Origin of the sequence: Halomonas sp. McH1-25 (genome assembly GCF_022348165.1) — a bacterium.
Taxonomy (GTDB): domain Bacteria; phylum Pseudomonadota; class Gammaproteobacteria; order Pseudomonadales; family Halomonadaceae; genus Modicisalibacter.
The window spans coordinates 115,343-230,685 of the sequence record NZ_JAKRFI010000005.1; the positions used below are offsets into that span (position 1 = coordinate 115,343).

95 protein-coding genes and 7 tRNA genes (2 of these 102 running past the window's edge) are annotated in these 115,343 nt (G+C 58.1%); 44 read left to right on the plus strand and 58 right to left on the minus strand.

All coding sequences use genetic code 11. The annotated features are described in order from the left end of the window. The 7 genes from MHM84_RS14125 to MHM84_RS14155 all read right to left on the minus strand — a co-directional run. Positions 1-47, minus strand: partial view of an ABC transporter ATP-binding protein gene (locus tag MHM84_RS14125; RefSeq protein WP_239267003.1) — the 5' end (the start) only. Its footprint begins 916 nt before the window's first position; the window shows 47 of its 963 coding nt (coding positions 1-47); its start codon is at positions 45-47; its stop codon lies off the left edge, out of view. A gap of 194 nt (positions 48-241) precedes the next feature. After that, a tRNA-Gly gene (locus tag MHM84_RS14130) sits at positions 242-316 on the minus strand. Positions 317-339: 23 nt separating this feature from the next. After that, a tRNA-Glu gene (locus tag MHM84_RS14135) sits at positions 340-415 on the minus strand. Between the two features lie 17 nt (positions 416-432). Beyond that, positions 433-507, minus strand: a tRNA-Gly gene (locus MHM84_RS14140). Positions 508-537: 30 nt separating this feature from the next. Then, positions 538-613, minus strand: a tRNA-Glu gene (locus tag MHM84_RS14145). Between the two features lie 3 nt (positions 614-616). Continuing rightward, positions 617-691, minus strand: a tRNA-Gly gene (locus MHM84_RS14150). Positions 692-724: 33 nt separating this feature from the next. After that, positions 725-800: transfer RNA gene (locus MHM84_RS14155), tRNA-Glu, on the minus strand. Between the two features lie 186 nt (positions 801-986). Here MHM84_RS14155 and msrB point away from each other — a divergent pair. From msrB to MHM84_RS14185, 6 genes are all read left to right on the plus strand, one after another. Then, the gene (msrB, locus tag MHM84_RS14160; RefSeq protein ID WP_239267004.1) at positions 987-1,388 is read left to right on the plus strand and encodes a peptide-methionine (R)-S-oxide reductase MsrB; all 402 of its coding nucleotides are present in this window, start codon (positions 987-989) and stop codon (positions 1,386-1,388) included. A gap of 74 nt (positions 1,389-1,462) precedes the next feature. Continuing rightward, positions 1,463-2,413, plus strand: coding sequence for a ribosome biogenesis GTPase YlqF (ylqF, locus tag MHM84_RS14165; RefSeq protein WP_239267005.1), 951 nt, complete (start codon positions 1,463-1,465; stop codon positions 2,411-2,413). A gap of 121 nt (positions 2,414-2,534) precedes the next feature. Continuing rightward, a complete protein-coding gene (locus MHM84_RS14170; protein WP_239267006.1) occupies positions 2,535-3,767 on the plus strand; it encodes a pyridoxal phosphate-dependent aminotransferase in 1,233 nt (410 codons plus the stop codon). Between the two features lie 116 nt (positions 3,768-3,883). Then, positions 3,884-4,783, plus strand: coding sequence for a protease HtpX (htpX, locus tag MHM84_RS14175; protein ID WP_239267007.1), 900 nt, complete (start codon positions 3,884-3,886; stop codon positions 4,781-4,783). Positions 4,784-5,058: 275 nt separating this feature from the next. Further along, positions 5,059-5,220: a hypothetical protein gene (locus tag MHM84_RS14180; protein ID WP_239267008.1), complete on the plus strand. Its 162-nt coding sequence runs from the start codon at positions 5,059-5,061 to the stop codon at positions 5,218-5,220. A 289-nt stretch (positions 5,221-5,509) separates the two neighbouring features. Continuing rightward, on the plus strand, positions 5,510-5,932 hold the full coding sequence (locus MHM84_RS14185) for a DUF2267 domain-containing protein (protein ID WP_239267009.1): 423 nt from the start codon (positions 5,510-5,512) through the stop codon (positions 5,930-5,932). Positions 5,933-6,013: 81 nt separating this feature from the next. Here the strand turns inward: MHM84_RS14185 and pdxB are convergent, their stop codons facing one another. Next, a complete protein-coding gene (gene pdxB / locus MHM84_RS14190) occupies positions 6,014-7,165 on the minus strand; it encodes a 4-phosphoerythronate dehydrogenase PdxB (protein ID WP_239267010.1) in 1,152 nt (383 codons plus the stop codon). Positions 7,166-7,270: 105 nt separating this feature from the next. Between pdxB and MHM84_RS14195 the strand changes: the two genes are divergently transcribed. After that, positions 7,271-7,549, plus strand: a complete 279-nt coding sequence (locus MHM84_RS14195) for a hypothetical protein (RefSeq protein WP_239267011.1) — start codon at positions 7,271-7,273, stop codon at positions 7,547-7,549. 2 nt (positions 7,550-7,551) lie between these two features. Here MHM84_RS14195 and MHM84_RS14200 read toward each other — a convergent pair whose 3' ends face one another. Next, on the minus strand, positions 7,552-7,881 hold the full coding sequence (locus tag MHM84_RS14200; RefSeq protein ID WP_239267012.1) for a glutaredoxin family protein: 330 nt from the start codon (positions 7,879-7,881) through the stop codon (positions 7,552-7,554). Then, positions 7,878-10,055, minus strand: coding sequence for a bifunctional 23S rRNA (guanine(2069)-N(7))-methyltransferase RlmK/23S rRNA (guanine(2445)-N(2))-methyltransferase RlmL (rlmKL, locus tag MHM84_RS14205; RefSeq protein WP_239267013.1), 2,178 nt, complete (start codon positions 10,053-10,055; stop codon positions 7,878-7,880). The genes MHM84_RS14200 and rlmKL overlap by 4 nt, the downstream gene beginning before the upstream one ends. A gap of 275 nt (positions 10,056-10,330) precedes the next feature. Here rlmKL and rmf point away from each other — a divergent pair, with 275 nt between their 5' ends. After that, complete coding sequence (rmf, locus tag MHM84_RS14210; protein WP_019016705.1) at positions 10,331-10,537, plus strand: ribosome modulation factor; 207 nt, start codon at positions 10,331-10,333, stop codon at positions 10,535-10,537. 122 nt (positions 10,538-10,659) lie between these two features. Here rmf and MHM84_RS14215 read toward each other — a convergent pair whose 3' ends face one another. The 6 genes from MHM84_RS14215 to MHM84_RS14240 form a co-directional block, all read right to left on the minus strand. Next, positions 10,660-11,673: a quinone-dependent dihydroorotate dehydrogenase gene (locus MHM84_RS14215; RefSeq protein WP_239267014.1), complete on the minus strand. Its 1,014-nt coding sequence runs from the start codon at positions 11,671-11,673 to the stop codon at positions 10,660-10,662. A 119-nt stretch (positions 11,674-11,792) separates the two neighbouring features. After that, positions 11,793-12,836 (minus strand): hypothetical protein, encoded by a 1,044-nt coding sequence (locus MHM84_RS14220; RefSeq protein ID WP_239267015.1) that lies wholly within the window; start codon positions 12,834-12,836, stop codon positions 11,793-11,795. A 168-nt stretch (positions 12,837-13,004) separates the two neighbouring features. Continuing rightward, positions 13,005-17,843 (minus strand): NAD-glutamate dehydrogenase, encoded by a 4,839-nt coding sequence (locus MHM84_RS14225; RefSeq protein WP_239267016.1) that lies wholly within the window; start codon positions 17,841-17,843, stop codon positions 13,005-13,007. Positions 17,844-18,052: 209 nt separating this feature from the next. Continuing rightward, positions 18,053-19,159: a tRNA (uridine(54)-C5)-methyltransferase TrmA gene (trmA, locus tag MHM84_RS14230; RefSeq protein ID WP_239267017.1), complete on the minus strand. Its 1,107-nt coding sequence runs from the start codon at positions 19,157-19,159 to the stop codon at positions 18,053-18,055. Positions 19,160-19,205: 46 nt separating this feature from the next. Then, positions 19,206-20,003, minus strand: coding sequence for a glutamate racemase (gene murI / locus MHM84_RS14235; RefSeq protein ID WP_239267018.1), 798 nt, complete (start codon positions 20,001-20,003; stop codon positions 19,206-19,208). Beyond that, positions 20,000-20,893, minus strand: coding sequence for a LysR family transcriptional regulator (locus tag MHM84_RS14240; RefSeq protein WP_239267019.1), 894 nt, complete (start codon positions 20,891-20,893; stop codon positions 20,000-20,002). The genes murI and MHM84_RS14240 overlap by 4 nt, the downstream gene beginning before the upstream one ends. Positions 20,894-21,071: 178 nt before the next feature. On the opposite strand from MHM84_RS14240, the gene umuD reads away from it, so the two are divergent. Both umuD and MHM84_RS14250 read left to right on the plus strand, forming a co-directional pair. Further along, positions 21,072-21,458 (plus strand): translesion error-prone DNA polymerase V autoproteolytic subunit, encoded by a 387-nt coding sequence (umuD, locus tag MHM84_RS14245; RefSeq protein ID WP_239267020.1) that lies wholly within the window; start codon positions 21,072-21,074, stop codon positions 21,456-21,458. 8 nt (positions 21,459-21,466) lie between these two features. Then, a complete protein-coding gene (locus tag MHM84_RS14250) occupies positions 21,467-22,726 on the plus strand; it encodes a Y-family DNA polymerase (RefSeq protein WP_239267021.1) in 1,260 nt (419 codons plus the stop codon). Between the two features lie 37 nt (positions 22,727-22,763). Here the strand turns inward: MHM84_RS14250 and MHM84_RS14255 are convergent, their stop codons facing one another. Beyond that, a complete protein-coding gene (locus MHM84_RS14255) occupies positions 22,764-23,309 on the minus strand; it encodes a hemerythrin domain-containing protein (RefSeq protein ID WP_239267162.1) in 546 nt (181 codons plus the stop codon). A gap of 308 nt (positions 23,310-23,617) precedes the next feature. On the opposite strand from MHM84_RS14255, the gene MHM84_RS14260 reads away from it, so the two are divergent. Continuing rightward, on the plus strand, positions 23,618-24,955 hold the full coding sequence (locus MHM84_RS14260; RefSeq protein ID WP_239267022.1) for a replication-associated recombination protein A: 1,338 nt from the start codon (positions 23,618-23,620) through the stop codon (positions 24,953-24,955). Between the two features lie 64 nt (positions 24,956-25,019). Here the strand turns inward: MHM84_RS14260 and lolA are convergent, their stop codons facing one another. Further along, positions 25,020-25,652 carry an outer membrane lipoprotein chaperone LolA gene (gene lolA / locus MHM84_RS14265; RefSeq protein ID WP_239267023.1) on the minus strand — a complete coding sequence of 211 codons (633 nt, stop codon included), beginning with the start codon at positions 25,650-25,652 and terminating at the stop codon, positions 25,020-25,022. A 164-nt stretch (positions 25,653-25,816) separates the two neighbouring features. Continuing rightward, on the minus strand, positions 25,817-29,149 hold the full coding sequence (locus MHM84_RS14270; protein ID WP_239267024.1) for a DNA translocase FtsK 4TM domain-containing protein: 3,333 nt from the start codon (positions 29,147-29,149) through the stop codon (positions 25,817-25,819). A gap of 246 nt (positions 29,150-29,395) precedes the next feature. Between MHM84_RS14270 and aat the strand changes: the two genes are divergently transcribed. The 3 genes from aat to infA all read left to right on the plus strand — a co-directional run bounded on the left by aat (position 29,396) and on the right by infA (position 31,192). Continuing rightward, positions 29,396-30,118, plus strand: coding sequence for a leucyl/phenylalanyl-tRNA--protein transferase (gene aat, locus MHM84_RS14275; protein WP_239267025.1), 723 nt, complete (start codon positions 29,396-29,398; stop codon positions 30,116-30,118). Next, positions 30,108-30,845, plus strand: coding sequence for an arginyltransferase (locus MHM84_RS14280; protein WP_239267026.1), 738 nt, complete (start codon positions 30,108-30,110; stop codon positions 30,843-30,845). Before aat ends, MHM84_RS14280 begins: the two co-directional genes overlap by 11 nt. Before the next feature lie 128 nt (positions 30,846-30,973). After that, positions 30,974-31,192, plus strand: a complete 219-nt coding sequence (infA, locus tag MHM84_RS14285) for a translation initiation factor IF-1 (RefSeq protein ID WP_013332816.1) — start codon at positions 30,974-30,976, stop codon at positions 31,190-31,192. Positions 31,193-31,407: 215 nt separating this feature from the next. Here infA and clpA read toward each other — a convergent pair whose 3' ends face one another. Then, positions 31,408-33,675, minus strand: a complete 2,268-nt coding sequence (gene clpA, locus MHM84_RS14290) for an ATP-dependent Clp protease ATP-binding subunit ClpA (protein ID WP_239267027.1) — start codon at positions 33,673-33,675, stop codon at positions 31,408-31,410. A gap of 96 nt (positions 33,676-33,771) precedes the next feature. Further along, positions 33,772-34,134: an ATP-dependent Clp protease adapter ClpS gene (gene clpS, locus MHM84_RS14295; RefSeq protein ID WP_239267028.1), complete on the minus strand. Its 363-nt coding sequence runs from the start codon at positions 34,132-34,134 to the stop codon at positions 33,772-33,774. Positions 34,135-34,495: 361 nt separating this feature from the next. Here clpS and MHM84_RS14300 point away from each other — a divergent pair, with 361 nt between their 5' ends. The 9 genes from MHM84_RS14300 (at position 34,496) to MHM84_RS14340 (ending at position 43,344) form a co-directional block, all read left to right on the plus strand. After that, positions 34,496-35,095 (plus strand): pseudouridine synthase, encoded by a 600-nt coding sequence (locus MHM84_RS14300; RefSeq protein WP_239267029.1) that lies wholly within the window; start codon positions 34,496-34,498, stop codon positions 35,093-35,095. Further along, positions 35,092-35,541 (plus strand): NUDIX hydrolase, encoded by a 450-nt coding sequence (locus MHM84_RS14305; protein WP_239267030.1) that lies wholly within the window; start codon positions 35,092-35,094, stop codon positions 35,539-35,541. The genes MHM84_RS14300 and MHM84_RS14305 overlap by 4 nt, the downstream gene beginning before the upstream one ends. A 99-nt stretch (positions 35,542-35,640) precedes the next feature. Further along, positions 35,641-36,756, plus strand: a complete 1,116-nt coding sequence (gene mnmA, locus MHM84_RS14310; RefSeq protein WP_239267031.1) for a tRNA 2-thiouridine(34) synthase MnmA — start codon at positions 35,641-35,643, stop codon at positions 36,754-36,756. Next, positions 36,753-37,391, plus strand: a complete 639-nt coding sequence (gene hflD / locus MHM84_RS14315; protein ID WP_239267032.1) for a high frequency lysogenization protein HflD — start codon at positions 36,753-36,755, stop codon at positions 37,389-37,391. Before mnmA ends, hflD begins: the two co-directional genes overlap by 4 nt. A 69-nt stretch (positions 37,392-37,460) precedes the next feature. Next, the gene (purB, locus tag MHM84_RS14320) at positions 37,461-38,825 is read left to right on the plus strand and encodes an adenylosuccinate lyase (protein ID WP_239267033.1); all 1,365 of its coding nucleotides are present in this window, start codon (positions 37,461-37,463) and stop codon (positions 38,823-38,825) included. A 239-nt stretch (positions 38,826-39,064) separates the two neighbouring features. Further along, positions 39,065-40,252 carry a cupin domain-containing protein gene (locus MHM84_RS14325; RefSeq protein ID WP_239267034.1) on the plus strand — a complete coding sequence of 396 codons (1,188 nt, stop codon included), beginning with the start codon at positions 39,065-39,067 and terminating at the stop codon, positions 40,250-40,252. Further along, positions 40,249-40,686 carry a GNAT family N-acetyltransferase gene (locus MHM84_RS14330; RefSeq protein ID WP_239267035.1) on the plus strand — a complete coding sequence of 146 codons (438 nt, stop codon included), beginning with the start codon at positions 40,249-40,251 and terminating at the stop codon, positions 40,684-40,686. The genes MHM84_RS14325 and MHM84_RS14330 overlap by 4 nt, the downstream gene beginning before the upstream one ends. 381 nt (positions 40,687-41,067) lie before the next feature. Beyond that, a complete protein-coding gene (locus tag MHM84_RS14335) occupies positions 41,068-42,666 on the plus strand; it encodes an isocitrate lyase (protein ID WP_239267036.1) in 1,599 nt (532 codons plus the stop codon). Between the two features lie 210 nt (positions 42,667-42,876). Further along, complete coding sequence (locus MHM84_RS14340; protein ID WP_275445781.1) at positions 42,877-43,344, plus strand: glycine zipper 2TM domain-containing protein; 468 nt, start codon at positions 42,877-42,879, stop codon at positions 43,342-43,344. A gap of 89 nt (positions 43,345-43,433) precedes the next feature. Here MHM84_RS14340 and MHM84_RS14345 read toward each other — a convergent pair whose 3' ends face one another. Beyond that, entirely contained in the window at positions 43,434-43,718 is a 285-nt protein-coding gene (locus tag MHM84_RS14345) for a hypothetical protein (RefSeq protein WP_239267038.1), read from the minus strand. Between the two features lie 386 nt (positions 43,719-44,104). On the opposite strand from MHM84_RS14345, the gene MHM84_RS14350 reads away from it, so the two are divergent. Both MHM84_RS14350 and msrA read left to right on the plus strand, forming a co-directional pair. Continuing rightward, the gene (locus tag MHM84_RS14350; RefSeq protein ID WP_239267039.1) at positions 44,105-44,587 is read left to right on the plus strand and encodes a peptidylprolyl isomerase; all 483 of its coding nucleotides are present in this window, start codon (positions 44,105-44,107) and stop codon (positions 44,585-44,587) included. Between the two features lie 158 nt (positions 44,588-44,745). Next, on the plus strand, positions 44,746-45,357 hold the full coding sequence (gene msrA / locus MHM84_RS14355) for a peptide-methionine (S)-S-oxide reductase MsrA (protein ID WP_239267040.1): 612 nt from the start codon (positions 44,746-44,748) through the stop codon (positions 45,355-45,357). A 15-nt stretch (positions 45,358-45,372) separates the two neighbouring features. On the opposite strand, the gene MHM84_RS14360 is transcribed toward msrA, so the two are convergent. Beyond that, positions 45,373-46,575, minus strand: coding sequence for an MFS transporter (locus MHM84_RS14360; RefSeq protein WP_239267041.1), 1,203 nt, complete (start codon positions 46,573-46,575; stop codon positions 45,373-45,375). Positions 46,576-46,662: 87 nt separating this feature from the next. On the opposite strand from MHM84_RS14360, the gene MHM84_RS14365 reads away from it, so the two are divergent. Then, the gene (locus tag MHM84_RS14365) at positions 46,663-47,550 is read left to right on the plus strand and encodes a LysR substrate-binding domain-containing protein (RefSeq protein WP_239267042.1); all 888 of its coding nucleotides are present in this window, start codon (positions 46,663-46,665) and stop codon (positions 47,548-47,550) included. Between the two features lie 25 nt (positions 47,551-47,575). On the opposite strand, the gene MHM84_RS14370 is transcribed toward MHM84_RS14365, so the two are convergent. Both MHM84_RS14370 and MHM84_RS14375 read right to left on the minus strand, forming a co-directional pair. Continuing rightward, positions 47,576-48,154 carry an NlpC/P60 family protein gene (locus tag MHM84_RS14370; RefSeq protein WP_239267043.1) on the minus strand — a complete coding sequence of 193 codons (579 nt, stop codon included), beginning with the start codon at positions 48,152-48,154 and terminating at the stop codon, positions 47,576-47,578. 158 nt (positions 48,155-48,312) lie between these two features. Further along, positions 48,313-50,772 (minus strand): DUF1266 domain-containing protein, encoded by a 2,460-nt coding sequence (locus tag MHM84_RS14375; RefSeq protein WP_239267044.1) that lies wholly within the window; start codon positions 50,770-50,772, stop codon positions 48,313-48,315. Positions 50,773-50,989: 217 nt separating this feature from the next. Here MHM84_RS14375 and MHM84_RS14380 point away from each other — a divergent pair, with 217 nt between their 5' ends. Both MHM84_RS14380 and gabT read left to right on the plus strand, forming a co-directional pair. Then, positions 50,990-52,438, plus strand: coding sequence for an NAD-dependent succinate-semialdehyde dehydrogenase (locus MHM84_RS14380; RefSeq protein WP_239267045.1), 1,449 nt, complete (start codon positions 50,990-50,992; stop codon positions 52,436-52,438). A 33-nt stretch (positions 52,439-52,471) separates the two neighbouring features. After that, positions 52,472-53,770 (plus strand): 4-aminobutyrate--2-oxoglutarate transaminase, encoded by a 1,299-nt coding sequence (gene gabT, locus MHM84_RS14385; RefSeq protein ID WP_239267046.1) that lies wholly within the window; start codon positions 52,472-52,474, stop codon positions 53,768-53,770. 102 nt (positions 53,771-53,872) lie between these two features. On the opposite strand, the gene katE is transcribed toward gabT, so the two are convergent. Then, a complete protein-coding gene (gene katE / locus MHM84_RS14390; RefSeq protein ID WP_239267047.1) occupies positions 53,873-56,023 on the minus strand; it encodes a catalase HPII in 2,151 nt (716 codons plus the stop codon). Positions 56,024-56,221: 198 nt separating this feature from the next. Next, positions 56,222-56,770: a DUF924 family protein gene (locus tag MHM84_RS14395; RefSeq protein ID WP_239267048.1), complete on the minus strand. Its 549-nt coding sequence runs from the start codon at positions 56,768-56,770 to the stop codon at positions 56,222-56,224. Positions 56,771-56,931: 161 nt separating this feature from the next. Here MHM84_RS14395 and MHM84_RS14400 point away from each other — a divergent pair, with 161 nt between their 5' ends. The 6 genes from MHM84_RS14400 to MHM84_RS14425 all read left to right on the plus strand — a co-directional run bounded on the left by MHM84_RS14400 (position 56,932) and on the right by MHM84_RS14425 (position 61,372). Beyond that, entirely contained in the window at positions 56,932-58,482 is a 1,551-nt protein-coding gene (locus MHM84_RS14400) for an alkaline phosphatase D family protein (RefSeq protein ID WP_239267049.1), read from the plus strand. A 437-nt stretch (positions 58,483-58,919) separates the two neighbouring features. Continuing rightward, entirely contained in the window at positions 58,920-59,216 is a 297-nt protein-coding gene (locus MHM84_RS14405) for a hypothetical protein (RefSeq protein ID WP_239267050.1), read from the plus strand. A gap of 89 nt (positions 59,217-59,305) precedes the next feature. Further along, positions 59,306-59,458 (plus strand): hypothetical protein, encoded by a 153-nt coding sequence (locus MHM84_RS14410; RefSeq protein ID WP_239267051.1) that lies wholly within the window; start codon positions 59,306-59,308, stop codon positions 59,456-59,458. A gap of 157 nt (positions 59,459-59,615) precedes the next feature. Next, positions 59,616-59,789, plus strand: coding sequence for a hypothetical protein (locus MHM84_RS14415; RefSeq protein WP_239267052.1), 174 nt, complete (start codon positions 59,616-59,618; stop codon positions 59,787-59,789). Positions 59,790-59,873: 84 nt separating this feature from the next. Next, entirely contained in the window at positions 59,874-60,662 is a 789-nt protein-coding gene (locus MHM84_RS14420; RefSeq protein WP_239267053.1) for an OBAP family protein, read from the plus strand. Next, positions 60,659-61,372, plus strand: coding sequence for a hypothetical protein (locus MHM84_RS14425; RefSeq protein ID WP_239267054.1), 714 nt, complete (start codon positions 60,659-60,661; stop codon positions 61,370-61,372). Before MHM84_RS14420 ends, MHM84_RS14425 begins: the two co-directional genes overlap by 4 nt. Positions 61,373-61,617: 245 nt before the next feature. Here the strand turns inward: MHM84_RS14425 and MHM84_RS14430 are convergent. The 7 genes from MHM84_RS14430 to fdnG form a co-directional block, all read right to left on the minus strand. Next, positions 61,618-61,713: transfer RNA gene (locus MHM84_RS14430), tRNA-Sec, on the minus strand. A gap of 18 nt (positions 61,714-61,731) precedes the next feature. After that, positions 61,732-63,660 (minus strand): selenocysteine-specific translation elongation factor, encoded by a 1,929-nt coding sequence (gene selB, locus MHM84_RS14435; RefSeq protein WP_239267055.1) that lies wholly within the window; start codon positions 63,658-63,660, stop codon positions 61,732-61,734. Next, positions 63,657-65,105 carry an L-seryl-tRNA(Sec) selenium transferase gene (selA, locus tag MHM84_RS14440; protein ID WP_239267056.1) on the minus strand — a complete coding sequence of 483 codons (1,449 nt, stop codon included), beginning with the start codon at positions 65,103-65,105 and terminating at the stop codon, positions 63,657-63,659. The genes selB and selA overlap by 4 nt, the downstream gene beginning before the upstream one ends. Positions 65,106-65,212: 107 nt before the next feature. After that, a complete protein-coding gene (fdhE, locus tag MHM84_RS14445; protein WP_239267057.1) occupies positions 65,213-66,139 on the minus strand; it encodes a formate dehydrogenase accessory protein FdhE in 927 nt (308 codons plus the stop codon). A gap of 18 nt (positions 66,140-66,157) precedes the next feature. Continuing rightward, positions 66,158-66,838, minus strand: a complete 681-nt coding sequence (locus MHM84_RS14450) for a formate dehydrogenase subunit gamma (protein WP_239267058.1) — start codon at positions 66,836-66,838, stop codon at positions 66,158-66,160. Further along, positions 66,835-67,755, minus strand: coding sequence for a formate dehydrogenase subunit beta (fdxH, locus tag MHM84_RS14455; protein WP_239267059.1), 921 nt, complete (start codon positions 67,753-67,755; stop codon positions 66,835-66,837). Before fdxH ends, MHM84_RS14450 begins: the two co-directional genes overlap by 4 nt. A gap of 9 nt (positions 67,756-67,764) precedes the next feature. Then, on the minus strand, positions 67,765-70,833 hold the full coding sequence (fdnG, locus tag MHM84_RS14460; protein ID WP_253561845.1) for a formate dehydrogenase-N subunit alpha: 3,069 nt from the start codon (positions 70,831-70,833) through the stop codon (positions 67,765-67,767). Positions 70,834-71,247: 414 nt separating this feature from the next. On the opposite strand from fdnG, the gene MHM84_RS14470 reads away from it, so the two are divergent. The 4 genes from MHM84_RS14470 (at position 71,248) to MHM84_RS14485 (ending at position 75,981) form a co-directional block, all read left to right on the plus strand. Continuing rightward, the gene (locus tag MHM84_RS14470; RefSeq protein WP_239267062.1) at positions 71,248-72,843 is read left to right on the plus strand and encodes a solute:sodium symporter family transporter; all 1,596 of its coding nucleotides are present in this window, start codon (positions 71,248-71,250) and stop codon (positions 72,841-72,843) included. 155 nt (positions 72,844-72,998) lie between these two features. Beyond that, a complete protein-coding gene (locus tag MHM84_RS14475) occupies positions 72,999-74,405 on the plus strand; it encodes a YcjX family protein (RefSeq protein WP_239267063.1) in 1,407 nt (468 codons plus the stop codon). Further along, positions 74,402-75,436: a TIGR01620 family protein gene (locus MHM84_RS14480; RefSeq protein ID WP_239267064.1), complete on the plus strand. Its 1,035-nt coding sequence runs from the start codon at positions 74,402-74,404 to the stop codon at positions 75,434-75,436. Before MHM84_RS14475 ends, MHM84_RS14480 begins: the two co-directional genes overlap by 4 nt. Before the next feature lie 98 nt (positions 75,437-75,534). After that, complete coding sequence (locus MHM84_RS14485) at positions 75,535-75,981, plus strand: universal stress protein (protein WP_239267065.1); 447 nt, start codon at positions 75,535-75,537, stop codon at positions 75,979-75,981. Between the two features lie 17 nt (positions 75,982-75,998). Here the strand turns inward: MHM84_RS14485 and MHM84_RS14490 are convergent, their stop codons facing one another. Beyond that, entirely contained in the window at positions 75,999-77,072 is a 1,074-nt protein-coding gene (locus MHM84_RS14490; RefSeq protein ID WP_239267066.1) for an AI-2E family transporter, read from the minus strand. Between the two features lie 34 nt (positions 77,073-77,106). Further along, on the minus strand, positions 77,107-77,919 hold the full coding sequence (locus tag MHM84_RS14495; RefSeq protein ID WP_239267067.1) for a Cof-type HAD-IIB family hydrolase: 813 nt from the start codon (positions 77,917-77,919) through the stop codon (positions 77,107-77,109). A 477-nt stretch (positions 77,920-78,396) separates the two neighbouring features. On the opposite strand from MHM84_RS14495, the gene MHM84_RS14500 reads away from it, so the two are divergent. From MHM84_RS14500 to MHM84_RS14525, 6 genes are all read left to right on the plus strand, one after another. Then, the gene (locus tag MHM84_RS14500; protein ID WP_239267068.1) at positions 78,397-80,337 is read left to right on the plus strand and encodes an exoribonuclease II; all 1,941 of its coding nucleotides are present in this window, start codon (positions 78,397-78,399) and stop codon (positions 80,335-80,337) included. 227 nt (positions 80,338-80,564) lie between these two features. Then, complete coding sequence (gene siaA / locus MHM84_RS14505) at positions 80,565-82,652, plus strand: biofilm regulation protein phosphatase SiaA (protein ID WP_239267069.1); 2,088 nt, start codon at positions 80,565-80,567, stop codon at positions 82,650-82,652. Then, a complete protein-coding gene (gene siaB, locus MHM84_RS14510) occupies positions 82,649-83,182 on the plus strand; it encodes a biofilm regulation protein kinase SiaB (protein WP_239267070.1) in 534 nt (177 codons plus the stop codon). Before siaA ends, siaB begins: the two co-directional genes overlap by 4 nt. Position 83,183: 1 nt before the next feature. After that, entirely contained in the window at positions 83,184-83,582 is a 399-nt protein-coding gene (siaC, locus tag MHM84_RS14515; RefSeq protein ID WP_275445783.1) for a biofilm regulation phosphoprotein SiaC, read from the plus strand. Positions 83,583-83,584: 2 nt separating this feature from the next. Continuing rightward, on the plus strand, positions 83,585-84,373 hold the full coding sequence (siaD, locus tag MHM84_RS14520; protein WP_239267071.1) for a biofilm regulation diguanylate cyclase SiaD: 789 nt from the start codon (positions 83,585-83,587) through the stop codon (positions 84,371-84,373). A gap of 620 nt (positions 84,374-84,993) precedes the next feature. Further along, a complete protein-coding gene (locus tag MHM84_RS14525) occupies positions 84,994-86,850 on the plus strand; it encodes a cellulose binding domain-containing protein (RefSeq protein ID WP_239267072.1) in 1,857 nt (618 codons plus the stop codon). A 954-nt stretch (positions 86,851-87,804) separates the two neighbouring features. On the opposite strand, the gene MHM84_RS14530 is transcribed toward MHM84_RS14525, so the two are convergent. The 22 genes from MHM84_RS14530 to MHM84_RS14635 all read right to left on the minus strand — a co-directional run. Continuing rightward, positions 87,805-88,743 carry a glycosyltransferase family 2 protein gene (locus MHM84_RS14530; RefSeq protein WP_239267073.1) on the minus strand — a complete coding sequence of 313 codons (939 nt, stop codon included), beginning with the start codon at positions 88,741-88,743 and terminating at the stop codon, positions 87,805-87,807. Between the two features lie 91 nt (positions 88,744-88,834). Next, on the minus strand, positions 88,835-90,076 hold the full coding sequence (locus MHM84_RS14535) for an ATP-grasp domain-containing protein (protein ID WP_239267074.1): 1,242 nt from the start codon (positions 90,074-90,076) through the stop codon (positions 88,835-88,837). 67 nt (positions 90,077-90,143) lie between these two features. Next, positions 90,144-91,946 (minus strand): ABC transporter ATP-binding protein, encoded by a 1,803-nt coding sequence (locus MHM84_RS14540; protein WP_239267075.1) that lies wholly within the window; start codon positions 91,944-91,946, stop codon positions 90,144-90,146. Then, on the minus strand, positions 91,946-93,040 hold the full coding sequence (locus tag MHM84_RS14545) for a DegT/DnrJ/EryC1/StrS family aminotransferase (protein WP_239267076.1): 1,095 nt from the start codon (positions 93,038-93,040) through the stop codon (positions 91,946-91,948). The genes MHM84_RS14540 and MHM84_RS14545 overlap by 1 nt, the downstream gene beginning before the upstream one ends. Further along, on the minus strand, positions 93,037-93,903 hold the full coding sequence (gene rfbA / locus MHM84_RS14550) for a glucose-1-phosphate thymidylyltransferase RfbA (protein WP_239267077.1): 867 nt from the start codon (positions 93,901-93,903) through the stop codon (positions 93,037-93,039). The genes MHM84_RS14545 and rfbA overlap by 4 nt, the downstream gene beginning before the upstream one ends. Continuing rightward, positions 93,900-94,976: a dTDP-glucose 4,6-dehydratase gene (gene rfbB, locus MHM84_RS14555; protein WP_239267078.1), complete on the minus strand. Its 1,077-nt coding sequence runs from the start codon at positions 94,974-94,976 to the stop codon at positions 93,900-93,902. The genes rfbA and rfbB overlap by 4 nt, the downstream gene beginning before the upstream one ends. Positions 94,977-95,063: 87 nt before the next feature. Next, the gene (locus MHM84_RS14560) at positions 95,064-96,500 is read right to left on the minus strand and encodes an undecaprenyl-phosphate glucose phosphotransferase (RefSeq protein ID WP_239267079.1); all 1,437 of its coding nucleotides are present in this window, start codon (positions 96,498-96,500) and stop codon (positions 95,064-95,066) included. Between the two features lie 54 nt (positions 96,501-96,554). Beyond that, positions 96,555-97,958, minus strand: coding sequence for a mannose-1-phosphate guanylyltransferase/mannose-6-phosphate isomerase (locus MHM84_RS14565; RefSeq protein ID WP_239267080.1), 1,404 nt, complete (start codon positions 97,956-97,958; stop codon positions 96,555-96,557). Between the two features lie 94 nt (positions 97,959-98,052). Beyond that, complete coding sequence (locus MHM84_RS14570) at positions 98,053-98,958, minus strand: beta-1,6-N-acetylglucosaminyltransferase (protein WP_275445784.1); 906 nt, start codon at positions 98,956-98,958, stop codon at positions 98,053-98,055. Between the two features lie 40 nt (positions 98,959-98,998). Beyond that, positions 98,999-100,213 carry a hypothetical protein gene (locus MHM84_RS14575; RefSeq protein ID WP_239267082.1) on the minus strand — a complete coding sequence of 405 codons (1,215 nt, stop codon included), beginning with the start codon at positions 100,211-100,213 and terminating at the stop codon, positions 98,999-99,001. Positions 100,214-100,292: 79 nt separating this feature from the next. Then, the gene (locus MHM84_RS14580; RefSeq protein WP_239267083.1) at positions 100,293-100,754 is read right to left on the minus strand and encodes a GDP-mannose mannosyl hydrolase; all 462 of its coding nucleotides are present in this window, start codon (positions 100,752-100,754) and stop codon (positions 100,293-100,295) included. Continuing rightward, positions 100,754-101,965 (minus strand): glycosyltransferase WbuB, encoded by a 1,212-nt coding sequence (locus MHM84_RS14585; protein WP_239267084.1) that lies wholly within the window; start codon positions 101,963-101,965, stop codon positions 100,754-100,756. Before MHM84_RS14585 ends, MHM84_RS14580 begins: the two co-directional genes overlap by 1 nt. After that, complete coding sequence (locus tag MHM84_RS14590; RefSeq protein ID WP_239267085.1) at positions 101,940-102,941, minus strand: GDP-L-fucose synthase; 1,002 nt, start codon at positions 102,939-102,941, stop codon at positions 101,940-101,942. Before MHM84_RS14590 ends, MHM84_RS14585 begins: the two co-directional genes overlap by 26 nt. Positions 102,942-102,943: 2 nt before the next feature. Beyond that, a complete protein-coding gene (gene gmd / locus MHM84_RS14595; RefSeq protein ID WP_239267086.1) occupies positions 102,944-104,065 on the minus strand; it encodes a GDP-mannose 4,6-dehydratase in 1,122 nt (373 codons plus the stop codon). A 57-nt stretch (positions 104,066-104,122) separates the two neighbouring features. Further along, entirely contained in the window at positions 104,123-105,412 is a 1,290-nt protein-coding gene (locus MHM84_RS14600) for a glycosyltransferase family 4 protein (RefSeq protein WP_239267087.1), read from the minus strand. Positions 105,413-105,427: 15 nt separating this feature from the next. Beyond that, complete coding sequence (locus MHM84_RS14605) at positions 105,428-106,321, minus strand: glycosyltransferase (protein WP_239267088.1); 894 nt, start codon at positions 106,319-106,321, stop codon at positions 105,428-105,430. Positions 106,322-106,378: 57 nt separating this feature from the next. After that, entirely contained in the window at positions 106,379-108,661 is a 2,283-nt protein-coding gene (locus MHM84_RS14610; RefSeq protein WP_239267089.1) for a polysaccharide biosynthesis tyrosine autokinase, read from the minus strand. Between the two features lie 119 nt (positions 108,662-108,780). Further along, positions 108,781-109,887: a polysaccharide export protein gene (locus MHM84_RS14615; protein ID WP_239267090.1), complete on the minus strand. Its 1,107-nt coding sequence runs from the start codon at positions 109,885-109,887 to the stop codon at positions 108,781-108,783. 1,618 nt (positions 109,888-111,505) lie between these two features. Continuing rightward, a complete protein-coding gene (locus MHM84_RS14620) occupies positions 111,506-113,509 on the minus strand; it encodes an acyltransferase family protein (protein ID WP_239267091.1) in 2,004 nt (667 codons plus the stop codon). 85 nt (positions 113,510-113,594) lie between these two features. Next, positions 113,595-114,626 (minus strand): glycosyltransferase family 2 protein, encoded by a 1,032-nt coding sequence (locus MHM84_RS14625; protein ID WP_239267092.1) that lies wholly within the window; start codon positions 114,624-114,626, stop codon positions 113,595-113,597. A 55-nt stretch (positions 114,627-114,681) separates the two neighbouring features. Beyond that, entirely contained in the window at positions 114,682-115,230 is a 549-nt protein-coding gene (gene rfbC / locus MHM84_RS14630) for a dTDP-4-dehydrorhamnose 3,5-epimerase (RefSeq protein ID WP_239267093.1), read from the minus strand. Between the two features lie 36 nt (positions 115,231-115,266). Beyond that, a protein-coding gene (locus MHM84_RS14635; protein ID WP_239267094.1) for an NAD(P)-dependent oxidoreductase crosses the window boundary here: on the minus strand, positions 115,267-115,343 show its end. The gene runs 1,231 nt beyond the window's last position; only the last 77 of its 1,308 coding nucleotides appear in the window; its start codon lies beyond the right edge, outside the window; it ends in the stop codon at positions 115,267-115,269.

The following is a 115,343-nucleotide window of genomic DNA, read 5'->3' on the forward strand; positions in this document are numbered from 1 at the left end:
CCGTAGACCTTGGTCAGTCCACGGATGGACAAAGCCGGTTCCGCCATCGAACACACCTGTCATCAGTCGGTCGCTGGGAAAAAGAACAAGTAACATGCGGCCGACGCGGGAAAAATCAATGCCTGGCTAATTATTTTCCCATGCTATCGACCGGAGGATGCCGCCGACGGGAACGCATCACGCAGCAGGACACCTGCCACCCGTGCAGTATCGGAAGAGAACGAGAGAAGTGAAATCGCGCTGGAGCGGGAAACGAGATTCGAACTCGCGACCCTCGCCTTGGCAAGGCGATGCTCTACCACTGAGCTATTCCCGCCTATCGAGATGAGAGCAAGCAAGTGGCGTCCCATAGGGGGTTCGAACCCCTGTTACCGCCGTGAAAGGGCGGTGTCCTGGACCACTAGACGAATGGGACGCATGGACGCGAACGTCTGGAGCGGGAAACGAGATTCGAACTCGCGACCCTCGCCTTGGCAAGGCGATGCTCTACCACTGAGCTATTCCCGCACTGCTTGCGTACTGCTTATGAATCGGAAGTGGCGTCCCATAGGGGGTTCGAACCCCTGTTACCGCCGTGAAAGGGCGGTGTCCTGGACCACTAGACGAATGGGACGCATGGAGCGGGAAACGAGATTCGAACTCGCGACCCTCGCCTTGGCAAGGCGATGCTCTACCACTGAGCTATTCCCGCTTGATACCACCAATCCGATACCCGATGAGCAAGTGGCGTCCCATAGGGGGTTCGAACCCCTGTTACCGCCGTGAAAGGGCGGTGTCCTGGACCACTAGACGAATGGGACGCAGTGCCTTGCCTCGTCGAGGTGGCGCGTATATTAATTAGCCTTACCGAGGGTGTCAAGCGTAAGGGCGTGCCGCTTCGCTCTCGTCATAAGATTTGGCAATGTAGCCAAACTTCCCCCACGCTCTCTGGGTAACCTATGGGCAATCAGTACCCAGCGTCACTAGCCAAGCAGCGGGAGAACACCATGCGCAAGAAACTCGAGAAGAGCGACGCCGAATGGCGCGAACAACTCACCCCCGAGCAGTACCATGTCGCACGCGAGAAAGGGACGGAGCCGCCTTTCAGCGGCGATCATCAGGTCAGCGACGAACAGGGTATCTATCACTGCGTGTGCTGTGGTGCAGCCTTGTTCGAGAATGAACACAAGTTCGATTCGGGCTGTGGCTGGCCCAGCTTCGATCGCCCCCTGGGCAAGGAAACCGTGGAAGAACACTTCGATGACTCGCACGGCATGCGCCGCACGGAAGTGGTCTGCTCACGCTGCGATGCCCATCTGGGCCATGTGTTTCCCGACGGCCCCCAGCAGACTACCGGGCTGCGCTATTGCATCAACTCGGTGTCGCTGACCTTTCATCCCGGCGAGTAGACGCCGACCGCGACAGGGGCGCCGATCTGCTAAGATGGGCGCCCTTTTCATCGCTATCGGTACAAGGTGACGCCATGCTCGGCTGGTATCCGGGACACATGAACAAGGCACGCCGCCAGATCAAGGAGGCGTTGCCGGAGATCGATGTAGTGTTGGAAGTGCTCGATGCACGCCTGCCCTACTCCAGCGCCAACCCCATGCTCGCCGAGCTGACCGAGCACAAGCCGGTACTCAAGCTCCTATCGCGTGCCGACCTCGCCGACCCGGCGCAGACCGACGCGTGGGTGGCCCACTTCGACGCCTTGGAAGGCACCCGCGCCCTCGCGGTTACCACCACCCAGGCTCGCGAACTCAAACGCATTCCCAAGCTATGTCACGAACTGGCCGGTCAGGTGCGCGCCGATCGCGACGTTCGCGTGATGGTCATGGGCATTCCCAATGTCGGCAAGTCGACGCTGATCAATGGACTGGCCGGGCGTAAAATCGCCAAGACGGGCAACGAACCCGCGGTGACCAAGCGCCAGCAGAAGATTCGCATCGAGGGGCGTATTGCGCTGATCGACACACCAGGCGTGCTGTGGCCCAAGATCGAGAACCAGGCCAGCGCTTACCGCCTGGCTGCCAGTGGAGCGATCCGCGACACCGCGATCGACTATCTGGAGGTCGCCATCGTTGCCGCGGCCGAACTGGCCAAGCGTTACCCCGAGGCGTTGGCCAGTCGCTTCAAGCTCAAGGAACTGCCGCCCTACACGCCTGCTCCGCATGCCGACGATGTCGAGGCCGACGGCCCACGCCGGATCGATTTGCTGGCCCTGGCCGGTTTCGACGGCCAGGCTATCGTCAAGGAAATCGCCAGCAAGCGTGGCGGCTTGCGTGCCGGCGGCGAGGTCGACATGCATCGCGGTGCGGAAGTCCTGCTGCATGAACTGCGTGACGGCAAGTTGGGTCGTCTGACACTCGAGACACCGAGCGACATTCCTCCGCCGGAAAGCCACGACAGCGATCAGGAAAACGCCCCCCCCTAAACGGTATTTGCCCTTTGGCACTACCTCTGCCGCGTTATATGCTGTGTTTCGCCGCGCACAGCCGGTATTGGCACGAACTCTTTGATTTGCCGTCCCTCACCGTACGGCTAACGGAACCCCAATGGACACCCCGACCCCTCTCAGGAAATCGCACAAGCTCGACAACGTCTGCTATGACATTCGCGGCCCGGTGCTCGACCACGCCAAGCGTCTCGAGGATGAAGGCCAGCGCATCTTGAAACTCAATATCGGCAACCCGGCCCCTTTCGGGTTCGAAGCGCCGGAAGAAATTCTTCAGGATGTGATGCGCAACCTGCCCACCGCACAGGGCTACTGCGATTCCAAGGGGCTTTATTCGGCACGCAAGGCAATCATGCAGGAGTGCCAGCGCAAGCAGATCCCCGCGGTGGGCGTCGAAGACATCTATATTGGCAATGGCGTGTCCGAGCTGATCGTGATGGCCATGCAAGCCCTGCTCAACGATGGAGACGAGGTGCTGATACCTGCACCCGACTATCCGCTGTGGACCGCGGCGGCCAACCTGTCGGGCGGGCGTCCCGTGCACTACCTGTGCGACGAACAGGCGGACTGGGCACCGGATCTCGCCGATATTCGCGACAAGATCACTTCGCACACCCGGGCCATGGTGCTGATCAACCCCAACAACCCCACCGGCGCCGTCTACCCACCGGCCATAGTCAAGGAACTGTTGCGCATCGCTCGCGAGCACGACCTAGTGGTGTTCTCCGACGAGATCTACGACAAGATCCTTTACGATGACGTCGAGCATGTGTCCACCGGCGCGCTGGCTGAAGAAGATCAGTTGGTGGTTACCTTCAACGGGCTGTCGAAGAGCTATCGCTGCGCCGGTTTTCGCTCCGGCTGGATGATCCTGTCAGGTAACGTCGCCAAGCAACAGGCTCGGGATTACATCCAGGGTCTCAACATGCTGGCCTCGATGCGTCTGTGCGCCAATGTGCCGGCCCAGCACGCCATCCAGACCGCCTTGGGCGGTTACCAGTCGATCAATGACCTGGTATTGCCGGGAGGTCGGCTGCGCGCCCAGCGCGACATCACCTACGAAAAGCTCAATGCCATTCCTGGCGTCTCCTGCACCAAGCCCAAGGGGGCGTTGTATGCCTTTCCCAAGCTCGATCCGGCGGTATTCAATATCCAGGACGACCAGAAGCTAGTCCTCGATCTACTGCTGCAGGAAAAGATCCTGCTGGTGCAGGGCACGGCCTTCAACTGGCCCGAGCCGGATCATGTACGCATCGTTACCCTGCCCTGGGCCGACCAGCTGGAAGATGCACTGGATCGTTTTGCGCGCTTTCTGTCCCGCTATCGCCAGTAAGGAAATTTTACCGAATCACTAGGTAAGCGATTGAAACTCGGCCGCACGGAACGCATCTAAGTGGCCAACAAGAATTTGAATTCCCCCTGGTTTCCAGACTATCGAGGGTTAACTCCATGATGCGCATCATCCTGTTTCTTGCCACCAACCTGGCCGTCGTGCTGGTGGCGAGCATCACACTGCGCCTGCTGGGCGTCGAGCCGTACTTGCAGGCCAACGGGCTGAACATGAACAGCCTGCTGATATTCTGCTTCGTCTTCGGCATGGCGGGATCGCTGGTATCGCTGTTCCTGTCCAAGACCATGGCCAAGTGGAGCACGAAAACGCAGATCATCGATCAGCCGCGCGATGCCAACGAACAGTGGTTGGTCAATACCGTAGCCGAGCTGGCGCGTGACGCCGGCATCAAGACGCCGCAAGTGGGTATCTTTCCTGCGCAACAATCCAATGCCTTTGCCACCGGCTGGAACAAGAACGATGCACTGGTCGCCGTCTCTGCCGGCCTGCTCAATCGTATGCGCCCCGAAGAGATTCGGGCCGTGCTTGCCCACGAGATCGGTCACGTTGCCAATGGCGATATGGTGACCCTGGCGTTGATTCAGGGCGTACTCAACACCTTCGTGATGTTCTTCGCGCGTGTCGTTGCCCAGGTCCTGGACAGCTTCCTGCGTCGCGACGATAGCGGTGGACTGGGTTTCATGGGCTACTTTGCGGTGGTCATCGTTGCCGAAATCGTCTTCGGCTTGATTGCCTCGGTCATCGTCGCCTGGTTTTCACGCTTCCGTGAGTACCGTGCCGATGCCGCCGGCGCCAGGCTGGCTGGCTCGGGCGCAATGATCAATGCCCTGGCCCGCCTCAAGGCGGAAACCCAAATGCCCAACCAGATGCCGGACACCCTGACAGCCTTTGGCATCACTGCCGGCCAGACCCGCAAGATCATGGAGCGTCTCTTTGCCAGCCACCCGCCGCTGGATGATCGTATCCGCGCTCTCAAGGAGTCGGCATATCGTCAGTAATCGGTAGCCTCGGGCAATAGATGACTTGAGATGCCCAGTAGAATTAGCCCTCGCCCTTCCCGGGTGGGGGCTTTTCGTTTGGTTCCAGGCGTTCGCTTTGCTCTCTTCTCCCTGCCCTCTTTATGGACCTCGTCTAACGCTTATGTCCCGCCTTGCAGCCCCCAGCCCCGGCCGGCCGTTTAGACAAACGGCGTAATACCATGGTCGTATTGCTTGAACTAAAGTCTAATGGCGCGCATAATAGTTTCACTTCTCCAGCCGATAGGGGTAAACACATGACTACCCAGACAGTCTCAGCGACAAGCACTAGCACTTCAGCGCAGTCTTCCCTGCTCAAGCGCATCGGCACGAAAGCCTACCGCGTCCTGATCCTGATGTCCGAAGGGGCTTACAAGGGTTACCAGGCCCAGCGGGCACCGTATTACGCGACGGTCTAAGACAACGCTCGCAGGCTTGGGCCGTCGGTATCCAGCCGAGCACAGTTCCGCTAGATCTAGTCTCGCCTCTGCCCGTTTCAGGCAGGGGCGTTTTTCTCTCTACCTCCCCCAAGCATGCAGCGATCCTCCGCAAGCACTTGGCTGAATGTATTGGCTGTCAGCCTGCGCCACGGCTTGCAAAAAGAAAAAGGCTTATACAAACACTCACGGGCAAGCTGACTATAGTGGCCAGTGCGTGCTCTCAAGAGCGCACAAATCCGGAATTCTTCAGGCAATAGGGAGTTTTGTCATGAGCGACACCGGACTGCAGGTCTTCGATAGAACGTTGCATACGACCAATATCTGGCTCGGCGATATCATGGAGGACAATCTAGTCAGTCGCCAGACGGCGTGGCATGCATTGGGTGCTGTTCTGAGGTGCTTACGGGATCGTCTGCCCTTACCGTTGGCGGTCCACCTGGGAACGCAGCTTCCTTTATTGATTAGAGGAAGCTACTACGAACGCTGGCAACCGTCCGATCAGCCGGACAAGGTGCGTACCCGGGAAGAATTCCTGCAGCAGATCGATGACGAGCTCGCCAAGACCAATCAGGAAACCGATACCGCGGACACGACACGGGTCGTTTTTGCTACGGTCGCGAAGCATATCGATCCCGGTCAGGTCGAAAAGATCAAGGAAGCCCTGCCCAAGGAGATTCAAGCCTTGTGGTAAGGCTCGCACGGCAATCGTGAAGTGATTGAACGGATCATGCGACGTGGCTGTATCATGCAAGACAGCCACGTCGCTTTTCGTCTATTTGCCTGCCAGTTTCAGCTTGAAGCCAAATCCTTCTATAGCATCCCGAAGACCGGCGCTGTTCTTCTTCAGGTCAACCCGCAAGGTGGAGAATTCACGGCGCACCGGATATTCGGCCCGATAGCGATCGAAGGCAGCCTCCATGCCCAAACGACGACGATAGCGTTCGAAGCCCACCATGTCTCGACGTACGTCGTAACAGGCCCGCACGCAAAGCGCCAGCGCATCCAGTGGTGGCGCCCAAGCCGTCAGCACGATCTTGTGCAGCCACGGCTCAGGCTTGATCTGCCCCAGCTTGCATCTGGCGGGCAAGCCAAAATGCTCCATCAACGCCTGGTAGATCAGCTCCGTGCCACGCATCTTGCCATCCAGACTATGACCGGCGATATGTGGCGTAGCGATATCGACCAGAGAATACAGCGCTTCATCGATGCCCGGCTCGTGTTCCCATACGTCAAGCACCGTACGCAGGTCGCCACGGTTTTCCAGACGATGATGTAGCGCAGCATTGTCCAGACAAGCGCCTCGACCGGCATTGATCAGTACGGTGCCGGGCCTGAGCGCCTCGATACGTGCCGCATCCATGAGATGGTAAGTGGAGTGCTCGCCACTCTGCACCAGAGGCGTATGCAGACAAAGGATGTCCGCCTGCTCGATCAACGTATCGAGATCGACGAAATCGTCGCGCCCCTCCGCCTCGGCACGGGGTGGATCACAAATCAAGCAGCGGGCATCGAGTTCCTGCAGGCGTTGCCATAGGCGGTTGCCCACATTGCCGGCCCCGACGATGCCCACGGTGCGCTTGGCCAAGGCGAAGTCCTCTTCCTCGGCCAGCACCAGCAGGCTGGAAAGCACGTAGTCGACGACCGAGTCGGCATTGCTGCCCGGGGCACTGGCGAAGGCGATGCGCTTGTCGCGAAGATAGTCGAGATCGACATGGTCGGTGCCGATGGTACAGGTTCCCACGAACTTGACGCGGGAGCCTTCCAACAAGTCTGCATTGACCGGCGTGATCGAACGTACGATGAGCACGTCCTTGTCACGCACGGCCTCGCGGCTCATCTCCCGCCCGGGCAAGCGGGTAATCTCGCCCAGATCGGCGAAAAACTCTTCGGCCAACGGAACGTTCTGGTCCACTAGAATGCGCATGGCATGTTTCGCTCCTTGTTCGTGGCCGGCGGATGGTTACAATGACGCTGGTCATCTTAGGCCGCACCATCGGGAGCGGCAAGCCGTGCCATGTCAGGAGCCACCGTGATCGTCCGCTGGGAAAGTGAACATGACTATGTCCTCGTGCATGTCCATCAGGACATGTTCGGCGACTGGATCTTCAGTCGCGCCTGGGGCCAAATAGGCACGCAGTTCGGTGGACTCAAACACCAGTTGGCCGATAGCCACGATCAGGCCATGATGTGGCTCGACGACGTGGACCACATCCAGTCGTCGCGAGGGTTTCGCAAGGTGCTGGAGGCCAACGAGGATAGCCCCGAGGGACGCGATGCCGTTCGCCAGCTGTCGCTGCTGGGGCTTTGACATCAATTCAGGAAGCGCCGCCCCTTGACCAGCCGCATGCCGGGCCGGTCCGATCCCGGACGGGTTCCCGCTTCCTCCCGCGCTTCAGCGAGCAGCCCTCTCGTATCGAGCCAGGCTGCCAGTCTTTCGCTCTCGAAGCCTTTATCGAGTTCATTGCCCCTCTCGTCGCCGAGTACCGGGATACGCGTTCCATAACGGGCCAGCAGCGCCTCGTCCTCGGCGATCTCGACACGCTCCAGCTGAATGCCGGCACGCCCCAGACGCATCAGCTCGGCCTCCAGCCGCTCGCACAGGTGGCAGCCTAGCGTGGTGTAAAGTCTCAACTGCGTCACGTCGACTCCCGATGACGGATGAGAAAGCAGTGGTGCAGGTTCAGACGACGCTGAAAATCCGGGTCGAAGGTGCGGGAAGTGATGTCCTCCACTGCGTAGCGCTGAACGAGTGCCTCATCGAGTTGGAAACGACGCTGATTATTGGAGAATACCAGCGTACCGCCTGGCGCCAGGCGCGCCATGGCCAGATTTACCAGCCTCGCGTGGTCACGCTGAATATCCAGCGTACCTTCCATGCGCTTGGAATTGGAGAACGTCGGCGGGTCGAGGAAGATCAGGTCGAACTCGCTGCCTGCCGTTTCCAGCCAACGGAGACAGTCGTCTCGAACCACCCGGTGGCGGCTGGGGTCGAGTCGATTGAGCGCCAGATTGTCGCGTGCCCATTCCAGGTAGGTATTGGACAGATCGACGCTGACGCTGTCAGTGGCTCCCCCCAGCGCTGCCTGTACCGTTGCCGTGCCGGTATAGCAGAACAGATTGAGGAAACGCTTTCCCTCGGCCATCTGCCCCAATAGCCGCCTCACCGGGCGATGGTCGAGAAACAGGCCGGTATCGAGGTAATCCTGCAAGTTGACCCATAGCAGCGCCTTACCCTCACGCACCTGGAAGCGCTCGCCGCTGCTGTCGCGCTTCTGGTACTGGGCCTTCCCTGCCTGGCGTTCGCGCTGCTTGAAATAGACAAGTTCCGGACGCACCCCAAGCACCTCGGGAAGCACTTCGAGCGCATCCATCAACCGGCGCTGGGCCTGGGCAGGATTGACCGATCGGGGCGGGGCATACTCCTGTACATGCACGCGCTCGCCATAGACATCCACGGCCAACGCATACTCCGGCATGTCCGCATCGTACACGCGATAACAACTCTCGCCGCTCTGCTTGAGCCATTTGCGCAGCCGCTTACGGTTCTTTTCCAGGCGATTGGTGAACATCCGTGCGCCTTCGGAACGCCGGCTACCCGTCTCCTGCTGGCTTTCCTCCGAATGAGCCGATGCTTCGGGCACGGGAATCAGCAGCAACTTGCAGTCCAGCGGCCCGTTCTTGAAGGCATACTGCTTTTCAGCCCGCAGCCCGGTGCGATGCCCCAGGTCGGGGTTGGCCGTAAAAAGCGCCAGTGACCAGCCGGGAAACTCGCTACGCGCGCGTTCGCCCAGGGCCGCATATAGCGGGACCAGCTCGGGGAGTTCGCCGATGCGTTCCCCATAGGGAGGATTGGTCATGATCAACCCTGGCCGCTCGATGCCAGCGGGCTGCTTCAGCTCGGCCACTGCGCCCCCCTGGAAGTCGATCAGTGCCGGAATGCCGGCGCGCATGGCATTGGCCTTGGCGGCGGACAGCGCCTGGGGACTGATATCGAACCCATACAGACGCGACTTGATGCGGCGTCGACCCAGGCTGGCCCTGGCTTCTGCCTCACGCTTGAGCTCTCGCCACATAGCATTGTCATGCCCCGCCCAGCCATGGAATCCATAGCGTTCCCTATGCAGACCGGGAGCCATGTCTGCCGCCATCAGCGCCGCCTCGATGACCAGCGTACCCGAGCCGCACAAGGGATCGATCAACGGCTCGCCCCGGCGAGCGCGCTCCAGCCAGCCGGCACGCAATAGCAAGGCGGCCGCCAGGTTCTCCTTGAGCGGCGCATGGCCCTGCTCCTTGCGGTAACCGCGCTGATGCAAGCTGCTGCCCGACAAATCGATGCCCAGGGTCAACCGGCTGCGATGCAGATGGGCATAGATGCGCAAGTCGGGTTGTCGCAGATCGACATTGGGACGCTCGCGTCCCACCGCCTGTAGGGCATCGACGATGCCGTCCTTGACGGTCTGCGCCCCGAAGCGGGTATGGCGGATCCGGTCCGATTGGCCATGAAAATCCACTGCCAAGCTACCCCCGGACACTACATGACCAGCCCAGTCGATTTTTCTGGTGGCTGCATGCAGCGCTTCGGGGGTTTCAATGCCCTCTTCCTGCACGAGACTGAGAATGACGCGGTTGGCCAGGCGTGACCACAGACAAACGCGGTAGGCCATAGCGAGCGAGGTGTGGACATATACCCCGGCGACGGTCGTCTTGCCGACCTCACCGCCCAGTGCGGCAATTTCTTCGGCAAGGAGAGCTTCCACTCCCTTGGGGCAGGTGACGAAGAGTGTAGCCGCCGAGACGGACTGGGATTCGCTCATATGTAAAAGACTCCGGGATCATGCTGGCATGATCCTTTGATTTCAATCAGGTAACCGTTAGGTAACATTTTGTTGACAAAACGCGACTCGACAAGCCTGGTCATTCTGAACTAGTAATTAAATCAGTAGCTACTGATAACACGCATGCGTTTTGTCCATGGGCCCTGTGGGTTGTGACGGCAAATCTTCTGCAATGGCGCCAAGCGTATTGCAAGACGTCTTTCGCCTTCACAACGTCTCGACACTAAAAATCGGTTCTTCAAAGAGGCCATCCGATGAAACGACAGAAACGTGATCGCTTCCAGCGTGCTTATGTTCATGGCTACAAGGCCGGTATCACTGGTCGTTCCCGTGACGATTGTCCCAGTCAGGACGTGAACCTGCGTGAATACTGGATGAGCGGTTGGCGTGAAGGTCGAGGGGATCATTGGGCCGGCATGACCGGCGTCTCCGGACTGCACAAGAACCCCATGGTGATGTGACCCATCCATATGCTCACCGTTTCACCGGTTGTCGGTATCCCCGCCACCGGCATGTGCTTCGGTGAAGGATGACACCTTCCAAGGCCCGCTGCGTTGCGGGCCTTTCTGCGTTTTCACTCCGCTCATGTCCTGAGCGCCTCGGCGCATTCGGCAACCAGCGCCGGCCCACGATAGATGAACCCCGAATAGAGTTGCACTAGATCCGCACCGGCGTCGCGCTTTCCACGCGCCGCCTCGTCACTGTCGATTCCGCCGACCCCGATAATCGGTATCGAAGGCAGATAACGGCGCAAGGCGCGAACCACCCTGTTGGACGGTTCGAACACCGGACTGCCCGAGAGCCCTCCCTGCTCCTCGGCATGCGGCAATCCGCTCACGGCCTCTCGGGACACCGTAGTATTGGTGGCGATCACGGCATCGATATCATTGGCGCCCAATGCCTTGGCAACGAGAGCGGTCTCGTTATCGTCCATGTCAGGAGCGATCTTGACCGCCAACGGCACGCGTCGCCCACTTTCCCGATCGAGTCGGGAGCATTGCTCACGCAGCGCACCGAGCAAGTTGTCCAGATGCTCACCGAACTGCAGGTTTCTCAACCCTGGCGTATTGGGTGAGGAGATGTTCACCGCCACATAGTGCGCATGGCCATGTACCCGCTGCAGGCAGGTCAGATAGTCGTCGACGGCCCGTTCGACCGGCGTGGTCAGGTTCTTGCCGATGTTGATGCCGATGACGCCATCGTAGCGGCTACGCTGCACGTTGCGTATCAGGTGGTCTACACCGGCATTGTTGAAGCCCATGCGGTTGATGATGGCGCCCTGCTCGGGTAGCCGGAACAGGCGTGGCTTGGGATTGCCCGCCTGGGGCTTGGGCGTGACCGTCCCCACTTCGACGAAGCCGAACCCCAGTGCCCCCAGTGCGTCGAGATGATCGGCATTTTTGTCCAGCCCCGCTGCCAGACCGACACGATTGGGAAAGTTCAACCCCATGATCTCGACAGGATCGTCGACACGTTCCTGTGCTCCCAGCATACGGGACAGATGCAGGCGATGAAGCATATCCAGGGTGGAAAGGGAAACGCCATGGGCAGCTTCGGCATCCAGCCGGAACAGCACGGAACGAACGAGAGAATACATGGGCGACTCATCTTCGATGAAAAACGCCGAGAGTATACCGCAAGCGCCCCATCAGGCTTAATGCCCTCCACTTGCAGGGTATCAAGCCCGATGGGGCGCAGAGATGTCAGGTAGTACGCTTACTGGGTATCGAGCTGCTGGATGCGTAACGCGTAGTTGTTCACGCCACTGCTGGCGCTACCGAATTTCTGGCCACTCACCCAGACGGTATATCGGCCCGGTTGCAGCCGGGTGCGAATGGCGAAGTCGCCCTCGAATCCCGATGCCTTATCGCTGGCCACCACCTTGCCCTGCTCATCGAGAATTTTCGCTTCGAGACGATATTCTGTCTCGCTCCCCATGAAGGTGGAACTGGTGACGGAGACGGTGCCGGCTTCGACGACATCGAAGCTCAGCACCTCGCCGCGGGTCCGGATATCGATATCGGCAACGATTTCATCGAAAGCCGTCGGCATGTCCTGTTGCTGTGGCGTTTCCGCCGCCTGCATGGGGGAAGCATCCGGTGTGGAAGCGGCACCAGCCGCAGACTGAGCATCATTCACGTCGGCGCCGACAGACTCATTGGCTACCTGCGGCGCAGCGACGGCAGCAACGGCATCGTTCTTGTTCACGAACGCCGTGGTACGCCCATCACGCCCCGGCCCGCCGAAACGTATCCCGGTGCCGCCATCAATGCCGCTTTGGTCACTGCTCAACCGGTGTCCTTGCTCATCGAGCCCCGCCACTTCGACGTTGTAACTATTACCACCGGCACTCTCAGTCCCGAACTTGTTCGCCGTGACTCGTAGAATGTAGTCCCCCGGTTCGAGCTGTTCTACCAAACGTAGGCCGCCGTTTTTCCCCAGCGCATCGCCACGCGCCACTGCTTTGCCCTGATCATTGAGAATAACGGCATTAATACGGTAATCATTCGACTCACCCGGCAGAGTGCTGCTGGTAAAGACGTACTGGCCAGCCTTGTCGACGGTGAATGGATGTTCGTGCGTCCCCCCAAAACCGAAACTTTGGCTACGTGCGTCGGTTCGCGAAGTAAAGAACTTGCTCAGGTCGACCTTGTCGGCGGATTCTCGGGCACGTTGCAGGGCTGGGCTATCGGCGAGTGCCAACGATGCCGAGCCAGCCAGCCCCAGAGCCACGATGAAGGGTAATACGCGATGTTTCATAGGGTCTCTCTACAATGGCGTTTAACCGGTCATGGCACAGCATACCAGAGCGCACCCGACTGGCGTGGCCATGTCATTAAACCTTGCACGGTAAGCGAGACTTGGCTACCAACGCAAACCGCCCGGCAAACGCCAGGCGGAAATGCAGCACAAGCCAGTGAACGACGATCAGGCCTCGCCGTTGCTTTCGGCCAGATCGACCAGCTCGCGGATGGCCACGGCAAATAGCGGAAAGCCTCCCTGGGCACCATGCCTCACCTCGTTGACCAACCCGCACCAGCGCTCGTGCAGGTCCGAGTGTCGGGACAGCCACTGCTCCACACGCGGCCCGACGTCCAGTGAGCTGTCCTCCATATTGAGGACGCTAACCGTCAATGCCAGTTGCTGACGGTCGAGATCGTCTCGGAAAGTCTCGCGAGCCTGAGCCTGCCAGGCATCGCGCACCTTGAGCGCATTGACCTGCTCGGTCATCCAGGGCAGCTCCAGACGGTGACCGATCTCGAAGTAGACCTCGGCGACACGCTGCACCTTCTCGTTGGCCTGATTGGCGGCCTCGATGATGCCCAGCCCACCATACAGGTTGCGAGTCGCGGCGATGACACGGGCCAACTCATCAGGCACGCCAGCACCGCTCAGTTCCTCGCAACGTACCTGCCAGGCTTCGTACTCGTCGCCCCGCAGGTGATCGCCGATACTTTCCTGAAGCTGGGCCAAGCGTGGCGCGAAGTGCTCGATACTCTCCTTGATCGTCATGCTGGTGCGGTGACGCAGGAACCAGCGCGTCGCACGACGCAGCAGGCGCATCAGGTCCTGCATCATGGCGTACTGGACCTCGCTGTCGACCTTGTTGTCCAGCGCTTCGATCTGTTGCCAGAGACTCTCGAGATTGAAGCTATCGCGGGCCACGACATAGGCGCGCGTGATGTCGGCCCGCCCGGACCCGGTGGAATCGATCAGGCGGCGCATGAACACGATGCCCATGTGATCGACCAGATCGTTGGCTATCTGGGTGGCCGCAATTTCCCGCTTCAGGCGATGTTCGTACATCTCGTTCCGGAAGCGCTCGACAAGTACACGCGGGAAGGCCCGTTCGAGATGGGTCTGGATATACGGATCGTCCGGCACCTCGGAGGCGATGAGATCGCTCTTCAAGGTACTCTTGGCATACGAAATGAGTACCGACAGTTCGGGCAGAGTCAGCCCCTCGTCAGCGTTGGAACGCTCGAGCAGCACCTCGTCGCTGGGCAGAAACTCCAGTTCGCGATCGAGCTGGCCATGCGCCTCGAGTTCATTGATGAAACGCCGGAACGGCCCCAACCCATCCTGCGACAGGCGTCGCGACAACGACAACGCCTGGGCTTGCCGATAATTGTCCTGCAGCACCAGATCGGCAACCTCCTCGGTCATTTCCGCCAACAGCTGGTTGCGCTGCTTGTCGGTCATGTCGCCCCGCTTGACCACATCGTCGAGCAGAATCTTGATATTGACCTCATGGTCGGAGCAATCCACCCCACCGGAGTTGTCGATGAAGTCGGTGTTGACCCTGACCCCCTTCCTTGCGGCTTCCATGCGGCCTCGCTGGGTCAGGCCCAGGTTGCCGCCCTCGCCGACGACGCGACAGCGCAGCTCCTCGCCATTGACGCGGAGTGAGTCGTTGGCCTTGTCGCCAACGTCGGCATGGCTTTCCTCACGTGATTTGACGTAGGTGCCGATACCACCGTTCCAGATCAGGTCGACTTGCGACTTGAGCATGGCGTTGATGAGGTCGTTGGGCGACAGCTTGTCGGCCTCGATACCGAACACTTGCTTCATCTGCGGCGTAATGGCAACCGACTTGGCGCTGCGCTTGAAGATGCCGCCCCCTTCGGAAATCAGGCTGCTGTCGTACTCCTCCCAACTGGAGCGCGGCTGATCGAAGAGACGCTTGCGTTCCTTGAACGATGCAGCGGGATCGGGATCGGGATCGATGAAGATGTGCATATGGTTGAAGGCGCCGACGAGGCGGATCTTGTCCGACAACAGCATGCCGTTGCCGAACACGTCGCCGGCCATGTCACCGATGCCCAGCACGGTGAACTCGTCCTGCTGGGTATCGACACCCAACTCGCGGAAATGGCGCTTCACCGATTCCCATGCGCCACGCGCGGTGATCGCCATCTTCTTGTGGTCGTAACCGTTGGCCCCGCCCGAGGCGAAGGCATCGCCCAGCCAATGTCCGTATTCGAGCGAGATGGCGTTGGCGATGTCAGAAAACGTTGCCGTGCCCTTGTCGGCCGCCACCACCAGGTAGGGATCGTCATCGTCGTGACGCACTACGTTCCTGGGCGGCACGATTTCGCCGCCAACGAGGTTGTCGGTCACGTCGAGCAACGCACGAATGAAGATCTGGTAACAGGCGATACCTTCTTTCTGGATGACATCTCGATCGGCGGTATCGGGCATGCGCTTGCAGACGAAGCCGCCCTTGGCGCCGACCGGCACGATGACTGCGTTCTTGACCTGCTGCGCCTTGACCAACCCGAGGACCTCGGTGCGGAAGTCCTCGTGACGGTCCGACCAGCGCAGCCCGCCCCGGGCGACCTTGCCGCCACGTAGATGCACCCCTTCGACACGCGGCGAGTAGATGAATATCTCGTACATGGGCCGCGGCTTGGGCATGTCGGGGATCTTGGCCGGCTCGAGCTTGAGAGCGATGTATTCCTTGTAGCTCTCATTCTCGTCCAGCTGATAATAATTGGTTCGCAGCGTCGCCTGGATCAGCTCGGCGTAACGCCGCAACAGCAAATCGTCGTTGAGACTGGCCACCGCATCGAGCTGGCCGTTGATGCGCTCGAGGCAGGCATCGATTTCTCCCTCCTGCGCCTGCTGATCGGGATCGAAGCGCAATTCGAACAGAGTGACCAATTCGCGTGTAATCTCGGGATAACTGGCCAGCGTCGTAGCGATGTAGAGCTGCGACAGCCCGAAGCGCAACTGTTTGAGGTAACGCGCGTAGGCACGCAGTACCGCCACTTCGCGCCAAGCCAGATTGGCACCGATCACCAAGCGGTTGAACGGATCGTTCTCGGCATCGCCAACCCAGATGCGCTTGAAAGCTTCGATGAAGGTGTCGCGCATCTCCTGAAGGTTGACGATCTCGTTGGAATGGTGCTCCAGGTCGAAATCGTGGATCCAGAAATCCCGATCCTGACGCTGGATGTTATAGGGCCGTTCACCCAACACGCGCAGGCCGAGGTTTTCCATCATGGGCAACACGTCGGACAGAGGGACTGGCCGGTCGGCGTGGAACAGCTTGAGGTTGACGCCATCCTCGTCTTCCTCGACCAGACGATAGAGGCTCAGCGCCAGCGCCTCGCCCTCCTCGAGTTCGCCGATATGATGCAGGTCGTAGACCGCGGTGCGTGCCGAGAAATCGTCGCGATAGCTACCGGGGAACGCCTCGCGGTAGCGATCCATCAGTTGGTTGGCCTGCTCTTCGCCGAAGCCCTCGACCATGGCGTTCTGTAGATCGTCGCGCCAGCTGCGCGACAGCATGCCGACTTTCTTCTCGAGTCGACGGATGTCGTAATCCACCGGCTTTTCGCCGTTGAAGCGCAGGATAAGCTGGATACGTGCCAGAACCGACTCGGACAGGTAAGTGTTGAAGTCGCCGAACGTGGCATCGAGTTCGTCGCACAGCAGGTTCTGAATGCGTACACGCAGGTCGGTGGAGAACACATCGCGCGGCACGAAGACCAGGCAGGAATAGAATCGCCCGAAGCGATCCTCGCGGATGAACAGACGCACCCGACGCCGCTCGCGAATATTGAGGATCCCCATCGTGGTCTGGGTCAATTCCTCGGTGGAAATCTGGAACAGGTCGTCACGCGGATAGACGTTGAGAATCTGGCGTAGCTGATGGCCGTCATGGCCGCGCGGATCGACTCCCACCGCCTGGATTACGGCCTGGATCTTCTTGCGCAGGATCGGAATATGGCGCGGAGAATCGTTATAGACGGTGGCGGCGTAAAGCCCCAGAAAGCGGCGCTCGCCGATCACATTGCCGTCGGCATCGTAGCGATCGACGCAGATATAGTCGGGATAGGCCGGACGGTGGACCCGTGAGTGGTAGGCACTCTTGGCAAACGACAGCAGTTCGGGCACCAGTACGTAGTGATCGTCTTCGACGCCCAGGTCGTTGCGAATACGTTCGCGGTAGCGAGGCTGATCGAGCTTGAACACGCCCAGGTCGCTGTCCTTGACGTGACACAGCTGATCCTGACCGTTCTCCTTCACCACCTCGTACTCGTCGTAACCCAGGAAAGTGAAATTGTCGTTTCTCAACCATTCGAGAAAGGCAATCGCCTCTTCGTGATTTCCTGACCCGATCTGATCCGGCCGTGACGCCTTGAGTTCGTCGAGCGCCGCGCCGACCTGGCCGCGCATCGCCTCGAAATCCTCGACGGCGGTGCGCACATCGCGCAGCACGTCACGGATACTGGTTTCCAGATCCTCGAGGACGGCCGGGTCGGAATGGCGATCGATCTCGATGACGATGACCGACTCATCCGTCTCGGGCGCCTGCTCGTCGTGAACCGAAGTCACGCGTTTGAGACGGTGCTGCTTGTCGCGATCGACAGCCAGCACGGCATTGTGAATGGCGTGCACGGTGATCCCACGCCGATTGAGCTCGATACGCACCGAGTCGACAAGAAACGGCATGTCCTGCTGCAACACGCCGATCACGGTATGCGACGACTGCCAGCCGTGCTTCTCGAAATCCGGATTGTAGACCCCCACCTTGGGCGATTTCGGATCGTGCTGCTGCATGAAGTGCCAGACGTTCAAGGTCGCCCCGTAGATGTCGTCGAGATGGCGCTCGGCGAGGTCCTCGAAAGGCGCACTGGCGTAGAAATCCTCGGCGAAGGCTGCAATCGCCTTCACTTTTTCCTGGGGAAGGCGCTTGGCGAGTTGTTCGCGAAGCTGGGCAAGAAATTCCTGTTTGCCATCGATTGCGACGTGTTGCATCAATCACCTCGGCTGCACCCGGTCATCGTTGACCGGCGGGATGTTCATCGGCGCGACTCGTGTGCCGCGTTACGTGAGCGTACTCCAGCGCCCCGGCCAACCCCATCGTCATGCCCCAACTTTCATGGAGCATATCAGTTGCGCATTGCCTCTTGACTTTTCGTTACAGAGAGCAACCTCTCGACTTCATCGTTTCATGCTTCATCGCTTCAGGCACGCCTTTCAAGCAGTACGCCGCATTCGCAATGGTTCGTCCAGGGAAACTGATCGAACAGCGCGAAGCGTCGGACGGCGTGGGTATCGTGCAACTGCTTCAGATTATCCAACAGGGTCGCCGGATTGCAGGAAATATAGACGATACGCGGATATTCCCTGAGACGCTCACAGCTCTGCGGATCCAGCCCGGCGCGGGGCGGATCGACCAGTACCGTGGTGAAATCGTAGTCGTCCAGCGCCATCTCGGCCACTCTGCGTCCGTGCTTCTCGCCGGCCAGGGCCTGAGAAAACTCCTCGGCGGACATGCGCGCCACCACGGCATTGTCGATGCCGTTGGCGGCGAGATTGACGTTGGCGGAGGCCACCGAGGTACGCGAAATCTCCGTGGCCAGAACACGTCGGAAGTTCTCGGCCAGCGCCACGGTAAAATTGCCATTGCCGCAGTACAGTTCGACGAGATCTCCCGTCTGGCTATGGGCCGTCACGTCCCTCGCCCAGTGCAACATGGCCTGGCTGATGCGCGCGTTGGGTTGGGTAAAGCTGTTCTCGACCTGCTGATACGCCAATAACCGCCCGTCAACCTCGAGCCGCTCCCAGACGTGGTCGCGATCCAGGATTAAGCGCTGCTTGCGGGCCCGACCGATGATGGAAACGCCCAAATGCGCCTGTAGCCGATGCGCATCGCGCTCCCAGTCCTCGTCCAGCGGCCGATGATAGATCATGGTAATCAGCGCTTCGCCGGCGAGGCTGGTCAGGAACTCGACCTGAAACAACTTGCGTCGCAATACGGGGTTATCCCGCACGGCATCGAGCAACTGAGGCATCAGTTCATTGATTCGCCGACTGGCGACAGGATACTGATCGAGCCGGACAACCGTTTTTTTCTTTGGATCCTCGGGATCCACCTCGAACATCGCATAATACAGGTCGTCGCCTTCATGCCAGACGCGGAACTCGCAGCGCTGCCGATAATGGCTGGGTGGTGAGGCATACACCTCGAGCGCGGGTGCATCGAGCGGTGCGAAGCGTTCGATCAGAAAATCGCGTTTGGCGTCCAGCTGTTCCTGATAACGCTCAGGGTCGACGACGGGTATGGCCACGTAGTCTCCTTGCTTGATGAAAATGCATGAAAAGCGAAACGGTTATTCAGCGCAGAACCTGCGGCAGGGTCTGCACCTCGAGCCACTGCGGGGCGGCAAAGCCATAGCTCGACAACGCAACGGACAGCGCCGGTGAAGGAGCCGTGGCCCAAGCCTCGTCACTGCCACTGGTACGCATAATTTCGGGAACGACGCTGATGACGCGGCGTGCAATGGCCGCCCCCGAGTCGATCCACTCGATCGCCTTCGGGGCCTGGGTACGCAGCTGCTCGACCAGCAGCGGGAAATGGGTGCACCCGAGCACCACGGTATCGAGCTCAGGACTCTTCCAGAGCGGCGCCAACTCCGCCGCCAAGAGCGCCTCATCGAGCTCTAGTCCCGCCAACTTGCGCTCGGCCAGGGTCACCAGGCCATCGGCAGCCACCCGGATCACACGGCATTGAGCCGCAAAGTCGCGAATCAACGCATCGGTATAAGGACGATTCACGGTGGCCGAGGTGGCCAACAGCCCTATCGTCCCGCTACGCGTGGTCATTGCCGCCGGCTTGATGGCCGGCACGGTGCCCACCACGGGAATATCCAACCGGCTACGCAACTCAGCCAGGGCCAGCGTACTCGCCGTATTGCAGGCCACGACCAGCACGCCAGCACTACAGGCCTCCACGCCAGCGAGGCAGACATCGACGATACGCCCCACCAGCCAAGCGTCGGGCTTGGTGCCATAGGGCAGCATGGCGTTGTCACAGACATAGGCCAGAGCGGCTTCAGGCAGGCGATGGCGTATCGCAGCGGCGACGGACAACCCGCCGACACCGGAATCGAAAACGAGAACCGGCCCCTTCATCCATGCCCCTCGACGAAATGCTCGCGCAGCGTATGGATCAGCGCCTGCAGGCGAGCCGGCATGAAATCGCGCTCGGCATAGAGCAGATAGACGCCGAGCGGCTGGGTTACGAACTCATCCAGGACATGCACCAGGCGCCCCCTGGCGACCTCCGGCTCGCCCAGGAAGGCTGGCTTGTAGACGAGCCCCATACCTCGCGAAGCCGCTTCGGCCAAGGCTCGGCCGTTGTTGCACGTCATGACCGGCTGGAAACGGTAGCGTTGCAGCTTGCCGTCAACGATGAAGGTCCAACTGGGGCCGCCGCGTTGCAAGCTGTAATGCAGGCAACGATGCATGCGCAGCTCATCGGGATGACGCGGAACGCCATGGCGTTTCAGGTAGCTGGGAGCGGCATAGACATGTCTTGGCATCGGCATCAGGCGGCGCGCAATCAGACTCGAGTCCTCGAGCTCGCCGATACGCACGACCAGGTCGAAATCCTCGGCCAACGGGTCGACACGGCGATCTTCCAGCATTACTTCCAACTGCACGGCCGGATGCTTGTGTTCGAAAGCCTGCAATGCCGGCACCAGCTCGCGAACGCCGAAATCGAGCGGTGCAGACAGGCGCAGCCTGCCACGGATTTCGCCCCGCTGCTCACCCAGCCCTGCTTCCAGTTCGTGCAGCTCGTCGAGTAGGCGCGCCGCGCCGCGCAGATAACGCTCGCCTTCGGCCGTCAGGTGCAGGCGCCGTGTCGTTCGGGTCAACAGCCTTACCCCGAGTTGCGCCTCCAGACCCGCCACCTGCTTGCTGACCATGGCATTGGACAGGCCCAGCCGACGGGCACCGCCCGCGAAGCTGCCGGCCTCGACCACGGCGCGAAAGGTCTGCATTGCCTGAAGCCGATCCATCCCCGTGTCCTCACCGTTTCCACTGCTGCGCATTCTACCTGACCGACACCCAACTGGCCCGACCCTTGTCGGCCTTTTAAATACTGGTTATTTTTACAGTATCAATATTGTTGCTCATCGAGGTATGTCCATGAATGTCAGCCGCTTTGCTTACGCCTCATCCAAGAACTCTTCCCTCTTGGCCCCTAGTCCCAAGCAACGCGGAGCCAGCGGCTTTCCTTCACCCGCCGACGATTACCTTGAAGTGGCATTGGACCTCGATCGCTATCTGGTGCCCCGCCCCGCCTCGACCTTTTTCATGCGCGTCAGTGGGCATGGGCTGGTCCAGGCAGGCTTTCATGACAAGGATCTCCTGATCGTCGATCGAGCGCTGACGCCCCGTGCCAATGACTGGGTCATAGCGACCATCGACGGTACCCTGAGCCTGCAACGTCTGGTTAGCCAGGCCAGCCGGTTCTGGCTACAGGGCGGGGATAGTCGCCAGGCCCGAATTCCGCTCGATGGTGAACGCGACCACCGGCTCTGGGGCCGGGTCTGTTATGTCATTCATGCCCTGCACCGGTGAGGCTCGCCATGTACGCACTGATCGACTGCAACAATTTCTTCGTCAGTTGCGAGCGCCTGTTCGATCCTGCCCTGGAGGGCATGCCGGTCGGCGTCCTGTCGAACAACGACGGCTGCATCATTGCACGCTCAGAGGAGCTCAAGGCCTTGGGGATCGCCATGGGCATGCCGATGCATCAGATTCCTTCCATGCAGCGGCAAAGGATCGTATTCAAATCCTCGAATTATGCGCTTTACGGCGACCTCTCGAGCCGGGTGCAACGGGTATTGGCGGCACGCGTACCCGCCCTCGAGCCTTACTCCATCGATGAGTGCTTTCTCGACCTGCGCGGCATGAGCAACGATCTGGATGCCTTGGGACGCGAGCTCGTGCACGCGGTGGAGCGCGAGGTTGGCCTGCCCGTCTCACTGGGCATCGCCCCGACACGCACCCTTGCCAAACTGGCCAATCGTCGCGCCAAAGGGATGCCCGGACGCCCCCAGCTGTGTCTATGGCCGGACGCGAACGCCCCCGACCTCAGCCATTTTTTGCGTCAGCTCCCGGTCAAGGCCGTCTGGGGCATCGGCAGCCGGCTCGCGTTAAGGCTAGCCAGCCTGGGAATCGACAATGCAGCAGCGCTTCGCGATGCCCCGGAAGCCCTGCTGCGCAAGCGTTTTAGCGTAGTGATGGCCAGGACGGCCCGGGAACTGCGCGGAACGCCCTGCCTGGAAGCCCATGACCTCGACACCCCACGGCGCAGTATTCTCTGCTCGCGCTCGTTCGGTCGGCTACTCAACGAACGTGATCAGCTCAGCGACGCACTACGCCATCATTGCCAACGCGCCGGGGAAAAGCTACGCCGCGACGACATGCTGGCCAGCGCCATCGGCGTGTTCCTGCGCACCAACCCTCACCATGCGGGCCCGCAACAATCCCATCCGTTATGGACGATGCTCCCGTTTCCCAGTGCCGACACGTTGCGACTCAATCATTACGCTCAACGCCTGCTGGCCGAGTTGTGGCAGCCGGGCATCGCCTACCAAAAGCTTGGCGTCATGTTGGCGGACCTGTCGCCCCGTCGCGGTAGCCAAACGTCACTCTTCGAGGGGCACGAGCCTGCTCGTCAGGAAGCATTGATGCAGACCTGGGATGCCATTCATCGACGCTATGGACGCCATGCGCTCACACTGGGGTTGCAGTGCCGGAACGCAGCCTGGCAAATGAACAGTCGCTACCATTCACCGCGTTACACGACGCGCTGGGATGAGTTGCCCCAGGTGAGCACATGAAGGCCGACCTAAAGGCCAGCCCATGACTCAGGCACACTCAGGCAAAAGGCGATGGGGCGTTGCGGAATTCGGTATACAGCTCGGGATAGGCATTCTGAAGGCGTTCCAGCTCGGCCTGGGCTCCCTCCGGTAGCGATTCGGCCAGCAGCTGCATTTCCTCTTCGTCGAGGTGTTCGCGCATGAGGGGAAACAGCTCTTCACGCTCCGAGCGCAAATAGGCGCGATGCGCATCGAGATAGGCTTTCAGATCGTCGGCGAAACGATCCATGGGTATCACGGCATCCATGAGGATCATGTCGATGTCCTGGGAAAGGCGAGCCAGACGCTCATTAAGCGCTTGATAGTCTTCAGCGAGTCGACATCCCAGCGCATTGGCCTCGGCGACCTTGGTCAGCAGTTGTTCGCTGCAGATTCGCTCCAGCGGCACGGCAAACCCCGTCATATAATCGAGAATGAAATCCACTACCTCGCGTACGAGATGGAAGTCAGGACGCTCGCCATGATCCAGCGTTTTGTGCTTGAGCGCGAGCACGTGCAGCAGCCGCGCCATATTGGCATGATCCTGGCGCAGTTGAGTGAGCATGGGCATGGTAGGAGTCTCCTCTGCTTACGTGGACCGACGTTGGAGTATCGCCACGCTGACTACAGTTTAGGTGATGGCGTTTACCTTCATGCAGCTGTCCATGCCCCACGCTACACGAGAGCCACGGGGCACAACGGCAAGCCTGTAGCCCGCTACACGAGCCGGAATGTTTACCCTAGTGGCTATATTGCAATCGCGCTCGTTGAAAAAGCAAAAGACGCTATCGATTCCCTAGGAACACGCCTAACGCGTGGTATCGTTCATGCAACGCGATTCTTGCGACTCCAACCACCGGAACGACGGTTTTCATGGATTTGTTCAGCCACGCTTCCCAAGACAGCGCCCCCTTGGCATTTAGAATGCGCCCACGGCGCCTCGACGACTATATCGGACAACAGGCCCTGGTTGGGCCAGGCAAGCCACTGCGTCGCATGGCCGAGAGCGGCACGTTGCGTTCCATGATCCTGTGGGGACCGCCCGGCGTAGGCAAGACGACACTGGCCGAGATTCTTGCCGATGCCTCGGATGCCCAGCTCGAGCACTTATCGGCGGTCATGGCCGGCGTCAAGGACATTCGAGCCGCAGTGGAGCGAGCCAGGGCGGCCCAGGGGCAGCAGCGCCCTACGGTACTCTTTCTCGACGAAATCCATCGTCTCAACAAGAGCCAGCAGGATGCCCTGTTGCCGCATGTGGAATCGGGCTTGCTAACCTTGATCGGCGCCACCACCGAGAACCCCTCGTTCGAGGTCAATTCGGCACTCCTGTCACGGGCTCGTGTCTATGTGCTCAAGAAGCTCGACGAGGCAGACCTGATCGACGTTATGCGTCGTGCTCTGCAGGATCGCGATCGAGGCCTCGGCCAGCGCAACATTCAGGTGGAGGATGAGGTACTCGCCATCTTGGCACGGGCAAGTGGCGGCGACGCCAGGCGCGCCCTTGGCCTGCTCGAGACGGCCTGCGACTTTACCGTAGAGGATCAGGGCCAGGAGCGCCTGGCCAAGGAGACCTTGGCCGAGATCATCGGTCATCAGGCCAGCGCTTTCGACAAGCAGGGTGACCATTACTACGATCTATTGTCGGCGATTCATAAGTCGGTGCGCTCGTCGCGACCCGATGCGGCGCTGCTGTACATGGCGCAGTTCATGCAGGGGGGAGGCGATCCACTGGATGTCATCCGCCGCCTGGCGGCCATCGCTTCGGAAGACGTCGGCAATGCCGAGCCTCGTGCCTTGCCACTGGTCATGGCCGCCTGGGACGCCTACCTGCGCCTCGGCGACTACGAAGGTCAGCGCGCCATCGCGCATGCGGCGATTCACCTGGCTGTCGCGCCCAAGAGCAATGCCATCGACCAGGCCTGGAAACGCGCCAAGGGCTTTGTGGCCGAACATCCCGATATCGAGGTCCCCACCTATTTGCGCAATGCACCGACCCGACTCATGGCCTCGCTGGGTCACGGCGAGGGGTATCGCTATGCGCATAACGAGCCCCACGGTTACCCGGCAGGCAGCGCCCACGATTGTTGGCCGGATCAGGTACCGCGCCGGCGCTTCTTCGAACCCAGCGAGTACGGGCAGGAAAAACGCTTCAAGCAGATGCTCGACTACCGCGCCGAGTTGGACAGCCAGGCCGACGGCGAGGTCGAATGATGTGCATAAGAAAACCCCGCTGAGCGACGCTCACCGGGGTTTGCACGATACGGAAGCCCGTTGTTCAGTAAGCTTCCTGGATCACATCGGCGCCTTCGGGCACCTGAAATTCGAACCGGGACGGCTCGACTGCAGAGTTAGCCTCGACATTGGAGAAGGCAATCGCCGTACGCTGACCGGTACTGTCGCTCATCTGCAGTCCGCGCAACTGCTCGCCACGGAAGGTCAGCTTGAGATCCTCGAACAGCGTGTCGGGTGATTTGGGAAGCAAGGTAAAGGTCTCCGTCGTGCCCTGCTGTTGACGGGACACGTCGTAGTTCTCGGTCAATGCATTGGCCTTGCCGGACAGCAGCAGCGCCGGGGTGTGGGTGACACGCATGTCGAGGGGCTGGATGGTCACCTGCTCGAGGTCGGGATCGTAGAGATAGACGTCCTGCCCATCGGACACCACGACCTGACGATACGGGGCCTCGACTTCCCACCGGAACTGGCCGGGACGTGACAGCCAGATATGGCCGCTAGCCTCCTGTAGGCGCTGGCCGGAACCATCGAGGATCTGCTGGTCGAAATCGGCGGAATAGGTCTTCAATGGCTCGAGCAGGTCGCTCAGGCGCTCGGCCGCCTGTTCGTCGGCGTTGGCCAGCATGGGCATCATCAGGGCTGCACCCAGTACAGCCAGGCTTTTCATCAACTTCATGCCTTCTCCTTGGTTCACTCCAGTCGGACGACGCGAGTTTCGTGGCCGTCAGACCCATAGACCGCAACGCGTCGGCGATGACTGCACGACACAACGGATATCCTCATTGTCTGCATAATGCAAAGCGGTGGCTATAAGCCACCGCTTTGGTGCAACGACTCGGGTCAGTCGCCAACAGGGGGCGGCGCCAATACCTCGCGGCTGCCGTTGGTGCCCATCGACGAGACGACACCGGCCGCCTCCATGGACTCGACCAGACGAGCTGCACGGTTGTAGCCGATCTTGAAACGCCGCTGTACGGCGGAAATGGAAGCCCGCCGCGATTCGGTGACGAACATGACCGCCTCGTCGTACAACGCATCCTGCTCGGCGTCGTCACCATCGCCGCTGCCTTCGGCTTCGAGCCCCGTCAACGCATCGGCATTGACCCCGCCAGTCAGGATTTCGTCGATATACTCCGGTTCCCCCCGACGTTTCCAGTCCTCGACGACCCGGTGGACTTCGTCGTCATCGACGAAGGCCCCATGTACACGGGTCGGCATGCCGGAACCGGCAGGCAGGTAGAGCATATCGCCATGCCCCAGCAGCGCCTCGGCGCCACCCTGGTCGAGAATGGTGCGCGAATCGACCTTGGACGATACCTGAAATGCCATGCGCGTGGGAATATTGGCCTTGATCAGACCGGTCACCACGTCCACTGACGGGCGCTGCGTGGCCAAAACCAAGTGAATACCCGCAGCGCGCGCCTTCTGGGCCAGACGGGCGATCAGTTCCTCGACCTTCTTGCCGACGATCATGAACATGTCGGCGAACTCATCGATGACTACCACGATGTAGGGCAATTTTTCGAGGACCGGCGGCTGCTCGTGCATCTGCCAGGGTTGCGGCTCCCACAACGGATCGGCCACCTGGGCGCCCGCCCGCTCGGCTTCGTCGAGCTTGGCATTGAAGCCGGCAATGTTGCGCACCCCCATGGCGGCCATCAGCTTGTAGCGACGCTCCATCTCGGCCACGCACCAGCGCAACGCGTTGGCGGCCTCCTTCATGTCGGTGACCACCGGCGCCAACAGGTGCGGGATGCCATCGTAGACCGATAGCTCGAGCATCTTGGGGTCGACCATGATCATGCGCACGTCATCCGGTGTCGCCTTGAGCAGCATCGAGATGAGCATGCCATTGACCCCCACCGACTTGCCCGAACCGGTCGTACCGGCGACCAGCAGGTGCGGCATCTTGCCGAGATTGGCCACTACCGGCCCGCCGCCAATGTCGTGGCCCAATGCCAGCGTCAATGGCGAGGCCGCCTGCTGATAGGCATCGGAATCGATCACCTCGCGCAGCCGGATCATCGCCCGGTTGGGGTTGGGAATCTCGATCCCCACGGTAGGACGGCCGGGAATCACCTCGACCACCCGCACGCTCTTGACCATCAACGAGCGAGCCAGATCCTTGGCCAGGTTGCTGATTTTGGAGACCTTGACCCCTGCGGCCGGCTTGATTTCGAAGCGCGTGATGACCGGTCCCGGCCAGGTTTCGACGACTTCGGCCTTGACGCCGTATTCGCGCAGCCGGACTTCGAGCAGCTCGGCCATGTCGACAAGTTGTTGCGGCGTGTAGTTGGGCTGCGCAGGGTCGGGTGGTGTCAGCAGGCGCAGCGATGGCAGCTTGCCGACGGGGTCGGCCAGATTGTCCATTGTCGGACGCTGATTCTGCAGATGTTCCACCGTCCACAGGGTCGGCCCATCTGGGTCGGCGGCAGCCTCGCGGGCCTGCTCGGCACTAGCTCGACGAGGCGATGCATCTTGCATTTCGCCAGCTTCGTCGCTCGGTCCCGGAGCGATCTTCTCACGCTCAGTCTGCGCCTCACTGCCCCTATCGCTAGAGTCGTCGGAATAGGCCGTCTCGCCGTCCTCGCTCGTCACGGCATCGTTCCAGCTTATGCGTGGCTCCCGCTCCGGCAACTGCGGATCTTGCTCTTCCTGAGTGTCATCCCAATCATCCCAGCCAATGGCCGGTGCCGTTCGACGAGTCTCGGAGACGCTCTCGTCGGTCGTTGCCATGTTTTCCGACATGACGGGCTCTCGACGCGTCTGCTGAGTATCGCTACGCGAGGCTTCCTGCGCGGACTGGGTTACTGCTGCTGGCCCAGCCGGCTCGGAGGACGCTTCCTGATTATCCTGACGGGACGCTTCCGGCCTGGTTATAGCTTCGGTTGCCGGCGTAGATGAAACCGACTGGTGCTCTCTCGGCTCGGCAACGATGGGCCGTGCCACGTTGGTCGGTATCTCCGGTTCGTCATCGTCGGGAAGGATCGGCTCGGCCGGTGAATGCACGGAGCGCTCTGCTGGCTTGTCGTCCAACCCGGGCTCGGCAAAGCGGCGGCGCGTCACATCAGCCTGGGAAGTGGACCGGGAGTGATCCTCTTCAGGTGCCTGCCGCGGCTGCCGTTCGTTCTTCTCAGATGACGCTTGCGTAGGCGTGGCACCGGCTGCTGCTTCTCCCTGGGCCTCCTGGGCGGTATAGGCAGCGCCTGGCTGCTTCGCCGAGGGCGTTCGCTCGGGAATATCCCAGGGAATGGAGGTGTCACGTTCGGCACGCAGGGCTTCGCGCTGCTCCGCAAATGCCCGCTCCTCTACATGCTCGTTCTCGTTCAACTGAGGCTCGAGACGGTGCCCTCCGGCCAAGGCTGGCTCAGCCTCCCAGCGCTCCAACTCGGGCGCCTGGCCCTGCCGCAACCAACGCTTCCACCAAGGAAGCGATTCTTCGGCATTTCCGGTCTCGTCCGTGTCGATCTCCTGCGCTGTCTGCTGAGAAGCCTCGTTGCGCACTTCGCGACGGGTGACGAGCTGATCGCGGGCGCCGCCAAACTGGCGCGCAATCCAGCCAAGGCCGCGCTGGACACGCAGACCGATCTCATCCATGACCGTCAGCCATGACATGCCGGTAAACAGAGGAAAACCGCACAGGAAAGAGGCTAGCGCAAGCAATGTGGCACCGCGCATGCCAACCAGCGGCACCAAGGCATTGGCCAGCCCCTCGCCGAGGATGCCTCCCGATGAGTACGGTAGATCGCTTTGGGAATTGTAGAAATGCAGCGCGCCCAGACTGGTCGTCGCCAGCAGCAGCAGGACCAGCCCACCGGCTCGCACCGCCAACGCCGTGGCATCCCACTCGAGCCGGATCTCGCGGATGCGCATCAGTCGCCAGGCGGCAAAGCCCAGCATACCGGGCCACCACAACGCACTGGCACCGAACAGGGAATACAGCACGTCGGACAACCAGGCGCCGATGCGGCCCATCCAGTTGGCAACGCCCTGCTCAGGACCACTATGCGACCAACCCGGGTCCTGAGGCGTATAGCTGAACAGTGCCAACAGTAGAAATACGCAGGCGGCGAGCAGCAAGATCACCGCGCCCTCGCGAGTGGCACCTTGCAGGCGAAGCCCGAAACGACGGGCTTTCTCCTTGGCCTGGGTCGCCTTGGCACGGCGATTCACGGGTTTCTTCTTGATGCTCAAATGACTACCCCCTTCAATACCATGCTCGCCAAAACCAGGCGCTCATCGTTCGAGCCTCTGGCGAACATGACTTATCTTTTTTCAAGGAGAACATCATACCGAGCCTGAACCGCGTGGCACAGGGGTTAGCACGCGATCACTTCCCGGGTTTGGCACAGGCATTGAGATCGCCTCCAAAGGTCGTCAGACTGACCGACAATCACACCGGCCAACCGATCCATGCCCATGCTGCCCTGGCTACCTACCCAGCCTATCGTCTTTCCGCCCCTGAATAGCGCCCTCGACGAGCCGGACGGTCTTTTGGCAGCCGGCGGTGCCCTGACGCCCGACTGGCTACTAGCCGCCTATCGACGCGGCATCTTTCCATGGTTTTCGGAAGGCCAGCCCATTCTCTGGTGGAGCCCCAACCCCCGCCTGGTGCTGTTCCCCGAACAGCTCCGGGTGCGCCGCAGCTTGGCCAAGCGGTTGCGCAACGCCGGGTTCGAAGTCACCTTCGACCGTGACTTCGACGCTGTCATTCATGCATGCGCCAGCAGCCGCGCCGCTGCCGAGGGCACCTGGATCACCGCCCCGATGCAGCAGGCCTATGGTCAACTGCACCGACTGGGCCATGCCCATTCCGTCGAAGTCTGGCGCAACGACCGGTTGGTCGGCGGTCTTTATGGCGTGTCCTTGGGCCGGATGTTCTTCGGCGAGTCGATGTTCAGCCTCGAAAGCGATGCCTCCAAGGTGGCATTGGTACATTTGACGCGCTACATGCAGGCCAACGGAGGCGGGCTTATCGATTGCCAAATGCATACACCCCATCTCGTCAGCCTGGGCGCCAGGGATATCGCTCGCAACGATTTCATCGACTATCTTGAGAAATACGTCGACCAACCGGCCCCGGGCTGGGACATGGACGCCATTTCGTCAGTGACGCAGGAGGTCACCCAACGTGAGCAGTAGCGCACCGCAACGGCCGGCGCGGGACCTGCGCTTCTTCCTGACAGTGCCTCATGCCTGTAGTTACCTGCCCGAGCGAGAGGCAACCACGCTGTTTCTGGATCCGCAGGAGTCACCGGGACAAAACGTATATGACGCCTTGGCGCTCCTCGGCTTTCGACGCAGCGGACGCCATCTCTATCGCCCCCATTGCGAAGGATGCAGCGCATGTGTCTCGGTGCGTATTCCCGTCGATGATTTTTCACCCAATCGTACACAGCGCAAGCTCCTAAGGCGCAACGCTGATCTGACGGTGCGGGAATGTCCTGCAGTCTTCGATGCCGAGCACTACGCGCTTTATGCCCGCTACATCCGTACGCGGCATGCCGACGGCGACATGTATCCTCCGAGCCATGAGCAATACCGCACGTTTCTGACGCTCGATCACCCGTATGCACGGCTCCTGGAATTCCGTCTCGACGAGCGACTGCTGGCGGTCGCAGCCATCGATCGTCTTAGCCATGGCCTGTCGGCCATCTACACGTTCTTCGATCCCGACCCTGAACTCGAGCGCCGTTCCTTGGGCGTCTATGCCGTACTTCGTCAGGTCGAAATGGCACATGACCTCGGCTTGCCGCACGTTTACCTCGGCTACTGGATACGCGAATCCCGCAAGATGAACTACAAACAGGCCTTTCAGCCGCTGGAATATCTCAATGGACGCCACTGGCGCCGTTCGATCCCTCTTTGAAACTGCGCTTTTTTGCCTTAGCGCTCGGCATGCGGCACAATATCGGGCTATCTTGATCAGCAGAGGCGACGCTCAGGCGTAACGCCTGGCTGTCATGCGTAACGACCAACCACGAGGGTACGCCTTACATGGCACGAGAAGATCATATCGAAATGGAAGGTGTCGTCGTCGACACCCTGCCCAACACCATGTTCCGTGTTGAGCTGGAGAATGGCCATGTGGTCACGGCTCACATTTCAGGCAAGATGCGCAAGAACTACATCCGTATCCTGACCGGTGACAAGGTCAAGGTCGAGCTGACGCCTTACGACCTGTCCAAGGGACGTATCGTCTATCGCTCACGCTGATACGTGGGACCGCCCAGGACAAGACCGGCTGTGCAGCCCGTTCTGCACGGCATCGTTGGTTTGCTTATTCGGCTGATACAAAAAACGACGCCCCGTCTTTCGACAGGGCGTGGCGCTCATCATTCAGCAACGTAGCTGTAATAGTAATTAAAGCGTCTGACCAAGCGTGTCGCCTGCAAGGCACCATCACGTTTCCCTGCAGGCCACAAATCCGCTTAGGCCAGTTGCTCCGCTTCGGTGGCGAGATTCAGTTCGCCACCCTCCACCGTCACGTGAACCACACCACCGTGATCCGCCAGGTCACCGAACAGGATCATTTCGGCCAACGGCTTCTTCAGCTTCTCCTGAATCACCCGAGCCATGGGACGGGCGCCCATCTCCGGGTCGTAGCCCTTGTCGGCCAGCCATGCCCTGGCCTCCTCACTGACATCGAGCTGTACCCGCTTTTCGTCGAGCTGCGCCTGGAGCTCGACCAGGAACTTGTCGACGACGTTGCGCACCACCTCGGGCATCAGACCATGGAACTGGATGATGCCATCCAGCCGGTTGCGGAATTCCGGCGTGAAGGTCTTGCGAATGACCTCCATGCCATCGGTGGAATGATCCTGGGTCTGGAAGCCGATCGAGCGACGCGAGATCTGCTCGGCCCCGGCGTTCGAGGTCATGATCACGATGACGTGACGGAAGTCCGCTTCGCGCCCGTTGTTGTCGGTCAGGCGTCCATGGTCCATGACCTGCAATAACAGGTTGAAGACTTCCGGATGCGCCTTCTCGATCTCGTCGAGCAACAGCACACAGTGCGGCTGCTTGGTGATCGCCTCGGTCAGCAGGCCACCCTGGTCGTAACCGACATAACCGGGAGGCGCCCCGATCAGACGCGACACGGTATGCCGTTCCATATACTCGGACATGTCGAAGCGGACCAACTCGATGCCCATCAGCTGAGCCAACTGACGTGCCACCTCGGTCTTACCGACCCCGGTCGGACCGGCGAACAGGAAGCTGCCCACCGGCTTGTCTGGCGACTTGAGTCCGGCCCTTGACAGCTTGATGGCCGCCGACAGGCTCTGGATCGCCTCATCCTGCCCGAACACCAACATCTTCAGGTCACGCTCCAGATTGGAGAGCAGCTTGCGGTCGGAGCTGGACACGCTCTTCGGCGGAATCCGCGCGATCGAAGCCACTACCGCCTCGACCTGTTCGACATCGATGGTCGAGACGCGCACTTCGGGTGGCAGCAGGCGCTGGTGCGCTCCTGCTTCGTCGATGACGTCGATGGCCTTGTCAGGCAAGTGACGGTCGTTGATGTAGCGGTCCGCCAGGCGTACGGCACTCTCTAGTGCCGTATCGGTATACTTCAACTGATGGTGTTCCTCGAAGCGACCACGCAGCCCTTTCAGGATGCGAATGGTGTCGTCCACGGACGGCTCCATCACATCGACTTTCTGGAAGCGACGCGCCAGCGCCCGGTCCTTCTCGAAGATGCCACGGAATTCCTGGAACGTGGTGGAACCGATGCAGCGCAGCTCGCCGGAAGACAGCAGCGGCTTGAGCAGGTTGGAAGCATCCATGACACCGCCGGAAGCGGCCCCCGCCCCGATCACGGTATGAATCTCGTCGATGAACAGGATCGCGTTGGGCTGTTTCTTGAGCTCGGCCAGCAAGCTCTTGAGACGCTTCTCGAAATCGCCACGGTACTTGGTTCCGGCCAGCAACGCGCCCATGTCGAGGGAGTAGACCACAGCATCGCTGATGACGTCGGGGACGTCTTCCTCGACGATGCGCTTGGCCAGCCCCTCGGCGATGGCCGTCTTGCCGACGCCAGCCTCACCCACCAGCAGCGGATTGTTCTTGCGCCGCCGGGCAAGAATCTGCACGGTGCGCTCGAGCTCATGATCGCGCCCGATCAGGGGATCGATCTTGCCCAACCGGGCCTGCTCGTTGAGATTCGTGGCATAACCGGTCAACGGATGCGCATTGCCTTCGCTCATGCCTTCCTCGCCCTCCTCGGCGTCCTGCGAGGGCGACGGGTTCTGGCCGTGCCCAGCCACTTTGGATATGCCGTGGGCGATGTAGTTGACGGCATCCACGCGCGCCACGTTCTGCTGCTTGAGGAAATAGACTGCCTGGCTTTCTTGCTCGGAGAAGATCGCCACCAGCACATTGGCACCGGTCACTTCACTCTTGCCCGAAGATTGCACGTGAAACACGGCACGCTGCAGGACTCGCTGGAAGCCCAGAGTCGGCTGGGTCTCGCGGTCATCCTGCCCTTCGGGGATCAAGGGAGTGGTGGAGTTGATGAAGTCCTGCAGATCCGAGCGCAGCTTGTCCAGGTTGGCTCCGCAGGCGCGCAGTACGTCCGCAGCGGAGGCATTGTCCAATAAGGCCAACAGCAGGTGCTCGACGGTCATGAATTCATGACGCTTGGAGCGCGCCACCGTGAAGGCCGTGTTCAGGGTAAGTTCAAGTTCTTTGCTCAGCATGGCAGTCCCCTTCTCGCCGCCTCGGGCATCGTCGGCACTTTCACAATCGGGCACATCGGGAAATTTAGCAACCCCGGACTGTCACGTTGCCAAGCGTCAGTCGGCCCTGTCGATATCGCACAGCAAAGGATGCTGGCACTCTCGCGCGTATTCGTTGACTAGATGACTTTTGGTTTCCGCAATATCGCGGGGGAAGATGCCGCAAGTGGCCTTGCCCTGGGTGTGCACCGCCAGCATGATCTGAACGGCCTTCTCACTGTCCATATGAAAGAAGGTCTGCAACACCTCGACGACGAATTCCATCGGCGTAAAGTCGTCGTTATGCAGGACCACCTTGTAACGCGGCGGTTCTTCCAATTGGGGATCTGCCGGCTTGACGGACAGATCCCCCTCACTTTCTTCTCCCGGCCGTGGTGGGCGGGTCATTCCTGCCCAGGTCGTTTGCACCGCGGCGGTCATCGAAATTCTCTCGTCTGTATTGAACATAAGAGGCTTAACCCATCAACACAAGCCGAAGTGCTACGACGTCAATCACTTTGACGTAGAAAGACACTCGGAGTTCACTAGCAAGATGCGTCCAGCCGCCGTACCTTGCAAGAGCAAGAATGAAAATAACCCGTTCACATCGCAAACGGATCAACCAGTGAGAAATGCGGGATGCGGAGGTTAACAGCGCCACGCATGACGACTCCATGCCAGGCTTTCAGCGCAAGTGTAGCAAGCCTTCACCCGCTCGATAGGGCACGGGGTGTTGGCAGGCCTTCAGGCCCTGGCTAGTCTCTTATCCTCGACAATCCGCTGCGCTCCATCACGAGACGAAATGAGCACGATCTATCTGCTGCACAAGCCATATCGGATGCTTTCGCAATTCACCGACGACCGGGGACGGGACACTCTCGCTCAGGCCATCGGCGTGCCTGGCATCTATGCCGCCGGACGACTCGACTATGATTCCGAGGGACTATTGCTGCTCACTGACGATGGTGCGCTGATCCATCATATCAGCGACCCCAGGCATAAGCAGCCCAAGACTTACTGGGTACAGGTGGAAGGCAACCCCGACGAGGAAAGGCTTGACGCACTGCGCCGAGGCGTGACACTAAAGGATGGACCGACTCGTCCTGCCAAAGCGAGAAAATTAGTGCAGCCCGACGTTGAGCCACGCTATCCGCCTATTCGCCAACGCCAGGGCACAGCGACCACCTGGCTGGAACTGACGCTCAGCGAAGGGCGCAACCGTCAGGTCCGGCGCATGACCGCCCACATCGGCTGTCCCACGCTTCGTCTGATTCGTGTCGCCATTGGCCCCTGGCGTCTGGACGGCTTGGCACCGGGAGAGTGGCGAAGCGAAACGTTGCACGCACCGCAACCGGTACGTCACCGGCAGGCACCCCCCCGCCGAACGAGGAGACGCCGATGAAACGCTGGAGCCCCCGAGTCACTGTAGCCTCGGTGATCGAACGTGGCGGGCGCTACCTGCTCGTCGAAGAAGACCAGGGCGGCCCATTCAGTCTGTACAACCAGCCGGCTGGCCACCTGGAGCCCGGCGAACGCCTGACTGATGCCGCCATCCGGGAGACCCGTGAGGAAGCCGGCTGGCAGGTTGCAATCACCGATTACCTTGGCCTCTACGTCTTTACCGCTGCCGATGGACTGGTCTTTCATAGCCATGCCTTCGTCGGTCTGCCCTTGGCCCACCTGGACAATGCGCTCGACAAGGGCGTGGTGGCGGCCCACTGGCTGACCCTCGATGAAATCGACGACCTCAACCGGGCCAAGCGATTGCGTAGCCCGCTGGTCCTGCAACGCATTCGCGATTTGCGTCGCGGACGCTGCTTCCCTCTGGACGTGATCCGCGAGCGATGACTCGAAGCTGCACGCCGGTTTCAGGTATAATCTTGCGCAACCAATTTCACCGTGTCCCATCCGAGAGCGACTATGTCTCAAGCTACGGGGTCAGTACCCATGGGCCCTTCTGCCATGGGCAAGGTCATCGTCGGTATGTCCGGCGGTGTCGATTCGTCCGTTTCCGCCCTACTTTTGCTCGAGCAGGGCTACGAGGTGGAAGGCCTGTTCATGAAGAACTGGGACGAAGACGACGGCACCGAGTACTGCACCGCCAAGGAAGACCTGGCGGACGCCCAGGCCGTGTGCGACAAGCTGGGCATCAAATTGCACACCGCCAATTTCGCAGCCGAGTACTGGGATAACGTCTTCGAGCATTTCCTGGCCGAATATCGCGCCGGCAGAACGCCCAACCCGGACATCCTCTGCAACCGGGAGATCAAGTTCAAGGTCTTCCTCGACTATGCCGAAATGCTCGGCGCAGAGAAGATCGCCACCGGTCACTATGTGCGTCGCGGCGAGTCCGACGGACACGCCCGGCTGCTCAAGGGTCTCGACCCCAACAAGGACCAGAGCTACTTCCTGCACGCCGTCTCCGAAGCCGCCATCGCACGTACGCTGTTTCCCGTCGGGGAACTCGAAAAGCCCGCGGTGCGCGAGCTTGCCGAGCGTCACGGCTTGGTGACGGCACGCAAGAAGGACTCCACCGGCATCTGCTTCATCGGCGAGCGGCGTTTTCGTGACTTCCTGCAACAGTACCTGCCAGCACAGCCTGGCCGGATCGAAACGCCGGAAGGCGACGTGATCGGCGATCACATGGGCCTGATGTATTACACCCTGGGCCAGCGCCAAGGACTGGGTATCGGCGGTCTCGCCGACTATCCCGACGCCCCCTGGTACGTGGCCGGCAAGGACCTGGAGCGCAACGTATTGATCGCCGTCCAAGGCAAGCATCACGACCTGCTCTACACCGACGCCCTCGCGACCGAGGCGATGGATTGGATCGCCGGTGAACCCCCGGGACACGACATGCGCCTACGCGCCAAGACACGTTACCGCCAGCAAGACGTCGCCTGCCGGATGACCACACGTCACGATGGCGGTGTCGAGGTCGTCTTCGACGCCCCCCAACGAGCGGTGACGCCCGGCCAATCGCTGGTACTCTATGATGGCGACATCTGCCTGGGCGGCGGCGTGATTCGCGATGCCTGGCAGCAAGGAGTGCGCGCCGCATGACCGCGACTCCCATCCAGACCGCCCCCGACGACCCGATCTTTCGCCAAACCCTGGCCTTGGCCGGCGTGTTCCAGGCCGCCGCCCTCGTCGATCAATTGGCACGCACCGGTCAGTGCGACGAACGTGCCTGGAAGACATTGGTTCACGCCACGGTCGATACCAATCCGGCCTCGTTCGAAAGCATCTACGGCGGGCATCACAACAACCTGCGCCAGGGGCTTGAAGTCCTCAACGCCGTCGTCGGCAGGGATCGCACCGATCCGGCCGTGCTTCGCTATGGATTCTCGTTGCTGATGCTGATGCAGAAGCTGCGTCAGCAGCCCCAGATGATGGATACGTTGGGTCAGCGCCTGACCCGCGTCCAGGGCCAGGCCGAGCATTTCGGTGAAGCCCACGAGAACGTCGTCGCCAGCCTGGGCGAGCTCTACCAGGACACCATCTCGACCTTTCGTCAGCGCATCGTCGTCCAGGGCGACCCCGGCCTGCTCCAGCAACGGATGATGCCGGAACGGGTGCGTACCGCCCTGCTCGGCGGGATTCGTTTTGCTCTGCTGTGGCACCAGCAAGGCGGCCGCCGCTGGAAACTGCTGTTCCAGCGAGGGGCGATAAAAAAGACCCTGGATCGACTGAACTGACTTTTTCGTAACCTGAACCCGTGGTGCCCATCGTTTCATGAACAGGCGCCCGACGCATCGGACGACACTATGCAACTTTCCCCCCTTACCGCCCTGTCACCCGTCGATGGCCGCTACGAGGCCAAGGCCCAGGCCTTGCGCGAGCATTTCAGCGAGTTCGGTCTGATTCGTGCCCGAGTCACCGTCGAGGTCCGCTGGCTGGAGTGCCTGGCCGCGCATCCGCAGGTTCAGGAAGTGCCGGCACTCTCTGCCGAGGCCAAGGCCTTTCTCGATACGCTGGTGGCCGAGTTTTCGGTCGAGGATGCCGCCCGCATCAAGGAGATCGAGCGCACCACCAACCATGACGTCAAGGCGGTGGAGTACTTCCTCAAGGAGAAGATCGCCACGCTACCGGAGTTGCATGCGGTCACCGAGTTCATTCACTTCGCCTGCACCAGTGAAGACATCAACAACCTGTCGCATGCATTGATGCTCAAGGGCGGCCTGGACGTCCTGCTGCCGGTCATGCGCGACATCGTGGCAGCCGTAGAGCGCCTGGCCCACGAGCATGCCGATCAGCCGATGCTGTCGCGCACCCACGGTCAGACCGCCAGCCCGACCACGCTGGGCAAGGAAATGGCCAATGTCGCCTATCGCCTGCGCCGCCAGCTCAAGCAGATCGAATCCGCCGAGCTGCTGGGCAAGATCAATGGCGCGGTGGGCAACTACAACGCCCACCTGGCGACCTATCCGGAAGTCGACTGGGCGGCCAACGCGCGCCAATTCATCGAAAGCCTGGGCATCGATTTCAACCCGTACACCACTCAGATCGAGCCGCACGATTATATTGCCGAGCTGTTCGATGCCTTCTGCCGATTCCACACCATTCTCATCGATTTCGATCGCGACGTGTGGGGCTACATCTCGCTGGGTTATTTCAAGCAGAGAACCGTGGCTGGCGAGATCGGTTCGTCGACCATGCCGCACAAGGTCAACCCCATCGACTTCGAGAATTCGGAAGGCAACCTCGGCCTGGCCAATGCCTTGCTCGGTCACCTGGCGCAAAAGCTGCCCATCTCGCGCTGGCAACGCGACCTGACCGACTCGACGGTACTGCGCAACCTGGGTGTCGGCCTGGCCTACGGTCTGATCGCCTACCATGCCACGCTCAAGGGCATCGGCAAGCTCGAGGCCAATCCCGAGCGCCTCGCTGACGACCTGGACCATAGCTGGGAAGTTCTTGCCGAACCGATTCAAACCGTGATGCGCCGCTACGGCATCGAGAAGCCCTACGAAAAGCTCAAGGAATTGACTCGCGGCAAGCGCATAGATCAGGCTGGCTTTGCCGCCTTCATCGACACGCTGGAGCTGCCTGAAGCCGTCAAGGCCGAGCTAAAGGCACTGACCCCGGCCAACTACATCGGCAATGCGGCCGAGCAGGCCAAGGCGCTGTAAACGCGTTAAGCTCTGTCTGAAAAATCGGTGAACGATGACCAGACAAGGCAAAAATTGGCGAAAAAGCGGAGTTTACGTGGTGTAAATGAGCATTTTGATGCCGATTTTTAACGCCGTGTGGGCGAGCGCAGGCATTTTTCAGACAAAGCGTAGAGCTACGCTTGCTGACAACGAGTGACAGGCAGGGATCGTCCGTGCCTGTCACGCCTTATCCTACTCTTGAGCGAGAAGCGATACCCATGTCCGCCAATACTCCCCTGCCCCTTCTCGGCGGGCTGACCGCTGCCCAGTTTCTGGCCGAGTACTGGCAGAAGAAACCACTGCTGATCCGTGGCGCCTTCGTCGATTTCGAGTCGCCGCTTACCCCTGACGAGCTGGCTGGCCTGGCCTGCGAGGAAGGCGTCGAAGCGCGCCTTGTCGAGGAGCATGGCACCGAGAAGCCCTGGCAGGTTTCGCATGGCCCGTTCGACGAGGCGACCTTTGCTCGGCTGCCCGAGCGCGACTGGACATTGCTGGTTCAGGCCGTTGATCACTACGTGCCCGACGTGAGCGCCCTGCTTGAGACCTTCGACTTCCTGCCCCGCTGGCGTCTCGACGACATCATGGTCAGTTACGCGCCGCCCGGCGGCAGCGTCGGGCCCCATGTCGACCAATACGACGTGTTCCTGCTGCAGGCCAGCGGCACACGCCAATGGCAACTGGGCGGCAAGGCGCCCGACGATGCGCCCATACTTCAGGGCATCGACCTGCGCATTCTCGAACACTTCGAGATCGATCCCGGCCAGGACTGGCTACTGGAACCCGGCGACATGCTCTACCTGCCGCCAGGCTGGGCACACCACGGCATCAGCCGCTCGGATGACTGCATGACCTTCTCGGTGGGCTTCCGCGCCCTCTCCGCCGATGAATCGATCACGTCATATGCCGATTACCTGGGGGAGTTGCTACCCGACTCCCTACGCTACGCCGACCCCGACCTCACCCCGGCCCTGCATCCCGGCGAGATCGACGATGTTTCGCTGGAGCGTATGCGCGCGCTTATCCTGGATACCCTCGACAATCCGGTACAGCTTGCACAGTGGTTCGGTCGGGCGATGACCCAACCCAAGTACCTCGACCAACTGGCTCCTCAGGACGCTCCGACGGATGTCGAGTCGCTTGTTGCGGAACTACAGGCCGGCGTGACACTGGAACGGACACTGGGTTCACGCTTCGCGTATCGGGGCGGGGAGAATGAGGCGGCAACCCTGTTCGTCGATGGCGATGCCATGGATTGCCCGCTGCCGCTCGCCTGCGACCTGGCCGACAACGCGCCTATCGATGCGAGCCTGTTGACCCACGACGGCGCTGCTGAACTGCTTGCCTACCTGCTCGATCGCGGCAGCTTGAGCTGGCCGGATGACGAGGAAGGCGAAGAAGACGCATGACACGTGATTCCGACCTTCGCGTGATCCATGGGGACTGGCAAACGCTGGGTCAGGCAGCGGCCGAGCTCAGACGTCGAGTCTTCGTCGAGGAGCAGCACGTTTCCGAAGAGGAAGAATGGGACGGACAGGATCCGGTATGTCTTCATTTTCTTGCTTATTTAGCCGGGCAGCCGGTAGGTACGGCCCGACTCCTGCCGGACGGCCATATTGGCCGTGTTGCCGTACTGGCTCAGGCACGCGGTCGCGGTATCGGTCTGGCCCTCATGCATGGCGCCATCGAGGCAGCACGCTTGCAAGGCCATGATGAAGTCATTCTGGCAGCTCAGCTTCACGCCCTGCCGTTCTACGAAAGGCTAGGCTTTCGAGCGTATGATCAGGAGTTCCTCGATGCCGGCATTCCGCACCGCAATATGCGCCTGACGCTATCCGCCTGATCCTCTTGGTAAAACCCTCCTTCCCGAAACATGACTACAGGAAGGCGCGAAATAGTCGCCTCTTGTAGTCAAACTACAACGCTACCTGCCTCTAAGTGTTGATTGTTGAGCCCAGCATTCATGGGCCATAGTTCCTGACAAGGCGGCAATAAAACAGCCGTTTGATGACTACGTGTCGTGGCATCTGTAGTCGCAGTATCCGCTACCGAAAAGCCATGGCAGAAAAGGACAAGCCGGACAGATCCCGAGCTGTTTCCGCAACGCAGCAAAACCATTGCGCGATGAACCGCTCCGGCTGCGTCAGGAATGTTTGCTGAGGCACCGCTGCCTAACGATAGGCGAAGGTGCCGCCCAGACTCTCAACGAAACGAGGAAGCCACTATGTCAGCTTATCGGGAAACCGTTAGCACGTTCGCCAAATTGCGCGAAAAGCACGCCGGAAAATGGGCCACGATCAACCCCGAACATGCTGCACGCATGTCGCTTCAGAACCGCTTTCGCACCGGACTGGACATCGCCCGCTATACCGCCGGTATCATGCGTCGCGATATGGCCGCCTACGATGAGGATCCGTCACGCTATACGCAGTCGCTGGGCTGTTGGCATGGTTTCATCGGCCAGCAGAAGATGATCTCCATCAAGAAGCACTTCGGCTCGACCAAGGGGCGCTATCTCTACCTCTCGGGCTGGATGGTGGCTGCCATGCGTTCCGAATTCGGTCCGCTTCCCGATCAGTCGATGCACGAAAAGACCTCCGTACCGGCGCTGATCGAGGAACTCTACACTTTCCTGCGCCAGGCCGATGCGCGTGAACTGAGCCATCTTTTCCGTGAGCTCGATGCCGCACGGTCCAAGGGGGACGAAGTGGCAGCCCGCGCCGTGCAGGACAGGATCGATCGCTACGAGACCCATGTCGTGCCGATCATTGCTGACATCGATGCCGGTTTCGGCAACGAAGAGGCCACCTACCTGCTGGCCAAGCGCATGATCGAAGCCGGCGCCTGCTGTATCCAGCTCGAAAATCAGGTGTCGGATGCCAAGCAGTGCGGCCACCAGGATGGCAAGGTTACCGTGCCCCACGAGGATTTCCTGGCCAAGATCAATGCCGTTCGCTATGCCTTTCTCGAGCTGGGCGTCGAGGATGGCGTCATCGTGGCACGCACCGACTCGCTGGGCGCCGGCCTGACGCAAAAGATTCCGGTCAGTGCGGAGGCGGGGGACCTAGCTTCGCAGTACACCAGCTTCCTGTACACAACGCCTGTCTGTAACGAAGACGATCTCGTTGACGGCGACATGGTCATCAAGCTCGACGGGCAGCTGCAGAAGCCCCTGCGCATGGCCAACGGCCTTTACCTGTTCCGTCCGGGTACCGGTGAGGATCGCGTGGTGCTCGACTGCATCACCGCCCTTCAAAATGGTGCCGACCTGCTATGGATCGAGACCGAGAAGCCTCACGTCGGCCAGATCGCCAGCATGGTCAACCGTATCCGCGAGGTAGTGCCCGACGCCAAGCTGGTCTACAACAACTCACCCTCCTTCAACTGGACGCTCAACTTCCGCCAGCAGGTCTTCGATGCCTGGGAGCAGGAGGGTAAGGATGTGTCGACTTACGAGCGCTCACGCCTGATGAGTGCCGAGTACGACGACACCGAGCTCGCCGCCGTTGCCGACGAGTGGACACGCAACTTCCAGCGCGACGCCGCCCGCGAGGCCGGTGTTTTCCACCATCTGATCACGCTACCGACCTACCATACCGCAGCCCTGTCCACGGACAACTTGGCCAAAGGCTACTTCGGAGACGAGGGTATGCTCGCCTATGTCCGTGACGTGCAGCGCCAGGAGATTCGTCAAGGGCTGGCCTGCGTCAAGCACCAGGACATGGCCGGCTCCAACCTTGGCGACGATCACAAGGAGTATTTCTCCAGTGAACGCGCCCTGAAAGCTGGCGGCAAGGACAATACCATGAACCAATTCGCCTGAGTCCTGACTCTACAGACTGCTCTACTTGATTCCAGGGAGGCGATGGCCTCCCTTTTTTGCTGTCTAGCATTTCACACTTTCTGCACTATTGCGGCGGGCACCTACACGACCTGCCTCTGGTCTAAGCTGGCGTGACTCGCTACACTGTTTTAAAACAGCGTTTTCCTAGGATTGATCTCTTGGCATCTTCGCCAAGTTGAGGAGGGTTTGATGAAGCGTCTTCTTCCTGTTATCGCCATGGGCTTGCTGACCCTCGGCGGATGTGCCAACTCCGACCTCTATTCGGGAGATGTCTATCGGGGAAGCCAGGCCAAGACAGGCCAGACAGTGACCTACGGCACGATTACCGCCTTGCGCCCGGTTCGCATCCAAGCCGAGGATCAAAATAGCGGGGTAATCGGTGGACTTGGAGGAGCGGTAATCGGCGGTCTGCTAGGTAACCAGATCGGCGGCGGTTCGGGCCGAACCATTGCCACCGCAGCCGGCGCCATCGGTGGTAGCGTGGCCGGCAGCAAGGTCGAGAACAAGGTCAATCAGACCAACGCCTACGAGATCGAGGTTCGCCGGGAGGTGGGCGATACCGTCGTCGTGGTACAGAAAGCGGATCGCCAATGGCAGGTCGGGCAGCGTGTGCGCCTGATCGGCAGCGGCGCCAACATGAGCGTTGCCCCCTACTGAGACGCAAGTTCACCGCCATGAAAAACCCGCCGAATGAGGCGGGTTTTTCATGAATAGGGCTGGCGCAGATGCCAAGCCTGCGTCTTGCCTCAGTGAGCCTTGGCTTTCGACATTCCCCAACGGGCCAGTTTCACCACAATCCAGCCGATCAGTCCCAGCAGCAGGAGGGTCAGCAACATGGAGACAGGACGCACGATGAACGTCGCCCCAATCACTGCAAGGCCTATGCTCCAAATCCAACGATCGCTCTCGCTGTTTCTAGAGGTATGCGGCAGCCTTCGCTCAAAGGCACTACCCAGTGCCCCGTTCCAGCTCTTTAGCGAGAGAAACAGGACGATGCCAAAGGCAATCAGCCAGATCAGGGTTTCGATCATATAGCACTTCTCCTAACAATCATTGACTTAATCGCAAATCCACCAGAAACGACGACCTTCTGGCGACGCCGGCATCTAGTGAATGTTTATCCTTGATGTGCCGATACACATCCCGATCTGTCCTCGGGTTATCGGCAGGGTACCCCTGCCGATAATGCCCGTGCAACTGGGCTGCGGAGAAAAACGTCGCCCTACCTAGCTACCGATTTTGCCTCCTGGCCTTCGCTCCGTAAACCTGGAGCGTGGACGCAATGCATGCCGCTCCAGGCTTGAACAGCAGTCAAGTCCGTCTACGTGGCCATGAAAATTCCTCGGCGCCCCTGACAGGTGCAAATGGACGCGTTACCATTGAAATGACATGCACTCACCGAAAGGTCCATTTCAACATGCAGATTGCGCAAAATTCCGTTGTCGCGTTCCATTACACCCTGACCAACGATGCAGGTGAGGTGCTGGACAGCTCGGAAGGTCGCGAACCGCTGACCTATCTTCATGGCGCGGGCAATATCATTCCCGGCCTCGAGAAGGAGCTGGAAGGTCACCAGAGCGGCGATAAGCTGCAAGTGACCGTCAGCCCCGAAGAAGGCTACGGCGAGACCCAGCCGGCCTTGGTTCAGGAAGTGCCTCGCGATGCTTTCCAGGGAGTCGAAAACGTCGAGCCGGGCATGCAGTTCCAGGCCCAGACTCAGGGCGGACCGCTCATGGTCACCGTCACCAATGTCGAAGGTGACACTGTGACCGTAGATGGCAACCATCCGCTGGCTGGCCAGAAGCTCAACTTCGATGTGGAAATCGCCGAGGTACGCGAGGCGAGTTCCGAAGAAGTGGAACATGGTCACGTTCATGGCGAAGGCGGTCATCAGCACTAAGCCGAATTCGGACATGCCAGCCGATATACGCCTGTGATGCGAAAGGGCAACCGTGAGAACGGTTGCCCTTTGTTTTACCCTGCGAATAGGTTCATGGAACTTGCGCCAGCCATCCCGCCTCAAAGCCAGGTACACTCCCTGACGAAGGTGAAGCCGCGATGAGTGCGCCCCTGATGTTCGCTTGGATAGCCTTGGCGACCCTCGCCCTCCCCGTCCAGGCTCAGGACACGACTGAAACGGCCCAAGCGACATTTGCCGGTGGCTGTTTCTGGTGTATGGAAGAAGCCTACGACGAGATCGATGGTGTTCAACGCACCATCTCGGGCTACACCGATGGCGACGAACAAGATCCCTCGTATGAACAGGTCGCGAGCGGAGCCACCGACCATGCCGAAGCCGTGCGCGTGGAATACGATCCCTCTCAGGTCGACTACGCCACGCTGCTCGAGGCGTTCTGGCACAATATCGATCCCTTCGCCGAAGATCGCCAATTCTGCGATACAGGCAGCCAGTACCGTAGCGCAATCTTTTACCATGACGAGCAGCAGAAACAGCTGGCCGAACGGACCAAGGCAGATCTCGAGCAGCGGTTCGGTCGCGACATCGCGACCCAGATCGTTCCGGCCGGCCAGTTCTGGGACGCAGAAGCGTACCATCAGGATTACTACGAGAAGAATCCGGTCCGTTATCGCTTCTACAAGGCTGGCTGCGGGCGCACCGAGCGGCTCGAGGAAATCTGGGGAGACCAGGCCGGGCTGCCGGGAAAATGACGGCAGCCCATCGGGTCAGAGGCTCGCTTCGACGCTTGCCACACGCTGTTCCTTGCGCCACAGCCAAGCGGAAAGCGCCAGGGTCATGCCCAGCACTAGCCATGAGGCAATCGCGACGCCCCACCAGTCGGCGGCCTGCCAGAAAGGTTCCAAATAGAAGCCTCCGAGACTGGCACCGACGTAGTAGAACACCAGGTAGAGCGCCGACGCACTCCCTCTGGCGTTATGTGCCTGTCGACTCACCCAACTCGATGCCATGGAGTGGCACAAGAAAAAGCCAAAGGCATTGATGACCAGGCCAGCCAGGATGAGTGGCAGCGACTCGCTCACCGTTACCAGCGTGCCGACCATGAAGATGGCAATGCCGAGCATCATGCAGACCGGCTGCGCCAGACGCTGGGCAATTCGCCCTGACAATGCCGACCCTAGAGTCCCTCCCAGATAGGTAACGAAAATCATGCCCAGCCATTGAGCGGAGAGCGAGTACGGGGCCTCATTGAGCCGAAACGTGATGTAGCTGTACTGATTGATGAAAATGAAAAAGTTCAGCCCTCCGATCAGGTAGGCAACCAACAGCAGCGGGTTACACAGATGACCGCTCAGCGATCTCAGGGCTACCCCCAGGCGCAACGGGACCGGCTCGAATTCACGCGCTGCGGGTAGCAATCGCCAGAAGATCGCCAGGCAGACCAGGCTGACCAGCCCTACGGTCAGGAAACTGGCATGCCAGCCTCCGTACTCACCGGCGATTCCGCCCATGACACGCCCGCCAATCCCGCCTAGCGTGTTGGCACTGATATACAGTCCCACGGCCAGCATCAGGGCGCGCTTGTCGAACTCATCTCCCATCCAGGCGATCGCCACGGCGGGCAACCCACCGAGTACGAAGCCCTGCACGGCCCGAATGACAAGCAGCCAAGCGAAGTCATCGACGAAAGGCAACAACAACGAACAAAGGGTGGCAATCAGCAGCGTGACGCGCATGATACCGCCTCGGCCGATGGCATCGGACAGCGGCCCGAAGACCAGCAGCGCTCCCGCCAGGGTCAACGTCGAGACGGCCATGACCATGGCTACGGCCAATGTGGAAACGTCGAAAACCTGCCGTAGCTCGGGCAGTAGCGGCTGCGCCGCATAGAGATTGACGAAAACGGTGAACGAGCCCAGGCACAGTGCCAATGTGGCCCGCCACCAGTCTCGGCTATGCGCTTGGATCATGAATCGCTCCTTGAACTTAACGCATGATCCAGCATTCAATGCAATAAGCCAAATAGGGCTTGAAGATACAAACGATCTCTTTTACTGATGAAACTGTCCTTCGATCTTAGAGCATTACGCTATTTTGTGGCGGTCGCCGAGCATGGGGGGTTCACCCGTGCTGCCCAGTCCCTGCATGTGGCGCAATCGGCCGTCAGCCAGACCATCGCCAGCCTTGAATCCCGCCTGGAGTTGCGTCTTTTCCACCGCCATGAACGCCGTATCAGCCTGACGCCGGAGGGCGAGGTGCTGCTAAGCCACGCCCGCGAACTGCTCGGTCAGGCCGAGTCGATAGAATTGGCGATGAGAGAGGTCCACGGGCTGGTCAAGGGTGAAGTGCGTATCGGCATTCCCTCGATGCTGGGCTCCTACTACTTCCCACCCCTGCTGATGGGCTTCAAGTCTCGCCATCCGGGGATTCGCTTGACTGTCGTGGAGGCAGGGACGAGGCGCTTGCAGCGCATGATTGCCGATGGCGATCTGGACCTCGGCGTGGTCACCGAGGACGCCTCGACCCAAGGATTGGAGCGCCGCCATTTCCTGCGCGAGGAAATGGTAGTCTGCGTACCAAGGGATCACCGGTTCGCAGAAAGGGAAAGCGTGACGCCCCAGGAAGTCTTAGGCGAGCCCCTGGTACTTTTCCAGGACGGTTACTTCCATCGCGAATTCGTCGACCGCCTGGCCATCGACACTGGCCAACAGCCCCAGGTCGCCTTCCAGTCCAATCTGATTCCGCTGACCAAAGCGATCGTGAGACAGGGATTCGGCATTACCACCTTTCTGCGTCGTGTCGTCGAAGAGCCCGATCTTGCAGCGGTATCGTTCGAACCAGCCGCCTGGCTGGATCTGTCGCTCGCCTGGAATCACGGCGCCTATCTATCGAGAGCCGAACAGACGTTCGTCGACTTCGTACTCGAGCATCTAGCGAGCCGTTAAGAGAAGCTGAGTGTCGCCGACCCTGCTACTCGAGGCGCTGGGCGATTTCCATCAGCGGCAGAGGTCGCCGAGCCTGCCAATAGTAGCGATCCCAGAAGACGTTATCGAGCCGGGACAGTTTTACGCCTTGCGACGCCGAGGCATGCAGAAAATAGCCATCATCGACATAGATACCAACATGGCGATACACACCGGGTGGACGAAAGAACACCAGATCGCCAGCCTTCAATGCATCGCGCTCGACGAAACTTCCCTCGTGAAGCTGTTCCCCAGTCGTCCGAGGCAACTCCAATGCAAAGGCCTCGCTATAGATCCGTTGCACCAGCGCCGAGCAGTCAATGCCGCGAAGGCCTTCTCCACCCAGCACATAAGGCGTTCCTTGCCAGCGCTCGTGCTCATCCAGCAACGCCTGACGCATCGCCGTCAACGACGAACGCCGCAGCGTCATCAAGCGCTGTGCCAGCCGATTCGGTCCTACCGCATGCACCCTGTCCCGGGCCTGGAAACCACTCCCCTTCGCTACCTGTCCTCCGCTGCCCTGCGGCGCGGCGCATCCGGCTAGCAAACCGGCCGCCGCCCAGGTCAGTAGAAGCATACGAATCATTAGCGTGCCCCCTGCACGAATGGAATATGGCTTCAGCCGTGGGCAGACTGGAACCTGTCCGAAGGATGCCTACGCTCGCCCATGCAGCGTTGAACAGTGACCCACGAGCCCATTTTGCGCCGCATCGACTTCGCTCTTGCCGGCAACCTCGCACGTTTTCAGTGCATGGTTCGCGTGTCCCCCGGCAGCGTATCGATGTGCAAGGGCGCCCAGTGACGCGGCCGTGCGCCGGGGAAATCCAGGCTGGCCCAGGATCCAGCAAGCGGCGGCGCTCCACTCAGCCAAGCCGCCAATCCCTCACGAAAGCGAGCCAGGAAGCTCTCGCGCTCTTCGGTCTCCCCCATGAAAAAAGCGAACCCGGCGTACAGCCCGAGCGCATAGTCACGCCAGTTCCCGTAATGCCGCTGAGCCTCGGCCAGAGCGGTATCGAGCACATCATTCAACAAGGCAGCATCCACCCAATCCAGGCTACGACCGGCAATGGCCAGATCCACCGCCTGAGCCAAATCCCAGGCGGTCATGTCGATATCGTTGCAGCCCGCCTCGTTATCGCGTACGCGCCGTAAACGAAGCAAGTGATTGCGCTCTTCCTCGCCGCACTCGCCCGACTCGAGAATGGCGATTTCTTCATCGAGGCGCGCACGGTTGAGCGTGTAGGGGGCGTAATTGATCTGGTACTCCTGGCGATCCCCCACCTCGAGCAGATAGCCGAGAAAGTCCTGCAGCCCCTCGGGACTGTGCAAACCATAATGGCTATCCAGCCACTGCTGCAGCGCCTCGCGCTCCACTCGGCTCTCACGTTGGGGTTCCCCCCAGGTTCCGGGATTGAGCGGACCTGCCAGCGACAAGGCCGTCAGGCGAGTCAGGCTCGGCCGCGGCCCGGGCTCCTGCCATACCGCCTCGCGCCAGTCCAGCCAGTGAAACGGGCTTCCCGGGTCGTCCCGATGCCAGCGGATGTCATGGACTAGCGTATCCTCGGGCATTTCGGGCAGGGCCGCCTCCCAAGCCGCCCAAGCATCCAGGAGGCGCTTGGGGCTGGGATACAGCCGGCACAGTACACCACGCAGCGATTCGGCCACTCGCTTCAACCCGGCGGCCTCGAACTCGCCACTATCGCCTGCCATTAGCAGATAGAACGCATATTTCTCGGCCATGTGAATCGTCGCGGCATGCCGAACACACGATTGCAGCCGCTCGCGCAGATGAATGGCCTCTTCGGGAGGACGCCCGAAAACGGTTTCCAGCGGTGGCAGCGCGCCATGGGTACCATCGATAGCCAACTGATTGAGATGGTGGGACTGGGCAGGCAACCAATAGCGTGCCAATCCATCGACACCTTCGTCCGGGAATAGTCCAAGCGTCTCGACCAGGTACCGCCGGGCATCCTGGCGGCGTGCCTCGTCGAGCGTCACCTCGACACCCTGACGATAGAGCAGGTCGGGCTCGCGCACCGAAGCCAATGCCAAGACCCAATGCCACGTGTCCGAACGCCAACGGCGCAGAGCAAGGCGTGAGCGTTCGCGTTGCGCGTCGCTCACCAGTTCTTGCAGTGGAACCCGCCACGGGCTGACCGGCGAGTTCATCAGCAGGGCCAGTTCGGGTACGGCCTGATCGGTGGGATAACGGTGCCCCTCGAACAGGCTTCGTCCTCGCTGGTAGGCCTGAACCAGTGCCATCCAATCGTTATAACGCCGCATCAGCAAGTCGGCGGCATGCGCTGCAAAGTCCTCGGCCTCATCCGAGCTCAACCAGCCCAGCATCAGTCCCGCATAGGCGAGGTCGACGAGTCGCAACCAATCCCAGGCGGCCCATTCCAATGGCTCGCCCTGTTCGAGGTAGGCGAGCATCACCTGGCCATAGCGCCGCTGTTCATTGAGTCCGCGTAGCCAGGACTGCCGCATCGCTCCATCGGTATCGAGCAACCGAGCTGCATCCTGGTCCCAGCCATAGCGATGTCCCTGCCCACCGAGCCACAGCAGGATGCGAATCAGCTCATCGCGGCCGCGTATCTGCCATTCGCTTTCCAGCCAGCCGATGACATCGGGCCAATCGCGATCAGGTTGTGGAGGCAAAGCCAGCACAGGTGCGAAAATCGCCCGTAGCGCCCAGATCCGCTCACCCTCCCGTTCAGGCCAGAGCGGCAGCTTTCGACACGCATCCAGGTGCTCGGCAATGACCTCCCAGGTGATTCCGTCGCCTTGACGCTCGAGCTGCGCCAGCGCTTCACCGGCCAAAGCGAACTCTTCGTCACCATGTGACCAGCCTTCCTCGAGGCGCGCCTTTTTCAAGGCGGCCAACCACTCATCCAGCGATGCGTACTGGGCATGAATGCCTTGCACGACACGCCGACCCCAGGCCTCGGCCTGTGCAGACGTCAGCCATCCCGCTGCCGTCGCCAATGCGATCAGCTCGAGCGCGACCAACTGACACTGAGGGTTGGGTACGCCGGGCGGAAAGGCTTCCAGCAGGCGCCAACCTAGCTCACCGCGTTCGACCACCCCCAACTGCGCAAGTCGAGACATGGCGATGGTCGGCTCCATGTCGGTGGGATCGGGTTCGAAGGCCCAGCCGCACAGGACCAGTTGCTGTGCCCACCAGGCGATTAGCGGATCGGCCAAGGTCTCACCTCTGACTCTCTCATGACGAATGGATTAACGGCCTCATAGTTTAACGAAAAGCGCAGACAACGCCGATGCTGCCACGTCGCTTTGAAGATACCTAGAGAAAAGACGCTTTGTGGCGAGTCTTCTTATTGTGGCAGGCTTGGCAAAGCGTTTAATATAATGCACAGTCTGTCAAACATGATGTCTCATCGGCCTGTTTGGAGCCTTGCCCATGCCTTTCGTCCTACCCGACCTAGTGATTCCTAAAGCCTACATCGGTGGCCAATGGCGCGATGCCGAGCATCGCTTCGCCGTGACCAACCCCGCCACTGGCGAGACGCTGGCCGAGATACCCGATCTAGGCGCCGACGACGCCCGCGCAGCCGTGGCGAGTGCCGAGGCTGCCTGGCCGACCTGGCGCAAGCGCCCGGCCAAGGAGCGGGCAGCCCTGCTGCGTCGCTGGTATGAATTGGTCGTTGCGCACACCGACGACCTGGCCCGGCTGATGACCCTTGAGCAGGGCAAGCCATTGGCCGAAGCGAAGGGAGAGGTCGGCTACGGCGCCTCGTTCATCGAATACTATGCCGAGGAGACCAAGCGCGTCGCTGGCGAAACCCTACCCTCGCACGGTGCCGACAAACGTATCCTGGTCTTCCGTGAACCGATCGGGGTAGTAGCGGCCATCACGCCCTGGAACTTTCCGCTGGCCATGATCACGCGCAAGTGTGCTCCAGCCTTGGCCGCTGGCTGCCCGGTCGTGATCAAACCCGCCGAAGCCACTCCGTTGACGGCTCTGGCCTTGGCCAAACTGGCCGAAGATGCCGGCCTGCCGGCCGGCGTATTTAACGTCGTGACAGCGTCTCGACCCGCCGAGATCGGCGAAGTACTGACCACGGACCCACGGGTGCGCAAGGTGTCCTTCACCGGATCGACGCCTGTCGGCAAGAAACTGCTGGCGCAGTGCGCCGGAACGGTCAAGAAGGCCTCCATGGAACTCGGCGGCAATGCCCCGTTCATTGTATTTGACGATGCCGACCTGGACGCGGCCGTGGAAGGCGCCATCGCCTCCAAGTTCCGCAACTCCGGCCAGACCTGCGTGTGCACCAACCGCTTGCTGGTTCAGGCTGGCATATACGACGCTTTCCTTGAGAAACTGGCGAAGCGAGTCAACGAGCTGAAAGTGGGCAACGGCCTGGAAGATGGCGTCGTGCAGGGTCCGCTCATCAATCCGGCTGCTGTCGGCAAGGTCCAGGCGCATATCGGCGATGCCCTTGGCAAAGGCGCTCGCCTGGTCTGCGGCGGAGAACCGCACGCATTGGGCGGCACCTTCTTCCAGCCCACCGTGCTCGCCGATGTCACCGACGCGATGCAGGTCGCCCGGGAAGAAACCTTCGGTCCGCTGGCGCCCGTCTTTCGCTTCGAGGCCGACGAGCAGGCCATTGCCATGGCCAATGCCACCGAGTTCGGCCTCGCCGCCTATTTCTATGCGCGAGACTACCAGCGCATCTGGCATGTCATGGAGGGCCTGGAATATGGCATGGTGGCCGTCAATGAAGGGCTGTTATCCACTGAACTGGCGCCCTTCGGCGGCATCAAGGAGTCGGGGCTGGGCCGTGAAGGCTCGCGTCACGGTCTCGATGAGTTTACCGAGCTAAAATATGTCTGCATTGGCGGGCTGTGAGCCTCACTGCCCGAAGATGACAAGGAGGAAGCTATGAACAATGCCCAACTCAACGAGCTCAAGCAGCGCTATGTCGCCAACGGGGCCGCCAGCCCGGCGACGCAGTTCGCCGAGCGCGCCGAGAACGCGCTGATCTGGGATGCCGACGGCAATCGCATCATCGACTTCGCCGGCGGCATTGGCGTGCTCAACGTCGGCCACCGCCACCCCAAGGTGGTCGAGGCCGTGAAGGCTCAGCTCGACAAGGTGATGCATACCTGCCAGACCGTGATGCCCTACGAAGGGTATGTGAAGGTGGCCGAGAAGCTCAGCCAGGTTACCCCGGTACGTGGCCACGCCAAGGTGATGCTCGCCAACTCCGGCGCCGAAGCCCTGGAAAATGCCGTCAAGATCGCGCGTGCCGCCGCCGGGCGCAACAATGTCATCTGCTTCGATGGCGGTTACCATGGCCGCACGTTCATGACCATGGCCATGAACGGCAAGGTGGCACCCTATGCTACCGACTTCGGCAGCATGCCGGGCAATGTGTTCCGCGCTCCGTACCCCGTGCCCTACCACGGGGTCAGCGAGGACGAGGCTCTGCGCGGCCTGAAGATGGCGCTGAAGACCGACGCCAACCCCAAGGATACGGCAGCCATCGTGCTCGAGCCGGTGCTCGGTGAAGGCGGTTTCTACCCGGCGCCGGCCAGCTTCCTCAAGGCGATCCGCGAGATCTGCGACGAGTACGGCATGCTGATGATCGTCGACGAAGTCCAGAGCGGCTTCGGGCGTACCGGCAAGATGTTCGCCATCGAGCACAGCGGCGTGGAGCCCGACATCATCACCATGGCCAAGAGCATGGCGGACGGCATGCCGATTTCCGCCGTGGTCGGTACCGACAAGCACATGGATGCCAGTGGCGGCAACTCGCTGGGCGGCACCTATACCGGTAGCCCCGTCTCATGTGCGGCGACCCTGGCCGTGCTGGAGGTCTTCGAGGAAGAGAACATCCTCGAGAAAAGCCAGGCCCTGGGCGACAAGCTGGCCAAGCGCTTCGCGAAATGGCAGCAGGATTTCGAGTGCGTCGACAATCCCCGCAACATGGGTGCCATGGCCGCCTTCGATCTGGTGTCCGACAAGGCCAGCCACACCCCGGATGCCGACCTGGCCGGCGCCCTTTGCAAGCGGGCCCGCGAGAAAGGCCTGATCCTGCTGTCCTGCGGCCTGTACGGTAACTCCATCCGTTTCCTGATGCCGGTAACCATCGAGGATGACATCCTCGAGGAAGGCCTCAGCATCGTTGAGGAAGCCCTCAAGGAACTGGTCGAGTCCAAAGGCACCGTCAGCGCCTGAAACGGCTGCATGAAAAAGCCCGGCTATCCTGCAGCCGGGCTTCTGATTTGCGCTTTCTGTATTTTACTCTTACCCGCTATTACGAGCGAAGCGAGTCACTCCTCAGGCCGGCATCATGTTGGCCTTCGCATCGCGCGACCATACCCGATGCTTGCCCATCGCCTCGGTGAAGGGCGTGAAGACATCGTCGATTGTCGCCCCAAGGAAGATACCGTCTTCCTGCGTGGGCACACCCGCCGCGGATAACAGTTCCTTGCCTTCGCCAATGGCCGCGATCGCCTTGAGGTGCTTGTAGGCTTCCTGAACGTAGTAGAGCCCCTGCCCGGATTGCGACAGCGCCTTTACGCTCTCTGCCCCTCCGGCAACGATCACCGAATCCAGCGTCACCGAAGGCATGCCGTTGAGCATGGCATCCGGCGTCACCGTCTGGCCGTTAGCCGCCTTGACCGGCGCCATGCTCGGCGCGATCACCATGCCCTGGGCGCCTTCGGCCTCGAGCTTGGCCTTGGCGGCTTCCACCTGCTCACCATCCACGCCATCGGCGACCAGGATCGCTACCTTGCGGTACTTGATGTTGCCCGGCAGACGCGCCATCAGGCTCAATGCCGGCGAGTCCGCCTGCGAACTGCTGCCTAGCTCGTCGGCCGGTGCCGGCTTGCTGGAAGGCGCCTCGATGCCATGATTTTCGCCGACACGACGGGCCAGTTCGAGATCGATATTGGGCAGGATTTCCTTGATTACCCGCTCGCGAATCCAGGGACGTTCGACCTTGGAAAGCTCGAAGGTGTAGGCGGCAATGATGTGTTCCTTTTCGACATCGGTCTGACTGTTCCAGAACAGCGTCGCCTGGGAATAGTGATCGCCGAACGAGGCGCTGCGTGCGCGCACCTTGTTGGCATCGACACGCTCGTAGTAGGTCTCGAAGCCACCGTTCTCGGGTCCTGCCGGCGTCTCGCTCGGCCAGCCGCCATCGATCGAGTTGGGCTCGTAGGAAGCCTGGCCCTTGTTGATCGTCTGACGATGCATGGAATCGCGCTGATTGTTGTGGAACGGGGCCACCGGCTGATTGATGGGAATCTCGTGGAAATTCGGCCCACCCAGGCGCAGCATCTGGGTATCGAGATAGGAAAACAGGCGACCCTGCATGAGCGGATCGTTGGTGAAGTCGATCCCCGGAACGATATTGGCCGGGTTATAGGCGACCTGCTCGGTCTCGGCGAAATAGTTATCCGGATTACGGTTGAGCACCATCTTGCCGATGGGAATGACCGGTACCTGCTCCTCGGGGATGATCTTGGTCGGATCGAGCAAGTCGAAGTCGAACTTGTGCTCGTCCTCTTCCTCGACGATTTGCACCCCGAACTCAAATTCCAGGAAATTGCCGTTCTCGATATCTTCCCACATGTTACGGCGATTGAAATCCGGATCGCGGCCCCACAGCTTCTGCGCCTCGTCCCAGATCAGCGAGCAGGTGCCGGCCAAAGGCTTCCAGTGGAACTTGGCGAAGCGCGCCTTGCCCTGCTTGTCGATCAGGCGGAACGTGTGCACCCCAAAGCCTTCCATGTTGCGATAGTGGCGTGGAAAGGCGCGATCCGACATGGTCCACAGCACCATGTGGGTGGACTCCGGCATCAGCGACACGAAATCCCAGAACGTGTCATGGGCAGACTGACCCTGGGGAATCTCGTTGTGCGGCTCGGGTTTCACGGCGTGCACGAAGTCGGGAAACTTGATGGCGTCCTGGATGAAGAACACCGGCATGTCGTTGCCGACCAGATCCCAGTTGCCCTCGTCGGTATAGAACTTGGTGGCAAAGCCGCGCACGTCGCGCACGGTATCGTTGGAACCGCGCGCGCCCTGGACCGTCGAGAAGCGCACGAATACGGGTGTCTTCTTATTGGGATCCTGGAACAGTCCGGCCTTGGAATACTTGGCGGCTTCCGAATAGGGTTGGAAATAGCCATGTGCCGCGGCACCACGCGCGTGGACGATACGCTCGGGAATGCGCTCGTTGTCGAAGTGATTGAGCTTTTCGCGGAAGATGAAGTCTTCCATCAGGGTGGGCCCACGCTCGCCGGCCTTCAGCGAATTGTGGTTATCGGAGATGCGAATCCCCTGATTGGTCCGCAAGTCGTGTCCTTCGGCATCGCTGCGATACTTCTCGAGATTCTCCGACTTGCTGTTCTCGGTCGTCTTGAAATCCTGATCGTGGGGACCGTCGCTGTTCGGATTCGTATGGGGATTATTCGCCATGTTCAAACACTCCTCGTTTGCTTGTGTCGGCCCACCCGCCGCCTCGTAAGGCCACACCGGCATGGACGTGGTGGCCAACCACGTCGGCTCCCTTGCCGGCAATTTGGCAACGTTCTTTTTTGCTATACCAGCCTCAAAGTAGTCAGCCTGACGAGCGAGACGCAAATACGTCGCGTGCTTTTTTGCCGCCGTCTCTATCTAGAACGAGGATCCCGGCTGTTCGAGAAAGGCCTGCTCCTCGGGCGTCGACGGGCGTCCAAGCAGCGCGTTGCGGTGGGGATAACGCCCGAAACGCTCGAGTATCGCCCGGTGTCGATGCTCGAAGTCCAGGTTGTCCTCGAGCCCGGGCTGGTCGAACAGCCGAAGCGCTTCCTCATGAATCAGCAGTGACTCGCTGTGCATATAAGGCATGTAGAGAAATGCCCGCTGGCGTATCTCGAGGTGACGATCAGCCCCAGCCACTACGGCTTCCTGTGCCAACACCAACGCCTGCGGGTCCTGGGCAAAGGCAGCGATCTTGCCGCGATGAATGTTACGCGAGAATTGGTCGAGCACTAGGATCTCGGCCAGCCGGCCTTGCGGTGAGCGCCGCCATGTCCAGAGTTCACCGGCAATTGCAGCCTGCAGCACGGAAGAAAAGCGCTCGGAGATCTCGGCATCGAGCGCCTCATCCTTGGCGAACCATTGCCGCGGTTCGAGCGCCTCGAACCAGAACTGGAGTACCGTCTGGGCCACCGTCTCGTTCATGGGTCTCTCGCTCCCAGCGATCGCAAACCGATAACCTGAGCGTAGGTAACGACGGCTCCGGCCGCGAGCCTTTCACGTTAACGTCAGGGCATTGTCACAAATGTTAGGCAGGGTGTTTCCCCAAGCTGCCACCGGGTGGCATAGCGTCCAAGGAGAAAGCCATGTCCCTGTCCCGCCGCCGTTTTTTATCACAAAGCCTGTATGCCGGAGCGACTCTCGGCACTATCGGCCTGTTTGGTGCACCCGCTATCGTGGTTGCGGAAACCCGTCGACCAGCCCTAACGCACGGCGTCATGAGCGGCGACGTGCTGCCGGGGCGTGCCATGCTCTGGAGTCGTAGCGACCGGCCTGCACGGATGATGCTCGAACTCGCCGACAATCCTGAGTTTCGCAATGCCCGTCGCCTGGTTGGCCCTACGGCCATGCCGGTCAACGACTACACGACCAAGCTCGACGTCACTGGCCTGGGTGACCTGGAGGCACTGCATTACCGCGTGCGCTATGCCGCCTTGGGAGACGAGCAAGCCTTGAGCGAACCAGTGGTGGGCCAGCTACGCCTGCCACCCTCCCAGTCACGCAACGTGCGCTTCGTGTGGTCGGGGGATACCGTAGGCCAGGGCTGGGGCATCAATCCCGACCTGGGCGGGATGCGAATCTACGAGACGATGCGTCAGGTTAAGCCCGATTTCTTCATCCACTCCGGAGATACCATCTACGCCGACGGCCCCCTTGAGGAACGTGTCGCCCTCGAGGATGAGGCGACGTGGAAAAACATTGTCACGCCGGCCAAGGCCAAGGTGGCCGAGACGCTGGATGAGTACCGTGGACAATATAGCTATAACCTGCTCGATGAAAATCTGCGGCGTTTCAATGCCGAGGTACCCATGTTTGCCCAGTGGGACGATCACGAGACGGTGAACAACTGGTACCCCGGAGAAATACTCGACGACCCGCGCTACACGGAAAAGAACGTCTCGCTACTCAATGCCCGTGCACGACACGCCTTCATGGAGTACATGCCGGTGCGGCAGACGCCCGACGCCCCCGAGCGTATGTATCGTCGATTCACCTATGGCCCCGACCTGGAAATCTTCCGTCTCGACATGCGCAGTTATCGCGGGGGCAACTCCACCAATCGCCAAAGTGTGTCGGATGACAGTACTGCCATTCTCGGCGATGCGCAGTTGCAGTGGCTTCTCGATGGGCTGCGCCGATCGCAAGCGACATGGAAAATCGTCGCCGCCGACATGCCGCTCGGGCTGGTGGTCAAGGATGGCGAACGTTACGAGGCAGTGGCCAACGCCGACCCCGGGCGCCCCTTGGGGCGAGAGCAGGAAATCGCCCGGTTGCTGGAGGCCCTGCACCAGGCCAATGTGCAGAACGTCGTCTGGTTGACCGCCGACGTACATTACACGGCAGCCCATCACTACTCCCCGGAGCGGGCCAGCTTCCAGAATTTCACCCCGTTCTGGGAATTCGTCAGCGGACCGCTCAATGCGGGCACGTTCGGCCCCGGTGAACTGGATGCCACCTTCGGCCCCGAGGCAGTCTTCACCAAGGCGCCGCCACCGGGCCAGGCCAACCTCCCGCCATCGGCGGGCTATCAGTTCTTCGGCCAGGTCGACCTCGACGCCGAATCGCGCGAGCTGACGGTGACGCTGAAGGACACCGCGGGCCTGGCGCTTTTCGAGAAGCGCTTGACTCCCGCCTGATGGCGGACCTCACCCTAACCCAAGTTAATCAATTGAATTTTATGAAGAACCTGCCTTGACGAAACGAAACGGAACCGGCTAGAGTAAAAAGCACGGTGAGCAGCGGCCAAGGAAAGGCTGCCAGTTCAAGGTTGTGCGCGGTCAGGATGACCGACACTCGGGAATGCAGGCGACAAAGGCAGGATGCCACCCAAGCCAGGGATCCCAACAGAGCTTACCGTATTGCAGTACCTAGTTGCTGCACGGCCCGGCCAGCGATGGCCGGGCCTAATTCATTGGATTAGCCCAAGCCTTTCCTTATGAAGCACACCGCCAAGGGTGACTTTTCTCATCTTTAACGCAGGTTAGTTTCCTCTCGCCGATTCGCAGAAAGCCTTGCTACGCTGAAAGCATCGACACGCCACGCTTACACAACAACAGATGCAGCGGGAATCTCTATGGCCATTTACTCTATTGCCTACAATCTGAACTTTCCTCAGGAATACAACGCTTTCTACGAATGCTTGGAATCCTTTCCTCACATACATGTCATGGATTCACTCTGGCTGATCCAGACCGATAGCGAGTCCGGAGAGCTTCGTGACCGTCTGTTGCCATGCATCAACAAGGGAGACGCCCTCTTCATCAGCCGCATGAACCAAGACTGGGCTGGCGCTGGTACCCACTGCGGGGACTGGCTAAAGGCGACCGACCGCCTCTGGCACAAGCCGGCGCAGGCATATAGCGCCAAATGATGGCCTCTCCAGCGCTTCGCTTCCCTTGACCTAACGGCCTCAGGCGTCCATACCGAATGACACGTATCCGACGCAGCAAGGAGGTTGCCATGAAAGGCTTATTTGCAGCAGGTGCCGCTTGGTGGCTCAGAAAGTCCGAAAACCGCCAGAAGGCCAAGCGCAAGGGTGAACAGGCTTGGAACAGCCTCAACGAACGCAACGATCGCGAACATACCAACAATCACGATCCACGTCGGCACTGAGGCTACAGACATCCCCTCTCGACACGATGCCGTCCGGAGAACCGGGCGGCATTGCTTTATCCAGAGCCAACAAGGTCGACAAGCCTTTCGCTTGTACTGAGTCGGCATGCCGTGTTCTACACTGGCTTACATGCACAGCCAAGGAGTAGAACACGGCATGGATGTTTATTTGGTAAAACCGGCTCCCCGCAACGAGCATACAACCGATCAGTCTCCGGAGTGGTGGGTCGTAGACACACGCGACCCAGGCGAAGATGTCGCCATTGCACGCTTCGATAGCTCAGACGATGCCGCCAACGAGGCTGCCCGTCTCAATTCAGTCGGCGTCTGAGCCATTAGCGAATAGGGCAAGTGGTGCTTGGCTGTTCGTTGAGCGTTGCCCCACTTCCGAGTACGCGACTCAAGGATGAATAGTATGCAGGATCGTCATGGCACTTCTTGTCCCCACTGCTCCAGCAAAGGAAGTATCGGTGCCCTGGGAATTGGCATTGCAGCAGGGGCGATCACCGCCGCAGGCATTCTTCTCGGTCGAAAGGCGGCCACCACGGCCCGTGTAGGCCGCGGTCATCCGCTCAAGCACCGAGCCCTTGATGTGGCCTCAGGGGCCATGCAGAGAAAGATACCTCTGGAAGCCATGAGCACCTATCTCAATGGGTTTCATATGTATGCCGATGAGATGGGGCGTCAGGTCGAAGCGACGCATTTCTGTATTCACCTTCAGCATGATCTGCATCAGTGCGTGATCTTCGACTCCAACGCTCCGGATGCACGCCTGATCGGCATCGAATACATCATCAGCGAGGCGCGTTTTCGCCAGTTGCCGGCGGAAGAGAAAAGGCTATGGCACAGCCATCATTACGAAGTGAAATCCGGATTGCTGGTGGCCCCCGGCATACCTGACATTGCTGAGCATGCCTACTTCGAAGATCTGGTGACGACGTATGGCAAGACATTCCACACCTGGCAATATGACCGGGACGATTTCCCCTACGGTATCCCGCAGTTGATGATGGGCTTCACCGATGACGGTCAGGCCAACCAGGCCATGGTCGACGCTCGCGATCGCAGGCTTGGCGTGTCGACGCCTCGCAAGCGTCGTAACCGTGAAAACATACCCACGCCTCAGGTCGCACAGGGTGCCAATAGCTGGGAGAGCGGCCAGACGGTACAGACCCGCTTGAACGAAATGACATTCAAGCGATGAAACGGCGCCTCGCAAAGGTGGCGGCGGATCATCCATCAGAGCATCGAAATGTGGCATCACGTTGGGTCACAGCTGTTGTCTCGCTGACGGTAATCGTCCTAGCTTTCTGGTTCTTCCTGTCGGGACGCATGGAGGGTGGGCCATTCGTCAGCATGCTTACACTGGGGCTTGGCTTGGCAGGCATAGCTCGAGTGTGGGATCGGATCGAGCAGTTCACCCTTTTTGGAAGCGAGATCAAGCTCAGAAACTTGACCAAGGATGCCGAGCTTATGCTTTCAAGTCTCGATGGAAGCAGGCTCGCCCTCTATCGCATTGCCCTTCGGCTCGTGAAGCGTGAATCCGGTGGCTACAGCGACCTTTTCGATACACGAGACGGAAGAGGCGCTGACGCTATAGCATTGCTAAGGGAGATCGAGAAAGCCAGTTTGATAGACCAACTATCGCCCGAAATCATGACGACGGTGGATGCCATCATTAAGGATGCTCAAACCAAGCTACTTGAGCATCCCATCTTTGCCCAACGAGACGAGCCCCCTACCGCTGACGAGATGGTCAGGATCTATAACGACCACTCGATAAGCGGCCCTACCGCTATGCGCCAGGATTCTTCCATCGACGGCCACTTACCCGTAGCCATTGAACAACTTCGTTTGCTTTTAGAATATCGCCAAAAAGCAGCTGCCCTGCAGGACAGCGTAACGAGCGGCTGATGGCGATCGTGGGCAGAACAACCGGGAGCATGGCCGGGATATGCTCAGCATCGGCAAGGCGAAGAAAGACAGCGCCTGGCAATCCAGATGCCAACACCCAACGCCTAGGCATACTACCCGTTGGGACGAGCTGTCCGTAGCGTGGGTGCGGCGTGCTACCAGAGTATCCCCGAGAAATCCCGGTCTCTTTGAAAGGAGCTGCACAGCAAATGCGGTTACACAGCGAAGCCAGCAACGAGGCGGGTTGGCGGAAGAGCGTGGGAGTCGAACCCACCAGGGACCGCTGGCAGCCCCTACCAGGTTTGAAGCCTGGCCGCCCCACCGGGGGTCGATCCTCTTCCTTGGATCGCTGTGTCGTGCTACTCGAACATGTCATGTCGACGCACCACGTGGTCGTCACGCACACGTCGAGTGAACCCGAGTCTATCAAAGAATTCAAGGATTTGTATGGCGAGTTTGCGCCCCGTGCCGATACGGTCGCGAAAATCCGCGGCACGGGCGGCGCCATGCTCGGCATTCAGCATTGCAACGATATGCGCCATACGCTCGACCGCCGACGCCTCGAAGAAATGGTCCTTGCGTACCTGATATAGCCGACCGAGGCGCGCGCATGCCATGAGCGCCTGACGAATCGCCTGCTCGTCCAGCCCCTGCGTGGCCGCCATATCGCGAACACGGGGCGGTTCGAACGGCGTGGCGGCAATCAAGGGCTGTACCTGGCGCCAGAGCCGTTCGTCAGCCTCGTCCAGTGCCACTTGGTGGCCGGGCAATGCCAGGAACGGGCCGTGCCGCTCGATGTCGCCGGTCTCGATCATGGCATTCAGCAAAGGACGAAAGAATGCCCCGGGCAGGCCGGGCATGACTTGTCGACGCAGGCGCTCCCGTTCCGTCCCCAGCATGGAAGGTTCGTTGGCGTGGTTGTGCTGCAGGATCTCGAGCGTTCTCGTCTTCACCGCGTCCAGCCCTTGGCGAGAAAATGCCCAGGCCTGCCCCTGCGCAGTAATGACCTGCCCACCCAGGGCTTCGACTCGTGCCGCCAAGTGCTGCTGGCCGCTATTGATATTGCGAGCCAGCTTGTCCAGGTCCAGCCCGTCGGGCCATAGCGTCAAACCGGTATCGAGTGGCCGGTCGATGTCGTAGGGGCTTCCCCCAGCGGCGCATTCAGCCAGCGAGGTCAGCCAGGCGAGCCGCTTGGGCGCACGCTGGCCACGTCGCGGTGGATCGCCATCGAGTACCGTGCCACCGCCCAGTGTCATCCGGCCACCATGATCACGAATCACGAAGCGATCCCCCAGACAGGCGTGTACGGGACGATCGAGAACGATCTGGCCGAGCATGCGCCCACCGGGCTCGAGGCGTTGTCCTTCCAGTAAGGAGATGCGTCCGGTCAGTCGCGCTACGCCCAGATGAATATGCACTGGCGTCCAGTGCTTGAGGGCCGTCACACTGTCCAGTAGGGTGAGATCGGCATCGATACGCTGCAGCGGTGGTGTCTCCAGCGCCTCGGCGACCACCCAGCCGCCACGCGCAATCGCGTCGCGCTCCACCCCGCTCCCCGACAGGTTGAGGGCCACCCGGTCCCCCTGGCGGGCCTGCTCGCTCTCGCGGTGCTGGCGGCGCAGGCTACGTACCCTGGCGCGGATGCCCGACGGCTCCAGGCGTACCATGTCGCCCTGCCGTACGGTCCCGCTAACCGCCGTCCCGGTCACGACCAGTCCCGCACCGGTCTTGGTGAAGACCCGGTCCACCGTCAGGCGGAATGCGCCCCAGACCGGCGCCTCGCGACGATTGGCCGCTTCGGTCCACAACGAATCACGTAGCGCGCCGATGCCTTCCCCCGTGTGACTCGAAACCCGATAGACCGGCGCCCCGGCCAGCGGTGTGGCGCTCAGCAACTGCCGGATCTGCGTCTCGACCCGGTCGAGGCGCGCCTCATCGACCAGATCGCACTTGCTCAACGCCACCCGCCCCTGCGACAGCCCGAGCAGGGACAGAATCTGTACGTGTTCGATGGTCTGCGGCATCATGCCATCGTCAGCCGCCACGACCAGCAGCACGCTGTCGATGCCTGCGCTACCGGCCATCATGTTATGGATGAACTTCTCGTGTCCGGGCACGTCGATGAAACCGAGTTCCATGTCCGGCTCGACCTCGGGATAGGCGAAGCCCGCCTCGATGGTCAGGCCGCGCGCCTTCTCCTCCTTGAGACGATCCGTGTCGATGCCGGTCAAATGCTGGATCAACGCCGTCTTGCCATGATCGACATGGCCTGCCGTGCCGACGATCATGAAGCCTCCTCGGCCTGGCTTCGTGCGTAATTCATCCTCAAGGCCTCGAGCTGGTCCAGAAAGCGTTGCTCCTGTGCCTTTCCCACCAGGCAACGCAGATCGAGGTGCAGCGCACCGTCACGCAGGCGCCCGATCACCGGCCGGGGCAAACGTCGGAAAGCCGCTTCGAGACGACGCAGCGCACGTTCACGCCCGTGGCGATCGGGGGCTTTCGGTCGCCAGACCAGAGCACGGCTGGGCAGTCGATCGACGGGCAACGAGCCACTGCCGAGCTGGCTCATGCAATCCTGCAACGCGACCTCGACATCATCGAGCAGGGACCGAACGGCGGGCAATAGTCGTTCGCCGGTCGCCGCGATGTCGGCTTCCGGTCGGGTCAGCAGTGCCAGCGTGGGAATGTCGCGAGCGGGTGCATCGCTGTCACGGTAGATGCGCAGTGTCGCTTCGAGTGCTGCCAACATCAGCTTGTCGAGGCGCAGCGCGCGCTTCAATGGGTGGCGCTTGATTCGCTCGACCATCTCGCGCTTGCCGACGATGATGCCGGCCTGCGGTCCACCCAGTAACTTGTCGCCACTGAAGGTGACGATATCTGCCCCGGCGGCGATGGTGTCGCGCGGCAAGGCTTCGTAAGGCAGACCCAGGGCCGCCAGGTCGGTCAGCGCGCCACTGCCCAGGTCGACCATCATTGGCACCCCATGGCGATGGGCGATCTCGGCCAGTTCGCGCTCGGGCACGCTCTTGGTAAAGCCGCTGATGGCGTAGTTGGAGGTATGCGCCTTGACGATCAGCCCCGTCTCTTCGTTCAGTGCTGCCTCGAAGTCGCGGGCGTGGGTCCGGTTGGTGGCCCCTACCTCATGCAGGCGGCAGCCTGCCGCCTGCATGATGTCCGGCATGCGAAAGGCGCCACCGATCTCGATCAGCTCGCCCCGCGAAATGATCGCTTCACGACCTGCCCCCAGAGCCCCCAGGGCCAGCACCACGGCACCGGCATTGTTGTTGACCACGGTGGCAGCCTCGGCGCCGGTCAGCTCGCAGAGAAGCGATTCGACCAACGTATCGCGATCGCCGCGACCGCCACTTTCCAGGTCGTACTCCAGCGCCACGGGGTGGCGCGCCGCCTCGGCCATGGCCTCGATGGCCGGTTCGGGCAATGGCGAACGCCCCAGGTTGGTATGAATGACCGTACCGGTCAGGTTGAAGACGGCACGGCTGTTGGGTTGGATCAAGGTGTCGAGCCGCAGTGCGCAGCGTTGCGCCAGGTCATCGAGGGCGGGAGGCTCCATATCGGCATCGGACGGCCGCTCCAGCAGCCGTCGACGTTCGTCGTCCAAGGTGTCACGCACGGCACGCTTTACCAGCGAGTGGCCATGGCGGTGCAGCGACTCCTGCAAAGGGGAGGCGGCCATCAATACATCGACGGCAGGCAAGTGGCGTCTAACGTCCATTGTAGGTTCAGATCCATACCAATGAGCTTCGTCATGGGCTGTCGCGTTCAGCCCGATCAAGCCCTATGGCATAGCATGTCCGACCGCCTGCCGTCCACGCCGGGGTCTCACTCCCCGACGATGAGCAACGGATTATAGCCGCTGCGCCGAAACGCGCCTTCCTCGTTCAGCGACAGATCCAGCGCCAGGCTGGCCAAGTCATCGGCTATCGCGTCGAGACCGTCATCCAGCTCACGAGGCATGATCTTCAGGTAGCTATGGCAATCCCCGCAGGTTTCGGCCTGGACGGGCAACCATGGGTTGCCGTCGTCATCCTGCAGACTAAGGTACTTTAACTTGCCGGTATGCTCACAGACACTGCACCTCGCTCGTTCCAGATACCATTGCGTGGCACACAGCCCGCATTGTAGGTAGCGCGCACCGCGGTACGCCGCATCGTTCTGGACGACACTCGCCACCGGGGGGGCGCCGCAGCTGGGACAAATGGTTCGTGTCTCGTCCGAGGGTCGCTTCGGCGCATCGGGTAGACAGCGGACCAGGCGTACCCAAGCCACTTGCAGTGCCGCTGCAAGCAGCGGCATGGCCCCTCGGCTCTCTTCGGGGCCAGGCTGGCCGTCGAGCAGCGCTTCGACCAACCCCTTGCGCTCTTCCTCGGGCATGTGCCGCAACTGCTCGACCAACGGGCGTTGAGCTTCGCCGACATGCAGGTCCAAGGCGTCCAGAAACGCCATCAGTTCGCTGCGTATATCGACATCCCGACGCAATGCATCGACGCTCAACGGTGGCATGCCATGTTCCAGCGCCAGGGTGAACGCCTCGGGCTCGGGCAACCATGAGGGCGCTCCCCGTTCGAGAGCGGCCTGCTGGGCCTGAGCGACCTGCCCCATGAAGGCAAGAAACTCGCTTAGCGCTTCCACCCGCCCGGACAAAGCGTGCAGACGCTGAGACCGGATGGCAAACACATCGTTTGCGGGGAGTATGACTGCCGGAGGGTCCATGACCCCCTCCGGAGCACTACCGAATGCATGATTCACGTCATCATCCTATGGCAATTACTGCGGGCGGGCGGATGAGTCATCCTTGGCCGCCGATTGCTGTTTGCGCTCTTTCATCACTTCGTCATACCACAGGCTGTGATGATGCTTGGCCCACGCCTTGCTGACCCGGCCGCGGACCATCGCCTGGATGGAGCCTTTGACCCATATCCCCGAGTAGATATGGATGATCAGCGTAATGATGGCCAGGAATGCCGTATAGGCATGCACCATTACAGCAAAGCGCAACAACCAGATGGGCATGGCATCGGCGAAATAGGGTCGCCAGATAATGATGCCCGTCACCAGCAGCACCGGCACGCACCCCACCATGATCCAATAGACGAGCTTCTGGCCGGCATTGTTCTTGCCGACCGGAGGCAACTTTTCATCGCGGTTGCTGAGCACGTCGTTGATCTGCTTGAGCCACTGAATGTCGTAGCGCTTGAGCAGACTTTCCTTGAACAGTGGAATTGCCAGCAGCACAAAGAAAAGGGTCATGAACACCCCGATGAAAGGGTGCCAGGCACGCGTCATGATCGGCCCACCGAACAGCCCGGTCAGCGACCAGAAGAACGGGTGGAACAGCGCCAGCCCGCTCAGCACCAGCAGCACGAAGCTGATCGCCACGGTCCAGTGATTGAGGCGGGTCCACCAGCGGTAACGAACGATATCCCGTTCACGGTTGGAGTGACTCATTTACGCGCCTCCTCTCTGGCCTCGTCGTTCTCCACCTCTTCCACCTCTTCCTCCGGTACTTCCTTGGGCCCCTTGGTGGCGTAGTGGAAGAAACCGGTCAGGGCTGCGAGACCAACGGCTGCCGACATCAGCGGTTTGGTCACGCCCTTCCAGGCATCGACCATCGGACTGATGCGCGGATCCTCCGGCAGGTTCCCGTAGATCTCGGGCTTGTCGGCATGCTGCAGCACGTAGATGACATGCGTACCGCCCACCCCGGCAGGATCGTAGATCCCTGCGTTCTGGAAACCGCGCCCCTTGAGGAAGCTGGTGCGCGCTGCGGCGAGTTCATGCATGTCCTCACGCGTGCCGAACATGATCGAGCCGGTCGGACATGACTTGACGCAGGCCGGCTCCAGGCCGTGAAAGACCCGGTCGGAGCACAGCGTGCACTTGTAGGCCTTCTCATCCTTCTCCGAGATGCGCGGAATGTCGAAGGGACACCCCGCGACGCAATAGCCGCAACCGATGCAATGCTCGGAGTTGAAGTCGACGATGCCGTTGGCGTACTTGACGATGGCACCCGGTGCCGGGCAGGCCTCCAGGCAGCCCGGCTCCTCACAGTGCATGCAGTTGTCCTTGCGGATCAACCACTCCAGGTTGCCCTGCTCGTCCTCATACTCGTTGAAGCGCATCACCTCCCACGTGTTGGGCGTCAGGTCGAGCGGATTGTCGTAGACGCCAACACACTCGCCGACGTCGTCACGCAGATCGTTCCACTCCGAACACGCCACCTGGCACGCCTTGCAACCGATGCAGCGCGACACGTCGATGAGCTTGGTGACCTCCTCGACGCCACCGTCGCGCACCTGTGGGGATGGCGCCGTCGATGCCGAACGCGCCACGATGTTTTGCAGATTGATCTGATCGCCTCGCATAGCGCCTCCTTAGAGCTTCTCGACCCGCACCAGGAACGATTTGAATTCCGGCGTCTGGGTATTGGCGTCGCCGACGAAAGGCGTCAGCTCGTTGGTGAGGTGCGCTTTCTTGGCGACGCCCTTGAAGCCCCAGTGCAAAGGAATTCCCACCTGATGGACCGTCTTGCCGGCCACTTGCAGGGCCCGGATACGCTTGGTGACCACCGCCACCGCATCGACATGGCCGCGCTTGGAGATGACTCGCACCCGGTCGCCGCGCTCGATACCCAGCTCCTCGGCCAACGCCGTACCGATCTCGACGAACTTCTCGGGCTGCATGATCGCATTGAGCAAGGCATGCGTAGTCCAGAAGTGGAAGTGCTCGGTGAGGCGATAGGTCGTCGCCGCGTGCGGGAACTCCTCGAACGTGCCGAAATTCTCCCGGTCTTCCTCGAACACCCGGGCGGCCGGATTGTTCTTGGCCAGCGGGTTGTCGGGATGCAGCGGGTTCATGCCGATCGGCGACTCGAACGGCTCGTAGTGTTCGGGGAACGGTCCCTCGGCCATGCGATCCCTGGCGAACAGCTGTCCGCGTCCGGTCTGGTTCATGATGAACGGCCCCAGCCCGGCAGACGGCGGTGACTGCTTGGGGAAATCGGGAATATCGGCACCGACCCAACGGGCTCCATTCCACCAGACCAGCGCTTTCTCGCGGGTCCATGGGGTGCCGTCGGGACGCGCCGAGGCGCGGTTGTAGAGAATGCGCCGATTGACCGGCCACGCCCAAGCCCAGCCCAGCGTCATGCCGATGCCGTAGGGGTCGGAGTTGTCGCGCCGCGCCATCTGGTTGCCTTCTTCGGTCCACGATCCCGAGAATATCCAGCAACCGCAGGAGGTACTGCCGTCGTTTCTCAAGGCGCCGAAATCCGGCAATTGCTCACCGGCGCGGCATAGCAGGTTGCCGTTGTCGTCATGGACGTCACGAAGCGCCCAACCGTTATACTCGCGCGCCAGTTCCGACGCGCCCGGTACATCCGGCTGACGGTAAGGCCAAGTCAGGTTGAGAATGGGGTCGGGAAAAGCGCCGCCTTCCTCGCGGTACATGGCCTGCAGGCGATGGAACAATCCCGCCATGATTTCCAGATCGGGACGCGCCTCGCCCGGCGGTGGCGCGGCGGCCCAGTGCCACTGAAGCCAGCGGGCACTGTTGACGATGGAGCCATCCTCCTCGGCAAAGCAGGTCGTCGGCAGGCGGAACACCTCGGTCTGGATCTCCTCGGGATTGACCGGGTTGTATTCTCCATGATTTTTCCAGAACTCGGCGGTTTCCGTCGCCAGCGGGTCCATGACCACCAGGTACTTCAGATTCGAGAGTGCCCGAGTGACCTTGGCTTTATGGGGGAACGACGCCAACGGATTGAAGCCCTGACAGAAATAACCATTGATCTCGCCGTTGCTCATGCGATGGAAGGCATGCAGCACATCGTAGAGCGGCTCGCTGAGCTTGGGCAGCCAGTCATAACACCAGTTGTTGGCCTCGGTGGCGGCATCGCCGAACCACGCTTTCATCAGGCTGACATGGAAGCGCTCGTAATGGTGCCAGTAGGACACCTCGTCGGGCAGCAGCGGCTCGCGCGTACGCTTCTCGATATAATCCTGGTAGCTCTGTTCCTCGGCCTGGGCCAGGCTCATGTATCCCGGCAACAGGTTGGAAAGCAGCCCCAGATCGGTCAGGCCCTGAATGTTGGAATGCCCACGCAGTGCGTTGACCCCGCCCCCGACCATGCCCATGTTGCCAAGCAGCAACTGCACCATGGCCGCCGTACGGATGATCTGCGAGCCAATCGAGTGCTGTGTCCACCCCAGCGCATACAGGATGGTCATGGTCTGGCCGGTAGTCGCCGTCTCGGCGACCATGTCCCAGACACGCTGGATCTTGTGACGTGGCGTGCCGCAGACGCTTTCCACCATATCCAGGGTGTAGCGACTGTAATGCTTGCGCATCAGTTGGAATACGCAACGCGGGTGCTGCAGCGTCTCGTCGCGCCGTGCGTGCCCCTGTTCGTTGAGCTCGTACTGCCAAGTGTCCTTGTCGTACTCCCCGGTCGTCGGTTCGAAGCCGGTGAACAGCCCATCTTCGAATCCGAACTCCTCGCGTACGATCAGTGCGGCGTCAGTGTAGTTACGTACGTACTCGTGATGGATCTGATCAGTCTCGATCAAGTAGCTGATCAGCCCGCCCAGGAACATGATGTCCGTGCCGGTGCGAATTTCCGCCGTGAAGTCGGCGACCGCTCCCGTCCGGGTGACGCGTGGATCGACCGAGATCAACCGTGCATTGTTGCGATACTTGGCCTCCATGACCCAGCGGAAGCCCACGGGATGCGCCTCTGCCGAGTTGCCACCCATGGAGAGAATCAGATCAGCATTGCGGATATCGACCCAGTGATTGGTCATGGCACCGCGACCGAATGTTGGGGCAAGACCTGCCACCGTCGGTCCGTGTCAGACGCGCGCCTGGTTGTCGAAAGCCAGCATGCCGAGGCTACGTACCACCTTGTGGGTCAGGTAGCCGGTTTCGTTGGATGACGCCGATGCCGCCAGGAAACCGGCGGTCAGCCAATGATTGACCGTATTGCCGTTCTCGTCCTCGCTGACGAAGTTGGCATCGCGGTCATCCTTCATACGCCGGGCGATGCGGTCCAGCGCCTCGTCCCAGCTGATCCGCTTCCACTCGTTGCTGCCGGGCTCGCGCACCATGGGGTGCGACAAGCGTGAACGACTCTTAATGAAGTCGAGCACGCCAGCCCCCTTGGGGCACAGAGAACCGCGACTGACCGGATGGTCCGGATCGCCTTCGACGTGATAGATATCGTCGATGTTATTGATGCTCTCGTCACCCCGACTGTAAAGCAGCAGGCCACACCCCACCGAGCAGTAGGTGCAGTTGTTGCGGGTGATCTTGGCGCCGGTCAGCTTGAAATGGCGCACTGAAGCTACGGCCGGCTCCGGTGCGAACCCCATCATGGCCATGCTCGATGTGGCCATGCCGGCAGCTCCCAGCTTGAAGAACTGCCTGCGCGTTACGCGTAGTGTCATTTTTTTCTCCTCACCTCAGGCCATGCGCCAGGAAGCCGTCACGTGACAACCCGTTTTATCGATGCCTCTATTCTCTAAGCGTAGTGATACCCAACGTAGCCATGCAACTTTAACTAATTTAAAGTCCTGTTTTCGGTAACGATTTGTTATAGCGCCGGCTCTTCTGCTTGGGTTACCCTGACATTCATGACCGTATGTCGAACAACGGATCATGGAAGAATCGATTCATGCTTATATACTGTGTTACACCGTGAAACGCAGCGGAGTCTGTACACGGTGCCGCACGGCAGAAAATAGCGCCAATAGGGGCTGCCCGGAATCATTTCGAGCAGCCCTGTTGGCGTTGTCACTGCGTTACGTTTCGCACTGCCCTGATCGGACACAGGCAAGTCAAGCCATACAAGGATGCCTTCTATGCATGCCCTCACCCTATTCTCGTTCTTGTTCTTTACCGGGTTGGTCGCATTGATCACCTGGCTCGTCACCCGGCGTGACGATCACAACAGTACCCGCGGCTATTTCCTTGCCGGACGCAGCCTGACCTTCCCTTTGATTGCCGGTTCGTTGCTGATGACCAACCTGTCTACCGAACAGATGGTCGGCCTCAACGGTGCCGCCTTCAATGACGGCCTGAGCGTGATGGCCTGGGAAGTCATCGCCGTCATCGCCCTTGTCGCCCTGGCCCTGTTCTTCCTGCCGCGCTTTCTGCGCAGCGGTATCGCCACGGTGCCGCAACTGCTGCGAATCCGCTTCGATGAAACCACGCAGCTGATCTGTAATATCATCTTCCTGCTCGCCTATGCGGTCATCCTGCTGCCGATCATTCTCTACTCCGGCGCAGTGGGACTCGCCGGCATGCTCGATCTGCAGGGCCTGACCGGTATCCAATCGGATACCGTACTGCTGTGGTCGACCGTCTGGGTAGTCGGCCTGATCGGCTCGGTCTACGCCTTGTTCGGTGGTCTGCGTACCGTTGCCGTCTCCGATACGCTCAACGGCGTCGGCCTGCTGGTTGGCGGCTTCGTGATCGTCTATTTCGGCTTGCAGGCAGTGGGTGGCGATAACGGTGTAATGGCTGGCTGGGATACGCTCAAGCAGAACGTGCCCGAGAAACTGAACTCGGTCGGCGGCGAAGATCAGCAGGTGCCCTTCGCTACGCTGTTCACCGGCGTATTCCTGATCAACCTGTTCTACTGGACCACCAACCAGCAAATCATCCAGCGCACGTTCGCCGCCAAGACATTGGCAGAAGGCCAGAAGGGTGTGCTGCTCACCGGCCTGTTCAAGCTGCTTGGGCCGCTCTATCTGGTACTGCCCGGCATCATTGCCTTCTACCTGTATGCCGATCAGGACGTACGCGCCGACGAAGCCTACGGTCACCTGGTGTTCAACGTGCTCCCGCCGTATCTCACCGGCTTCTTTGCAGCGGTGATGGTCGGTGCGATCCTGTCGTCGTTCAACTCGGCACTCAACAGCACCACTACCCTGTTCAGCCTCGGCCTGTATAAGGAAGTGTTCAACAAGAACGCCAGCGAGGAGCACGTGGTGCGTGCCGGCAAGATCTTCGGCTGGATCCTGGCCTTCGCCTCGATGACCATCGCCCCGCTGCTGGCGGGTCAGGAAAGCCTGTTCGGCTACCTGCAGAAGATGAACGCGATGTATTTCATCCCCATCCTGGCCGTGGTGCTGGTCGGTCTGCTGACCAAGCGGGTTCCCGCCATCGGCGCCAAGATCTCGCTGATCGGTGGCTGTATCGTCATCGGCCTGGTCTACTTCGTGCCGCCGTTCACGGCGGTTCTCGACGTGATCCATAACTTCCACTTCGTGGCGCTGGTGTTCGTGCTGCTGGTGGCGCTCATGCTGATTCTGGGCAAGGTACGCCCGCGCACTACCGCCTGGGTGCATGAAGACAGCGGTCAAGTCGACCTGACTCCATGGAAAGGGGCTATCCCGTCCGGGATCGTGCTGATCGTTCTGGTCATCGCCATCTACTTGGCCTTCGCGGGATAACGCTTCGGCCTTTCACGCCACGACGCCCCGCCGCGGTCAACCCGGCGGGGCGTCGTGTTTGCGGCCTTTGCCGCAACGAACGGGATTCGCGACTTGTCAGCGACGCCCATCGTCTCCAGATTAAACAGTTGAACCCGATCGAAAACGGACACCCCATGCGCCAGAGCCTGGCTCGCGAATTCAACAATCTCATCGAGCGCAGCCGTGACCGGCAGCTTCGGCTGGCCGTGACCGGGCTGTCGCGGGCCGGCAAGACGGCCTTTTTGACGTCTTTGGTGCATCAGTTGCGCCACGCCGGTGTCGAGGCGCGCCTCGCCCTGCTGCCGGCAGCCCGTGAAGGACGCCTGCTGGGCGCCCAGCGTGTCTCTCAGCAAGACCTGGGGGTACCGCGCTTTCCCTACGATCAAGCCGTTGCGTCGCTCAATCAGCAGCCGCCGCAGTGGCCTGAGCCGACACGCGGCATCAGCGAGTTACGGCTGCATATCCGCTACCGCCCCGAGAACAACGGGCTATTCGGTACGCTGGGCAGCGACTCGGCCACACTGACGCTGGACCTGTTCGATTATCCCGGCGAATGGTTGCTCGACCTACCGCTGCTGGAGCACGATTTCTTCAGTTGGAGCCAGCGCCAGCAGGCAACGCTGTCACCGCAACGCCGTGCCCTGGCGAGCGACTGGCTGGCTACGGTCGAGCATTTGGACCCGGCCGCCACTGCCGACGAGGCCGAACTGGCCGAGATCGCCGGGCACTACGCCGCGTCGCTGCAAGCCGCACGCAATGCCGGTTTTTCAGATTTACAGCCGGGCCGCTTCCTGCTGCCCGGCGATCTGGATGGGGCACCGGTGCTGCAATTCTTTCCCCTGCTGGAGCTTGAGAATGCGGACCGGCAACGTCTCGAGGCGCTGCCCGAAGACAGCATCTACCGTACCTTGGCCAAGCGTTTCGCATACTATCAGCAGCATGTGGTCAAGCCGTTCTACCGCGAACACTTCAAGCGCTTCGACCGGCAAATCGTGCTGGTCGACGTGCTCGGTGCGCTCAACGCCGGCCCGGAGCGCTTCGAGGATCTGTCGCGCGCCCTGGCTACATTGATGCGCAGCTTCGACTACGGCAAGCGCAGCCTGCTGTCCCGGCTGTTTTCGCCACGCATCGACCGCCTGGCCATTGCAGCGACCAAGGCCGACCATGTCACACCGGAGCAGCACACCCACCTCGTGGCTCTTCTCGAGGCCCTGCTGGCCGAGCCGATCAAGGATCTACGCTTCGCCGATGTCCCGGTAAAGGCGTTGTCGCTGGCCTCGATCCGGGCCACCCAGGCACATGAAGTGGAGCATCAGGGCAAGCGCACACCGGCCCTGCGCGGCGTGACGCTGGACGGCGAAGAGACGCTGGTGTTTCCCGGCGAAGTGCCCACGCGCCTGCCACGCCCAGACTTCTGGGCACGCCAAGGCTTTGCCTTCACCGCCTTCCGCCCCCTGACACGGGAGGCCCGCGGCGAGGGGTTGCCCCACATACGCATGGACGCCGCTATCGACTGGCTGATCGGAGACAAGCTGAAATGAGCGATCCGCAACCGGGCCAGCGCTTTTCGCTGGACTCTTCTTCCCTGGACGGCACGGTCGACCTGCGCCCGGCAGAAACCTACGCAGTCGACACGAGCTCGCGAACGCTGGACGATGAGCTGCCCGCTACGACCGATGTCGCCCTCGACCGTAGCCTGGCACGCCCTCGCAAGCGCCGCTGGGGGCTGCTGGCCCTGCTGGGAGGAAGCCTTACGCTCGGTGCCGTGGAGGCCGGCCAAGCCTTGTATGTCTCGTCGCTGAGTGGCGATCTGCTGAGTGGTGCGTGGAGCGCGCTCGGTCTGCTGGCCCTCGGGCTCGGTGGCTCGGCGCTGTTGCGCGAACTCTTCCGGCTGCGCCGTTTGCGCCGGCACGCCGCCTTGCGCGAGCGTCTGACGGGTCTCGATACGGCCTCAGGCCACGAGGCCTCCCGCTTGGCCGAACGATTGCGCGAGCAGATGCAGCTCGACCGCGACGACCCGCACTGGCAGGCCTTCCTGCAAGCCCACCAGATGCATCATGACGGCAACGAAACCCAAGCCTTATTGTCGCATCACCTGCTGGCGCCGCGTGACCGCGAAGCCCGTCGCCTGATTTCCCGTATGTCCGGCGATACCGCCATCATGGTCGCCGTGAGCCCGCTGACCCTGGTCGACATGATGCTAGTGGCCTGGCGCAACCTGGCGATGCTCGACCGTATCGCCGCGCTCTATGGACTGGAACTGGGCTATGCCAGCCGGCTCAAATTGTTTCGTAGCGTCCTGGCCAACATGGCCTTCGCCGGCACCAGCGAAATGGTTTCCGACGCCAGCATGCAGCTGTTTTCCATGAATCTGGCCGGTAAGTTATCGACCCGTGCCGGGCAAGGCCTGAGTGTGGGCCTGCTGTCGGCCCGGCTCGGCCTGCGCGCCATGCGCCTGATGCGCCCCCTGCCCTTCGACGAAGAAAGCGCCCCGCGTATCGGCGACCTGCGCAGCGAGCTTTGGCAACGTCTGCGTCGTCTGGAAAGCGCATCGGAGGACGAACGTCAATGATACCGTTCGTTTGATGGGGGTCAGCGTTTGCATATGCCAGGCAAGCTACGCTGATGGAAGCGAACGCCATTACCTTCCTCGCTACTGTGGAGGCAACCATGTATCAGACGCTGCTGGTTCCCGTCGACGGCTCCGAAAACGCCAGGCATGCCCTGGCCGTGGCCTGCAAGCTAGCTGTTCAGGATCGAGCCCGAGTGCATATCCTGCATGTTCCCGAAGTTCTGTCTTACGACACCCGGCTTATCTGGGGAGCTGGCGCCGTGCTGATGGATGCGCCCCAGGACGCGGTCGAGCGTGCCGGCAAGAAGGTCGCCGAGGGCGCCAGGCAGGAAGCCATGGAACATGGTGTGAGCGATGTCGATGTCAGCATCCAGCAGGGCGACCCGGCCCGCGTGATACTGGAGCAGGCCAGCCTGCTGGGCGTAGATGCGGTGATCATGGGCAGTCGTGGCCTGAGCGACATCGCCGGGCTGGTGGTCGGCAGCGTGTCGCACAAAGTTTCCCACGCCGCCGATTGCGAGGTGATCACCGTACATCGTCCCTAGAATATCCACCGCAAAGGCTACGGGTCGGACGGACCCGATGAGGTCGCTGCCGGGTTGCGTTCGACCCAATCTTCCACGTATAGCTTCTGCACCACGGCCATGCACAGTACGATCAACGGCTCTGCTACCAGCAGGCCGATGAGTCCGGCGAACAGCCCCAGCCAGACCTGCACGGCCAACAGCAGCGCCGGCGGGATGCTGACCGCTTCGCGCTGGATGAGCGGCGTGATGACATAACTCTCCAGGAACTGGATCGCCACATAGAGTATGGCCACATGCAGCATGCTGATGGGGCTCTGCGAAAACGCCACCAGCAGCGCTGGCACGGCCGACATCACCGGTCCCAGATAAGGGATGAACGACAGCATGGCCGCCAGCAGGCCGAGCGTGAACGCCATTGGAATGTTCAGTGCCCACAAGCCCACTCCGGAAAGCACCCCGATCGCGGTCATCGACGACAGCCGTCCGATCAGCCACCAGGACATGCGGTACTTGAGCGTACCCAGCAATTCGGCAATGCGCGGCCGCTGCGAGGGATAGATTAGCCGCATCAGTCCCTTGCGATAGATCGATGGCTCGAAGGCGGCAAACAGACCGATGAAGACGATAACCACGACGTTGAGCAGCACACCGAAGGTGGTCGAGAACAGCGACGACACCCGCGATGACCAATCCTGCATAGCACTTTCGAGCGACGGCGCCCGGTCGAAGGCATCGACGATATACGAGCCGAGGGGCCAGGTTCTCAGTTGTTCCTTGAGCGCTTCGAGCGAGCCGGGCACGACCTGAGTCAGTTGAGCGAATTCCTGATTGAGGCTCATGGCGAACTTGAAGCCGAACCCAACGCCCAACCCAGCCAGCACGACCAGCACGACTCCCAATGCCCAGCGGTGAGTAAGGAACGTGTGTCGTTGTAGCCAGTTGGCGGGGATCGAAAAGAACAGCGCGAGCAATAGGCCAGCGAAGATCAGCATCAGGATACGATAGCCGAACCACACGGCCGCCAGCGCCGAGACAGTGACCGTGGCAACGCCTGCGACGATCCAGACGCGCCGACGAAAGTCGTGAAGATCATGTTCGTTGGATGTCACAATGACACTCCCTGTCATGTGAATGGCTTGCTTCTCAGTTCACCGCTATGTTTAGGGCAAAGAACTCGTGCAAGCGCCGCGCGACACCACTGTCGTGGTGATGACCGATTCGTTCGGCCTGGGGCACGCGAGCCGGCAAATCAGGATGCGCCCGAGCCATGATGAAACCATGACCCGCCACTTGCAGCATCTCAGCATCGTTGAGATTGTCGCCGAACGCCAAGCAGCGCGATGCCGGGATGTCGAGCCGTGCCAGCAGACGCTCGAGAGCGGCACCCTTATTGACACCCTCGGCCATGATTTCCAGGGAATTCGCCATGGAGTAGGTGACATGCAACCGAGTCCCGAGGCTGGCCTGGATGCTCGCTTCCAAGGCCGCCAGTGCCTCGGGATCGCCAATGCACAGCACCTTGCCGACACCGCTGCCATCGTGGGCTTCGAGATCGGCGACTTCATAGCGAAACCCGGTATGTGCGTGCAACTTCAACAACTCGGGGGCCGGCGCATCGATCAGCCAGCCGTCGCCGGTATAGAGGTTCAAGCGGATATCGCTGCCGCGAGGCAGCCGTACCAATTCCCTAACCAGGTCATGCGGTACCCATTGCTCCGCGATCAACGTATCGTCGGGGGCATAGAGATGCGCTCCGTTGGTGCTCAAAATATAGGCCGAGACGCCTAGCCGATGACGGAATGCAGCTATGTCTCGGTAATGGCGCCCCGAGGCCAAGGCAATATGATGCCCCTGACCGGCCAGGTGCCGAAACGTCTCGATGGTCAGCGGATCGAGCGTGTGCTCGGCACTGAGCAGAGTATTGTCGAGATCCGTCACGATCAGATGGGGTTGCATGCAGTATCCTGATTGATTCGCGGCATCTTTACTGGTGTCTGTGCATCGCAAGGGTAACGCATAACGGCCTTACATATGCATCCCGGCCAGAAGCAACGTAGCGTCTCCATCGCTTCCGCCGCCACTGTGCGCCTGATCGATTAAGCATCCGCCCCGCTGTAACCTTCGGCCAGCATTGTCGCCATCCCGAAGGTTGCGATGGCGCCGGCGCGGGGCGATACCGGGCCCGTTCAGTCGGCAGTCTGCTGCATTGCCAACATCGCAAGCGTCATTGACCAAAGCAGGGTCCGGATCTTCATGGGCAGCCTCATCCTTCTCTCCAGTGAGAAGCTACGCGCCGCCCGGATTCCCACATCATCCGGACGGCTCGCGCTCGATATGGCGCTGGTCTGAACGTTCGGTGCCGTGCGGCGATTGGCGGCGGCAGCCCGAATCCGTATAGTGACTGCTTGTTCCCGCCAATTGTACCGACTCCCCATGCTGCAGAATAACGCGCTGCTTTCGCAGCTCAAGCAACAGATCCGTGAGAACACGCCCCGCGTCGAGGGTGTGATCAAGGCGACCGACCGCGGTTTCGGTTTCTTGGAAACCGACAATGGCGAGTCCTACTTCGTGCCGCCCCCCGCCATGAAGCAGGTACTTCATGGCGATCGCGTCGAGGCCGTCCTCAAGGAGGAAGGCGACAAAAAGTCCGTCGAGCCCGAGACCCTGCTCGAAGCGGGCCTGGACCGCTTCATCGCCCGCGTTCAGAAGCGTGAAGGCCGTCTGGCCGTGATTCCCGATCATCCCTCGATCAAGAATGCGCTCAAGGCGCGGGTCAAGAACAACCTCGACGAGCAAAGCTTCGGCGATGGCGACTGGGTGGTCGCACGCTTGGTGCGTCACCCGCTCAAGCCCAACGATCGCGCTTTCTTCACGCAGATCGATGAGCTGATCGCCAAGTCCGACAATCCGGCAGTGCCATGGCGGGTCACCCTGGCGCGTCATGCGCTGGAGCAGGCCTCACCGCAGGCCGGCGACGACTGGCCGCTGCTCGAGGAAGGGCTGACACGCGAGGACCTCAGCGCAATGCCCTTCTTCACCATCGACAGCGAAAAGACCCGCGACATGGACGATGCCCTGCACGTCGAAACGCGCGAGGACGGTGGTTGGCGCCTGACCGTGGCGATTGCCGATCCGACCGCCTATGTCGCAGAGGGGCATGCCGCCGACCTGGAAGCGCAGACTCGGGCTTTTACCGTCTACCTGCCGGGGCAGAACGTCACCATGCTGCCCGAAGTGCTGGCCGATGACCTGTGTTCGCTGAAAGAAGGCGAGGACCGTCCGGCGCTGGCCTGCACATTGGATGTGAATGCCGACGGCAGTCTGGGCGATTACCGTTTCTTCGCTGCCAACGTACGCTCGCATGCCCGCCTGGTCTACGACAACGTTTCCGATTGGCTCGACGGCCTGGGTGAATGGACACCTGCAGCCGGTATCGACGAGCAGCTCAAGGCCTTGGCCAAACTGACCGAGGCGCGCAGCACCTGGCGCAGCGAACATGCCTTGGTGTTCAAGGATCGTCCGGATTACGTATTCGATCTCGATGACGCCGGCAATGTTCTCGAAGTACGTATCGAGGATCGGCGTATCGCCAATCGCATGATCGAAGAATCGATGATTGCGGCCAACGCCTGTTGCGCCGATCTGCTCGCCGCCCAGGTCGGCCATGGCATCTTCAATGTGCATAACGCCTTCGAGCCCGAGAAGGCCGATGCCGCTCTGGAATTCCTGACGGCCCAGCAGATCGAGGTCGAACGCGAGGCGCTGTTGGAACTGCCCCGCTATCGCGAGCTCAAGCGCGCGCTGGAAAGCCGCGACGATGCCTGGCTGGATGCGCGTCTGCGCAAGTTCCAGGGCTTCACCAGCATGTCGGCCCAACCCGGTCCGCATTTCGGCCTGGGACTACCCGCCTACGCCACCTGGACTTCACCGATCCGCAAGTACGGCGACATGGTCAACCATCGCCTGATCAAACGCGTCCTCAAGGGTGAGCAGGCCCCGGCCGAGGCCAGCGCAGCGCTGACCGAACAATTGACGGAGCGTCGCAAGCTCAACCGTATGGCCGAGCGCGATGTCAAGGACTGGTTGTACGTGCGCTACCTGACCCCTGCCGCCGAGGCGCAACAGACCTTCGAGGCAGAGATCGTCAGCATCAACCGTGGCGGTATGCGCGTGCGCCTCACCGCCAATGGTGCCACCGCCTTCGTTCCCGCCCCGCTGATCCACAGCGATCGCGACAAGGTGGCAATCGACGACAAGGAAGGCCGCGTGCAGGTCGAAGGCGTCGAGCGTTTCAAGCTTGGCGACGTTACCCAGGTCGTGCTGACCGAGGCGCGCGAGGATACGCGCTCACTAGTGGCCCGTCCGGCTGCCTAACGCCCCCCCTGACATGGCGGCCCGCTGTGGCCGCCATGTCATGGCCTGTCCCCGCTGCCCTCCACTTCCTGGCTCGACCCACCTGTCACTCGTCAAAAAACGTCAGGTTTTCCCTCATCGGACAATGAGCCATCTCGCTGCCAACGGCGCTTTGTGGCATGTTACGCCCTTGCGGGCGACAACCAGAACACCAACCCACGCCCGTTCTTGTCGCAGGGGAAACATCCATGGCAATTCGCTGGGGATTGCGTGGCAAGTCGGCATTGGCCTTGCTACTGGCCAGTCTCATCGCCCTGGTTCCCGCCGCCCTTATCGGCTGGCAGGCCATCGACGACGTTCGTCGGCACTTTGCCAATGCCTACGCCGAAAACTATACGCTACTGCACATGCAGCGCATCCTGGCGCCGGTAACGCGCGAGCTGGCCCTGTCGCAACGCTTCGCGAACTCGTTGCCCACCCGTCGTTGGCTGGCCAATGAAGCCGATACCCGGCATCAGGCGGACTTCCTCGAGGAAGCCGAAGGCTATCGCCAGGATTTCAGCGATCATGCCTACTTCGTCGTCGCCAATGACAGCGGCAATTACTACTTCAACGAGGCCGGCCTCACAGGCGCGCTGCGGCCCAGCTATCGCCTGAGTGCCGATGACCCCGACGATCGCTGGTACTTCCATTCCATCGAGAGCGGCGAGCCTTACAACATCAATGTCAACGTGGACACCAAGCTCGGCGTTACCAAGGTCTGGTTCAACGTGGTGGTACGCGATACCGGCCGTGTTCTGGGCATGGCCGGCAGCGGTCTCGATCTGAGCGGGTTCCTGGATGATTTCATCCGCGGCGATGCCCAGGGCATCACGCCAATGATCGCCGATCGCCGCGGTGCGCTACAGGCGTATCCCGATACCCAGCGAATCGCTTTCAGCTCGGGTGCCGGTGCCGCCTTGGTCGACCGCGAGCAGCGCGTCCAGTCCCTGCTCGACACCGATGCCCAGCGCGAGGCCTTGTCTGAAGTCATGCAGCAGGCCGAGCAAATGCCGGGCACGATCCAGACGCTGCAGGTCACCCTGGATGGTCGCCCAAAGCTGCTATCGGTCGGCTACATGCCCACACTGGACTGGCTAATGATCACTGCGCTGGACATCCAGGCGGCACAAGTTATCGATCCTAGCTGGCTATGGGGCGCAATGCTCGGCCTCGTCCTGCTCCTGACCTGTCTGCTGCTGGCGTTCATCGTCGCCACGAACCGCCTGATCATCACGCCTCTTCGCCATCTACAGCAGTCAACCCAGGCGATTGCCGGCGGCGACTATAGCCCACGGCTGCCTGTGCATCGTCACGACGAAATTGGCGAGCTGTCACGGGCATTTTCGTGCATGGCCGGCCAGGTCGCACAGCATACTCAGCAACTTGAGGCCAAGGTGCATCAACGGACCCGCGAACTCGAGCAGGCCAACGTTCGAATGGCGTGGGCCCAGCGCCAGATCGAGGATTCTCTCGAATATGCCAGCATCATCCAGCGCGCCATTCTTCCGGTACGCCAGATCGCCAACTCACTGGAACATCATTACGGCGTGTTGTGGCGTCCTCGCGATCGTGTCGGCGGTGACTTTTATGTCTTTCGCGCCACGCCGCGGGGCTACCTGCTGGGCGTCGTGGATTGTGCCGGGCATGGCGTGCCCGGTGCGCTGATGACCATGCTGGCGCGCGCCGCCATCGACCATGCCATCCTCGAAGTTGGGGAAGACGATCCCGCGGGCATTCTCAACGCCACCGACCGTTTGAGTCGGGAGTTGCTTCAGGAAGACGCATTGCCGTCGACGATCGCCACCAACATGGATATCGGATTGGTCTGGGTCGATCGGCTGGAGTCCACCCTGACCTTTGCGGGAGCCAAGATGTCGCTATACGCCAGCGATGGAAGGCAACTGGAAATCCAGCGCGGCGCCAAGCGTGCCATAGCGCAAAAACGTCGCACGACCTACTCCAACATCACGCAACCGTTGTATGCCGGATGGACCTACACCCTGTGTACCGATGGCTTCCTCGACCAGGCCGGCGGCGAGCATGGCTTCGGTTTCGGCACCCAGCGTTTCGAGGCCATGCTGATCGCCCATGCCCAGCTCTCTCCCGCACGGCAGGTCGCCATGTTCGAAGCCGAGCTAGACGCTTATCAGGGCGAGCTACCTCAGCGCGACGATATTACGGTACTGAGCTTTCGTTTCCATGCCGCTCACGAACAGGACGGCGCACGACATCGCTCGACGTCGGCTGAGAAAGTCTCGCCAAGGAGCGAGTCACTACACGAGGAAATGCCATGAACTTGCTAGCCATGCGCGAGGGCTACCAGCAGCAGCGCATCATGCTGTGCTTCAATGGCCCGATATCGCGCAGTCTGATCGAAGAGATCGGTAACGCACTGCGCAACTACCTGTCGAGCCAGGATGCCACGCCGTCGTCGGCCATGGACGTCTTCGCCATTTACATCGAGATGACACAGAACATTCGCCACTATGCGCGCCAGCAGGGCTATGGCGATGAAGACGCCATAGCCACCGTAGCGGTGGCCAAGAACGAACAAGGCCAGTACCTGGTATCGGCCGGCAACCTCGTCGAATTTCAGGACGGCAGACACCTGGTCGAGAGCATCCACGACCTGGCAGGACTCGACAAGGCGGAACTCAAGCAGGCTTACAAGCGTCAGTTACGTGAACCCCGCGAAGCGGCAGCGAGTAGCGGCGCCGGCCTGGGCATTCTCGACATGGCGCGCAAATCCAGCCAACCATTGCAGGCGTCCCTCGAGCAGTTGCCCGATGGGCGCGGTTTCTTTAGCCTCACAGCCACCGTTTGACATGGCCACACCGACAATGACCAACGACCTCGATATTACCGGCAGCCAATCCACCCCGGCCGTACAGGGAGAGTGGCAAGCCGGCCGCTTGGCCATGCAGGGGGACTCTTATCCGGAAAACTCCTACGAACTTTTCGGCCAGGTCATCGACTGGGTGGAACGCTACCTGTCTCAAGGCAATCGCCCGTTGCGCCTCGACCTTGGGCTCGTCTATCTCAATACCAGCTCGGTCAAGGTAATGATGGATATCTTCGACATGCTCGAAGAGGCACACCAAGCCGGACAGGACGTTCAGGTACGCTGGTATTATGACCCGCGCAACGAGCGTATTGCCGAACTCGCCGAAGAGTTTCGTGAAGACTGCAGCTTTCCGTTCACCATTGCACCGCAACAGGCCTGACCGTGACCCAGGAAGAAACGCGGCGGCTGGCCGATATCAAGACGCTGGTGGACGCCCCGGACTACCGGGGTCACCCTCTTCAGCAGGCGCTCAAGGAACTCTACCGCCTACATATGGCGCAGACCAAGCGACTCGACCGGCTGCTCAGCATCGCCGATAGTTACCAGCAGTTCACCCGCGAGGACCTGCAGGCCATCAAGGCACAGTACGATCGACAAGTGCAGCGTGAACGCAAGCTGTCGCGCATCTCCGATCGCTACCAGCAACTGATGCGCGAACGCAACCAGGCCCTCAAGACCGCCTCTTCCCAGGATCCACTGACCGGTCTGGCCAACCGCCGTTCTTTGGACGACCACCTGAAGCAGGCCGCTCAACGATCGCAATCCCATGGCCGGCCCTTCTGCGTGGCGATGGTCGATGTCGATCACTTCAAGCACATAAATGACCGCTACGGTCACGAGACCGGCGACCAGGCGCTGGTCGAATTGGCCGGCGTACTCAAGAGGCAGCTGCGCGCCAGCGATCAATGCGGCCGCTGGGGCGGTGAGGAATTTCTGCTGTTGCTGAACGATACTACGCTCGACCAGGCGCGCCAGACCGTCGAGCGTATCTGCACTCGCCTGCGCGCCCTGCCACTGCAGGTCGGCGGCGTCAGTCTGGCGGTCACGGCCAGTGTCGGCGTCGCCGAACACCGTGCCGATGAGTCGCCCCAGAGTACCATCAACCGAGCCGATGCTGCCTTGCTGACGGCCAAGCGGGAGGGTCGCGACCAATATCGTCTGGCGCCCTGATTACGCGGGGTTCAGCCTGCCTAATAGCGCCATGGCCTCGTCCAGATCGCGGGTTTCGAGATCGCCCACGGCCGCCTCCAGCGCCAACTTGTCGGTCAGCCATTGGCCGATCACCCCGACAAACTCGATGCGCAGGTCATAAAGGTCCGCGCGGGATTACCCAATGCCCAACTCTTAGCGTAATTCTACTCATGGGCTATCGGAACGGTGCACAGCATAACAGTGATAAAAACATTTTTGTGATCACAAAAAACATACTTTCGTAACACAGCTTTCTCTTCTGAAGTAATCCTTAAACTTCCCTCCTCGAATGAAACTAAATTTATTATAAAAATCAGAAACTTAATAACAAGGCCAAGTGTCTCCGATTGGCATCACCTCAATAAACAAAATTACTTTGCAACCGTGATACCGAGCAAACGCTCGGTTGCCCTGCGTTTCGCCTGCTCGGTAGGATCCGCCCGCTTGTCCAGCGATAACCAGGCAGCTATCCCGGAAATGGAGTTGTGGTACGCAGTGTCTCGACCGGGACTGCCCTTTCTAATAACTAACCGCGGCAGGCACCGCTTCGTCGGCAACGGATCTGCCAGAAGCATTCAGATGCTTACTGGAGACATTGCATGAGCAGCACCCTAAGAATCGACAAGGGCATCAGTGCCCAACAGCTTGAAAAAATGATCGATGATGCCCCCAAAGGCACCATTTTCGAATTTAGCGAAGGCAACTACGAATTCGATGACACACTTACCATTACACGCTCTGACGTTACGCTAAAGGGCGAGGGCAGTGGCAAGACCACTCTGATCTTCACAGACCGAGCGCTCGACAGCGGCGATGACTATGCCATCCAGTTGAACGGCAGCGACAGCGACAGGGTAGGAACGCTGGCCAATGACGTCGATGAAGGCGAGCATCGGATCACGCTGGATTCCGCCCACGGCCTCGAACCCGGCGACACGCTACGTCTTTGGCAGGACAACGACTCGGCATTCTTCGATGAGATCGGCGACACGGCCTGGCGCAAGGATAACTCGCCCCTGCGTACTAGCATGGCCCGCGTAGAGTCCACCGACGGGAATACGGTCACGCTCGATCGTGGGGTGCATTTCGATTTCGAAGATGGCAAGACCCGGGTCGAACGCCTCGATGTCGTTAATGACGTTGTCCTTCAGGGATTCGGCATCGAGTTCGAGTTGGGAACTCCCGACAATGGCACGTTCGGGAATACACAAACGGATCTCAAGGACTTCATGGCTGTCTATCTGAACGGTACGGTGGACAGTAAGCTGGAGGATATCCAAGTCATCAATGGTCCGTCCATCGCCTACCACTTTGCCCAGACGCTGGACAATCACGTCAACGATATTCAAGCTCACGGCGCCTTCAACAAGGGCAGTGGCGGCAACGGCTACGCTTACGAACTGCGTGAGAGCTACGACGGCGACTATACCAATCTGGCCGACAGCGGCATGCGCCACAGCCTCCTGTTCGCTTCGTGGCGGTCCTCGGTAGGCAACGACATCCATGTACGCTCCACGGACCGCGACATCAATTTTCACGGCGGCCGCGATCATGACAACAGAGTGCAGGTAGACCAGTCGATACGTGGCGCGGATGACCTCTCTACCTCGCTATGGATCAACGACGGCAATGCCAGCTATGGCGCCATTACAGAGGCCGATGCCAATCAGGTGACCTTCGAATATCTCGTCGGATCGCGCCGCGACGATGTCGTGCAGGGCTCTGACGACGGCGCCTATCTCAATGGAGGGTTGGGAAATGATACTCTGCGGGGCGGCCAGGGAGACGACATCCTGCAAGGAGGACCGGCGAACGATTGGGGAAAGAACATTCTCGATGGTGGCGAGGGCGACGATACCGCTTACTACCTGCAGGACTACGATGAAAGCGATATCCACATCAGTGGTGATACCGTTCGGGTGAACGAAGACACTTTGCATGATATAGAGCAGGTCGCCTTCGGCGACGGTACTGTGCTGGATGTCGAGTCCGGCCGAACTTCCCAGGAAGACACTTTCGCCCCCCCCAATATCGAGGAGATTCTCGATACGTCTTTCGCTCCGCGCCCAGAGAGTGAACAGGTAGATGATAACGAAGTGACCGTCAGCGGCCGGATCAAGAGCGAATGGGACGATGGTTATGTCGCGGAAATTTTCATCGCGAACAACTCGGACGAAAAGATCGCCGATCCGGAGGTGCAGTTCGACTTGCCCGACGATCTCGATATCGTCTGGAATGGTGTCGCCAGTGAAGACGACGATAGCTATCGTATCAACGATGATTCATCCAGCGTGCTCGACCCAGGAGAAGTGTGGCGCTTCGCCTACAGGGCCTACGGAGATGACCTGGCCTTGCCCAGTGAAATGAGCGTCCAAGGCAACGAGACGCAGGCTATGCAAGTTCCACTGCTAGGTATCGATGCATCGCAAGCCGCAGAATACGTTAGCTGGCAATAAATTTGCTGCATAAAAAAGCCAACCTTACCGGGTTACTCCGGTAAGGTTGGCTGCCCACGTCTGGACGCCCCGTTCAAGTTCGTCCAGTGCATCCTGGTTAGGCTTAAAAATGAAAATTCTGCAACCGAAGTTGGATATTCGCTAGAATTGCGGCTCAGTCCAGAAAGCCGCAAAAACGTACGAAGTGCTAACGCTTTTTGACATGCAGCCGAAGGAGGCAAGCAGCACTGCATAGGGAGAAGAGGGATGAACTATTGGTTGTTGGGGGTCGTATGCTATCTGATCGCTGTCTTATGCGTGTTCGCCTTCGTCCGCGGAGCCAGTGAGCGGCGAAACAGCGAAGCCAGCATCAAGGCAGCCTCAAAGAGCATGGGCAAGAGGCGATGCCGGCTCAAAAAGAGCAGAGCATAAAAAAACCCGGCATAAGCCGGGCAAGGAATGACAACTTGAGGCCAGGAGGCCAATGCGTGCGATAGGGCCTGCTGAAGAATCTTGTGCCACGTGCTAGTGCGACCTTGGCTAACGGTGAGGCCATAGCGAAATGAGGGTACGAGGACGAACAGCAATCAGATCTTTCTGACACTCAACGATGCCTATCCGGCCCGGGCTTTTTCTCAGATAAGAGACTAATAGCTACCTATCATAGCAAGGAGAGGCAGAAACCATCCATACGAGACTTCTAATGTCGAAAAATTACATTTCCATCTCGTCACGAAGCTTTCATAGGCTTTTCTGTTTTATCGCCGTGAATGTCACCAGATGCCCTGCTCCCTTGGGGCGCTAAATCCTCGTGCCCAGCATCCACGACCAGAGGACGAACACAGTCTTGGCCGCAATCATAGCAATAATAGCGGTGAGAAAGATTGAGCAAGCGCTGCCACCATCTTCGCTTGATCGGATAAACGCCAAAGTTATTGCAATTGGGGCATTGGTACATGACCCACCTCAATATGGTTAATAATCGTGTTTGGTGATAGTTGGAATCCTGAAGACCACGCGATTCCTTATCATACGGAGGAAACCAAAAGCGCGAGGTACGCTTTTTTGCGCCAAGGACTTCACGAGAACGTAGTTCAGTGTAACAAACTTTCTAAACCCTAATGCACATAACTCATCAACCGCTACGTATACTGCTTGAGACAGATGATAAAAAGCAACATCATTTGAACCAACTCTTTTATAATACTGAGCCAGCCAATAATACGTAAGCATTGAGTTGGCTCTCTTCTTTTTTGTATCCAACAGCGACCAGACACCACCTTCATGGGCCCTATAAGCAGCTGGCTTGATATCCCCCATGTACTTATACTTTCCAAAAGTGCCTAGCCATGAAAACAAAAAAGTATCGCCATTAAGTACATATGCATACTCTTCCGGCACAGAAACACCTACATTTCTGAAACAGGCAGACAAAGTCAAGATATCTCTATTCTTTTGAAGTTGTAGAGATGAAGCATCCTGCTTATGCACCTCAGGTAACTTAGAATGCCTTATGACCCCCGTCTCGTTGAATATATAAGCATCATGCCCACAAATCACATAGTCGGGGTTACTCTCCAAGAACTCAACCTGTTTTTTTAACTTAAACGGATCCGTCCAGTAATCATCCCCATCGCATATGGCGATGTACTTCCCCCTGGCCATGGGAAACAAAACGCTTACAAGCGGATCCAAGCCTTTTGAATATTGATTTTCCGTTTGGTAGATAACTTTTATTTTTTCTGGAAAACGATTTTCATACGACTCTAAGACACTTTGCGTTCCATCGCTAGAAGCATCGTCATGGATCAATATTTCAACAGAGAACTCCACTTCTTGAGCGAGAAAACTTTCAATGGCAGAGGCAATATAATTGACATGATTAAACGTAGTACAGCAAACACTTACCATCATGACTAAACAAACCCCTATCAAGTACATAGCGATGGCACGAAGCGCTATCGCAGCACGCCCATGGCATACCCGATTGTTATTTACTCAAAAACTATACCGCATGCAGCCAATCATTACCCTCTTGAGCAACCTGCGAATTTATAAAAACGACCTTAACATGATGACTAATGTTATCTAAAACATCGAGCATTTCATCTTTTGTTTTAAAGTTAAGTATCATGGTCCCCAAGGCATGGTTAGAACCTTTTGCCTTGTATATATAGTCGCCCGGCTTGGCCCAGATATTCTGCCTGATAATAGCTCTTTTCAGCGAATCAGAGAGCATTAAGCTTTGCATCACACCCTCTTCACTTGAATGAACCAAGCACTCTGCCCAATAACCCAGTGTCTTGTTGTCATGTAGTTCACTACAATCATCACCGAGCGCAGCGTCTACAGTGTATTTCGCCAAGTCGACCCCCGTCGCATACTTGATGGCATCGACCGTTCCTCCTCCGCCATTTCTTGCCCCAACCTCCAAGAACCAAATTTCATCTTTATCATCAATGATAAATTCTACGTTAAAAGCTCCAACCTTGAATCCAAGTAGCCACAAGATGTGCTCCAGTTCTTTTCGGGCTTTGGCTGATAGCGCATCCGGACGCACGCTAGGAAAGCTGCTTGCGGCTTGAAATGGTGGGCTACAAGTATAATTGAAATGGCTGTCGCCCCAGACCCAGAATTTTAACTTTCCATCAACCATGAACACATCGCTATCGTTCTGGTAACCGACACGATTGGGAATTTTCTCTTCGAGAATCACTCTCTTTTCTATGGAAAAGCTTTTAGCATGGGCAAAAGCAGCGGAAAAGCCTTCCTCACTCTCCAATACAGTGATTCCCTTGCCACCCGATGAGTCGACAGGCTTTACATAAACCGGAAAGGCCAGTTGCTGTAACCATTCCCGTGCTGGCAATTCTTCAACGAATGACCTTGAGCGCGGCGCGTTGAATCCATGCTTGTGCAAGAACTCTCTGAATTTGTCTTTATGAGACAAAATCAGTACGGATTCATAAGGATTGCCCGGCAGCCCCAAGTGTTCCGCAACATAGGCTGCCGTCGGTGCGGCTGGATCCGAAGCGTAGGCAACGACTCCATCGATCTGCTTGTCCCTCGCCAAGCCGAGCACGGCTTCTTTATCAGTGGTGGAAACAACGTATGACTCATGTGCCAGACGATGCCCTGGATTCTCAGGCTTATTGTCACATGTGATGACATAATGGCCTTTTTCAAGAGCATATTCGATAGGAGAAATCTGTGTCGGTGCAGCACCTAAAAACAATAGTTTCTTCATGACCCACCCCACTAATAATAATTTAACTAAAATTTTCAGCTGTCACTGAAGGCAATGATTGTAATGGTTACGCATGCTCAGCCATGCGCTTGAAGGTTTCGTTCCTCACGACCAAGTCTTCGTAGCGGCCCTGATCCACCACTTTGCCGTCACGCATCAAGTAAATGAGATCACATTGCTTTACCGTCGCTAATCGATGCGCAATCATGATAATCGTTTTCTGCCCTGAAAAACCCTGTATCGCCTGCATAATGTGATTTTCAGTAATACCATCCAGAGCACTAGTGGCCTCGTCCAGCACAAGCACGTCCGACTCATGGTAAAGCGCCCGTGCAATACCGATACGCTGCCGCTGCCCGCCAGATAGCTGTACTCCACGCTCTCCCACTCTGGTATTCATGCCATTTGGCAGCTTGTCGAGAAATTCATCAAGATGGGCCTGTCTCACGCAGTCCGCCACGCGCTGCATATCAATGGCTTCTTCGGGCAAGCCAAAAGCGATATTTTCTTTGATGCTAGCATCAGCCAGGAAAATGCTCTGCGGAACGAAACCCAAGGCATTCTGCCAGCAGGCCAAAGTCTCTTTGGTCAGTGCTCGGCCATCGACAAAAATATTGCCATGGTCCGGCTCGATGAGTCCTAATAGTATATCTACCAACGTGGATTTCCCTGACCCTGAAGCTCCTACCAGACCAACCGTCTGGTTGACAGGTATTATCAGGTCAACTTCATCCAAGGCCTTATCCATCTTGCCTGGATAGGTAAACCCGACATCTTTAAGTACAATATCTTTTTTGGGTGTCAACTTCTCCTGCTTGGCTGAATAGTCCACACTACTCACGGTAAACTGCGCGCTTGCCTTCAACTCTTCACGTATCGACTCATAGGCTGCCATGTGCCCTCTAATTTGCGACAAGCTATTATAAACTTGTTGCAGGGCTGGCAATATTTTTAATCCTGCTAGCGCATATATGGAGAGTACAGGTAGTAACGCAACCACATTACCGCCACTTCTGACCAAAAGGAAAAGCACCAAAAAAATGACGCAACCAAACGCCACGATTTCCATGGCATAACGGGGAGCCAAACTCAATGCCTGATTCGCGCCCAAGGCATCAGCATACTTTTCACTGGCGGCGTTGAAACGCTGGGTGAAAATGTCCTGTCGTCTAAGCAGCAAGGCGTCCTTGATTCCTCCAAAGCCTTCCGCCATTAGCTTGAAGCGAATCGTCTGTGAATGTGAGATGGTTTTTCCATTATTCACCAACTTCTTTCTCACCGTCTTGAAGAGCAGGAAGTAAGATGCCAAGAAAATAGCTACGCCCGATAGCGCAACGATAGGATTGTAGATGAAGATGGCTAAAGCCATGAATACAGCCAGTGTGAGTTTGGCATTCATGTGCATCAAGGGAATGATGATGTGCATCATCACCCGTTGGCATTCTTCAGCGATACGGTTGGTCAGGGTGCTGCTGTTACCGCTAGCATGAAACAACCATCCTTGGTGCATGTAATAATTATAGAGACGGCTGCTGAGTTCCGCCCCGACGTGCGTACCGTACATCGACATGCGCCAGATCGTGTACATCGAGAACAATCCGGAGGCAAACAGTAGCGCCAAAACGCAGCTACCCACCCAAATTAGGAAGGTTTGTGGCGTTTCGACACCGCTAGCACGATACACATCGGCCAGTAGCCCCTGCCCTTCCAGCTGATTCATATTGCCGACCAAGGCCATGAAAGGGCCTATCGAAATAACGCCGGCGATTTCCGCAAAGGCCATGACGACCGCAAGTAACTGCAAGCGGAACAGTTTCTTTCTTTGCTCGGCGCCAAGTAGAAAATACAGTTCTTTCAAGTAGTAAAACATTAGACAGCCTCGCTGTATGTTCGGAACTGTTGTAGAACAAGATCGACATTTAGTCCTTGGTAAATGGGCAAGCACATGACTCGTCTTGCCAACTGACCGGAAACCGAATTCCCCCTCCCTCTCCCAAATGTTTCGACTTGATCCAACGAGGGGTAAAAGTAGCGCCGCACCTGTATACCGAAATCGCTAAAAATTGCTATTTTTTGCAACAGTTCCTGCTCGTCATGACAAGCGATTGGAAAATAAGAGTAGTTACAGCTCCCTTGGCTATTGAGGCATTGTAACTGATACTGTCCGGCCAATTCCTTAGCATAACTATGCCAAATTTTTTCCCTTTCCCCGAGATTGATCTCGATTTCATCCAATACGCATAACCCCATCGCCGCCTGAAACTCATTCATTTTAGAATTAATGCCAAGCTCACTGATTTCGTCAGGCCCTGAAATCCCGAAATTGATGAGGTGCTTGGCTCTCTCTAAATCCTCTTTTCGCTTGAACACGATGGTCCCACCCTCCACCGTATGAAAGAGCTTGGTGGCGTGGAAGCTCAAGGTAGTGGCATCACCATAATTTAATAGACTCTGCCCCTTGTATTTCACTCCAAAAGCATGCGCTCCATCGTAAATCACTTTAAGGTTATGTTTTCGAGCGGTCGACTCTATCGCCTCGACTTCGCAACAGTTTCCAAACACATGCACCGGCACGATGGCTCGTGTGCAAGAAGAAAGTGCCGGCTCGATCGTAGCGGGATCCAGGCACCAAGTGCCGGGATCGATATCGCCGAATACCGGGTCGACGCCTTCCCACTTGAGTGAACTTGACGTTGCGACGAAGCTGAAAGGGGTAGTCACGGCTTCTACACGCTGGGTTCGCTCATGTCCGGAAATGCCTAAAGCGCGATAGGCAATCTGCAGGGCTAACGTGCCGTTGCTTACCAGCAGAAGATTCTCTACCCCCAAATATTGTTCCAGACGGCGGGTCAGTTCCTGGACCAGAGGACCGTTATTGGTCAGGTAATTGCGGGCATAGATTCCATCGATATAGTGGGAAAGCTTTTCACGACTGGGCAGATAAGGTTGTGTTACAGGAATCATGATGTCGCTACCTTTAGCAAGTACTGACCGTAGCCGTTCTTGACAAGAGAATCGCCTGCCATGGCCACCTGCTCAGCCGCTAACCAGCCATTGAAAAAGGCGATTTCCTCGGGACAGCAGATTTTCAGTCCCTGTCGGCGCTCAATGGTCTGGACAAACATACCCGCTTCGAGCAAGCTCTCATGGGTACCGGTATCCAACCAAGCATAGCCGCGGCCCAGCAAATCAACGCGCAGATCTCCACGCTCTAAGTAAGCTTGGTTGATACTAGTGATTTCCAGTTCGCCGCGGCTCGACGGCTTAACTCGCTTGGCGATTTCGACGACATCATTATCATAAAAATATAAGCCAGTGACCGCATAATTCGAGCGCGGTGTATCGGGCTTTTCTTCAATGGAAAGGACTCGGCAATCTTCATCGAATTCGACCACACCGAATCTTTCCGGATCCTTGACTTGATAACCGAAAATAAGGGCACCTTTCTCAAGCTCCGCCGCACACCTGAGCTTTTCAGTGAAGCCTTGTCCATAAAAAATGTTATCGCCCAGCACCAGACACACGGAGTCGTTGCCGATGAACTCTTCCCCGATAATAAAAGCTTGTGCCAAACCATCCGGACTGGGCTGTATGGCGTAGCTGAGCGCTATACCATATTTACTGCCATCCCCCAGCAAATGCTTAAACCTCTCCTTGTCTTCGGGGTTGACGATAATGAGAATCTCCCGAATCCCCGCTAGCATTAGCAAGGAGAGGGGGTAATAGATCATTGGCTTGTCATAAATGGGCAGTAGCTGTTTGCATACGCCCATGGTGATCGGGTAAAGCCGGGTGCCACTCCCTCCGGCCAGAATAATCCCTTTCATGCCACCTCCTTGTTGGCCAGTCCCAACCTGTCACGCTGATAGCTGCCGTCCTGTACGCGTCGACACCACAATAAGTTATCCAAATACCACTGAACTGTTTTGCGAATTCCTGAGTAAAACGTTTCTTGAGGCATCCATCCCAACGCATGCTGAATCTTCCCAGCATCAATGGCATAACGCAGGTCGTGGCCCGGCCGATCTTCTACGAATGTCACCAGGTCGCTATAATAACGGACATGGTTTGGTTTGGATGGAGCCAACTCTTCTAATAGTTCACACAGCGTATGGACGACTACGATATTTTTCTTCTCGTTACTACCCCCTATATTATAAGTTTCGCCTATTCCGCCCTTGGTTAACACGGTATAAAGGGCTCGGGCATGATCTTCGACGTACAACCAGTCCCTAATTTGCTCTCCCTTCCCATAGACGGGTAAAGGTTTGCCTTCGATAGCATTGAGAATCATCAAAGGTATCATTTTTTCAGGAAACTGGTGAGGCCCATAATTATTCGAGCAGGATGTTACCACTGTAGGCAGGCCAAACGTTCTATGCCACGCTCGTACCAAATGATCGGAACTCGCCTTGGTCGCCGAATAGGGTGAACTGGGAAGATAGGATGTGCGTTCAGTGAACAATGCATCCATGCCAGCCAAGTCGCCATAGACCTCATCCGTCGATACATGATGAAAGCGAAAACTTGCTTGACGATCAAGGGATAACCCTTTCCAATAATTCAAGGCCACATCCAGCAATTGGTAAGTGCCTACGATATTGGTCTGGATGAAGGCAGCGGGGCCTTCAATGGAGCGATCTACGTGGCTTTCCGCCGCTAAGTGCATGACTGCATCCGGCTGATGCTTGGTAAAGACACGCTTTAGCGCGACACTGTCACAGATATCCACTTTTTCGAAGAAGTAACGTGGGCTGGTAGCAGCCAGGCCTAAAGAATCTAGATTTCCTGCGTAAGTTAATTTATCAAGGTTGATGACTTCGTCTTGAGTATTTTCAATGATATGGCGAACTACCGCTGAGCCGATAAATCCGGCACCACCAGTAACTAGTATTTTCATAGATCACCAAACGATATTTATAAATTATTCGCGATTGAGCAGGCAGCTCAGCGACAGGCACTAGTCAAAAAAGAGGTTAAAGGCACATTAATATGCGTTCTTGTCGAAAAAGCCCTTGAATGCGGTAATAAATATAATTTTCAAATCGAAAGCTAGACTCCAATGGCGAATATAGTCATGGTCGAGTTCGACTCGCTTCTGCATCTTCTCAAGCGTATCGGTTTCGCCGCGCCAACCGTTGATCTGTGCCCATCCAGTGATTCCGGGCTTGACCTTGTGACGTAACATATAGCCATGAATCAGACCGCGATACTGTTCATTGTGCGCTACCGCATGCGGCCTTGGTCCGACGATGGACATTCTGCCCTGCAGGACATTGATGAACTGCGGCAGTTCATCCAGGGATGTTCGTCTCAGGAACGCCCCCACCGGGGTTATTCTGCTGTCGTAGCGCGTAGCCTGGGTGACCACCGACCCATCTTCCATGACCTTCATGGTACGAAACTTATAGACCTTGATCGGACGGCCATCGAGACCATAGCGGGTCTGCTTGAACAGGACGGGCCCGGCAGAGGTGAATTTGACCGCCAGAGCAATCAACAACATGGGCAATGACACGATCCCCAGTATCACCAGGCTGAGCACGATATCCTCGACGCGCTTCAACGAACCTGTTGGCCCATAGGCCGGCGAATCGTAAATGCTGACCGTCACCACGTCATTGATCGGCTCGACCCGGGAATACATCAAATCGGAAACCAGCAGATCCGGAATCAGAAACAGGGAGACCGTCGTATCTGCGAGTGCTTCGATCAGTTCACGGATATCCGCTTCACGACTCATTTCCCATGTGACGTAGGCCCGGTCGATCTGGCCATTGCGAGCAAGCCGAATCAATTCCTGGACATCGAGGACATTCAGGACTGTGCTGTCGGCCTCGACTCCTGTCCGCAGCTTGTCATATTGGCCCACGACCCTGAATCCCATCCAGGGGGCCGCCTCGAAGCCTTTTTTCAAACGCTCCGCGGAAGGGCTGCATCCGACGATCGCCACATTATGGTTATTGAGCCCAAGCTCCCTCAGACGATGGAGAAACAGGCGCAGCAAACCGCGATAACACAGCATGCCCATGCCCACCACGGCGCCCCAGGGCAGCAACACATTGCGTACATGCGCTTCGTCGCTAAATAGCAATAGTGCAGCAAGCGCAACGCAACTGAAGGACAAAAACCATACCAGCGCCACTTGAAGCAATTCACGTGCCAGGGAATAGACACGCCACGAACCGTAAAAACTAAGATAACTCGCACCCGCATGGTAAAGAATCCAGCCGATACAACCATAAAGCAGTAGCCATTCCAGGCCAGCGAATTCCGACTGGTACATACCGATGACCAGAATTCCTCCTAACATCAAGACGAAATCCAGAATTCGTAGAAGCGACCCGAAATTCGTCGATGACTGGCGAGAAATGTCTCTATTGTTCTGTTCCAGCAAAAAAGGTCTTTTGGTTAATGTATCCATTGCTTGTCCCTGCCTCACTTCCCTGAAATTTCATGCACGCCATAGTTGGCGAGGTCAGAGGCGTCCGTAATTATCTTGGAGACGCACGATATCGTCCTCGCCGAGATAGGAGCCCGACTGAACTTCGATCAGTTCCAGGGGAATCACGCCTGGATTCCTTAATGCATGAACCTGACCGATAGGGATGTATGTCGACTCATTTTCCGTGACGAGATATGTCCTTTCTCCTGCAGTGACTTCAGCGGTGCCCGAGACCACGACCCAATGTTCTGCACGATGGTGATGCATCTGGACGGAAAGCTTGGCACCCGGCGCCACGGTAATGCATTTGACCTGGTAACGGCCGCCTTTACCCATGCAGTCGTACTTACCCCAAGGCCGATAGACTTCACGGTGATTCTCGTACTCGGGCCGACCTTCCTGCTGGAGTCGCTCGACGATCTTCTTGACCAGCTGCGCCTTGTCCCGGTGAGCGACGAGCACGGCGTCCTTGGTCTCGACGATCATAAGATCCTCGATACCGACCGTGGCAACCAGGCGGCTCTCGGCACGCACTAGGGTCCGCTGGGTGTCCACCATCAATACGTCGCCTGATTGGCAGTTGCCTTCCGTACTCCTCTCGCTCACCTCCCATAGCGAAGACCAAGAGCCGACATCACTCCAGCAAGCCTCGAGAGGCACGACTGCGGCACTGTCGGTGTTTTCCATGACGGCATAATCGATGGAGACATTCGGGCTCGCCTCGAATGCCTCGGCATCGATGCGTAGAAAGCCGAAATCCTCGTTCAAGCCACCCATGGCAGCCTGACATGCCTCGAGAATGGCCGGTGCATGCGTGGAGAGTTCTTCCAGGTAGCGACTCGCCCGGAAAAGGAACATGCCACTATTCCAATAGTATTCCCCCGACGCTACATAGGTAGCCGCCGTATCGGCATCCGGTTTTTCGGTAAACCGCTTGACCTTGGCACCCTGCATTAACGGTTGTCCTCGCTGGATGTAACCGTATCCGGTCTCGCCGTGCGTCGGTACGACTCCGAATGTCACCAGGAAACCTTGCTCGGCCAATGGGATGGCCTGTTCGATCGCTTCATGAAACTTGGCCACATCCTGGATGAGGTGGTCGGCCGACAGGACCAGAAGCAGCGGGTCGCTAGCCTCGCTGAGGGCCGACATGGCCGCAAGAGCAATGGCCGGCGCCGTATTTCGCCCGAAAGGTTCCAATAGAATGCTTGCTTGTGTCAGTTCGACCTGTCGCAACTGCTCGGCCACCAGAAAGCGATGTTCTTCATTGCAGATGATCAAGGGAGATTCATGTTCGAGCCCCTCCAATCGAGACAGGGTTTGTTGAAGCATCGTCAGGCAGCCGTTCAAGGCCAGGAATTGCTTGGGACGAAGCTTTCGTGACAAGGGCCAGAGACGTGAGCCGGAGCCGCCGGCTAGGATAACGGGAGTCAGCACAGTAAAAATCCTTTTTTAATCGACGAAAGTACAATCAGGTAAACCTGTCGGGCCGTTAAACTGCTCTGCTTACTTTTAATTCGGTTATTTATGACTATGCAGTCTCTTGATGCAGCTCACTGGATTTTTCGGTAAAGAAGTGCAGAGCATCCATGTCGATATCCTGCCTGACCTTACGTGCAAAAAGCATCGCACTGCTCTTTATTCGCTTAAAGTCACTTTCATCCAACGTTCTCGGGTAGTCGGGCCCGCTTTTCCAGTCGATATACCGAAAGCTATCCGAGTAAGCCCAGTCATTATGGTAAACCTTCTGTCTAAAAGGCGAATCCATCAAGATGGTATGAAAGAAAATTTCGTCACAACAAAAAGACTCCTGAAAAGCTCTACGGTACTCCGGATTATTATTGACATAGTCCAAAACAAAACACGAAAAATCATAAGTTATAGTAAACCAAGAAGTTCCCTTGTATAACTCAGGAAGCTTTTTGTAAAACGAATTTTTATACAGACCCAGCCGACAACCTAGTCCATGGAGTCTAACCTTGAACTTTTCCAGCGGATTTTTTTCTTTTTTAAAACAGCATTTCGGATAGCGATATTTTACACGTTCAAGGGGATCGACATAGCTAAACCTCTCGTCCTGGTAGGCAATCAACTCATGCCCCTTGAGACGATTTAGACAACCAACTATCTGATCGTTGCTGACAGCCGGTATATCATCCCCTGAGATAAGAAACAAGTAATCGAACTTTTCCTTTACGGCGGCCCGTAGCAGACTCAGGGTAGCATCGACTTGAGTCACACTCCCCCAGGCCACATTGACCCTATCACCCACGAAAAAAATATTACATCCCCTAAACTCTTCCATGAACGGCTGGATATCGCTTTTACCATCCACATGGATATAGATGCGGTTACTTTCGAAACTCGATAGATAGCTGACTGTGAATCTCAAGGGATTGGTCATTCTATGACACAAGATACAATACGCAATTTTCATTCTCGCTCACATCCCTGATACTGCATTTACGTTTGTCGTTCTAATGGGTAAGCATTTTTCTTAGCACTGGCATGCTAAAGGCGTAAAGCGATGACAAAAATATCATGTAATAAACCAAACGGGCTGCTGAGCGCAGCGGATATTGGACGCAAAGTATGGTAAACACGAAGACAAAAGAAGAGATCACGACCCAAAGAAAGAAGTTTCGCTGATAACTATAGCGCTCCATTATGGCTATCACGAAGCCGCAAGCGAAGAAGAAGGCAATGCCACCCCAGTAACTTTCGTTATAAAGTATTGCAAAAGCACTGTATGGTGCAGTGCCTATCAGATTATCGAAGCTGACTGGAATGTTGTATAGAAAGCTAGGAAGCGGGCTTAGCGAATAAGGAATAACGTTGACAAGATGATAAGGGACCTCAATGGCATAGGTCAGGACACCAACCGAGAACGATAGAATATAATTAATAGTATAAACGACGGCATCGATATCAAACCATGCAAGCAATGCCATCAAATTAGGCATGATACCCTGTACAGGCAGGTTGCGAGAGTCAAGTGCAAATGCACTAAGCCACAATCCAAGAAACGCGAAAAAGATTAGCTCGGGTTTGACGATCTTGCCTTTTCTCATGAACGTGCCGATCAGATAAAAGGCGATCAAGACGAGGGAAGATCGTGAACTCGTAGCAACAATTATCAACATTGCAGCAAGTAATAGAGCAATTCTAAGGAAGCGGCTTCTGAGCAACCCGATCGCTAAAGACGAGAAAGGCAGGATAACGGAAGAAATCACCATGCCGATCTGAAACGGAAACACGGGCCGATAGATGGTACGGTGCAAAAGATTATCAAGCCCGTACGAAGGTACAAACATTACGAACCATATCGCTGCCGTTACCAATAGTTGCATCTGGCCCAGATTTCCCAACTTCATCACGAGTTTGCCGGGCAAATCACTCTCTGCATGAAAGCCGGGATTTTCTCTGACCAGCAGGCTGCCGAGCACAAACGCACCTGCACATAAGACAAAATAAATAATGGCACGCTCAACGTTTTTCGCTTGCGCATACTCAAGGAAATCGAAAGGCATATCGACCGAGAAGCTGAAGAAGCGCCATCCAACCCAGGTATACAGTGCCGAGCAAAACAGTAGCGCTGGAAACACTAGAAGAAACCTGCCTTGTCTTTTGTATAGCAAATATATCAGCACTGCGCATTGAATTAATATCAAGGCAATAAACAACGTATTCAAGGCAATTCTCCTCTCCCGAAAGCCAAGCTCAACAAGGGCGTTCCCTGATCGAAGCTAACAGTCAGCAGAAAATAGATTTTTATTTTACGTAGGCCTGGGTATATTCATGAACTTCAGGCGATGAGGTCATTTCGTCGCGACGCCACCAGCGGTAGTCGCTATGCTGTATGGCTGGCGGCACCAAATTAAAATCGTCGGGAAGAAACATTGAATATCCCAGTACCACATAATGGGTATCAGGCATTTCCTCTTCCTTACCAAATACACTATCGCGATAGAAGTGCTCGTAGATACCCATCAGCCTGGCTTGGCGGCGAGTAAACACTTGGCCGAGTTCATATTTGGTAATTCGTTGAAACGCCTCGTCCAATGGCTCGTTTTTCTGGATACGTCCTCCCGGGACGAACCAGAATCCCTGCGCAGGTCGGTTGAGCCGCCGTCCCAGAAGGATTCGACCCTCCCGGTTTCTTATCACGAGATCGATGGAGACCAAGGGTGTAGACTCGACCACGGTCCGGAATGTCTGCTCGCTGAGCCACATTAGACGACCTCTGCCAGAAAGCGCGTGAGTATCTTGTCCTTGTCGAGAAACTCCTGAGCGTAACCGGTGGCGATGACGTTCTTTTCGGGCATGGCCAGGGTATGCTCGATGCCTTCGATCAAGGCATCCACCGATTCCGGCTCGACGCGTACCGCTATTCCAGCATACTCACTGCATAACATGCCCAGGTTGGTCTGCGAATCGGCCGTAATCACGGCATTGCCGCCGACAGCAAGGATGTTGGTCAGCTTGGAGGGAAGCACAGCATCGGCAACGCCAATCTTCTGAACCACGAGATGGCAATCGGCGGACGCCAGCAGCTCGGGTAATACGTCGTAAGGCTGCAGGGGGGCAAAAATCACGTTGTCCAGATCATATTGCTTGGCTAAGTCGACCAAGCGTCCCTTGCCAGCCCCATCGCCAACGATGAGAAAGACGAGTTCGGTACGTGCTCGCATCCTCCGGGCGGCTTCAATGACATTTTCCAGCCCTTGCTTGGCCCCTATCGTTCCTGAATAGAGTAAGACTTTTCTGCTAGGGTCCACCCCCAGCGTCTCGAGCAGTGCAGATGAACGCTGGACATCCTTGAAGCGGGAAATCTCCGACCAGTTGGGGAAGAAACACAGCTTTTCTTTTGGTACCCCTTTCTGCTCCGCCCTTTGCAGCATATTGATGGAAACGGCGGACACTTTATCGAAAGCTTTGAATATCGTCTTTTCGAGCCAGTACGCTATGCGTTTCAGCCCCTTGCCCTTAGCCATGCCCAACCCGAACATGGCATCCACTTCATAGTCGTGAATATGGATCACGGCCCTGGCCTTACACAACTTGGCAGTTAGCAGCGCCTGGGGCGCGCAAAAAAGTGTCGGTACCAGCAGAATGACCAGGTCCGGCTTCCAGCGCAATTGGGCCAGCACGACGGGCAGCGACGATAGCGAGAAACTGGCCAAATGCAGGATCCGCTTCAACGCACTTGGGCGGCTAGGTACATATAGGGGACAACGCGTGACCGTTACCCCCTCCTCACGGCTCCTGCGGTAACCGTGGGCAGCATAGCCTGGCCAGACTTTCCAATCGGGATAGTAAGGCGGTGCGGTAACGACCCGCACCTCATGCCCACGTGCCGCCCACCAACGGGCCATTTCCCCGCTGTATTTGCCGATTCCCGTAAGCTCGGGACTGTAATTAATTGCATACAGAAGTATTTTCATCGCTTCGCTCGCTGTTCTGCCTGTTCTTTCGATACCACTCGCAAGTGCTCCTCAGTCCTGCTTCCAACGAGGTACTGGCTGCCCAGCCCAACTCACTGAGGCGCGACACTTCCAGCAGCTTGCGCGGCGCTCCGTCCGGCTTGGAGGTATCAAAGACCAGGCGTCCCTCGAAGCCCGTCACCTGCATCAGGGTTTCGGCCAGCTTGCGAATCGTACAATCCATTCCCGTGCCGACATTGATATGCGAGCACATGGGCAAGGTATGGGTACGGTAGGCTTTACGACTCAGTTCCATCACGAAGACGCAGGCCTGGGCCATATCCTCCACGTACAAGAACTCGCGCCGGGGACTCCCGCTGCCCCAGATCACCATCTCATGTGCCCCTGCCTCGATGGCTTCATAAAAGCGACGTATCAATGCCGGGATGACATGGCTGTTTTCGGGATGGAAGTTATCTCCCGGTCCGTACAGGTTGGTCGGCATGACACTGCGGTAGTCCCGGTCATGCTGACGGTTGTAGCTTTCGCACAACTTGATGCCGGCGATCTTGGCAACGGCATAGGGCTCGTTGGTGGGTTCCAGCCTCTCGGACAGCAAGGCTTCTTCACGCAGCGGTTGCGAGGCATGCTTGGGATAGATGCAGGACGAGCCCAGAAACAGCAACCTTTCCACTCCCGAGCGGTGCGCCGCCTGAATGACGTTCAATTCGATTCTGAGGTTGTCGGTAATGAAATCGGCCGGATAGGTATTGTTGGCCTGTATCCCTCCTACCTTGGCCGCCGCCAGATAGACCTGGTCGATGCGATGCGCCTGGAAGAACGCATCCACTGCATGCTGATCGGTCAGATCGAGTTCATCGCGGGATGCCGTGAGGATATTGCGGTATCCCTTCTGCACGAGCTGACGGACGATGGCCGAGCCCACCATGCCGCGATGCCCCGCTACGAAGACACATTGGTCCTGAAGTCGAGTCATGCTCAGCCCTCCACAGCGATGGGCATATAATGTCCATGCTGCTTAAGGAAGGCATGGCGTTGAGCGATCTTGAGATCCTCCCGGACCATTTCGGCGCAGAGCTGCTGAACGCTGATTTCCGGCACCCAGCCCAGCTTGTCGCGCGCCTGGGACGGATCCCCGAGCAAGGTTTCCACTTCGGCGGGACGAAAATAGCGCGGATCGACCCTGACGATGACATCGCCGACCCGAACGCCAGGTGCTTTGTCGCCTTTTACCGCTTCGACCACCGCATGTTCCTTGACCCCGACGCTCTCGAAACGCAGCGTGATACCCAGTTCGGCCGCCGTCCAGAGAATGAAATCGCGCACGGAGTACTGCACCCCGGTTGCGATCACGAAATCGTCGGGGTGGGGTTGTTGTAGCATCATCCATTGCATGCGCACGTAATCTTTGGCATGTCCCCAGTCCCTAAGCGAATCCATGTTACCCATGAACAGGCACTGTTCCAGCCCTTGCGCTATGTTGGCCATGCCACGAGTAATCTTGCGGGTCACGAAGGTTTCACCGCGCCGCGGCGACTCATGATTGAAGAGGATTCCGTTACACGCATACATGCCATAGGCTTCACGGTAATTGACGGTGATCCAGTAGGCGTAAAGCTTGGCGACCGCATAGGGTGAACGCGGATAGAACGGCGTCGTTTCACGCTGGGGAATTTCCTGTACCAAGCCATACAGTTCAGACGTCGACGCTTGGTAGAAGCGAGTCTTCTCACCCAGGCCAAGGATGCGGATGGCCTCTAGCAGACGTAGCGTGCCCAAGCCATCCACATCGGCGGTATACTCGGGCGACTCGAAGCTAACGGCAACATGCGACTGCGCGCCCAGATTGTAAACTTCGTCGGGTTGGACTTCTTGCAGGATACGCATCAAGTTGGAAGAGTCCGTCAGGTCTCCATAATGAAGAACGAGGTTCTGGTTCTCGATATGCGGATCCTGATAAATATGATCGATTCTCTGTGTATTGAAAGATGATGCACGACGTTTTATACCATGTACCTCATATCCCTTCTCTAGAAGAAGCTCGGCGAGGTATGAACCATCCTGCCCTGAAATCCCTGTAATCAACGCTCTCTTTTGCATGATCTCTCCATCACTTCCCTATGTTTCAAAAATCAACAATAGTCCTGAAGATCCCCATCAGGACTTTACGGCAGCCAAACACTCTGCCGATTTCTTGTTGTTCAACAGCCGGTCCTGATAAAACGACAAATATTTGTTAGCCACCGATATTTCATCAAACTCCTCGACAATCTTTCTTCTTGCATTAGCGCAAAGGGCGCCATGCTTCTTGTTGAGTACGACCCAGCGGATGCCTTCTGCCAAACTCGATGGATCGCCAGGCAATGCCAGGTACCCGGTTTTGAGATGTTCGACCATGTCGCTGTTACCGCCGATATCAAAGCAGACGACGGGCGTACCACACGCCAGAGACTCCATGATGGCGTTGGATAGGTTTTCCTGTAACGAGGGCACAACCATGACATCCGCCGCGCTGTAGGTGGCCTGCAATCGCTTGTCGTCGCCAATGTTGCCCAAGTAATGAATCGGCATGCCGATATCCGGCTTATCGGCAGGTTCGCTACTGCCGAATACCATGACTTCGGCTTCCTCGTTACGTAGGTCGAGTGCGCGCAGTGCCTGGATAAGTTCTTGATAGCCTTTACGGGGGTCATCGGTGGCGGACATGGCGCCGAACAAGATCAATTTCTTGTGCTGCGGAAGGCTCAACCGTTTCCTGGCCAGGCTCTTTTCCAGAGGAGAAAACGCACTGATATTGATGGGATTGGGCAGGTTGACCTTGGGCACGCCGACCATGGCCTTTGACCTGCCTGCCATTCGCAGCATCCAGCGACTCAGGCCTACGATAGCCACATCGCGCTTGCTGCTGAATAGGACCATCTTTCGCCTCATGACTTTGTGGCTAAGATCGTTCCGGTGGTTGCTGTTGAGTAGCGGGCAGTTTCCACATCCCTCGATAAAGCGTCCACAGTGCTGATCATAGTGGCAGCCCCCGGTAAAGGCCCACATATCATGCAGTGACCAAACGACCGGTTTATTTATCTTGGCAAGATCTTCAATGGAAAGCCCGCCGCCATGAATCCAGTGAATATGAACGATATCGGCATTGGAGGCATTGATATCTTTTACCAGTGAGTCATTGTCCGGCATTCCTGCCGAGAACATGACTTTTGCCTTTGCTTTCAGCGTACCCGGCAAACGGTCCTGGGCGACACGCATTAAATATCTGGCTTTTTCCCAAGGCAACATACGCTTCTTGTAAATGCTGCGGTAATCCACTTCTACACCGACCAGCGGTAATGCCTTGGCAAGGCGAAAAGCAGCACGAGCCGCTCCTCCCTTATCATAATAAGAATTCAGCATTAATATTTTCATGTCGTCCCTGACCGCCAATTCAATGATTTTCAAACACGGCAAAAATGCTCAAGCCTTACTGCCACCAGCCGTTCTCATGAGGTTTCTGAGCAATAGGAAGAGCGCAGGAAACTGGCTACGCGCCAAATGCTTCGAAAGTGGATAACAAGTGCGAGTGTTGATGTTTGCCAGGACGAAGCCTAGGGTTAGCGGCAGCTCGCTCTGCACTCGGTCCTGAACGGCCAAGGACTGACGGTGACGGCGCGATAGCAAGCTGCCGTGTTTATCGACAAACTGATGATAGCCGGCACTGACTTTGGCGGGGTTACTGATCCGCCCGAGTTCATGGCCGACATGCCATCGATAAGTGCATTTCTCGACCTTGTAACCTGAGCCGAACGCTTGGGTGAGACGAACCCACAGGTCATAGTCCTGCCAGGAGGAAAATCGCTCATCGAAACCTCCCACGGCCCTAAGATGTTCCGTCCGGGTAAAGACTTGATTACCCGCCATGTTGAAGTGCAACAGCTTGTCGAGCGTGATTTCGCCTCGCGTCTCGAGCGACTCGAACGAGACGTTACCGTCATCGACGATCTTGCCGGCACTCAGGTAGGCATACCTATCCAGTTGCCGGCTTTCGAGAAAGGCACGCAAGCGGTCCGGCAGGAACTCATCGTCGTCGTCTAGTCCGGTGATATAGTTCCCGTCCGCGGCCTCGATCATCCTGTTGCGGGCATGGCAGGCTCCGCGTGACTCCGGCTCATTGAAGAACACTAGGTCCGAGAAGCGCTGACGGTACTCCTCGATCACCGCGACGACCCGAGACTTGTTCTCGGCACTGGAGCCATCGTCGCAAACCAACACTTGAAACGCCTTGTGCTGTTGCTTCACGAGGGAGTTCAGCGCCCGCTTGAGGAACTCCGGTCGATTCCGCGTCGGAATGTACACACTGACAGTTTTCATCGGATACCCTGGAGATTTCGCGTTGCTGCCGGCCAAGGCCGCTGGTAGGCGTAACGATCACTTGTAGGCGTAGTTGTAATAGCCATAGCCATAAGCATTGGCCGCCTTGCGCTCCATGGCATTGAGGATCGCTCCCTTGACCCTGACGCCTGCGGTTTCCAGACGACGCCTTGCCAAGTCGATCTCCTTGACCGAGTTGAGCTGGAAACGTGCTACCAACAGCGTCGTGCTGACGTGCTTGCCAATGATGGCGGCATCGGTGACGGCCAGGATGGGCGGGGAGTCGATGATCACCAGGTCATAATGCTGGTCGACGAACTCCAGCAGTTCCGTGAATCGAGCGGTGTCGAGCAATTCGGCCGGGTTGGGCGGTGCAGCGCCGCGGGCGATGTAATGCAGGTAATCCATGCCATCGGCAACGCGAATCATCTCCTCCACCGGTTGCCTATCACTGAGGATGTCGCTGAGACCACCATCGGGACGCGTGCCGAAGACGCTATGCAGATGCCCCTTGCGCATATCGCCGTCGATAACCAGGACACGTTGCCCCGCCTGTGCGCAGACCGCCGCCAGGTTGACCGTCACGAAGCTCTTGCCAATGCCCGGACTCGGCCCAGTCACCAGGATGCGATTGTCGCTACTATCCAACATGGCGAAATGCAGGCTGGTCCGCAGACCACGCAGGGCCTCGACCGAGATATCGGCGGGGTTTCGCTTGGCCAGCAACCCGGCAGTGATCGTGTCGCTACGGCCATTCTCCCGACGAATGAAGCGGTTGAGCTTCTGCTGATCCTCGGATAACGGCACCGTGGCATAAACCGGCATATCGAGGTGTTCGAGCTCATCAGGCGTTTCGATGCCCCGGTTAAAGGCGGCGTGCAGCAGGACCCCCCCAACCGACACCATACCGCCCAGCATGGTGGCTACCAGCACGATGAATTTCTTGCCGGGCGCTACAGGTTCCGGGTACACCTCGGCCATATCGAGGATGCGCACGTTGCCGACAGTACTCGCTTCGGCAATCTGCATCTCTTGCACCTTGTTGCGTAACGCGACGTAAATTTCCTGGTTCACTTCCACATCGCGTTGCATGCGCAGAATTTCCTGCTGCGTCTGGGGAAGGTTATTGACCTTTCGCTCGAGATTGACCTTCTCCTTGTTCAGCTGGCTTTTCTTCTCCAGCAGCGCAGCATAGGTCGGGTGGCTGGGCGTGAAGCGGCGCGAAATTTCCGCCTCGGCGAACTCCAGCTCATTCAATTGGGATTCAAGATTGACCATACGTTCGAGAATCGAGCTGGTCTCCATCGTCAGGTCTACGCTGTCTCGCTCGGTCCGGTAGGTGTTGAGCTTGTCCTCGGCGGAGCGCAGTTCATCGTGCACTGTCGGCACTTGACTATCCAGAAAGTCGAGGCTCTTGCGGGCTTCTTCCGACTGGCGCTGAATATTCTGGGCGACATAAATGTCGGCGACGGTACTCAATGTCGTGGCGGCCTGCTTGGAATCGGCCCCGGTCAGTGCCCAACTCAGAATGCCGGTTTCCTGGCCACGCTCGGTGACGCTCAGGCTGCTGCGCAAGTTATTGATGGCTCTCAAGCGACGCAGGTGCGTAAGTTCGAAGGTGGCACCGCGCGGGGCATTGATGGCGGCTACCGTCAAGCCAACGTCGCCGTTCAGAAATTCCTCGTCCATGCCGACGCGACCTTCGCCTACACGCTGCTCTTCATAAATCAGCGCGTAGCGCTGGTCGTCGAGCACTTCAAGCGTGAACGTCTCGTCCAGATAGTCGTCGGCGACCGGCATGGCTTTTACATCGATCGTTTCACCCGACCAGATGTAGCCCCAGTCCAGGGAGAACTCGGGCAGCTCTACCCCCAGCCAGTCAAGAAATCCGCTGACCACCGGCAAACTCGCAACCTTGGCATGGTCCCAGTCGGTTACGAAGGTTGGCCGCTCTACCCCTAGACGGTTCATGAAACCACCGACCAACGGCACTTGCTTGGGCTCCACGATAAGATCGAGATTGAGGATATCCACGGCACGCCCCAGCACCATACGGGAGCGGATGATCTCGATTTCCGACTCCGAGGGCGGCTCCTTGCCCAGCAGGCTGGTGACTTCATTGAGCGGATTCACATTCTGCTGATCGTCCTCTATCTGAACCAGAGCGTCGGCCTGGTAGATAGGCGTGGCCAGCAAGGCGTAGACGATGCCGATAATGGCGAATAACGAGGTGACGGAAATGATCACCCACTTGTGATCGATCAGGATGCCAAGCGTACGCGCGAAGTCGATATCGCCGTTTTCCTGAGTCAAGCGGTTAGGAGACGGATTCTGTTTCATGGGCATTACCAAAGGGACAGGACGAAATGTTTGAGAACCCATGCGGGGAGTTCATTTCCCCGCATGGCGTTTTCATGTGAGCCTTCAGGCCCGCAAGGGTGGGTTAGGTCGATTCAGGGTCAGAGATCCCGAATGTTCTCGTTGACTTCCGTCGCTTCGTAGATTGTGGTCAGAGACGGTAACAACAATCTCAGCACTCGGTTCCAGCGGGCCAACGGTGCAGACGTGACGTAGACCACATCGGTCGGCTCGAGCATGAACTGAGACCCAAGCACGAAAGCTGCCGCATTGCTGGCATCCAGTTGGTAAACCGTCGCATAGATATCACTGGGAATTGGATTGCGACGGATCACGAAAATACCCGAGGCATTGGCACTGCTTTCATCGATACCGCCCGCCTGTGCAATGGCAGCGGTCAACGACAGGCGTGTATTGCCCATTGCAAACGACGCCGGCTCAATGACCTGGCCCATGACGAATATCTGCTGGTTGCCGACTTCCGGAACATGCAGGACATCGCCATCCTCAAGCAGAAGGTTCTGGCTAAGGTCACCATAAACCAGCATTTCGTAAACCGAGAGCGACGTGTCGGCGTTATCGCGCGACAGTATGACGTCACGCCAGTTGGCCATGTCGGTCAGGCCACCAGCCTGGCTGATGGCATCAAGCACACGGAGGGGCACGTTGGTGATCGGGAACTGACCGGGGGTGTTCACCTGCCCTGTCACGTAGGCCTTCTGGGAGTTGTAGGCCGCCACCTTGACGTCCACTTGCGGCTCGGCAATGAAATCCGCCAAGCGTCGCTGGATCTCGTTGCGCACGTCATGCACCGTGCGCCCCGCAACTTTCACTTGACCGACATAGGGATAGAAGATAGTGCCATCGGAATGCACGACATTACCCGATTCCGCAGCGCTCCGCTCGCTACCGGCGGGAATGGTCAGTTCCGGATGGTCATAGACAATGATATTCAGTACATCGCCGCGACCGATGTAGTAGTCATATTTAGGTACCGACTCATCGGGCCTGGCATTATTGACCAAGGCCAGCGCCGCCGCCTCTCGCGTCGTGGCATTCATCTCCTGGACTAAATCGAGGGTGATAGGGAGGACCTCGACATTGACCTCGCTCAATGGATCGGCCTCGGTGTCATAATCGATGTGTCCCCCTGGCGCAGCTGCACAAGCAGACAACCCCACCGCCAGTGCGATTCCCGCTACAGGCATGCACCATCGCGTACGGTGTTGCATAAGACGTGTTAGCATTTTTATTCGCTCTCATTCCAAGAAGAAGGAAGGCAATGCAAGCAAGCCACCAAACCACACCGCTTGCGTTACCCAGCAAGGCTTATCCGTAAGCCACCGAGATAAGACCTCGTTTGTAGTGCGCTCGTAGATACAAGCGTTCTTTTCGGTTTTTTCTTTATCACGGCATGTTTCCTTACCGTCTCTTATTGCTTCCTTGGTTTTGCCACGCTACCGCCCGGAGGTTGCACAGGCGCTTCCTCAAGCCATGACGACAGCGTTAACAAACTTACGATAGTTACAATGTAACTGTAGTGAAAACCAAACTTTCCACATCGATAAACTAGAACAAACAAGATCGGTTTGTAAGGGATTGCGCCACTTATTTTTAAATTTAGTTACTAATAGCTAACAAGGTAATAGCTTCATGACCGCGAAACTAATCCGCAAAAATCAATCAATTTAATCCTTCACTATCCTGGCGTACGCCAACGAAAATTTTCCGCTTATCCTCCAGACAGGATCATCGAAAAAGCGGATTGTTGCCTGCCCCTGTCCCAGACCAACGCGATTAAAACAACCTACTGTTTTTAAAACACAAAAAACCATACCACCCAATTCGACTGAGAAAACTTTCGCCAAGGGCGAGCTGGCAGAGGACTCACCTCGCTGTTGAAAAATGAGTAATCTCATCAAATACCCGATGGAACACTGCTTGTTTCTCATTCCTTTCCCTTTCGTCCTACTAATAAACTTCCTTAACTGTTCGTGAGGTAACGCAACCTTGCTTTCATAGCGAAACTGCACTAAACCACTGAAAATTTAATATTTGGTGTTTTACCCTGATAAAAAATATTCGTACTAATCTGATTCTATGACGAATTACGCTTTCACCATTCGATTACAATCACTTTATTAATATCCCGTTTTTTGAAATTTTCAGCTTCCATGGCTGCCCACTCCTGCCGGTTCCAAGGCTCTCCAGTGGTACTAGCTACAAGGGCAACGATGCGAAGGTGCACCAAACCCAGCCCAACCCATGCTGTCATCCAAAAAATTACTTTGTAACGGAAGAGTATGCTGAACCATGTAAGCTATATCTTACAAAAAAATAAGTAAAAAGCTTACCCTTACGCTAGTATTGTTAACTATACTTAAACGGATTGTGTTTTCGGGTAAGGACTGCCCGACAGGAAATCGGCAGGATGCCGCCCAAGGATGGGATCATTGCTTCGCTGCATGCGGCTGTAACGTAGTGTATAAAATACCCCAAGGAGACGACACGTTGACATCAACGTATCGAGTCGCGGCCGCTAACAGGCGTACCGATCCCACACGAACCGTAGACACTTGGTTAATCGTCGAAGACAACGACGGTACGATCCAAGCGACCAAGGAAACCTTTACTACCTACCAGAAAGCGCAGCTCCGTGTTGAAATTTTGAATAAGCAATTAATCGCCGCTCGGATGCAGTCCCTATATTAGCCATTAAACTTAAGCCACTTGAAACCAAGCGTCGAGGCTCCCTGAATCTCACATAAGGCAGCCTTATGTTGTTGAAGAGAACTCCGCGCCCCGCTTCGGGCGCCCTGCAGTAGTTCACCTGAAGATGTCAGTTTCAAACGCACTCAAGCCTACTGCGTTCATGATGACAAGCTGGTTATCCTTACTCTTATCGACCTCTGACATTCTCTTGGCAATCTCACGGTAACTATTCGAACTAGTGAACGAGGTCGCAGCCATTTTGGATCCGTATACGCTAATATGCCCGTGCTGATCGAAGTTGTAGGGAATATTCTCCTCTGTCACTAGTGAAGGCGTGCCGTCGACTTGAAAAATTGAATCTCTATCTACGAAAATAACATTTGAGAATTCCCTGGAAAATCTCTCAAGAGCCTTATTTGCTTCGACAGCATCTACATCCGCCACTTTGCTGAAGTTTCGTATATCAAAGTCAATGCCAAACAAAATGCTTCTGGCATACATATCCCTGACATTCACATCAAAATAGGTAGGCGTTGCCATTACAATGACAAGCTTTGTTTGTCTGGCCGCATAAGATATAGCATCATAGACACCATTAATTTGCCCCGAAGTATAAATATGTCTCCACGAACCAGACAAAACCACAAAATCGTAATTTCCGGTATTTTCAATAAAATACTTTCTATTTATCAAGCACTGCTCATAGCTTCTTGAATTAACGTCACCATAGATGACTTCATTAGTACTAGGGTAACACCAATTTGTCGTAATAGAATTTATTTCAGCTGAAATCGTTTTTCCAATATGGTCCCAAAATGGCCCATAGTGCCCAGCAAAAGAATCGCCAAATAACAATCCCTTCAAGGAAGAATTCCTTTCACCCCGTACGCACTCGAGGCCCTCGGCTCCGATAGTCAGTGCCTCATTATCGTTGACGTCATAGAAGCACCACCCATTAGTCATTCGCGGCAAGTCGAGCTTTTCCATAGTTGCATAGAACTCTTCGTTCATGCGCTGTGGAAAACCATGAAATAAAATGATTACCATGCCGAGCATAGCAGCCAAGGATGCCGGCGCACCGATATTCAATATCGGTTTGAGAGCGCTGCGCGAGCTAGGTGTTTTCCGCTTTCTAGCCAGATTCTCGATAAAACTGTAAGACAGACAGCCCAGCAGGATAGATGCTCCAATCCCCATAGCTATCCAAATTACCTGGTTGCCCAAGCCGAAGTAATTTATCCAGACGACTAGAGGCCAGTGCCACAAATAGATCGAATAGGAAGTCTTTCCCAGGAACTCAGAAATAAAGTTACCCGTTATCAGCGAGTCCTGCCGTGCCTGCAAGATAATCAGAGCGGTACCCAGCACTGGCAGAGCAGCCAGCCAGCCCGGCCAAGCGGCTAGTGAATCAACGAAAATTGAACTGCCTATAATCAGTCCAACGCCTATCAACTCGAAAATTCTTTTATACCTAACGCTGCTCTGCATAGGAAAGAGAAATACCAACGCCCCTACCAGCATCTCCCAGGCTCGGGTCGGTAATAGGTAGAAGGCATGGGTTGGCCATCGGCCCGAGGCATAAACGGAAATAGCGAAAGAGAGGAGAGCCGCAAGGAGAATTATCCAGCGCAACTTATCTAATGATATAAACTTACGTAGCGCAACGATAGCCAACGGGTATAACAGATAAAATTGCCACTCAACGGATAGTGACCAAGTATGCAGCAACCACTTCTCATGGGCCGCCTGTTCGAAATAACCGGCGTCTTGCGAATATATAAAATTCGAAACAAAGGCCAGGCTGCCTAAAACCTGCCTGCCCAGCTCTTCGTAATGGGACGGCAAAAGTAATATCCAGCCAACGAGCAGAACGACAAGGCAAACGCAGGCGAGCGCGGGGATTATCCGGCGAGCCCTGTCGAGGTAGAACCCAAGAACTGAAAAGCTTTCCTTCTTAATTCTGGAAAAAATAATTCCGGTCATCAGATAACCCGAAATCACAAAAAACACATCGACTCCAATGAACCCTCCCTGCATGCCAGGGATACCAAAATGGAATAGAACGACGAGGACGACTGCTATCGCCCTCAAACCATTTATATCTCTCCTGAATTCCATGGAGTCATACCTCAATCAAGCAAACCGGCCCACATCCATGTCAACTAAAAGCAAACAACGCTTACTCGAAAACTCAAAAAGACAATCAACCAAAATGTCCTTGCAAGGAATCCGTTGCAGGCTGTATCCCTTTGTCGAGATCAGCCGTTACCAATTTATGAGAAGAAAGCCTTTCAACCGGAAATGCAACGACTTTCAAATTTTCAAAACTTGAATTCACCGACTCCTCATCTGGGTAAAAACTCACCCCTTCTACCAACCCATGCGCCATCACCTTGAATTTGACGAACTCCGCCTTGTATAACAATTTAAACAAGATACTGAAAGAGTACCAGATCACCCCAAGAAGCGTTTTCCTGGATAGATATTTCCTCGCAATAAAAATCTTGTTTCTCACATGGTGACGATAAAACTTTACCCTAGCGGGGTTATCTTCATTGAGAATATTCTGAGCACCACTTTTTTGTCGAACATGCTGAACTTTACTTTTGCCAACGAGGAAACCAGGCCTGTCCTGGCTAATCCTTAGCGTATATTCGTAGTCTTCTCCCCAAATAAACATGGACGCGATAGGCAAGCCATGCTGTTTCAATACCGAGCGTGGAACGAGGATGGAAACGAAAGTAGCGCGCTGCACAGGAATTAGCCCATGCTCTACCATCTCAGGCCAATTGCTATAGCCAATCTTATTTTGCAACCGACTCAGTTCAGGTGTATTGGTTATTTCATGGCTTTCTGTATAGGCGGTAGATAACAGGAAGCTGCGACCGATTTCCTTGTGTTCCAGTAACTCATCCGCTTCGATGAGTTGCTGCAATGCATCCGGCTCCGGAATGACATCGTCATCCATCATCCATACGAAATCCGCTCCATTCTGGTACGCCAAGCGAAATCCTGCATTGAATCCTCCCGAAGCCCCAATGTTTTCGGATAGCACGTAGCCTTCCAAGCCAGGATATTCGGCATCGAGCAGCATCTGCCGAGTGCCATCCTGGCTGGCATTGTCAATGACAATGACGCTATCGCAAGGACGCGTTTGAGAATAAACGGCATCCAATGCCTTCTTAAGCAGATCCTTTCGGTTGTATGTCAGGATGACAGCAAACACCTTGCTCATATTACAACTCCAGAGGAAATTTTGTATGTTATGTAACGTTCCTCATTTCCAGGTCTCAATAAAGGGGCTGAGAGCGATCTGCCAGAAGAGGCCAACTATTATCTTTTTCAGAGATAACGGTTACCGGGACAGGCCAGTCAATACCTAAACCTTCATCGCTATACCGTAGCCCTCGTTCAGCTTCAGGATGGTAAGCTGTGGATACCAAGTAGCTTACCTCAACGTCGTCGGTCAATGTCTGAAAAGAATGTGCGAAACCCGGTGGCACGTAGAGCTGATATCTATTCTTATCTGTCAACTCAAAAATCTGATGCTGCAGATAAGTCGATGAGTCCTCCCTAATATCTACGATAATATCCACAATCGCTCCCCGAAGGCACTTCACGAGCTTGGCTTCGCCATAGGGTCGTTGCTGATAGTGTAGGCCACGCAGCGTACCGCGCTGGGATGAAAATGATGTATTTTGTTGTACGAACTGGCTAATCAATCCATGCTTAGCGAATTCTTCTTGACACATGGTACGAGCGAAATAACCCCTTTCATCACCACGTGGCTCCACTTCTATTAGCCATGCGTCGTTAAGTGTCGTTGGGTGAAAAATCATCAATTTCTCCGTGAAAAGCGCATAGCAAGGCTGGCTTCAAGCAAAAAGGTGCTCTTGCTCTGCATATAAGCGGTCAATCATTCTATCGGAAGGAATATTCACATCTTCGAATG

What these genes read in the sequence shown, in the direction of transcription:
- msrA (WP_239267040.1), top strand. Translation starts at nt 44,746, where the DNA reads ATGAGTGCGCCCCTGATGTTCGCTTGGATAGCCTTGGCGACCCTCGCC.
- MHM84_RS14345 (WP_239267038.1), bottom strand. Translation starts at nt 43,718, where the DNA reads ATGATCGAAACCCTGATCTGGCTGATTGCCTTTGGCATCGTCCTGTTT.
- rfbC (WP_239267093.1), bottom strand. Translation starts at nt 115,230, where the DNA reads ATGATTTTTCACCCAACGACACTTAACGACGCATGGCTAATAGAAGTG.
- MHM84_RS14330 (WP_239267035.1), top strand. Translation starts at nt 40,249, where the DNA reads ATGACACGTGATTCCGACCTTCGCGTGATCCATGGGGACTGGCAAACG.
- purB (WP_239267033.1), top strand. Translation starts at nt 37,461, where the DNA reads ATGCAACTTTCCCCCCTTACCGCCCTGTCACCCGTCGATGGCCGCTAC.
- MHM84_RS14570 (WP_275445784.1), bottom strand. Translation starts at nt 98,958, where the DNA reads ATGAAAATTGCGTATTGTATCTTGTGTCATAGAATGACCAATCCCTTG.
- gabT (WP_239267046.1), top strand. Translation starts at nt 52,472, where the DNA reads ATGAACAATGCCCAACTCAACGAGCTCAAGCAGCGCTATGTCGCCAAC.
- MHM84_RS14525 (WP_239267072.1), top strand. Translation starts at nt 84,994, where the DNA reads ATGAGCAGCACCCTAAGAATCGACAAGGGCATCAGTGCCCAACAGCTT.
- pdxB (WP_239267010.1), bottom strand. Translation starts at nt 7,165, where the DNA reads ATGCGCATTCTAGTGGACCAGAACGTTCCGTTGGCCGAAGAGTTTTTC.
- mnmA (WP_239267031.1), top strand. Translation starts at nt 35,641, where the DNA reads ATGGGCCCTTCTGCCATGGGCAAGGTCATCGTCGGTATGTCCGGCGGT.
- rfbB (WP_239267078.1), bottom strand. Translation starts at nt 94,976, where the DNA reads ATGAAAATACTAGTTACTGGTGGTGCCGGATTTATCGGCTCAGCGGTA.
- infA (WP_013332816.1), top strand. Translation starts at nt 30,974, where the DNA reads ATGGCACGAGAAGATCATATCGAAATGGAAGGTGTCGTCGTCGACACC.
- MHM84_RS14365 (WP_239267042.1), top strand. Translation starts at nt 46,663, where the DNA reads ATGAAACTGTCCTTCGATCTTAGAGCATTACGCTATTTTGTGGCGGTC.
- MHM84_RS14400 (WP_239267049.1), top strand. Translation starts at nt 56,932, where the DNA reads ATGTCCCTGTCCCGCCGCCGTTTTTTATCACAAAGCCTGTATGCCGGA.
- selB (WP_239267055.1), bottom strand. Translation starts at nt 63,660, where the DNA reads ATGATCGTCGGCACGGCAGGCCATGTCGATCATGGCAAGACGGCGTTG.
- clpS (WP_239267028.1), bottom strand. Translation starts at nt 34,134, where the DNA reads ATGACCGCCGCGGTGCAAACGACCTGGGCAGGAATGACCCGCCCACCA.
- MHM84_RS14475 (WP_239267063.1), top strand. Translation starts at nt 72,999, where the DNA reads ATGCGCCAGAGCCTGGCTCGCGAATTCAACAATCTCATCGAGCGCAGC.
- MHM84_RS14605 (WP_239267088.1), bottom strand. Translation starts at nt 106,321, where the DNA reads ATGAAAACTGTCAGTGTGTACATTCCGACGCGGAATCGACCGGAGTTC.
- MHM84_RS14450 (WP_239267058.1), bottom strand. Translation starts at nt 66,838, where the DNA reads ATGAGTCACTCCAACCGTGAACGGGATATCGTTCGTTACCGCTGGTGG.
- MHM84_RS14420 (WP_239267053.1), top strand. Translation starts at nt 59,874, where the DNA reads ATGCAGGATCGTCATGGCACTTCTTGTCCCCACTGCTCCAGCAAAGGA.
- MHM84_RS14395 (WP_239267048.1), bottom strand. Translation starts at nt 56,770, where the DNA reads ATGAACGAGACGGTGGCCCAGACGGTACTCCAGTTCTGGTTCGAGGCG.
- fdxH (WP_239267059.1), bottom strand. Translation starts at nt 67,755, where the DNA reads ATGCGAGGCGATCAGATCAATCTGCAAAACATCGTGGCGCGTTCGGCA.
- MHM84_RS14610 (WP_239267089.1), bottom strand. Translation starts at nt 108,661, where the DNA reads ATGAAACAGAATCCGTCTCCTAACCGCTTGACTCAGGAAAACGGCGAT.
- MHM84_RS14590 (WP_239267085.1), bottom strand. Translation starts at nt 102,941, where the DNA reads ATGACTCGACTTCAGGACCAATGTGTCTTCGTAGCGGGGCATCGCGGC.
- gmd (WP_239267086.1), bottom strand. Translation starts at nt 104,065, where the DNA reads ATGCAAAAGAGAGCGTTGATTACAGGGATTTCAGGGCAGGATGGTTCA.
- MHM84_RS14360 (WP_239267041.1), bottom strand. Translation starts at nt 46,575, where the DNA reads ATGATCCAAGCGCATAGCCGAGACTGGTGGCGGGCCACATTGGCACTG.
- MHM84_RS14350 (WP_239267039.1), top strand. Translation starts at nt 44,105, where the DNA reads ATGCAGATTGCGCAAAATTCCGTTGTCGCGTTCCATTACACCCTGACC.
- katE (WP_239267047.1), bottom strand. Translation starts at nt 56,023, where the DNA reads ATGGCGAATAATCCCCATACGAATCCGAACAGCGACGGTCCCCACGAT.
- MHM84_RS14495 (WP_239267067.1), bottom strand. Translation starts at nt 77,919, where the DNA reads ATGCAACCCCATCTGATCGTGACGGATCTCGACAATACTCTGCTCAGT.
- aat (WP_239267025.1), top strand. Translation starts at nt 29,396, where the DNA reads ATGCTGCCCTGGCTACCTACCCAGCCTATCGTCTTTCCGCCCCTGAAT.
- MHM84_RS14580 (WP_239267083.1), bottom strand. Translation starts at nt 100,754, where the DNA reads ATGTGGCTCAGCGAGCAGACATTCCGGACCGTGGTCGAGTCTACACCC.
- MHM84_RS14540 (WP_239267075.1), bottom strand. Translation starts at nt 91,946, where the DNA reads ATGTTTTACTACTTGAAAGAACTGTATTTTCTACTTGGCGCCGAGCAA.
- MHM84_RS14325 (WP_239267034.1), top strand. Translation starts at nt 39,065, where the DNA reads ATGTCCGCCAATACTCCCCTGCCCCTTCTCGGCGGGCTGACCGCTGCC.
- MHM84_RS14305 (WP_239267030.1), top strand. Translation starts at nt 35,092, where the DNA reads ATGAAACGCTGGAGCCCCCGAGTCACTGTAGCCTCGGTGATCGAACGT.
- MHM84_RS14370 (WP_239267043.1), bottom strand. Translation starts at nt 48,154, where the DNA reads ATGATTCGTATGCTTCTACTGACCTGGGCGGCGGCCGGTTTGCTAGCC.
- clpA (WP_239267027.1), bottom strand. Translation starts at nt 33,675, where the DNA reads ATGCTGAGCAAAGAACTTGAACTTACCCTGAACACGGCCTTCACGGTG.
- MHM84_RS14170 (WP_239267006.1), top strand. Translation starts at nt 2,535, where the DNA reads ATGGACACCCCGACCCCTCTCAGGAAATCGCACAAGCTCGACAACGTC.
- ylqF (WP_239267005.1), top strand. Translation starts at nt 1,463, where the DNA reads ATGCTCGGCTGGTATCCGGGACACATGAACAAGGCACGCCGCCAGATC.
- siaB (WP_239267070.1), top strand. Translation starts at nt 82,649, where the DNA reads ATGAACTTGCTAGCCATGCGCGAGGGCTACCAGCAGCAGCGCATCATG.
- MHM84_RS14380 (WP_239267045.1), top strand. Translation starts at nt 50,990, where the DNA reads ATGCCTTTCGTCCTACCCGACCTAGTGATTCCTAAAGCCTACATCGGT.
- MHM84_RS14180 (WP_239267008.1), top strand. Translation starts at nt 5,059, where the DNA reads ATGACTACCCAGACAGTCTCAGCGACAAGCACTAGCACTTCAGCGCAG.
- MHM84_RS14405 (WP_239267050.1), top strand. Translation starts at nt 58,920, where the DNA reads ATGGCCATTTACTCTATTGCCTACAATCTGAACTTTCCTCAGGAATAC.
- MHM84_RS14535 (WP_239267074.1), bottom strand. Translation starts at nt 90,076, where the DNA reads ATGAAGAAACTATTGTTTTTAGGTGCTGCACCGACACAGATTTCTCCT.
- murI (WP_239267018.1), bottom strand. Translation starts at nt 20,003, where the DNA reads ATGAAGGGGCCGGTTCTCGTTTTCGATTCCGGTGTCGGCGGGTTGTCC.
- MHM84_RS14470 (WP_239267062.1), top strand. Translation starts at nt 71,248, where the DNA reads ATGCATGCCCTCACCCTATTCTCGTTCTTGTTCTTTACCGGGTTGGTC.
- MHM84_RS14240 (WP_239267019.1), bottom strand. Translation starts at nt 20,893, where the DNA reads ATGGATCGGCTTCAGGCAATGCAGACCTTTCGCGCCGTGGTCGAGGCC.
- selA (WP_239267056.1), bottom strand. Translation starts at nt 65,105, where the DNA reads ATGGACGTTAGACGCCACTTGCCTGCCGTCGATGTATTGATGGCCGCC.
- MHM84_RS14485 (WP_239267065.1), top strand. Translation starts at nt 75,535, where the DNA reads ATGTATCAGACGCTGCTGGTTCCCGTCGACGGCTCCGAAAACGCCAGG.
- rlmKL (WP_239267013.1), bottom strand. Translation starts at nt 10,055, where the DNA reads ATGAGCGAATCCCAGTCCGTCTCGGCGGCTACACTCTTCGTCACCTGC.
- MHM84_RS14215 (WP_239267014.1), bottom strand. Translation starts at nt 11,673, where the DNA reads ATGTATTCTCTCGTTCGTTCCGTGCTGTTCCGGCTGGATGCCGAAGCT.
- MHM84_RS14625 (WP_239267092.1), bottom strand. Translation starts at nt 114,626, where the DNA reads ATGAGCAAGGTGTTTGCTGTCATCCTGACATACAACCGAAAGGATCTG.
- MHM84_RS14335 (WP_239267036.1), top strand. Translation starts at nt 41,068, where the DNA reads ATGTCAGCTTATCGGGAAACCGTTAGCACGTTCGCCAAATTGCGCGAA.
- hflD (WP_239267032.1), top strand. Translation starts at nt 36,753, where the DNA reads ATGACCGCGACTCCCATCCAGACCGCCCCCGACGACCCGATCTTTCGC.
- MHM84_RS14340 (WP_275445781.1), top strand. Translation starts at nt 42,877, where the DNA reads ATGAAGCGTCTTCTTCCTGTTATCGCCATGGGCTTGCTGACCCTCGGC.
- MHM84_RS14585 (WP_239267084.1), bottom strand. Translation starts at nt 101,965, where the DNA reads ATGAAAATACTTCTGTATGCAATTAATTACAGTCCCGAGCTTACGGGA.
- MHM84_RS14250 (WP_239267021.1), top strand. Translation starts at nt 21,467, where the DNA reads ATGTACGCACTGATCGACTGCAACAATTTCTTCGTCAGTTGCGAGCGC.
- MHM84_RS14425 (WP_239267054.1), top strand. Translation starts at nt 60,659, where the DNA reads ATGAAACGGCGCCTCGCAAAGGTGGCGGCGGATCATCCATCAGAGCAT.
- MHM84_RS14545 (WP_239267076.1), bottom strand. Translation starts at nt 93,040, where the DNA reads ATGATTCCTGTAACACAACCTTATCTGCCCAGTCGTGAAAAGCTTTCC.
- rmf (WP_019016705.1), top strand. Translation starts at nt 10,331, where the DNA reads ATGAAACGACAGAAACGTGATCGCTTCCAGCGTGCTTATGTTCATGGC.
- MHM84_RS14300 (WP_239267029.1), top strand. Translation starts at nt 34,496, where the DNA reads ATGAGCACGATCTATCTGCTGCACAAGCCATATCGGATGCTTTCGCAA.
- siaA (WP_239267069.1), top strand. Translation starts at nt 80,565, where the DNA reads ATGGCAATTCGCTGGGGATTGCGTGGCAAGTCGGCATTGGCCTTGCTA.
- MHM84_RS14500 (WP_239267068.1), top strand. Translation starts at nt 78,397, where the DNA reads ATGCTGCAGAATAACGCGCTGCTTTCGCAGCTCAAGCAACAGATCCGT.
- MHM84_RS14615 (WP_239267090.1), bottom strand. Translation starts at nt 109,887, where the DNA reads ATGCCTGTAGCGGGAATCGCACTGGCGGTGGGGTTGTCTGCTTGTGCA.
- MHM84_RS14220 (WP_239267015.1), bottom strand. Translation starts at nt 12,836, where the DNA reads ATGAAACATCGCGTATTACCCTTCATCGTGGCTCTGGGGCTGGCTGGC.
- MHM84_RS14620 (WP_239267091.1), bottom strand. Translation starts at nt 113,509, where the DNA reads ATGGAATTCAGGAGAGATATAAATGGTTTGAGGGCGATAGCAGTCGTC.
- MHM84_RS14530 (WP_239267073.1), bottom strand. Translation starts at nt 88,743, where the DNA reads ATGATGGTAAGTGTTTGCTGTACTACGTTTAATCATGTCAATTATATT.
- htpX (WP_239267007.1), top strand. Translation starts at nt 3,884, where the DNA reads ATGATGCGCATCATCCTGTTTCTTGCCACCAACCTGGCCGTCGTGCTG.
- MHM84_RS14480 (WP_239267064.1), top strand. Translation starts at nt 74,402, where the DNA reads ATGAGCGATCCGCAACCGGGCCAGCGCTTTTCGCTGGACTCTTCTTCC.
- msrB (WP_239267004.1), top strand. Translation starts at nt 987, where the DNA reads ATGCGCAAGAAACTCGAGAAGAGCGACGCCGAATGGCGCGAACAACTC.
- rfbA (WP_239267077.1), bottom strand. Translation starts at nt 93,903, where the DNA reads ATGAAAGGGATTATTCTGGCCGGAGGGAGTGGCACCCGGCTTTACCCG.
- MHM84_RS14185 (WP_239267009.1), top strand. Translation starts at nt 5,510, where the DNA reads ATGAGCGACACCGGACTGCAGGTCTTCGATAGAACGTTGCATACGACC.
- siaC (WP_275445783.1), top strand. Translation starts at nt 83,184, where the DNA reads ATGGCCACACCGACAATGACCAACGACCTCGATATTACCGGCAGCCAA.
- MHM84_RS14255 (WP_239267162.1), bottom strand. Translation starts at nt 23,309, where the DNA reads ATGCTCACTCAACTGCGCCAGGATCATGCCAATATGGCGCGGCTGCTG.
- MHM84_RS14225 (WP_239267016.1), bottom strand. Translation starts at nt 17,843, where the DNA reads ATGCAACACGTCGCAATCGATGGCAAACAGGAATTTCTTGCCCAGCTT.
- MHM84_RS14260 (WP_239267022.1), top strand. Translation starts at nt 23,618, where the DNA reads ATGGATTTGTTCAGCCACGCTTCCCAAGACAGCGCCCCCTTGGCATTT.
- MHM84_RS14410 (WP_239267051.1), top strand. Translation starts at nt 59,306, where the DNA reads ATGAAAGGCTTATTTGCAGCAGGTGCCGCTTGGTGGCTCAGAAAGTCC.
- MHM84_RS14415 (WP_239267052.1), top strand. Translation starts at nt 59,616, where the DNA reads ATGGATGTTTATTTGGTAAAACCGGCTCCCCGCAACGAGCATACAACC.
- MHM84_RS14560 (WP_239267079.1), bottom strand. Translation starts at nt 96,500, where the DNA reads ATGGATACATTAACCAAAAGACCTTTTTTGCTGGAACAGAACAATAGA.
- lolA (WP_239267023.1), bottom strand. Translation starts at nt 25,652, where the DNA reads ATGAAGTTGATGAAAAGCCTGGCTGTACTGGGTGCAGCCCTGATGATG.